This is a genomic window from Sphaerisporangium rhizosphaerae, assembly GCF_042665155.1.
GTDB classification, from domain to species: domain Bacteria; phylum Actinomycetota; class Actinomycetes; order Streptosporangiales; family Streptosporangiaceae; genus Sphaerisporangium; species Sphaerisporangium rhizosphaerae.
Genome location: NZ_JBHTCG010000020.1, coordinates 56458 through 153824, shown reverse-complemented (window position 1 = coordinate 153824; position 97367 = coordinate 56458). Strand labels below are relative to the sequence as shown.

The 97367-nt window shown below is 71.8% G+C and carries 87 protein-coding genes and 1 pseudogene (1 of these 88 running past the window's edge); 42 read left to right on the top strand and 46 right to left on the bottom strand.

What is annotated here, in order from left to right; all coding sequences use genetic code 11:
- Nucleotides 1-921, top strand: a pseudogene (locus ACFQSB_RS26235) (hypothetical protein); the annotation flags it as partial.
- On the opposite strand, the gene ACFQSB_RS26230 reads toward ACFQSB_RS26235, so the two are convergent.
- The 5 genes from ACFQSB_RS26230 to ACFQSB_RS26210 form a co-directional block, all read right to left on the bottom strand.
- Nucleotides 896-1648, bottom strand: a complete 753-nt coding sequence (locus ACFQSB_RS26230) for an NRDE family protein (RefSeq protein ID WP_380829610.1) — start codon at nt 1646-1648, stop codon at nt 896-898. The pseudogene ACFQSB_RS26235 and the gene ACFQSB_RS26230 sit on opposite strands and share 26 nt — an antisense overlap.
- A 65-nt stretch (nt 1649-1713) precedes the next feature.
- Nucleotides 1714-2478, bottom strand: coding sequence for an SCO1664 family protein (locus ACFQSB_RS26225; protein WP_354845203.1), 765 nt, complete (start codon nt 2476-2478; stop codon nt 1714-1716).
- Nucleotides 2475-3035: a DUF3090 domain-containing protein gene (locus ACFQSB_RS26220; RefSeq protein WP_354845200.1), complete on the bottom strand. Its 561-nt coding sequence runs from the start codon at nt 3033-3035 to the stop codon at nt 2475-2477. Before ACFQSB_RS26220 ends, ACFQSB_RS26225 begins: the two co-directional genes overlap by 4 nt.
- A gap of 9 nt (nt 3036-3044) precedes the next feature.
- A complete protein-coding gene (locus ACFQSB_RS26215; RefSeq protein WP_354845197.1) occupies nt 3045-3758 on the bottom strand; it encodes a histidine phosphatase family protein in 714 nt (237 codons plus the stop codon).
- Between the two features lie 10 nt (nt 3759-3768).
- The gene (locus ACFQSB_RS26210; protein ID WP_380829609.1) at nt 3769-4590 is read right to left on the bottom strand and encodes an undecaprenyl-diphosphate phosphatase; all 822 of its coding nucleotides are present in this window, start codon (nt 4588-4590) and stop codon (nt 3769-3771) included.
- Nucleotides 4591-4744: 154 nt separating this feature from the next.
- Between ACFQSB_RS26210 and ACFQSB_RS26205 the strand changes: the two genes are divergently transcribed.
- Nucleotides 4745-5695, top strand: a complete 951-nt coding sequence (locus ACFQSB_RS26205; protein ID WP_380829608.1) for an aldo/keto reductase — start codon at nt 4745-4747, stop codon at nt 5693-5695.
- 188 nt (nt 5696-5883) lie between these two features.
- A complete protein-coding gene (locus ACFQSB_RS26200) occupies nt 5884-6999 on the top strand; it encodes a hypothetical protein (RefSeq protein WP_380829607.1) in 1116 nt (371 codons plus the stop codon).
- Nucleotides 7000-7164: 165 nt separating this feature from the next.
- Here the strand turns inward: ACFQSB_RS26200 and fabI are convergent, their stop codons facing one another.
- Together fabI and fabG are read right to left on the bottom strand one after the other, a co-directional pair.
- Nucleotides 7165-7929: an enoyl-ACP reductase FabI gene (gene fabI / locus ACFQSB_RS26195; RefSeq protein WP_354845185.1), complete on the bottom strand. Its 765-nt coding sequence runs from the start codon at nt 7927-7929 to the stop codon at nt 7165-7167.
- Between the two features lies 1 nt (nt 7930).
- Nucleotides 7931-8635: a 3-oxoacyl-ACP reductase FabG gene (fabG, locus tag ACFQSB_RS26190; protein ID WP_354931141.1), complete on the bottom strand. Its 705-nt coding sequence runs from the start codon at nt 8633-8635 to the stop codon at nt 7931-7933.
- Nucleotides 8636-8711: 76 nt separating this feature from the next.
- Here fabG and ACFQSB_RS26185 point away from each other — a divergent pair, with 76 nt between their 5' ends.
- Both ACFQSB_RS26185 and ACFQSB_RS26180 read left to right on the top strand, forming a co-directional pair.
- A complete protein-coding gene (locus tag ACFQSB_RS26185) occupies nt 8712-10211 on the top strand; it encodes a TldD/PmbA family protein (protein WP_380829606.1) in 1500 nt (499 codons plus the stop codon).
- Complete coding sequence (locus ACFQSB_RS26180) at nt 10208-11575, top strand: metallopeptidase TldD-related protein (RefSeq protein ID WP_380829605.1); 1368 nt, start codon at nt 10208-10210, stop codon at nt 11573-11575. The genes ACFQSB_RS26185 and ACFQSB_RS26180 overlap by 4 nt, the downstream gene beginning before the upstream one ends.
- Before the next feature lie 139 nt (nt 11576-11714).
- Here the strand turns inward: ACFQSB_RS26180 and ACFQSB_RS26175 are convergent, their stop codons facing one another.
- Complete coding sequence (locus tag ACFQSB_RS26175; RefSeq protein WP_354845173.1) at nt 11715-11927, bottom strand: dodecin; 213 nt, start codon at nt 11925-11927, stop codon at nt 11715-11717.
- Nucleotides 11928-12021: 94 nt separating this feature from the next.
- Here ACFQSB_RS26175 and ACFQSB_RS26170 point away from each other — a divergent pair, with 94 nt between their 5' ends.
- Nucleotides 12022-12333, top strand: a complete 312-nt coding sequence (locus tag ACFQSB_RS26170) for a DUF3099 domain-containing protein (protein WP_354845170.1) — start codon at nt 12022-12024, stop codon at nt 12331-12333.
- A 223-nt stretch (nt 12334-12556) separates the two neighbouring features.
- On the opposite strand, the gene ACFQSB_RS26165 is transcribed toward ACFQSB_RS26170, so the two are convergent.
- The 6 genes from ACFQSB_RS26165 to chvE all read right to left on the bottom strand — a co-directional run bounded on the left by ACFQSB_RS26165 (nt 12557) and on the right by chvE (nt 18849).
- Nucleotides 12557-12844 (bottom strand): DUF6457 domain-containing protein, encoded by a 288-nt coding sequence (locus ACFQSB_RS26165; protein WP_380829604.1) that lies wholly within the window; start codon nt 12842-12844, stop codon nt 12557-12559.
- A 25-nt stretch (nt 12845-12869) separates the two neighbouring features.
- Nucleotides 12870-13523: a molybdenum cofactor guanylyltransferase gene (gene mobA / locus ACFQSB_RS26160; protein WP_380829603.1), complete on the bottom strand. Its 654-nt coding sequence runs from the start codon at nt 13521-13523 to the stop codon at nt 12870-12872.
- Nucleotides 13524-13626: 103 nt separating this feature from the next.
- Entirely contained in the window at nt 13627-14616 is a 990-nt protein-coding gene (gene moaA / locus ACFQSB_RS26155) for a GTP 3',8-cyclase MoaA (RefSeq protein ID WP_380829602.1), read from the bottom strand.
- A gap of 222 nt (nt 14617-14838) precedes the next feature.
- A complete protein-coding gene (gene mmsB, locus ACFQSB_RS26150) occupies nt 14839-16101 on the bottom strand; it encodes a multiple monosaccharide ABC transporter permease (RefSeq protein ID WP_380829601.1) in 1263 nt (420 codons plus the stop codon).
- On the bottom strand, nt 16098-17636 hold the full coding sequence (gene mmsA, locus ACFQSB_RS26145; protein WP_354845155.1) for a multiple monosaccharide ABC transporter ATP-binding protein: 1539 nt from the start codon (nt 17634-17636) through the stop codon (nt 16098-16100). Before mmsA ends, mmsB begins: the two co-directional genes overlap by 4 nt.
- A gap of 73 nt (nt 17637-17709) precedes the next feature.
- Nucleotides 17710-18849 carry a multiple monosaccharide ABC transporter substrate-binding protein gene (gene chvE, locus ACFQSB_RS26140; RefSeq protein WP_354845152.1) on the bottom strand — a complete coding sequence of 380 codons (1140 nt, stop codon included), beginning with the start codon at nt 18847-18849 and terminating at the stop codon, nt 17710-17712.
- A 743-nt stretch (nt 18850-19592) separates the two neighbouring features.
- On the opposite strand from chvE, the gene araB reads away from it, so the two are divergent.
- From araB to ACFQSB_RS26120, 4 genes are all read left to right on the top strand, one after another.
- Nucleotides 19593-21242 (top strand): ribulokinase, encoded by a 1650-nt coding sequence (gene araB / locus ACFQSB_RS26135; RefSeq protein ID WP_380829600.1) that lies wholly within the window; start codon nt 19593-19595, stop codon nt 21240-21242.
- The gene (locus ACFQSB_RS26130) at nt 21239-21901 is read left to right on the top strand and encodes an L-ribulose-5-phosphate 4-epimerase (protein ID WP_354845146.1); all 663 of its coding nucleotides are present in this window, start codon (nt 21239-21241) and stop codon (nt 21899-21901) included. Before araB ends, ACFQSB_RS26130 begins: the two co-directional genes overlap by 4 nt.
- Nucleotides 21898-23379, top strand: a complete 1482-nt coding sequence (gene araA / locus ACFQSB_RS26125; RefSeq protein ID WP_380829599.1) for an L-arabinose isomerase — start codon at nt 21898-21900, stop codon at nt 23377-23379. Before ACFQSB_RS26130 ends, araA begins: the two co-directional genes overlap by 4 nt.
- Before the next feature lie 278 nt (nt 23380-23657).
- Nucleotides 23658-24695 carry a LacI family DNA-binding transcriptional regulator gene (locus ACFQSB_RS26120; RefSeq protein ID WP_354845283.1) on the top strand — a complete coding sequence of 346 codons (1038 nt, stop codon included), beginning with the start codon at nt 23658-23660 and terminating at the stop codon, nt 24693-24695.
- Nucleotides 24696-24966: 271 nt separating this feature from the next.
- Here ACFQSB_RS26120 and ACFQSB_RS26115 read toward each other — a convergent pair whose 3' ends face one another.
- Both ACFQSB_RS26115 and ACFQSB_RS26110 read right to left on the bottom strand, forming a co-directional pair.
- The gene (locus tag ACFQSB_RS26115; protein WP_380829598.1) at nt 24967-26154 is read right to left on the bottom strand and encodes an RtcB family protein; all 1188 of its coding nucleotides are present in this window, start codon (nt 26152-26154) and stop codon (nt 24967-24969) included.
- A gap of 192 nt (nt 26155-26346) precedes the next feature.
- The gene (locus ACFQSB_RS26110) at nt 26347-26892 is read right to left on the bottom strand and encodes a DUF308 domain-containing protein (RefSeq protein ID WP_380829597.1); all 546 of its coding nucleotides are present in this window, start codon (nt 26890-26892) and stop codon (nt 26347-26349) included.
- 336 nt (nt 26893-27228) lie between these two features.
- Here ACFQSB_RS26110 and ACFQSB_RS26105 point away from each other — a divergent pair, with 336 nt between their 5' ends.
- Together ACFQSB_RS26105 and ACFQSB_RS26100 are read left to right on the top strand one after the other, a co-directional pair.
- On the top strand, nt 27229-30033 hold the full coding sequence (locus ACFQSB_RS26105; protein WP_380829596.1) for an ATP-binding protein: 2805 nt from the start codon (nt 27229-27231) through the stop codon (nt 30031-30033).
- A 101-nt stretch (nt 30034-30134) separates the two neighbouring features.
- A complete protein-coding gene (locus ACFQSB_RS26100; protein WP_380829595.1) occupies nt 30135-30590 on the top strand; it encodes a VOC family protein in 456 nt (151 codons plus the stop codon).
- An 80-nt stretch (nt 30591-30670) separates the two neighbouring features.
- Here the strand turns inward: ACFQSB_RS26100 and ACFQSB_RS26095 are convergent, their stop codons facing one another.
- Both ACFQSB_RS26095 and ACFQSB_RS26090 read right to left on the bottom strand, forming a co-directional pair.
- Entirely contained in the window at nt 30671-32281 is a 1611-nt protein-coding gene (locus tag ACFQSB_RS26095; RefSeq protein ID WP_380829594.1) for a tannase/feruloyl esterase family alpha/beta hydrolase, read from the bottom strand.
- A 144-nt stretch (nt 32282-32425) separates the two neighbouring features.
- Nucleotides 32426-33082 (bottom strand): TetR/AcrR family transcriptional regulator, encoded by a 657-nt coding sequence (locus ACFQSB_RS26090; RefSeq protein ID WP_380829593.1) that lies wholly within the window; start codon nt 33080-33082, stop codon nt 32426-32428.
- Between the two features lie 86 nt (nt 33083-33168).
- Here ACFQSB_RS26090 and ACFQSB_RS26085 point away from each other — a divergent pair, with 86 nt between their 5' ends.
- A complete protein-coding gene (locus tag ACFQSB_RS26085; protein WP_380829592.1) occupies nt 33169-33939 on the top strand; it encodes an SDR family oxidoreductase in 771 nt (256 codons plus the stop codon).
- Between the two features lie 41 nt (nt 33940-33980).
- On the opposite strand, the gene ACFQSB_RS26080 is transcribed toward ACFQSB_RS26085, so the two are convergent.
- Complete coding sequence (locus tag ACFQSB_RS26080; RefSeq protein ID WP_380829591.1) at nt 33981-34742, bottom strand: M15 family metallopeptidase; 762 nt, start codon at nt 34740-34742, stop codon at nt 33981-33983.
- A 332-nt stretch (nt 34743-35074) separates the two neighbouring features.
- Here ACFQSB_RS26080 and nhaA point away from each other — a divergent pair, with 332 nt between their 5' ends.
- From nhaA to ACFQSB_RS26055, 5 genes are all read left to right on the top strand, one after another.
- Nucleotides 35075-36961: a Na+/H+ antiporter NhaA gene (nhaA, locus tag ACFQSB_RS26075; RefSeq protein WP_380829590.1), complete on the top strand. Its 1887-nt coding sequence runs from the start codon at nt 35075-35077 to the stop codon at nt 36959-36961.
- A 213-nt stretch (nt 36962-37174) separates the two neighbouring features.
- Entirely contained in the window at nt 37175-37810 is a 636-nt protein-coding gene (locus tag ACFQSB_RS26070; RefSeq protein WP_380829589.1) for a pyridoxamine 5'-phosphate oxidase family protein, read from the top strand.
- A 204-nt stretch (nt 37811-38014) separates the two neighbouring features.
- Nucleotides 38015-39076, top strand: coding sequence for a type III polyketide synthase (locus ACFQSB_RS26065; protein WP_380829588.1), 1062 nt, complete (start codon nt 38015-38017; stop codon nt 39074-39076).
- A 58-nt stretch (nt 39077-39134) separates the two neighbouring features.
- Nucleotides 39135-39698, top strand: a complete 564-nt coding sequence (locus ACFQSB_RS26060; protein ID WP_380829587.1) for an isoprenylcysteine carboxyl methyltransferase family protein — start codon at nt 39135-39137, stop codon at nt 39696-39698.
- The gene (locus ACFQSB_RS26055) at nt 39695-40711 is read left to right on the top strand and encodes an NAD(P)/FAD-dependent oxidoreductase (RefSeq protein ID WP_380829586.1); all 1017 of its coding nucleotides are present in this window, start codon (nt 39695-39697) and stop codon (nt 40709-40711) included. The genes ACFQSB_RS26060 and ACFQSB_RS26055 overlap by 4 nt, the downstream gene beginning before the upstream one ends.
- A gap of 15 nt (nt 40712-40726) precedes the next feature.
- Here the strand turns inward: ACFQSB_RS26055 and ACFQSB_RS26050 are convergent, their stop codons facing one another.
- Entirely contained in the window at nt 40727-42403 is a 1677-nt protein-coding gene (locus ACFQSB_RS26050) for a DEAD/DEAH box helicase (RefSeq protein WP_380829585.1), read from the bottom strand.
- Nucleotides 42404-42861: 458 nt separating this feature from the next.
- Here ACFQSB_RS26050 and ACFQSB_RS26045 point away from each other — a divergent pair, with 458 nt between their 5' ends.
- From ACFQSB_RS26045 to ACFQSB_RS26020, 6 genes are all read left to right on the top strand, one after another.
- Nucleotides 42862-43749 carry an alkaline phosphatase family protein gene (locus ACFQSB_RS26045; RefSeq protein WP_354845092.1) on the top strand — a complete coding sequence of 296 codons (888 nt, stop codon included), beginning with the start codon at nt 42862-42864 and terminating at the stop codon, nt 43747-43749.
- A gap of 2 nt (nt 43750-43751) precedes the next feature.
- Nucleotides 43752-45050, top strand: a complete 1299-nt coding sequence (locus ACFQSB_RS26040) for an MFS transporter (RefSeq protein WP_380829584.1) — start codon at nt 43752-43754, stop codon at nt 45048-45050.
- Entirely contained in the window at nt 45047-46063 is a 1017-nt protein-coding gene (locus ACFQSB_RS26035) for a TolB family protein (RefSeq protein WP_380829583.1), read from the top strand. Before ACFQSB_RS26040 ends, ACFQSB_RS26035 begins: the two co-directional genes overlap by 4 nt.
- Nucleotides 46064-46230: 167 nt before the next feature.
- Nucleotides 46231-46716 (top strand): TspO/MBR family protein, encoded by a 486-nt coding sequence (locus tag ACFQSB_RS26030; RefSeq protein WP_380829582.1) that lies wholly within the window; start codon nt 46231-46233, stop codon nt 46714-46716.
- Nucleotides 46713-47288 (top strand): mismatch-specific DNA-glycosylase, encoded by a 576-nt coding sequence (locus tag ACFQSB_RS26025; protein WP_380829581.1) that lies wholly within the window; start codon nt 46713-46715, stop codon nt 47286-47288. The genes ACFQSB_RS26030 and ACFQSB_RS26025 overlap by 4 nt, the downstream gene beginning before the upstream one ends.
- Nucleotides 47289-47426: 138 nt before the next feature.
- Nucleotides 47427-48680, top strand: a complete 1254-nt coding sequence (locus tag ACFQSB_RS26020) for a cytochrome P450 (RefSeq protein ID WP_380829580.1) — start codon at nt 47427-47429, stop codon at nt 48678-48680.
- A 133-nt stretch (nt 48681-48813) separates the two neighbouring features.
- Here ACFQSB_RS26020 and ACFQSB_RS26015 read toward each other — a convergent pair whose 3' ends face one another.
- The 5 genes from ACFQSB_RS26015 to ACFQSB_RS25995 form a co-directional block, all read right to left on the bottom strand.
- Complete coding sequence (locus tag ACFQSB_RS26015) at nt 48814-49803, bottom strand: aldo/keto reductase (protein WP_380829579.1); 990 nt, start codon at nt 49801-49803, stop codon at nt 48814-48816.
- Nucleotides 49804-50016: 213 nt separating this feature from the next.
- A complete protein-coding gene (locus ACFQSB_RS26010; protein WP_380829578.1) occupies nt 50017-50913 on the bottom strand; it encodes a glycosyltransferase family 2 protein in 897 nt (298 codons plus the stop codon).
- A complete protein-coding gene (locus tag ACFQSB_RS26005; RefSeq protein WP_380829577.1) occupies nt 50910-51464 on the bottom strand; it encodes a hypothetical protein in 555 nt (184 codons plus the stop codon). The genes ACFQSB_RS26010 and ACFQSB_RS26005 overlap by 4 nt, the downstream gene beginning before the upstream one ends.
- Nucleotides 51464-53242 carry a hypothetical protein gene (locus tag ACFQSB_RS26000; RefSeq protein ID WP_380829576.1) on the bottom strand — a complete coding sequence of 593 codons (1779 nt, stop codon included), beginning with the start codon at nt 53240-53242 and terminating at the stop codon, nt 51464-51466. The genes ACFQSB_RS26005 and ACFQSB_RS26000 overlap by 1 nt, the downstream gene beginning before the upstream one ends.
- A gap of 230 nt (nt 53243-53472) precedes the next feature.
- A complete protein-coding gene (locus ACFQSB_RS25995) occupies nt 53473-54747 on the bottom strand; it encodes a M14 family metallopeptidase (RefSeq protein WP_380829575.1) in 1275 nt (424 codons plus the stop codon).
- A gap of 255 nt (nt 54748-55002) precedes the next feature.
- On the opposite strand from ACFQSB_RS25995, the gene mihF reads away from it, so the two are divergent.
- Nucleotides 55003-55311 carry an integration host factor, actinobacterial type gene (gene mihF / locus ACFQSB_RS25990; protein ID WP_380829574.1) on the top strand — a complete coding sequence of 103 codons (309 nt, stop codon included), beginning with the start codon at nt 55003-55005 and terminating at the stop codon, nt 55309-55311.
- 102 nt (nt 55312-55413) lie between these two features.
- On the top strand, nt 55414-55740 hold the full coding sequence (locus tag ACFQSB_RS25985) for a hypothetical protein (protein ID WP_354845068.1): 327 nt from the start codon (nt 55414-55416) through the stop codon (nt 55738-55740).
- Nucleotides 55741-55875: 135 nt separating this feature from the next.
- Here ACFQSB_RS25985 and ACFQSB_RS25980 read toward each other — a convergent pair whose 3' ends face one another.
- The 3 genes from ACFQSB_RS25980 to ACFQSB_RS25970 all read right to left on the bottom strand — a co-directional run bounded on the left by ACFQSB_RS25980 (nt 55876) and on the right by ACFQSB_RS25970 (nt 59621).
- Nucleotides 55876-56712 (bottom strand): hypothetical protein, encoded by an 837-nt coding sequence (locus ACFQSB_RS25980; protein ID WP_380829573.1) that lies wholly within the window; start codon nt 56710-56712, stop codon nt 55876-55878.
- A gap of 170 nt (nt 56713-56882) precedes the next feature.
- A complete protein-coding gene (locus ACFQSB_RS25975) occupies nt 56883-57707 on the bottom strand; it encodes a hypothetical protein (RefSeq protein ID WP_380829572.1) in 825 nt (274 codons plus the stop codon).
- Nucleotides 57708-57779: 72 nt separating this feature from the next.
- Nucleotides 57780-59621, bottom strand: coding sequence for an AMP-dependent synthetase/ligase (locus tag ACFQSB_RS25970; protein WP_380829571.1), 1842 nt, complete (start codon nt 59619-59621; stop codon nt 57780-57782).
- Between the two features lie 331 nt (nt 59622-59952).
- On the opposite strand from ACFQSB_RS25970, the gene ACFQSB_RS25965 reads away from it, so the two are divergent.
- Nucleotides 59953-61431, top strand: coding sequence for a peptide MFS transporter (locus ACFQSB_RS25965; RefSeq protein WP_380829570.1), 1479 nt, complete (start codon nt 59953-59955; stop codon nt 61429-61431).
- Nucleotides 61432-61509: 78 nt separating this feature from the next.
- Here the strand turns inward: ACFQSB_RS25965 and yczR are convergent, their stop codons facing one another.
- Complete coding sequence (gene yczR / locus ACFQSB_RS25960; RefSeq protein ID WP_380829569.1) at nt 61510-62961, bottom strand: MocR-like transcription factor YczR; 1452 nt, start codon at nt 62959-62961, stop codon at nt 61510-61512.
- Nucleotides 62962-63024: 63 nt separating this feature from the next.
- Between yczR and yczE the strand changes: the two genes are divergently transcribed.
- On the top strand, nt 63025-63630 hold the full coding sequence (gene yczE, locus ACFQSB_RS25955) for a membrane protein YczE (protein ID WP_380829568.1): 606 nt from the start codon (nt 63025-63027) through the stop codon (nt 63628-63630).
- Between the two features lie 68 nt (nt 63631-63698).
- Nucleotides 63699-65501: a glycoside hydrolase family 15 protein gene (locus ACFQSB_RS25950; protein WP_380829567.1), complete on the top strand. Its 1803-nt coding sequence runs from the start codon at nt 63699-63701 to the stop codon at nt 65499-65501.
- A 30-nt stretch (nt 65502-65531) separates the two neighbouring features.
- Here ACFQSB_RS25950 and ACFQSB_RS25945 read toward each other — a convergent pair whose 3' ends face one another.
- Nucleotides 65532-66437 (bottom strand): hypothetical protein, encoded by a 906-nt coding sequence (locus tag ACFQSB_RS25945; RefSeq protein WP_380829566.1) that lies wholly within the window; start codon nt 66435-66437, stop codon nt 65532-65534.
- A 50-nt stretch (nt 66438-66487) separates the two neighbouring features.
- Nucleotides 66488-67414 (bottom strand): S66 peptidase family protein, encoded by a 927-nt coding sequence (locus ACFQSB_RS25940; RefSeq protein ID WP_354930341.1) that lies wholly within the window; start codon nt 67412-67414, stop codon nt 66488-66490.
- Between the two features lie 173 nt (nt 67415-67587).
- Here ACFQSB_RS25940 and ACFQSB_RS25935 point away from each other — a divergent pair, with 173 nt between their 5' ends.
- On the top strand, nt 67588-68472 hold the full coding sequence (locus tag ACFQSB_RS25935) for a sulfotransferase family protein (RefSeq protein ID WP_380829565.1): 885 nt from the start codon (nt 67588-67590) through the stop codon (nt 68470-68472).
- An 87-nt stretch (nt 68473-68559) separates the two neighbouring features.
- Here ACFQSB_RS25935 and ACFQSB_RS25930 read toward each other — a convergent pair whose 3' ends face one another.
- From ACFQSB_RS25930 to ACFQSB_RS25915, 4 genes are all read right to left on the bottom strand, one after another.
- Nucleotides 68560-70434, bottom strand: coding sequence for an ABC transporter ATP-binding protein (locus tag ACFQSB_RS25930; protein ID WP_380829564.1), 1875 nt, complete (start codon nt 70432-70434; stop codon nt 68560-68562).
- Between the two features lie 115 nt (nt 70435-70549).
- Complete coding sequence (locus ACFQSB_RS25925) at nt 70550-71461, bottom strand: enoyl-CoA hydratase/isomerase family protein (protein ID WP_380829563.1); 912 nt, start codon at nt 71459-71461, stop codon at nt 70550-70552.
- A gap of 142 nt (nt 71462-71603) precedes the next feature.
- Entirely contained in the window at nt 71604-71819 is a 216-nt protein-coding gene (locus ACFQSB_RS25920) for a helix-turn-helix domain-containing protein (RefSeq protein WP_093173121.1), read from the bottom strand.
- 114 nt (nt 71820-71933) lie between these two features.
- Nucleotides 71934-73532: an ABC-F family ATP-binding cassette domain-containing protein gene (locus tag ACFQSB_RS25915; protein ID WP_380829562.1), complete on the bottom strand. Its 1599-nt coding sequence runs from the start codon at nt 73530-73532 to the stop codon at nt 71934-71936.
- Nucleotides 73533-73829: 297 nt separating this feature from the next.
- Between ACFQSB_RS25915 and ACFQSB_RS25910 the strand changes: the two genes are divergently transcribed.
- The 3 genes from ACFQSB_RS25910 (at nt 73830) to ACFQSB_RS25900 (ending at nt 77228) form a co-directional block, all read left to right on the top strand.
- Nucleotides 73830-74552 carry an IclR family transcriptional regulator gene (locus ACFQSB_RS25910; protein WP_380829561.1) on the top strand — a complete coding sequence of 241 codons (723 nt, stop codon included), beginning with the start codon at nt 73830-73832 and terminating at the stop codon, nt 74550-74552.
- Nucleotides 74553-74685: 133 nt separating this feature from the next.
- Nucleotides 74686-75633: a PaaX family transcriptional regulator gene (locus tag ACFQSB_RS25905; RefSeq protein WP_380829560.1), complete on the top strand. Its 948-nt coding sequence runs from the start codon at nt 74686-74688 to the stop codon at nt 75631-75633.
- Between the two features lie 341 nt (nt 75634-75974).
- Nucleotides 75975-77228 (top strand): cellulose binding domain-containing protein, encoded by a 1254-nt coding sequence (locus ACFQSB_RS25900; protein WP_380829559.1) that lies wholly within the window; start codon nt 75975-75977, stop codon nt 77226-77228.
- Nucleotides 77229-77323: 95 nt separating this feature from the next.
- Here the strand turns inward: ACFQSB_RS25900 and ACFQSB_RS25895 are convergent, their stop codons facing one another.
- Nucleotides 77324-78061 carry an acVLRF1 family peptidyl-tRNA hydrolase gene (locus ACFQSB_RS25895; protein ID WP_380829558.1) on the bottom strand — a complete coding sequence of 246 codons (738 nt, stop codon included), beginning with the start codon at nt 78059-78061 and terminating at the stop codon, nt 77324-77326.
- A gap of 808 nt (nt 78062-78869) precedes the next feature.
- On the opposite strand from ACFQSB_RS25895, the gene ACFQSB_RS25890 reads away from it, so the two are divergent.
- A complete protein-coding gene (locus ACFQSB_RS25890) occupies nt 78870-79922 on the top strand; it encodes an EAL domain-containing protein (protein WP_380829557.1) in 1053 nt (350 codons plus the stop codon).
- A 169-nt stretch (nt 79923-80091) separates the two neighbouring features.
- Here the strand turns inward: ACFQSB_RS25890 and ACFQSB_RS25885 are convergent, their stop codons facing one another.
- Together ACFQSB_RS25885 and ACFQSB_RS25880 are read right to left on the bottom strand one after the other, a co-directional pair.
- Nucleotides 80092-80625 carry a pyridoxamine 5'-phosphate oxidase family protein gene (locus ACFQSB_RS25885; RefSeq protein WP_380829556.1) on the bottom strand — a complete coding sequence of 178 codons (534 nt, stop codon included), beginning with the start codon at nt 80623-80625 and terminating at the stop codon, nt 80092-80094.
- Nucleotides 80626-80680: 55 nt separating this feature from the next.
- Entirely contained in the window at nt 80681-81778 is a 1098-nt protein-coding gene (locus ACFQSB_RS25880; RefSeq protein WP_380829555.1) for a serine hydrolase domain-containing protein, read from the bottom strand.
- 376 nt (nt 81779-82154) lie between these two features.
- On the opposite strand from ACFQSB_RS25880, the gene ACFQSB_RS25875 reads away from it, so the two are divergent.
- Nucleotides 82155-83411, top strand: a complete 1257-nt coding sequence (locus ACFQSB_RS25875) for a carboxylate-amine ligase (protein ID WP_380829554.1) — start codon at nt 82155-82157, stop codon at nt 83409-83411.
- An 84-nt stretch (nt 83412-83495) separates the two neighbouring features.
- Here ACFQSB_RS25875 and ACFQSB_RS25870 read toward each other — a convergent pair whose 3' ends face one another.
- The 3 genes from ACFQSB_RS25870 to ACFQSB_RS25860 all read right to left on the bottom strand — a co-directional run bounded on the left by ACFQSB_RS25870 (nt 83496) and on the right by ACFQSB_RS25860 (nt 87067).
- Entirely contained in the window at nt 83496-84242 is a 747-nt protein-coding gene (locus ACFQSB_RS25870) for an aspartate/glutamate racemase family protein (protein WP_354845003.1), read from the bottom strand.
- A complete protein-coding gene (locus ACFQSB_RS25865; protein WP_380829553.1) occupies nt 84239-85906 on the bottom strand; it encodes an NCS1 family nucleobase:cation symporter-1 in 1668 nt (555 codons plus the stop codon). The genes ACFQSB_RS25870 and ACFQSB_RS25865 overlap by 4 nt, the downstream gene beginning before the upstream one ends.
- A gap of 243 nt (nt 85907-86149) precedes the next feature.
- Nucleotides 86150-87067, bottom strand: coding sequence for an NADP-dependent oxidoreductase (locus ACFQSB_RS25860; RefSeq protein WP_380829552.1), 918 nt, complete (start codon nt 87065-87067; stop codon nt 86150-86152).
- Nucleotides 87068-87222: 155 nt separating this feature from the next.
- On the opposite strand from ACFQSB_RS25860, the gene ACFQSB_RS25855 reads away from it, so the two are divergent.
- The 4 genes from ACFQSB_RS25855 (at nt 87223) to ACFQSB_RS25840 (ending at nt 90427) form a co-directional block, all read left to right on the top strand.
- On the top strand, nt 87223-88125 hold the full coding sequence (locus tag ACFQSB_RS25855; RefSeq protein WP_380829551.1) for a helix-turn-helix transcriptional regulator: 903 nt from the start codon (nt 87223-87225) through the stop codon (nt 88123-88125).
- A gap of 157 nt (nt 88126-88282) precedes the next feature.
- Nucleotides 88283-88927, top strand: coding sequence for a LysE family translocator (locus ACFQSB_RS25850; protein WP_380829550.1), 645 nt, complete (start codon nt 88283-88285; stop codon nt 88925-88927).
- A 493-nt stretch (nt 88928-89420) separates the two neighbouring features.
- On the top strand, nt 89421-90239 hold the full coding sequence (locus tag ACFQSB_RS25845; RefSeq protein WP_380829549.1) for a helix-turn-helix domain-containing protein: 819 nt from the start codon (nt 89421-89423) through the stop codon (nt 90237-90239).
- Nucleotides 90230-90427 (top strand): DUF397 domain-containing protein, encoded by a 198-nt coding sequence (locus ACFQSB_RS25840; RefSeq protein WP_380829548.1) that lies wholly within the window; start codon nt 90230-90232, stop codon nt 90425-90427. Before ACFQSB_RS25845 ends, ACFQSB_RS25840 begins: the two co-directional genes overlap by 10 nt.
- Before the next feature lie 176 nt (nt 90428-90603).
- On the opposite strand, the gene ACFQSB_RS25835 is transcribed toward ACFQSB_RS25840, so the two are convergent.
- Nucleotides 90604-91239: a cysteine hydrolase family protein gene (locus tag ACFQSB_RS25835; RefSeq protein ID WP_380829547.1), complete on the bottom strand. Its 636-nt coding sequence runs from the start codon at nt 91237-91239 to the stop codon at nt 90604-90606.
- A 221-nt stretch (nt 91240-91460) separates the two neighbouring features.
- Here ACFQSB_RS25835 and ACFQSB_RS25830 point away from each other — a divergent pair, with 221 nt between their 5' ends.
- Complete coding sequence (locus tag ACFQSB_RS25830; protein WP_380829545.1) at nt 91461-92444, top strand: LLM class F420-dependent oxidoreductase; 984 nt, start codon at nt 91461-91463, stop codon at nt 92442-92444.
- Nucleotides 92445-92801: 357 nt separating this feature from the next.
- Here ACFQSB_RS25830 and ACFQSB_RS25825 read toward each other — a convergent pair whose 3' ends face one another.
- Nucleotides 92802-93674 carry a trypsin-like serine peptidase gene (locus ACFQSB_RS25825; RefSeq protein WP_380829544.1) on the bottom strand — a complete coding sequence of 291 codons (873 nt, stop codon included), beginning with the start codon at nt 93672-93674 and terminating at the stop codon, nt 92802-92804.
- 283 nt (nt 93675-93957) lie between these two features.
- Between ACFQSB_RS25825 and ACFQSB_RS25820 the strand changes: the two genes are divergently transcribed.
- Nucleotides 93958-94485 carry a GNAT family N-acetyltransferase gene (locus ACFQSB_RS25820; RefSeq protein ID WP_380829543.1) on the top strand — a complete coding sequence of 176 codons (528 nt, stop codon included), beginning with the start codon at nt 93958-93960 and terminating at the stop codon, nt 94483-94485.
- 122 nt (nt 94486-94607) lie between these two features.
- On the opposite strand, the gene ACFQSB_RS25815 is transcribed toward ACFQSB_RS25820, so the two are convergent.
- From ACFQSB_RS25815 to ACFQSB_RS25805, 3 genes are all read right to left on the bottom strand, one after another.
- A complete protein-coding gene (locus ACFQSB_RS25815) occupies nt 94608-95384 on the bottom strand; it encodes a lipase family protein (RefSeq protein ID WP_380829542.1) in 777 nt (258 codons plus the stop codon).
- Nucleotides 95385-95405: 21 nt separating this feature from the next.
- Nucleotides 95406-96280, bottom strand: a protein-coding gene (locus ACFQSB_RS25810) for an IS5 family transposase (RefSeq protein WP_380829540.1) whose coding sequence is annotated in 2 segments (ribosomal slippage) — nt 95406-95890 and nt 95890-96280 — 876 coding nt in all. Because the reading frame shifts where the segments join, the coding sequence is not laid out codon by codon here.
- Nucleotides 96281-96335: 55 nt separating this feature from the next.
- Nucleotides 96336-97136, bottom strand: coding sequence for an SDR family NAD(P)-dependent oxidoreductase (locus ACFQSB_RS25805; protein ID WP_380829539.1), 801 nt, complete (start codon nt 97134-97136; stop codon nt 96336-96338).
- 76 nt (nt 97137-97212) lie between these two features.
- Here ACFQSB_RS25805 and ACFQSB_RS25800 point away from each other — a divergent pair, with 76 nt between their 5' ends.
- On the top strand, nt 97213-97367 hold the 5' end (the start) of the coding sequence (locus tag ACFQSB_RS25800) for a TetR/AcrR family transcriptional regulator (RefSeq protein ID WP_354930266.1). Its footprint extends 421 nt past the window's final position; only the first 155 of its 576 coding nucleotides appear in the window; its start codon is at nt 97213-97215; its stop codon lies beyond the right edge, outside the window.

Here is a 97367-nt window from a genome sequence, read left to right as displayed (position 1 = left end):
GGCCGATCCGCGCAGGCGGGCCCGCCCGGCCCGCCGCCGCAGGCCGGGCTGCCGGGCGGGCCGCCTTCGTCGCCGGCCTTTCCTGCCGCGTCGCAGGCCGGGGGCGCGCCGCCGTCGCCGGGCGGTGACCGGCTCTCCCCGGACCCGGCCGTGGCCGGCCCCCTCCCCCCACTCGGACCCGGCCGGCCGGTCACCGGCCAGAGCGCCGGACAGACCGCCGGTCATCCGGCATTCCCGGCCGGCGCGGACCGGGCCGGCGCGGCGGCGGCCCCGGCATGGCATCTCGGCCCGCCGGGCGAGGGCGGCACGCCGCCCGACCCGGGCGACCGGCGCCCGCTCGCCCGGGAGCGGCTGCGCGGGCGCCGCGACCGGGTGATCGCGGCGGTGGCCGGGGTGGTCGCGCTGGCCGCCGCCGTCGCGATCGTCTCGACCGCCTCCGGCGGGGGGCCGAAGACCCGGTCCCCCGGGGCGGCGCCGCCGCCCCCGGCGCCCGCCACCTCGGCGAACTCGGCGATCCCCGGCGAGACGTCCTCCCCGCCGGTGACCGACGACCCCACCCCGATCCCCTCGCCGGCCAGAACGACGCCGAAGCCGAGCGACAAGCCCGAGCCGACCCCGCGCACGCCGCCGACGCGGGCGGCCAGGCCGCTGCTGCGGGTCAGCCCGGCCCGCATCCGGGTCGCCTCGGACTACATCTCCTACGTGAACATCAAGCTGCGGGCGCCGCGCGGGGCGGTGACCTGGCGCGCCTCCATCAGTGAGGGCGGCGTGCTCAGCACCACGCGCGGCCGCATCAGGGCGGGCAGCTCGGCGACGATCACCGCTTACGGCACCCCGTACTGCAGCACGTCCAAGGTCCGCTTCACCTCCAACGGGGGCAGCAGGACCGTGACGATCATCTGGGGCGGCATCCTGTGCTGAGCGGGACCCGGTACCAGGATGCGGGGTCGCCGGGGCGCGGGCAGAAGTCGTAGCGCGGCTCCCCGGCGCCGAGGGCGACCAGGGTGATCGACGAGGTGCCCCACACGCGCCCGTCCGGCAGCTCCCGGCGGACCACCAGCGCCCTGGGGTCGGAGACCTCCAGCCCCGCCCCCGAGGCCAGCCGCCGCCACCGCTCCCATGCCGGCTCGCCGGCGCCGCCCGCCGACGGGCGCGCGGCCGAGGCGAAGCGCGGCCGGAAGAACGCCACGCGGGGGTCGGCGTCGTCGCTCTCCCAGCCGCTGTTGACCACGATGTGGGTGCCGGCGGGGAAGGTGGCCTCGCTCACGCCGTGGCCGTCCCAGCTCCACAGCCGCACGCCGCCGGGATCGGCGACGAGCAGGTGGAAGGGGTCGTAGCAGGACAGGTCACCCTCGGGTGGCCCGCCCTCGGCGGCCGCCTTCAGCGGCAGGTCGCCGCGGGACCTGCGGATCGGCTCGGGCGCCGCGTCGCCGCACCCGTTCAGCAGCGCCGCGACCCGCGGGCCGCCGGGGTCGACGGCCAGCCAGGTGCCGCCGGCCAGAAGGTCGCGCCCGCCGACCAGGGCGGGGTACCGCGGCCAGTGCGCCGCGGGCGGCTCCCACGGCCGGGTCAGGATCTCGTCCCGCACCCCGGCCAGCACCACCGGAGTCTCCGCGCCGGGTTCGACGCTCACGATGACCGTGCACACGCCCGTTCCCTCCATACCGGTAGAGATGGACACATCTCACGAAGGGTACGGCCCCGGCGGGACGACTAGATGGGCGGCCAGGGAATCGCGGGCCAGTCCTCCGACGGGGAGGGGTGCACGCCGGTGCTGAGCAGGCGGCGCACGCGATCCCAGGTGGCCTCGACCTCGGGGAGCGTCAGCAGCTCGCGCAGCCGCCGGCCGAGCCGGCCCCGCTCGATGTCGCGTTCGAGGCGGGCCAGGACGTTCACCGCCTCGCGCGGCAGGGGCTTGCCGCGCCACTGCCACAGCACGGTGCGCAGCTTGTCCTCGGCGGAGAAGCAGACGCCGTGGTCGACGCCGTAGATGTGCCCGTCGGGCAGGGGAAGCAGGTGGCCGCCCTTGCGGTCGGCGTTGTTGACCACCGCGTCGAAGATGGCCATGCGGCGCAGCGCCGGGTTGCGGCCGCGGATCAGGGCCATGAGGTCGGTCTCGGGGTCGGTGTCGATCCACAGCTGGCACATGCCGGGGCCGAACGGCCCCTCGCGGTAGACGCTCGGCGGCACGATGCGCCAGCCGGTGGCCGCCGAGACCTCGAAGGCGGCGACCTCGCGCGCGGCGAGCGTGCCGTCGGGGAAGTCCCACAAAGGACGCTCGCCCCTGACCGGCTTGTACACGCACTCGGCGACGACCCCGTCCAGGCGGATCGAGCAGTAGAGCGTCATGTTGGTCGCCTCGACCAGCCGGCCGGCGACCTCGATGGTGCCCTCGCGAAGCAGGCGCAGGGCGGTGACGTCGTCCAGCCCGGACGCGCCGGGGATGCTGCTGAGCCGGGGGTCGCTCTCTGCACTCACGTGCGGTCCCCCCGGTGGCCGTTGAGACGCACGCAGATGTGCCCGTCGGCGTCCAGTGGCTGCCCGCACAGCGGGCAGGGCGGACGGCCCGCCGCGACGATCTCGAGTGCCCGCTGGGTGAACGCGCGGGCCTCGGCGGCGGTGATGTGCACGCGCAGGACGGCGGAGTCGGGACGGTCGTCGTCGATCGTCTCTTCTTCCTCTTCCTCGTCGTCGACCTCTTTGGCCTCGATGACCACCTGGGAGGTGTCGGGGTCCCACGCGAGGGCCATGGTGCCGACTCGGAAGTCCTCATCGATGGGCAGGTCGAGGGGGGCCTTGTCGGAGAGCTCGACCGGCGCCATCGCCGGCACCGGGGCGGTGCCGCCGCTGCGGCGCAGCACCTCGTCGAGCAGCTCGTCGAGGCGATCGGCCAGCACCGCCACCTGGAACTTCTCCAGGCCCACGGTCGTCATGCGCCCCTGACCACGGGCTTGCAGGAAGAAGGCGCGTGACCCCGGTTGCCCAACGGCACCGGCCACGAACCTTTCTGGCGGATCGTAGTCGAAGACCGGCATAGCCCGACCTTACGTGGTCCCGGCTCCGCCGCCGACAGCGGCGTCGCTCCCGGTGAAATTTTCTCCCCCGTCTTCCCCCGCCGAACCCTCGGCCGGGGCGGGCGGGGGTAGAAGATTCTCCACCCCGCCGCCTACGTCGTTGACTCTCAGGACGAAAGGACGAAGGGCCGTGTAGCGGATCACGGTGAGGGAGGCGGGGTCGGCCGTGATGCGCTGGAACTGGTCGAGGTGAGCGCCCATCGCGTCGGCGACGATCGCCTTGATGACGTCGCCGTGACTGCACACCAGATAGACGGCCTCGTCGCCGAGCTTGGCGTTCCAGTGGCGCACGGCGGCGACCGCGCGGCGCTGGACGCCGGCCAGCGACTCGCCACCGGGGAACACCGCCGCGCTCGGGTGCTGCTGCACCACCCGCCAGAGCGGCTCCTCGGCCAGTTCCTTCAGCGGGCGCCCGGTCCACTCGCCGTACCCGCACTCGCCGAAGCGGTCGTCGGAGGCGATCTCGAGCCCGTCGCGTCCGGCGAGGATCGCGCGGGCGGTCTCCTGGCAGCGTTCGAGCGGGCTGGAGACGATGGCGTCCAGGCTCAGGGGCGCCAGGCGGGCGGCCAGGGCCTCGGCCTGGGCGCGGCCCGGCTCGCTCAGATGGACCCCGGGGGTCCACCCCGCGAGGACCGGCCCGGTCATCGCGGTGAGACCGTGCCGCACCAGAAGCAAAGTGGTCACAAAGCCAAGCTTATTGGGCCGTGATCACCCCTAGAGACAACAGTGTCAGCAGAAACGCCCCGATGAAGACGCGATAGGTGACAAAAACCATCATGGAGTGTCGCGTGATGTACCTGAGCAACCAGGCGATCGACGCGTATCCCACGACGAACGACACGACGGTGGCGATGATGGTCGGCACCAGGTCGGGTCCGCCGCCCGCGCCGACGTCGCGCAGCTCGAACAGTCCCGACAGCACCACGGCGGGGATGGACAGCAGGAAGGAGTAGCGGGCCGCCGCCTCGCGGGTGAAGCCGAGGAAGAGCCCGCCGGTGATGGTGGACCCCGAGCGCGAGGCCCCCGGCACCAGGGCGAGCGCCTGGAACCCCCCGATGATCAGGCCCTGCCTCAGCGTCAGCTCGCCGATCGGGGTGCGCTGCCGGCCGATCTGCTCGGCCAGCAGCAGGAGCAGGCCGAAGACGATCAGAACGGTCGCGTTGATCCACAGGTTGCGGGCCGGGCCCTCGATCTGGTCCTTGAACACCACGCCGAGCAGGCCGAGCGGGATGGTGCCGAGGCCGATGTACCAGCCCATGCGGGCGTCCATCTCACCGCGCAGCTCCGGGGTCCACAGGCTGCGCAGCCAGGTCCACACGATGCGCACGATGTCGCGCCAGAAGTAGATGACCACGGCCAGCATCGTGCCGAGCTGGATCACCGCGGTGAACGCCGCTCCCGGGTCCCCCCAGCCGAACAGCCGCGGGACGATGAGCAGGTGGGCGGAGCTGGAGATGGGCAGGAACTCGGTGAGCCCCTGCACGATGCCCAGCACGATGGCTTGCAGTGCGTCCATAGTGCGCGCCAGCCTAGGGCAGGCGGGCGGCGCGGGGAGGCAGGGGCGTGCGGGAATCGGTGAGGATCCGCCGGCGCCCCGCGTCGCGCGGGCAAGGCGCGTCGTGCGGTATCGGCCCGGGTGAGAGGTTCCGACACGGTAGCCTGGCCGGATCATGGATCAGCGAATGGTCGGGCGCAGCGGTCTTTCGGTGTCGCGGGTGGGGCTCGGCACCATGACCTGGGGGCGCGACACCGGCGCGGAGGAGGCCGCCGCGCAGCTCGTCGCCTTCGCCGACGCCGGGGGCACCCTGGTCGACACCGCCGACGTCTACGCGGGCGGCGACGCCGAGCGTCTGCTCGGCCGCCTGTTGCGCGACTCGGTGCCGCGGTCGCAGATGGTCGTCGCGACCAAGGCCGTCCTGACACCGCGCGGCCACCGCTCGCGTGACGGCTCGCGCCGCGGCCTGCTGTCCGCGCTCGACGCCTCCCTCGCACGCCTGGGCGTCGACGAGGTGGACCTGTGGCAGTTGCACGCCTTCGACGCCGAGGTGCCGCTGGAGGAGACCCTGGCGGCGGTCGACACGGCCGTCGCCTCCGGCCGCGCGGTGTACGCGGGGGTGTGCAACTACGCGGCGTGGCAGCTCGCGGCGGCGGGCGTGTGGCAGCGCTCGGCGCCGGGGCGCGCGCCGATCGTCTCGGCCCAGGTCGAGTACTCCCTGCTGGCAAGGGATCCCGAGCGTGAGGTGCTGGCCGCGGCCGAGCACGTCGGCGCCGGAGTGCTGGCCTGGTCGCCGCTCGGGCGAGGGGTGCTGACCGGCAAGTACCGCGTGGGCATCCCCGCCGACTCGCGGGCCGCGACGCCGCACTTCGCCGACTTCGTGCAGCCCTACCTCGACGAGCGGTGCCGCCGGGTCGTCGAGTCGGTCACCACGGCGGCCGAGGGGCTCGGGGCGTCGCCGCTCGCGGTGGCGCTGTCGTGGGTTCGCGACCAGCCGGGCGTGGCGGCGGCGATCGTCGGGGCACGCACGCACGCCCAGCTCAAGGGGGTGCTGCAGGCGGAGGAGCTCACGCTGCCCGTGGAGATCCGTGAGGCGCTCGACGACGTCTCGGCCGTCGACCCCTGATACGCCCGCCCCCGGCCGCCGCGGCCGGGACCGGCGGCCATCGAACAGGAATGCGGCTCGCGTATCACTACTCGGTACCGAATCGCACCTTGTCATGGAAAGACCGGCGTGGTGCCACACACGATGGTCATGAGGACCGCGGGAGGGGAGCCCGCGTCTTCTTCGCATGCGCAGACGATGGAGGGACCATGCGCAAAAGCACGACCGCCATCTCGGCGGGAGCGCTGACGCTGGCGCTGGCGAGCGGAACCGCGCTGCTGGTGGCCGCGCCGGCGGCCGGCTCGGCGACGGGCGCGCACGGCTGCGAGCGGGGCGGGGCGGCCCTGTCCGGCCTCACCGGAGGCGTGTGCGACCTGCTGGACCAGGTCGGCGTCCCCGGCGCGGACGCCGACGATCCGGTGACCGACGCCGTGAGCGATCTGACCGGCGACGCGCTCAAGCCCGTGACCGACAAGGTCGGAGACCTCGCGGACGACGCGCTCGAGCCCGTGACCGACACCGTCTCCGACCTCGGCGGCGACGGGCTGAAGCCCCTGACCGACGCAGTCTCCGACCTCGGCGACGGGCTGAAGCCCCTGACCGACCAGGTCGAGAAGACCGCCGACAAGCTGACCGGCCGCGGGCACCGGTCCTCGCCCACGGCCGCGCCGGCCTCCCCGGACACACCGGACACACCGGACGCGGACCCGTCACCGTCGCCCGGCGAGGCGCGCGACGGCTCCGGCGACGACGACCTGCTCGGAGTGCCGATCGACACCGACTGCCTGCCCCTGGTCGGCTCGGCCGACTGCGGGGAGGAGGGGGCCCCTTCGACGTCCAAGCCCCCCACGGGCACGGACGCGGACCGTTCCACCCCCTCGGCCGCTCCGTCCGCCACGCCGCGCGGAGGCGGCGACGACGGTGACGACGACGGTGGCGCCGGCGGCAAGGACCGCTCCCCAGGCGAGCCGCCGGCCGGGCAGCAGGGCCCGCCGCAGATCGTCGACCGGCCCGGCCCGCCGGTGGACCGTGCCACACCCGCGGCCCGCGCCTCCCACCCGCCGTCCGCCGACGTGGAGTCGCCGCCGCTGGTGCCGCTGTGGCCCGGCCTGCCCCTGCCGTCGCTACTGGGCGACCCGCGGGCCCGCACCGCCGTGCCGGAGAGGCCCTACGACGTCGTGGGGACGGCTCTGACGGCCGTGCTGCTGGCCTCGGCGATCCTCGCGGCCCGCATCGTGCAGTCGCGGCGGGACTCCGACGCGCCGAGGTCGATGCCCTTCGAGGGCATGAGCCACCCCGACAACGGACGCCACCGCCTCGCCTGACCGGCCCGCCGCGCGGCGGGATGGAAGTGCGAGCGGTCACCCCGCCGCGCGGCGGGGCGGAAACGAGCGGTCACCCCGCCCCGCGGCGGGGCGGGGGTGCGGGCGGCCGTCTCCGGCCCGCCGCGGAGCCGTACGGCCGGCTCCGCGGTCTCCCTGCTTCCTCCGTCAGGCGCCGATGGCGTGGACGCCGCCGTCGACGTGGACGATCTCGCCGGTGGTGGCGGGGAACCAGTCGGACAGCAGCGCGAGGCATGCCTTGGCGGCGGGCACCGTGTCGGTGAGATCCCACCCCAGGGGGGCCTTGGCCGGCCAGCTGTCCTCGAACTCGGCGAAGCCGGGGATGCTCTTGGCGGCCATGGTGCGCAGCGGCCCGGCCGCCACGAGGTTCACCCGGATGCCGTGCTTGCCGAGGTCGCGCGCCAGGTAACGCGAGCAGGACTCAAGGCCGGCCTTGGCCACGCCCATCCAGTCGTAGACCGGCCACGCCTTGGTGGCGTCGAAGTCGAGGCCGACGACGGCGCCGCCCTCCTTCATCAGCGGCAGGCAGGCGACCGCCAGCGACTTGAACGAGTAGGTGGAGACGTGGACGGCCGTGGCGACGTCCTCCCACGAGGTGTTGAGGAAGTTGCCGCCGAGGGCCGTCTGCGGCGCGAAGCCGATCGAGTGCACCACGCCGTCCAGACCGCCGAGGTGCTCGCCGACGCGGTCGGCGAGCGTGTCGAGGTGCTCGGTGTTCTGCACGTCGAGCTCGATCACCGGCGGCGGCTCGGGCAGGCGCTTGGCGATGCGCTCGACCAGGCTGAGCCGGCCGAAGCCGGTGAGCACGATCGTGGCGCCCTGCTCCTGGGCCAGCTTGGCGACCGAGAAGGCGATGGAGGCGTCGGTGAGCACGCCGGTCACGAGCAGGCGCTTGCCGTCGAGGATTCCCATGTCAGTGCCCCATTCCAAGGCCGCCGTCCACCGGGATGACCGCACCGGTGATGTAGGCGGCGTCGTCGCTCACCAGGAACTTCACCACGCGCGCGATGTCCGCCGCGGTCGCGGCGCGGCCGAGCGGGATGTTGCGCGTGATGGCGTTCTGCTGGTCGGCGTCCAGGGCGGCCGTCATGTCGGTCTCGACGAAACCGGGCGCCACGATGTTGACGGTGATGCCGCGCGACCCGAGCTCGCGGGCCAGCGAGCGGCCGAAGCCGATGAGGCCGGCCTTGGAGGCGGCGTAGTTGGTCTGGCCCGCCGAGCCGAGCATGGCGACGACGGAGGAGACGAGCACGATGCGGCCCCGGCGCATGCGGAGCATGCCGCGGGTGGCCCGCTTGGCGACGCGGTAGGCGCCGGTGAGGTTGGTGTCGATGACGTCGGTGAAGGCGTCTTCCTTCATCAGCGGCAGCAAGGTGTCCCGGGTGACACCGGCGTTGGCCACCACGATCTCGACGGGCCCGTGCTCGGCCTCGGCCTTGGAGAAGGCCACGTCGACGTCTTCGGAGCTGGTGACGTCGCACTTCACACCGAACAGCCCCTCGGGGGGCTCTCCGGAGCGGTAGGTGACTGCGACGGCGTCACCGGCGGCGGCCAGCTCGCGGGCGATCGAGAGACCGATCCCGCGGTTGCCACCGGTTACGAGTACTGATCGAGGCATGGGCACGACGCTATCGCTTACTCGCAGGTAAACCCATATCCGCCCCGTACAAGATCACAGGGCTAGGATCGTGGACATGCGCCAGATCGATCCCGACTTCCTCGCCCTTCCGCTCAGGCGGCTGGCGGACGCGGCCCTGCAGCGCGCCCGAGAGCTCGGCGCCGCACACGCCGACTTCCGGCTCGAACGGGTGCGCGGCGAGACGCTCAGCCTGTTCGACTCCCGCCTCGAGGGTTCCATGGACGCCGACGACCTCGGCTACGCCGTCCGGGTGATCCTCGACGGCACGTGGGGCTTCGCCGCGGGCATCGAGCTGACGCCGGAGGCCGCCGCCGAGGTGGCCGAGCAGGCCGTCAAGGTCGCCCGGGTCGCCGCCGCCGTCAACCGCGAGCCCGTCGCGCTGGCCCCCGAGCCGGTGCACGAGCAGGTCACCTGGGTGTCGCCCTACGACGTCGACCCCTTCTCCGTGCCGATGAAGGACAAGGTCGCCCTGCTCGCCGACTGGTCGGCCGGCCTGCTGAAGGACCCTCGGGTGGACCACGTCTCCGCCTCGCTCATGCAGGTCAAGGAACAGAAGTTCTACGCCGACACCGCGGGCACCGAGGCCACCCAGCAGCGGGTGCGCATCCACCCGGTGCTCACGGTGATGCGCGTGGCCGACGGCCGCTTCGACGACATGCGCACGCTCGCGCCGCCGACGGGGCGCGGCTACGAGTACCTCACCGGGACGGGGTGGGACTTCCCCGCCGAGCTCGCCACGCTGCCCGAGCTGCTGGAGGAGAAGCTCAAGGCGCCCTCGGTCGAGGCGGGGATGTACGACCTGGTGATCCACCCCTCCAACCTGTGGCTGACGATCCACGAGTCGATCGGCCACGCCACCGAGCTCGACCGCGCGCTCGGCTACGAGGCGGCCTACGCGGGCACGAGCTTCGCCACCTTCGACCGTCTGGGCACCCTCGAGTACGGCTCGCCGATCATGCACGTCACCGGCGACCGCACCGCCGAGCACGGCCTGGCGTCGGTCGGGTACGACGACGAGGGCGTGGCGACGCGCCAGTTCGACATCGTGCGCGGCGGCACGCTGGTGGGTTACCAGCTCGACCGGCGCATGGCGCTGCTGAAGGGGCTCGGCCCCTCCAACGGCTGCGCCTTCGCCGACTCCCCCGGCCACTTCCCGCTCCAGCGGATGGCCAACGTCTCCCTCCAGCCCGCGCTGGACGGCCCCTCGACCGACGAGCTGATCTCGCGGGTCGAGCGCGGCATCTACGTCATGGGCGACAAGAGCTGGTCCATCGACATGCAGCGGTACAACTTCCAGTTCACCGGCCAGCGGTTCTACCGCATCGAGGGCGGCCGGCTCACCGGCCAGGTGCGCGACGTGGCCTACCAGGCCACCACCACCGACTTCTGGCGGTCCATGGAGGCCGTCGGCGGCCCGCAGACCTACGTGCTGGGCGGCGCCTTCAACTGCGGCAAGGGCCAGCCCGGCCAGGTGGCGCCGGTCAGCCATGGGTGCCCCTCGGCCCTGTTCCGCGGGGTCAAGATCCTCAACACCGTTCAGGAGGGTGGAAAGTGACTCCCCAGGAGACCGTCGAGCGCGCCCTTGCCCTCAGCAAGGCCGACGAGTGCGTCGTGATCGTCGACGAGGGGTCCACCGCGAACCTCCGCTTCGCCGGCAACACGCTGACCACCAACGGCGTGGCCCGCTCCTCCCAGCTCACCGTCATCTCGATCACCGGTCAGGGCGTCGGCGTCGTGTCGCGGTCGGCCGTGCGCCCCGACCAGCTCGCCGACGTGGTCACGGCGGCCGACCTGGCCTCCCACGAGGCGCCGCCCGCCGAGGACGCCCGGCCGCTGGTGGCCGGCACCGGCTCGCAGGGCTGGGACGATCCCGCCGCGTCCACCTCGATCGAGGTGTTCGAGCGGTTCGCGCCCGCGCTCGGTGAGGCGTTCGCCGGGGCCGAGACCGCCGGGCACCGGCTGTACGGCTTCGCCGAGCACATCGTCACCTCCACCTTCCTCGGCTCCTCCAGCGGCCTGCGGCTGCGTCACGACCAGCCGACGGGCCGGCTGGAGCTCAACGCCAAGTCGCCCGACATGACCCGCTCGGCGTGGACCGGCGTGGCCACCCGCGACTTCGCCGACGTGGACGTCGCCGCGCTGGACGAGACCCTCGGACGGCGCCTCGACTGGGCGAAGCGCCGGGTCGCCCTGCCCGCGGGGCGCTACGAGACGCTGATCCCGCCCACGGCGGTCGCCGACCTGATGATCTACCTGTACTGGTCGGCGGGGGCCAGGGACGCCGCCGACGGCCGCACGGTGTTCTCCCGTCCCGAGGGCGGCACCCGCGTCGGCGAGTCGCTGTCGGCCTCGCCGGTGCGGCTCTACAGCGACCCCGCGGCCTCCGGCATCGAGTGCGCGCCGTTCGTCGTCGCCCACGCCGGCAGCCGCGAGCGGTCGGTGTTCGACAACGGGCTGCCCCTGGCGAGCACCGACTGGATCCGTGACGGGTCGCTGTCGGGGCTGCTGCAGACCCGGCACTCGGCCGAGCTGACCGGGCTCGCGCCGACCCCGGCGATCGACAACCTGATCATGGCGGGGCCCGAGGGCGGGCGCTCGCTGGAGGAGATGATCGCCTCCACCGACCGCGGCCTGCTGCTGACGTGCCTGTGGTACATCCGCGAGGTGGACCCGCAGTCGCTGCTGCTGACCGGCCTCACCCGTGACGGCGTCTACCTGGTGGAGAACGGCGAGGTGGTCGGCGAGGTGAACAACTTCCGGTTCAACGAGAGCCCGGTCGACCTGCTGGGCCGGCTCACCGAGATCGGCCGCGAGGAGCAGACCCTCCCCCGCGAGTGGAACGACTACTTCACCCGCACGATCATGCCCCCGGTGCGGGTGTCCGACTTCAACATGTCGACGGTCAGCCAGGCGAGCTGATCCGCCTCCCCCCGGTGCCGGGCGTCCGGCGCCGGGGCCGCCGCCGTCCCGCGAGGAGCCCTCGCGGGACGGCCGGGCCGCCTCAGGGGCCCGGCGGGGCCGCGGGCGGCCTTGCGGCGCCCGCGGCCCCGCGGGCCTTCTAGGAGTCCTCCAGGCGGAAGCCGACCTTCATCCCCACCTGGTAGTGGCCGATCTCGCCGTCCAGGATCTGCCCGCGCACCTCGGTGACCTCGAACCAGTCGAGGTGGCGGAGGGTCTGGGAGGCCCTTCTGATGCCGTTGCGTATCGCGTGGTCCACGCTCTCGGGCGACGTGCCGACGATCTCGGTCACGCGGTACGTACGATCGCTCATCGATCTCTCCTTAGCGTCGGCCTTGATCGTATGACGCCCGCCAGGCCCGTGGCCGCCGTCAGCGCCGAGGAGTTGGCGGACTAACGTGGTCGGTGTGAGGTTTCGGCGCGACCGCACGGTCGTACATGAGGTCACCAACGCGAGGCCCTCGCTAACGGCCGACATCGGCCGCAGGGAGAAGCGTTATTTCATCCAAATGGGCATACGCACCATTTGTCTCATTCTCGCCGTCGTACTGGACGTCCCCTGGCCTGTCAGGGCGCTATTCGTGGCCGGGGCGATCTTCCTGCCCTACATCGCCGTGGTCGGGGCCAACCAGCCGAACACCGGCGTGAGCTCGACCTTTGATGAGGAAGAACCTAACCAAACCGAGATACCACGCCACCGACGCGAGATCGGGTCGTGACAAACTCTTGACGCACCCCATGGGTTGTAGGTGTACGCTTTAAGCAAGCGCTCTGGTCCCCCGTCGGAGCGCTCGTGCCGGCGTTCCGGGCCCCCGTCGGAACGCCGATGAAGCGACGCCGGGTGGTTTGCCCCCGTAACCACCCGGCGTCGCCCATTTCCGGATAAAACTCCTGGTCAAACCGCGTAGGCGCTCTTCTCGCACGCGCCGGCGCGATGCCGGCTCACCGGTCGCCGAGGGTCTCCGCCGTCGCCTGCCCCCAGTTCCCGGCCAGCGCCGACAGCCGCTCGGCGGCCTGCGGCGGCGCGGTGCCCGCCCCCTCGGCCAGGCCGAGCAGGTACGCCGTCAGCGGCGCCGCGGGACGGGCCACCCCGTGGGCGACGTCCCTGGTCAGGTCGAGGACGGCGTCCCTGTCGATCTTCTCGGGGTCGATGCCCAGTTCTTTGCAGACCAGCGCCGTCCACTCGGCGAGCACGTTCATGTGGTCCCTCTCGTCGTGTTCGTCGTGCACCTTTCACACCTTCGGCGAGCATCCCTCACGGACGCTCGCCCGCCGCCCCGGCGCCGGACGGCGGTCCGGCGGCCCGGCGGCGCGGCGCCCGCCTCCTGGCGGCCTCCACGTCGTCGATCGTGTCGCAATCGAACCACGGATCACGGCCGTCGTCCGCCACCGGCGGTCGCAGCCGCGCCGGGGCCAGCGGGCCGAGCAGCCCGTACAGCGATCGCCCCTGGTAGCCGTCCAGGGCCCTGGACAGGGTCTCGGCGTGCCAGACGCCGGTGAGCCACTGCTCGCGGCCCTCGTCGTCGGCCAGGACGGCCCCGGCACCGCCCCGCGCGGCCGACAGCAGCGCCGTCACGTGCTCGGGCAGCAGGAAGGGCAGGTCGGCGGCCAGCAGCGCCACCCAGGGCGCGCGCACCCGTGCCAGGCCCGCGCGCAGGGCCGGCACCGGGCCGCCGCCGGGCGGGTCCTCCCGGACGAACTCGGCGCGCGGCAGCCCGGGGCGCGGCGGGCCGACCACGACGAGCCGGGCGGCGCCGGGCACGGCGGCGGCGACCCGCTCGATGAGCGTCAGGCCGCCGACGGAGACGCCGGGCTTGTCCTCCCCGCCGAGCCGCCGCGCCCGTCCCCCGGCCAGCACCACCGCGTCGTACGGCGGCACATCCGGCACCACCGCGTCGTACGGCGGCACCCCCGGCACCACGGGGTCACGCGGCGGCCCGGACGGCGGTACGGGCTCACGGGCGGCCGGGCCGGGGAGGTCGTGCGGCGGCCCGGACGGCGCGGCGCCCAACTCAGCCGCCGATGGCCGACATGGGACGGGAGGGCTGCAGGAAGCTCGGATCGTCGATGCCGTGGCCGGCGCGCTTGCCGCGCACCGCGGCGACCCACCGCAGGGCCAGTTCGTCGTCATCGGCCCCCGAGCGCAGGGCCGCGCGCAGGTCGGACTCCTCGGTGGCGAACAGGCAGTTGCGGATCTGGCCGTCGGCGGTCAGCCGCACGCGGTCGCAGGCGCCGCAGAACGGCCGGGTCACCGAGCCGATGACGCCGACCCTCGCCGGCCCGCCGTCCACCAGGAACACCTCGGCCGGGGCGCTGCCCCGCCCCGCGGGGTCGTCGGGGGTCAGCGTGAACTCCCGCGACAGGATCGACAGGATCTCGTCGGCGGTGACCATGTTCTCGCGCCGCCAGCCGTGCTGGGCGTCGAGCGGCATCTGCTCGATGAAGCGCAGCTCGTAGCCGTGCTCCAGGCAGTAACGCAGCAGGTGCGGCGCCTCGCTGTCGTTGACGCCTCGCATGAGGACCGCGTTGACCTTCACCGGGCGAAGGCCCGCGGCGTCGGCCGCCGCCAGGCCCGCCAGGACGTCCGGCAGGCGGTCGCGGCGGGTGAGCCTGGCGAACGCCTCGCGGTCGAGGGTGTCCAGCGAGATGTTGACCCGGTCGAGGCCCGCCTCGGCCAGGGGGCCGGCCAGGCGCGTCAGGCCGATGCCGTTGGAGGTGATCGACAGTTGGGGCCGGGGGCGCAGCGCGGCGGAGCGCGCGACGATGTCGAGCACCTCGCGCCGCAGCAGCGGCTCTCCCCCGGTGAAGCGGATCTCGGTGACGCCGAGCCGCTCGACGCCGATGGCCACCAGGCGGCAGATCTCGTCGGCGGTGAGCAGCTCGGGCTTGGGCAGCCAGTCGAGCCCCTCCGGTGGCATGCAGTAGGCGCACCGGAGGTTGCACTTGTCGGTCAACGAGACCCTGAGGTCGGTGGCCACTCGCCCGAACGAGTCAACGAGCACCGGGGGGCCTCCTGTGGTTGCGCGAACGTTCATCGGCGGAATCGGTCAGCCGACGGCGAAGCTGTATACGATTTTCACAGTAGCCGTCGCCTCCGACGAAACGCCCCGTGCCCCGCCGCAATTCCGCGCCCTTAGGGGTCGCCGTGTGACGCCGCTCTTCTCCCGCGACGAAGATGGGCGGCGCCCCGCGAGAGGGGCGCCGCCCATGCGGCTCGCGGCGCCTTACTGGGCGGTGCCCGAGCGGCGCTTGGTCCACACGTCGAAGGCGACGGCGGCGAGCAGGACGACGCCCTTGACCAGCATCACGCGCTCGCTCGGCGCGCCGATCAGCGACATGCCGTTGTTGATGACACCCATGATCAGGCCGCCGGTGATCGCGCCGATCACCTTGCCGACGCCGCCCTGGACGGCCGCGCCGCCGATGAAGGCCGCGGCGATCGCGTCGAGCTCGAAGGAACCGCCGGCCGTCGGGCCCGCCTGGTTGAGGCGCCCGGCGAAGATGATGCCGGCCAGGGCCGACAGCACGCCCATGTTGACGAAGATCCAGAAGACCACCGACTTGACCTTGACGCCGGACAGCACCGCCGCCTGCAGGTTGCCGCCGATGGCGTAGATGCGACGGCCGAACACCGCGCGGTTGGTCACCATCGAGTAGCCGAGCACCAGGGCCGCCAGCAGCACCAGCACCCAGGGCAGGTTCTTGAAGCGGGCGAGCTGCACCACGATGGCCAGGACGACGACCGCCGCCGCGATGATCTTCAGCAGGAAGACCGGCAGCGGGTCGACGCTCTGGCTGTACCTCTGCCGCGCGGTGCGCGTACGCCACTGCGAGACGGCCATGCCGGCGACCGCGATGATGCCGACGAGCAGGCTGAACAGGTCGGCGCCGCCGAGCGGGCCGAGGCCGATGTTGCCGAGGTAGCCGTCGGTGAAGCCGTTGGCCAGCGTGCGCACCTGGTCGGGGAAGGGGCCGATGCCCTGGTTGCCGAGGACGGTGAGGGTGAGCGCCCGGAACAGCAGCAGGCCGGCGAGCGTGACGATGAACGCCGGGATGCCGAAGTAGGCGATCCAGAAGCCCTGCCAGGCGCCGATGAGCGCGCCCGCGATGAGGGTGAGCAGCACGGCGAGCGGCCAGGGAACCCCGTAGTTGACCATCAGCACCGCAGAGATGGCCCCGGTGACGGCCACCACCGATCCGACCGACAGGTCGATGTGCCCGGCGATGATGATGATGATCATGCCGATGGCGAGGATCAGGATGTAGGAGTTCTGGACGATGACGTTGGAGATGTTCTGCGGCTCCAGCAGGGCGCCGTCGGTGAGCACGGCGAACAGCACGACGATCAGCGCGAAGGCGATGTAGATGCCGCTCTGCCGGATGTTCAGCGAGACGCCGAACAGCGAGGCGCGCCCGGGAGGCTGCGCGGGTCCGGCGTCCTTTCCGCCGGGCGCCACGGCGGCGTCGGTCGGGGAGATGCTGCTCATCGGATCTGCTCCTGTCCCTTCATCATGTAGTGCATCAGGCGCTCCTGGGTCGCGTCCTCACGCGCGACCTCGCCGGTGATGCGGCCTTCCGAGAGCGTGTAGATCCGATCACACAGACCTAGCAGTTCGGGCAGTTCAGAGGATATGACCAGGATCGCCTTGCCCTGGTCGGCCAGGCGGTTGATGATCGTGTAGATCTCGTACTTGGCGCCCACGTCGATGCCCCGGGTGGGCTCGTCGAGGATGAGCACGTCGGCGTCGGTGAAGATCCACTTGGAGAGGACGACCTTCTGCTGGTTGCCGCCGCTGAGCTTGCCGGTGACGCTGAGCACGCTGGGGGCCTTGATGTTCATGCTCCCGCGGTACTCGTCGGCGACCCGGTACTCCTCGTTGTCGTTGATCCAGCCCCGCTTGGCCAGCCTCGCCAGGTCCGCGGCGGAGATGTTGCGCTTGATGTCGTCGATGAGGTTGAGCCCGTAGCGCTTGCGGTCCTCGGTGGCGTAGGCGATGCCGTGGTCGATGGCGTCGCGCACCGAGCGGATCTCCACGGGCTTGCCGTCGCGGTAGACGCGCCCGGAGATGTCCACCCCGTAGGAGCGGCCGAACACGCTCATGGCCAGCTCGGTGCGCCCCGCGCCCATCAGTCCGGCCAGACCGACGATCTCGCCGCGCCGCAGCGTCATGTTCGCGCCGGAGACGACCTTGCGCCCGCGCTGCGTGGGGCTGTAGACCGTCCAGTCCTCGATGCGCAGCGCCTCCTCGCCGATCTTGGGCTCGTGCGGCGGGAAGCGGTTCTCCAGGTCGCGGCCGACCATGCCCGAGATGATGCGGTCCTCGGTGACCTGGTCGGCCTTCATGTCCATGGTCTCGATCGTGCGCCCGTCACGCAGAATGGTGATCGAGTCGGCGATCGCGATGACCTCGTTGAGCTTGTGCGAGATGATCACGCAGGTGATGCCCTCGTCGCGCAGCCCGCGCAGCAGGTCGAGCAGGTGCGCGGAGTCCTCGTCGTTCAGCGCGGCCGTCGGCTCGTCCAGGATGAGCAGCCGCACCTCCTTCGACAGCGCCTTGGCGATCTCGACGAGCTGCTGCTTGCCGACGCCGATGTCGGCGACCGGGGTCACCGGGTTGTCCGGCAGGCCGACGCGCTGGAGGAGCAGGCCGGCCTCGTGGTTGGTGCGGTTCCAGTCGATCAGGCCGCGCGTGGCGCGCTCGTTGCCCAGGAAGATGTTCTCGGCGATCGAGAGCTGCGGGCTCAGCGCCAGCTCCTGGTGGATGATCACGATGCCGCGGTGCTCGCTGTCGCGGATGCCCGCGAAGCGGCACGGCTCGCCCTCGAAGAGGATCTCACCCTCGTAGGAGCCGTGGGGGTACACGCCCGACAGCACCTTCATCAGCGTCGACTTGCCCGCCCCGTTCTCGCCGCAGATCGCGTGGATCTCGCCTCGGCGCACGGACAGGTTGACGTCCTGGAGCGCCTTGACTCCGGGGAACGTCTTGGTGATTCCACGCATCCGCAGGATGTCGTCGGTCATGTGGTTTTCCGTCCCTTGGGGGAATGTCACGGCGCGGTGCGGCGCCGTGACCACGGCGCCGCACCGCGTTGGATCAGCCCAGCTGCGCCTGCGTGTAGTAACCGCTGTCGACGACGACCTTCTGGTAGTTGCTCTTGTCGACGATCACCGGGTCGAGCAGGTAGGAGGGGACGACCTTGTTGCCGTTGTCGTAGTCCTTGGTGTTGTTCACCTCGGGCTTGCCGCCCTTGAGCACGGCGTCGGCCATCTTGACGGTGACCTCCGCGAGCTGGCGCGTGTCCTTGTAGATCGTGGAGTACTGCTCACCGGCGATGATGGACTTCACCGAGGCCAGCTCGGCGTCCTGGCCGGTCACGATGGGGTACGGCTGGCCGGAGGTGCCGTAGCCGTTGCTCTTCAGCGCCGACAGGATGCCGATCGACAGGCCGTCGTAGGGGGACAGCACGCCGTCGACCTTCTTGCCGCCGCTGTAGGTCTTGGTGAGCAGGTCCTCCATGCGCTTCTGCGCGGTGGCGGGGTCCCAGCGCAGGATGGCGACGGTCTTGAAGTCGGTCTGGCCGCTCTGGACCTTGATGGTGCCCTTGTCGATGTAGGGCTTCAGGACCGACATGGCGCCGTTGAAGAAGAACGTGGCGTTGTTGTCGTCCGGCGAGCCGGCGAACAGCTCGACGTTGAAGGGGCCCTTGGCGTCGCCGTCGCCGCCGTCGGCGGTCTTGAGCTTCAGGCCGACCAGCAGCGAGGTCGCCTGCTGCACGCCGACCTTGAAGTTGTCGAAGGTGGCGTAGTAGTCGACGTTCGGGCTGTTGCGGATCAGCCGGTCGTAGGCGATGACCGGGATCTTCTTGTCGGCCGCCTCCTGGAGCTGCGTGGTGATGGCGGTGCCGTCGATCGAGGCGATGACCAGGAGCTTGGCGCCCTTGGTGATCTGGTTCTCGATCTGGTTGACCTGGGTGGGGATGTCGTTCTCCGCGTACTGGAGGTCGACCTTGTACCCGAGCTTCTCCAGGCTCGCCTTGACGTTGTCGCCGTCGTGGATCCAGCGCTCGGAGGACTTGGTCGGCATGGTGACGCCGACCAGGGCGCCGCCGTTGCCGGCGGCGGCCTCGGACGAGGTCGCCTGGGTGTCCGCGGTCTTCTGACTGGAGCCGCACGCGGTCAGTGCGGCGGCCAGCGCGAGGGTGGATGCCACCGTCGCCAGTCTTGCGATTCTCATCGTGCTACTCCTTGCGAGTGGGGGTCCCGATGCGAGCGGGTGGATCCTTGCGGGCCCTTGGGAGGCCCGACGCGTGTCGCGGCGGCTCCACCGTGGCGGAGTGTCGCGAGCGCCTCGCCCTCCGCCTCCGCGCCTTTGACGGTGACCTCCAGGATCGCGATCAGGCGGGGCGGTGGCCAATGCCTGAGCGGTTAGTGTTATCGCTAACAATTAGCCTGTCAATAGATGCCGATAACGTCGCTGTAACAAGAGTGAAACCCTTGATGACCAGCGATTCTCTCGGCCATGGGGGGTGGAGGCGCCGCCGGGCGCGCCCGGCGGCCCGCACACGCATCGTCGACCGGCGTGCCCGCGTGAGTGTACGTCACCCCTGGCGGGGGCGCCGCCGCCAGGGCGCGAGCAGGCGCGCCCGGCGAGCCACTTCGCGCGCCGGCGCCCGCCACGGCCGCCCCGGCGGCACCGGGCCGCGGGCCGGCCTGCCCCCTGGAGGGGCGGGCGGGCAAAGCGCGCATCAGTAAACGCCCTGGCAGCCGGGACGTCAACCTGATGTTAAGCAACTATTACGGCGTAACCGGACCGTGACCTGAATCTCCTTGACGCCGCCCGTTGTTAACGTTCACAGTCGAGCCCAGGCATGGCTGACGCGCCGGCCCACCGCCGCCCGCGGAACCGGTGCCCGCACCGGTGCCCGCGGTTCGGATCGGCAAGTTCGGCTTACGGCATCCGGCAACCTGAGAGTGAATGTGAGCGATAACAACAGTCACTGTGTAGTCGGCGTCGACTTCGGCACGCTGTCGGGACGCGCCGTCGTGGTGCGGGTGGACGACGGCGCCGAGCTCGGCGCGGCGGTCCACGAGTACGCCGACCGCGTCATCGAGGAGACGCTTCCCGGCAGCGGCGTCCGGCTCGGCCCCGACTGGGCCCTGCAGTCCCCCCGGGACTGGCTCGACGTCCTGCGTGTCGCCGTCCCCAAGGCCCTGGCCGTGGCGGGGATCTCCCCCGGCCAGGTGATCGGCATCGGCACCGACTTCACCGCCTGCACGGTGCTACCCGCCACCGCCGACGGCACCCCGCTGAGCGATCTGCTCCCCGACCGGCCCCACGCGTGGCCGAAGCTGTGGAAGCACCACGCCGCCCAGCCGCACGCCGACCGGATCAACGCCCTGGCCGCCGAGCGCGGCGAGGCGTGGCTGCCGCGCTACGGCGGCAAGATCTCCTCCGAGTGGCAGTTCGCCAAGGGCCTGCAGGTCCTGGAGGAGGACCCGGAGGTGTACGGCCTGGCCGAACGCTGGATCGAGGCGGCCGACTGGATCATCTGGCGGCTCACCGGCGTCGAGACCCGCAACACCTGCACCGCCGGCTACAAGGGCATCTACCAGGACGGCGGCTACCCCTCCGAGGAGTTCCTCGCCGCCCTGCACCCGGACTTCGCGGGGTTCACCGCCAAGCTCGGCGGGGAACCCTCGCCCCTCGGCGGCCTGGCCGGCCGGCTGACGGCCGAGGCGGCGGAGCTCACCAAGCTGCCCGAGGGCATCGCCGTCGCGGTGGGCAACGTCGACGCCCACGTCACCGCGGCCGCCGCCGACGCCGTCCGTCCCGGGCAGATGGTCGCCATCATGGGCACCTCCACCTGCCATGTGATGCCCTCCGACCAGCTGGCCGAGGTGCCGGGCATGTGCGGCGTCGTCCGCGACGGCATCGTGCCGGGTCTTTGGGGCTACGAGGCCGGGCAGTCGGGCGTGGGCGACATCTTCGCCTGGTTCGTCGAGACCTCGGTGCCCGCCTCCTACACCGAACGGGCCGCCGAGCTCGGGGTGAGCGTCCACGAGTACCTGACCTCCCTGGCCGCCGCGCAGAACGTCGGCGCGCACGGCCTGGTCGCGCTCGACTGGCACAACGGCAACCGCTCGGTGCTGGTGGACCACAACCTGTCGGCGGTGATCGCCGGGCAGACGCTCGCCACCCGGCCCGAGGACGTCTACCGGGCGCTCATCGAGGCCACGGCCTTCGGCGCCCGGGTCATCGTGGAGACCTTCGAGAAGTCGGGGGTGCCGGTGGAGGAGTTCGTCGTCGCCGGCGGGCTGCTCAAGAACCCCTTCCTCATGCAGATCTACGCGGACGTGCTGCGCCGCCCGCTGTCGGTCATCGGCTCCGACCAGGGCCCCGCGCTCGGCTCGGCCATCCACGCGGCCGTCGCGGCGGGCGCCTACCCCGACATCGCCGAGGCCGCCGCCGCGATGGGCAAGCGCACGCCCGCCGCCTACGTGCCCGACGACGCGAGCGCCGACGCCTACGACCGGCTGTACGCCGAGTACCGCCGGCTGCACGACCACTTCGCCGACGGGGAGCTGCTGCACCGGCTCCGCGCGATCAGGAACGAGGCCGGGGCATGATGCTGCCCGAGCTGCGCGAGACGGTCAGCCGGCTGCACGCCGAGCTGGTGCGCTACAACCTGGTCGCCTGGACCGCCGGCAACGTCTCCGGACGCGCCCCTGGCGGCGACCTGTTCGTCATCAAGCCCAGCGGCGTGTCCTACGACGAGCTGACCCCTGAGGCGATGGTCGTGTGCGACCTTGAGGGCAACCTGGTCGAGGGCGACTACGCGCCCTCCAGCGACACCGCCGCGCACGCCTACACCTACCGCCACATGCCCGAGGTGAACGGGGTGGTGCACACCCACTCCACCTACGCCTCGGCGTGGGCGGCCCGCGCCGAGCCGATCCCGTGCGTGCTCACCGCGATGGCCGACGAGTTCGGCGGCGAGATCCCGGTGGGGCCGTTCGCCCTGATCGGCAACGACGACATCGGCAAGGGCATCGTCGCCACGCTGTCGGGGCACCGCTCCCCCGCGGTGCTCATGCAGAACCACGGGGTCTTCACCATCGGCGACTCGGCGAAGGCGGCGGTGAAGGCCGCGGTGATGTGCGAGGACGTCGCGCGCACCGTGCACGTCGCCCGCCAGCTCGGCGAGCCGCTGCCCATCCCCCAGGCCGACATCGACCACTTGTACGACCGCTACCAGAACGTATACGGGCAGAGGAGTCCCCTGTGAAACTGTGGTTCCTGACCGGCAGCCAGGGCCTGTACGGCGACGAGACGCTGGCGCAGGTGGCCGGGCAGTCCCAGGAGATCGCCGGCGCACTGGACCGCGCGCTGCCCTTCGAGGTGGTCTGGAAGCCGGTGCTCACCGACGCCGCCGCCATCCGTAAGGTGTGCCTGGAGGCGAGCGCCGACGACGACTGCGCCGGCGTCGTCGCCTGGATGCACACCTTCTCCCCCGCCAAGATGTGGATCGCCGGGCTGGACGCGCTGCGCAAGCCGCTGCTGCACCTGCACACGCAGGCCAACGTCGCGCTGCCGTGGAGCTCCATCGACATGGACTTCATGAACCTCAACCAGGCCGCCCACGGCGACCGGGAGTTCGGCTACATCCAGTCCCGCCTCGGCGTGGCGCGCAAGACCGTGGCCGGGCACGTCAGCGACCCGTCGGTCGTGGCGCGCATCGCCGCCTGGGCGCGGGCCGCGGCGGGACGGGCCGAGGTCGGCTCGCTCAAGCTGGCCAGGTTCGGCGACAACATGCGCGACGTGGCCGTCACCGAGGGCGACAAGGTCGAGGCGCAGCTGCGGTTCGGCGTCTCGGTGAACACCTACGGCGTCAACGAACTGGTCGAGGCGGTGGACGCCGCCGCCGACTCCGAGGTCGGCACGCTGGTCAAGGAGTACGAGGAGCTCTACCAGGTCGCCCCCGAGCTGCGGGCCGGCGGCGACCGGCACGAGTCGCTGCGGTACGCGGCCCGCGTCGAGCTCGGCCTGCGCGGCTTCCTGCGCGACGGCGGCTTCAAGGCCTTCACCACCAACTTCGAGGACCTGGGCGGGCTGCGGCAGCTCCCCGGCCTCGCCGTTCAGCGGCTGATGGCCGACGGCTACGGCTTCGGCGGCGAGGGCGACTGGAAGACCTCGGTGCTGCTGCGCACGCTGAAGGTCATGTCGGAGGGGCTGCCCGGTGGCACCTCCTTCATGGAGGACTACACCTACCACCTGACGCCCGGCGAGGAGGCCATCCTCGGCGCGCACATGCTGGAGGTCTGCCCGACCATCGCCGCGGGCACGCCCTCGTGCGAGATCCACCCGCTGAGCATCGGCGGCCGTGAGGACCCGGTGCGGCTGGTGTTCGACGCCGCGCCCGGGCCCGCGGTGGTGGTGGGCCTGGCCGACATGGGCGAGCGGTTCCGGCTGGTGGCCAACGAGATCGACGTCATCTCCCCCGCCGAGCCGCTCCCCCGCCTGCCGGTGGCGCGGGCGGTCTGGACGCCGCGCCCGGACCTGCGCACCTCGGCGGAGTCGTGGCTGACGGCCGGCGCCCCGCACCACACGGTGCTGTCGGCGGCGGTGGGCGCCGAGGAGCTGACCGACTTCGCCGACATGCTCGGGGTGGAGCTGCTGGTGATCGACGCCGACACCACCTCGCGCCAGTTCACCAAGGAGCTGCGCTGGAACCAGGCGTACTACCGCCTGGCCCAGGGTTTCTGACGGCGTACCGCTCTCGCGGCCCCGCGTCCGGCGGCGCCGTCCCGTCCCCCCACGCGGAGGGGCCGGGACGGCGCCGCCGGGGCTCGGCGCGGCCGGGCGCATCGCCCCGGTGGACCGGTTGGCGTGCCCGTCCGTAAAGCGCTCAAGTCAAACCGCGAAATGCCTTTACAAAGGCGATGTGAACGTTAACAATTGACCCACCCCAGCGTGGGCCTACAGCCCGCGAGGAAGGAGGCGGGGCCAGAGTCATGGCTCGCAACGTCCATCGCTCCCCCGTCATGGCGGATGTGGCAAGGCTCGCAGGCGTGTCGCACCAGACCGTATCCCGGGTTCTGAACGATCACCCTAACGTGCGCCAGGAGACCCGTGAACGGGTGCTGGCCGCCATCGAAGGTCTCGGCTACCGCCGCAACTCCAGCGCCCGCGCGCTGGTGACCCGGCAGACCAACACCCTCGGAGTCGTCGCCTTCGACACGACGCTGTACGGCCCGGCCAGCACGCTCTACGGCCTCGAACGGGCCGCCCGCGAGGCCGGCTACTTCGTGAGCATCGTGAGCCTGCGCGAGCTCACCCGCGACGACCTGGCCGAGGCGCTCGACCACCTGGCCCGCCAGCAGGTGGACGGGCTGGTGGTCATCGTGCCGCAGAGCGCGATCGCGGTCGCGCTGGCCGAGATGCCGCAGCCCGTCCCGGTGGTGACGGTCGAAGGGGACGCCGGCGTCGGCCTCCCCGTCGTCAACGTCGACCAGCGCAAGGGAGGTGCTCTGGTCACCGAGCACCTGCTACGGCTCGGCCACCGCACGGTGTGGCACGTCTCGGGACCGCCGGACTGGCTGGAGTCCCAGGCGCGCACCCAGGGCTGGCGCGAGACCCTGCTGGCCGCCGGCGCCCCGATCCCCGAGCCGCTGTCGGGCGACTGGAGCCCGCGCTCGGGCTACCGCTGCGGTCAGCTGCTGGCCGGCGTGCCCGATCTGACGGCCGTGTTCGTGGCCAACGACCAGATGGCCCTCGGGGTGGTGCGGGCGCTGGACGAGGCGCGCATCCGCGTCCCCGACGACGTGAGCGTCGTCGGCTTCGACGACGTGCCCGAGTCGGAGTTCTTCACCCCGCCGATGACCACCGTGGCGCAGGACTTCTCCGAGGTGGGCCGCAAGGCGATCGAGTTGCTGCTGGACGCCCTGGCCGACGACCGCGACCACTCCGCCCCCGCGGCGGAGGGCGCCGACGGCGCCTACCCGGCCGTCCCGCCCGCGCGCATCGTCGTCCAGCCGCATCTCGTCGTCCGCCGCAGCTCAGGACCGCCCCGGCGGTCCTGAGGGCCACACCTCCGAAACCTCGCACCTCCCGCGAGACCGGCCTTCTTGCGAGACCGTGGCCTTCCGGGACCGTCGCCTTCCAGGACCGGCGCCTTCCAGGACCGTCGCCTTCCAGGACCGTCGCCTTCCAGGACCGTCGCCTTCCAGGACCGTCGCCTTCCAGGGCCGGCGCCTTCCGGGGCGGCGGTGCACCGCCCCGGTGATCTCCAGGGCCGCCACGCGCCAGGCGGCGGCCCTGGAACCACGCGTCGCGGCCGCCGGGCAGGCGCGTTCAGCCCTTGACGCAGATGATCTGGCGCAGCCGGGCGACGACCTCGACCAGGTCGGTCTGGGCCGCCATGACCGACTCCAGGTCCTTGTAGGCGCCCGGGATCTCGTCCAGCACACCCGCGTCCTTGCGGCACTCGACGCCGCTGGTCTGCGCCTCCAGGTCGCCGAGGGTGAAGGTGCGCTTGGCCTTGTTCCTGCTCATCTTGCGCCCGGCGCCGTGGGAGGCCGAGTTGAACGCCTTGGCGTTGCCCAGGCCCTTGACGATGTAGGTGCCCGTCGCCATCGACCCGGGGATGATGCCGAGTTCGCCGGAACCCGCCCTGATCGCGCCCTTGCGGGTGACCAGCAGGTCCATCCCGTCGTAGGTCTCCTCGGCGACGTAGTTGTGGTGGCAGGAGATGGGCCGGTCGAAGGTGACGCCGGCGAAGTGCTTGCGCAGCACGCCGCAGACCAGGGCCATCATGATCGCCCGGTTGTGGCGGGCGTAGTCCTGCGCCCAGAACAGGTCGCGCCGGTAGGCCTCCATCTTCACCGTGCCGGCCACGAAGACCGCCAGGTCGCGGTCGGGGAGGTCCTGGTTGTGCGGCAGCTTGCGCGCCTGCTCGATGTGGTGCTCGGCCAGCTCCTTGCCGATGTTGCGCGAACCGGAGTGCAGCACCACCCACACGACGCCCTCGTCGTCGGAGCAGACCTCAAGGAAGTGGTTGCCGCCGCCGAGCGTGCCCATCTGCACCTCGGCACGCTGCCTGCGGCCCCGGACCGCGGGCGCCAGGGCGTCGAAGCCCTTCCAGAAGGAGTCCCATTGCGCGGCCGGGAACCCGTGCAGCCTGCCCGGCTCCACCGGTCGCTTGTGGGCGTGGAACCCCACCGGGACGGCCTGCTCCAGCCGCGAGCGGAGGTAGGGCAGATTGTCCGGAAGGTCGTCGACCTTGAGCGAGGTGCGCACCGCGCTCATGCCGCAGCCGATGTCCACCCCGACCGCCGCCGGCGACACGGCGTCGCGCATCGCGATCACCGAGCCCACGGTGGCCCCCATGCCGTAATGCACGTCCGGCATCACGGCGACACCATGCGTCCACGGCAGGTTCGCCACGTTGCGCAACTGCTGCATCGCCTGCGGCTCGACCTCGTCGGGCTCGGCCCACATCCGGATCGGCGCACGCCCACCCGGCACCTTCTTGTACACCATCGCGTGTCGCCTCCCTCCGCCGGACTCCGAACCGTCGCCATCAATGACGCCAGAGTCGCACCACCGCCCGCAACCCAATAAAGATCCTCTGCCCGTCCTCGGCCCCCGTGAAAGGCCGATCGGCCCGGGTGGGGCGTGGACGAAGAGACGGTGCCGGCGGGTGGACCGGCCGCAAGGGCGTCAGGGCGTCGATCAGGCCTGGACGGCCCGCGCCCGGCGGCGCCGCTTCCAGGCCAGGGTCGCGGCCTGGATGACGAAGAAGGCGCCACCGGCCGCGGTGTACATGATCAGCGGGGTCAGGCCGGGGTGGTCGCCGATGGCGGCGGGCAGGTAGGTGAGACCGGCGATGACCGACAACGCGCCGGCGACGAGCATCGGCCACTGACGGCCGAGCTCGGGGCCGCGGCGGCGGACGGCCACGGTCAGCTGGGCGGCACCGGAGACGATGGCCCAGAGGCCGAACACGAACAGCACCGCGCCGACGCCGACGATGGCGGACAGGCCGAGACCGACGGCGGTCAGGGCGCTGAGCACCGTGTTGAACACCTGCAGCCTGCGGGCCGGAGTCCCGGGGTCCTCACGGACGTCGAGCAGCGAGGCGACGACGTCGATGATCGGGTACGCGACGAGCAGGATCACCGAGGTGGCCGTCAACGAGTCGTGGACGGCGACGAAAGCGGCGGACCAGGCGATCGCGATGAGGCCGCGGACGAGGTAGATGCGAAGAAGGGACGACATCGGGGCTTCCAGTTTCTTTCCGACATTCCGGCTGTCCGGCGTACCGGAGTCATCCTGACCACCTCTGCCGGCCGATCGCCCCTGGGGAAGTCCCTGGGCGGGACACTGGTCCGGGTCTTCGCGTACCCCCAGGGCACCCCCGCCGGCCCTGGTCGCCGCCACCGGGCACACCGCGTCCGCCGATGGTGCCGAATACCCGGGCGCTCCCAGCCGTTTCCCATGGGCGCCGGCCATGGTGTCTCGGGCCGACGGAGAGTTTTCGCACGTCGCGATGATCTACCCTCTTTGTCCGTTGAAGAGCAGGAGTGTTGTAACCTCCCCGGGCGGGAGGGGGACGTGCCGATCAACACCAAGAGTTGCGTGCTGCGAGGGCGGCGGCGCGAGCAGGAGGCACTCGAACGGCTGTTGCGTGAGGTCAGCGCCGGGCAGAGCCGGGTGCTGGTGCTGCGCGGCGAGGCCGGAGTGGGCAAGACCGCCCTGCTGGACCACCTCGCCGAGACCGCGCCGGCCCGTCACGTGGCCCGCGCGGCCGGGGTGGAGCTGGAGACCGAGATCGCCTACTCCGCGCTCCAGCAACTCTGCGCCCCGCTGCTGGGCCGTCTCGACCGGCTGCCCGAGCCGCAGCGCGACGCGCTCGCCACCGCCTTCGGCCTCAGCACCGGCACCCCGCCGGAGCCGTTGCTCGTGGGGCTCGCCGTGCTCGGGCTGTTCGCCGAGGCCGCCTCGGAGCGGCCGCTGGTCTGCGTGGTGGACGACGCGCAGTGGATGGACCGCATGTCGGAGGTGATCCTCGCCTTCGTCGCCCGCCGGCTGGACCGCGAGTCGATCGCCCTGGTCTTCGCGGCGCGCAGCCCCGGCGACGAGCAGGTCCTCGCGGGGCTGCCCGAACTGCGCGTCGAGGGACTGCCCGACGCGGACGCGCGGGCACTGCTGGACTCGGTCCTGCCCGGGCCGATCGACGCCCGGGTACGCGACCGGATCGTCGCCGAGACCCGCGGCAACCCGCTCGCCCTGCTCGAACTGCCGCGCGGTCTCACACCGGCGGAACTGGCGTTCGGGTTCGGCGGGCACGGCGGGACACCGCTGGTGGGCCGGGTCGAGGAGGGCTTCCAGCGGCGCATCGCGGCGCTGCCCGAGGACACCCGCACACTGCTGCTCACCGCCGCCGTCGAACCGCTCGGCGACGTGCCGTTGCTGTGGCGCGCGCTGGAGCGGCTGGGCGTCGGGATGGACGCCGCGGCGCCCGCGGCCGCCGCGGGCCTGATCGAGATCGGGACCCGGGTCCGGTTCCGGCATCCGCTGGTCCGCTCGGCCAGCCGGCGCTCCGCCGCGCCTTCCGGGCTGCGGGAGGTCCATCGGGCGCTCGCCGAGGTGACCGATCCCGGGCGGGACCCCGACCGCCGTGCCTGGCACCGGGCGCACGCCGCGCTGGGACCGGACGAGGAGGTCGCCGGCGAACTGGAGCGGTCGGCCGGCCGTGCGGTGGCCCGTGGCGGGCGGGCGGCGGCCGCGGCCTTCCTGGAGCGCGCGGCTGAGCTGACCCCCGATCCGGCCAAGCGCGCCGGGCGCACCCTGGCCGCCGCGGCGGCCCGGTTCGCCGCCGGGGCCCTCGCCGAGGTTCCGGAGCTGCTGGCCTCGGCCGAACTCGGTCCGCTGGACCTGGTGCAGCAGGCCGGAGTGGAGCGGCTGCGCGCCAAGGTGGCGTTCGCGCTCAACGCCGGACGGGCGGCCGGGCCGCCGCTGCTGTCGGCCGCACGCCGTCTTGCGACGCTGGATCCCGCGGCGGCCCGGGAGACCTACCTGGCTGCGATCGGTGCGGCCGTGAACGCGGGATGCCTCGGCGACGGCGACCTGCGCCGCGCCGCCGAGGCGGCCCGGGGCGTTCCCGCGGGCGGGGAGCCGGCCGGTCTGCTCCTCGCGGCTCTGACGGCGTGGAGCCTGGAGGGGCACGCGGCGGCGGTGCCGCTGTTCGCTCGCGCCCTGGCCGAGGTCTCCCCGCACAACGACGTGGACCTGGTCTGGCTGAGCGGGGCGATCTTGCACGAGGTGTGGGACGACGTGGCGTTTCTCACCAGGACCGAGCAGGCCGTCGGCTACGCCCGTGAGACCGGCGCGCTGTCCCTCCTGCCGAGCGCGCTGACCTTCCGTGCCACCGCGCTGATCTACGCCGGCCGCTTCGCCGACGCCTCGGACCTGCTGGAGGAGGCCGAGGCCCTCGGCAACGCCACCGGCTCGTCCCCGCATCCGGCCACCGCGGTCATCCTGGCCGCGCACCGCGGCCGCGAGGAGCCGGCGCTGGAGCTCAACGAGGCTCTGGTGAACAACGCCGAGGCGGGTGGCCTGGGGTGGCTGCTCGCCGTCGCCGGGTACAGCAGAGCGGTGCTGTACAACGGGCTCGGCCGTTACCCCGCCGCGCTGCGGGCGGCCCGCGAGGCGGCCCGGCACGAAGACCTCGCCGTCCTGCAGTGGTCGCTCGGGGAGCTGGTGGAAGCCGCCGCGCGCGCCGGGGAGCACGCCGTCGCGGCGCGGGCACGTGACCGCCTCGCCGCCCGCACACGTGCCGCCGGCACCGACTGGGCCCTCGGCGCCCAGGCGCTCGCGGACGCGCTCGCCGGATCGGTCGCCCCGGCCGGCTCGGTCGGATCGGTCGGCTCGGTCGGATCGGTCGGATCGGTCGGATCGGTCGGATCGGTCGGATCGGTCGGATCGGTCGAGGAGCACTACCGAGAAGCGATCGAGCGGTTGTCCGCCACCCGGCTCGGTCTGCAGACCGCCCGGGCCCGCCTGCTCTACGGTGAGTGGCTGCGACGGGAGAACCGGCGGGCCGACGCCCGGGCACAGCTGCGCGTCGCGCACGAGGCGTTCACCACCATCGGCGCGGAGGGGTTCGCCGAGCGGGCCGGGCGGGAACTGGCCGCCACCGGTGAGACGGTGCGCAGGCGGACCCTCGGAGAACGGGAGGAGCTCACCCCCCAGGAGGCGCAGATCGCGCGTCTGGCCGTGGCGGGCCGCACCAATCCGGAGATCGGCGCCGTGCTGTTCCTCAGTCCGCGCACCGTCGAATGGCACTTGCGCAAGGTCTTCACCAAGCTCGGCATCGGCTCGCGCCGCGAGCTCGCCTCCGCCCTGCGCGACAGGTGACCCCAGGGACGCCCCCAGGGGGTCACCCTGGGGCGAGCGTCCTGCCCCGCACGTGATCGTGGACACCGGATGCCGGACGGCATCACCGTGATCGTGAAGAGGTGGAGACAGTGGTGGACTACCTGCTCGAAGTGATCGTGCTGCCGGTGGCCGACGTCGACCGGGCCAAGGAGTTCTACAAGCGGATCGGATTTCGCGAGGATCTCGACTACGTCGGCGGCCAGGACTTCCGGGTCGTGCACTTCACCCCGCCGGGCTCCCACTGCTCGATCATCGTGGGCGAAGGCATCGGCACCGCCGCGCCCGGGTCGGCGCAGAACGTGCACCTGATCGTGCGCGACATCGAGGAGGCCCGGGCCGACCTGGTCGGCCGCGGCGTCGAGGTCAGCGAGATCTTCCACGACGCGGGCGGCGTCTTCCACCACGCGGGCGAGGAGAAGCGGGTTCCCGGCCTCTACCCCGGCCGCCTCTCGTACGGTTCGTTCGCCTCGTTCAGCGATCCGGACGGCAACGGTTTCCTGTTGCAGGAGGTCACCGAGCGCGCCCCCGGCCGCTGAGACCGCGCTGGACGCGCCCACCGTATGACCGCGGCGGCCCCGGGGAGAGTCCCCGGGGCCGCCGCGTCGTGCGGACAGGGTCAGGCGGTGACGCAGCGGTAGTTCGCGGCCGAGGCCGTGTCGCCGTGACCGGTGTAGCGGGCCACCATCGGGTAGCGGCAGACGTTCCGCGTGACGGTCCTGCCGTCGGCGCCGGAAACCGAGGCGGCCAGGGTGGCCGGAGCCTTGCCCTTCTCCACCCAGGTGACCAGTGCGCCCAGGTCGTCGGCCGGGTACGGGCCGGTGCCGCCGCCGCAGTGGTTCACGCCGGGCAGAAGGAACAGCCGGTAGAAGTCGTCGACCCGCTCGCCGCCGCCGAGGGCCCGCTCGACCCGCTCCCGGTAGTCGACCGTGCCCTGGGTGGGCACCAGTTCGTCGGTCTGGCCGTGCCAGCTCAGCAGCTTGCCGCCGGCCTTCGCGAACGCGGACAGGTCCGGGTCGTCGCTGCCGATGATGTCGTTGAACCGCCGCTGCGACGCGCGGAAGAGCCGCCCGAAGGACGTGTAGGTGAGCTTCGTGGTGTCGAACGAGGGGTCCTGCGTCACGAAGTACTTGACCCAGGTGTCGGCGACGAAGAACGGGGCGCCGGGAGAGGCCAGGGCGGCCAGGCTCGCGCCCTTGTTCGGCCCGTACCAGAGCTTGCGGCCGGAGATGACCGGCCCCGCCCAGACCTTGCGCACCGCGTCCGCGGTGGCGCGGGAGATCACGATCGTCTTGTCCTCGCAGACGACCTTGGTGCCGACGAGGCGACGGGGGTCCCAGCCGCACTTGTGCGGGCTGTCGATGACGCCGTCCTCGACCCCGTCGAGGGTGTCGCAGGCCTTGACCGCGGCGGCGGTGAAAGCCTCCAGCTCACACGAGGTGGGCGCCACCTTCTCCTCGTTGAAGACGGCCTGCGACCAGAGCGTGGCGACCGCGAACCGGTCCCAGTTGATCGCCGGGGCCTTGGCGAGGATCCCGTCGAAGTCGGCCGGGCGGCTCTGGGCCTCCTCGTACCCCTGGCGGCCGCCGGTGGAGCAGCCGTTCCAGTAGGCGTAACTCACGGATCGGTCGTAGAACCTCTTCGCCACGTCCTTGCCGATGACGGCCATGTCGTGCAGCGAGCGGGAGGCGAAGTTCTCCAGCAGCGGGGTGTTGACCTTTCCGGCCGCGGTGAGCGCCCAGCCGCTCACGTCGAGCGGGTTCGCGCCGACGCCGGCATCGGTCGCCGCGGCGACATAGCCGGCCTTCACCGCGCTGACCAGCGGGGCCCCGCCAAGATCACCGGCGAGGTAGGCGCTGCCTCCGGTGGCCTGGAACCGTCCGGTCCACTTCTTCCTGTCCTGGGGCAGCGAGATCTTGATGGCGACGTGGTCCTTCGCGCCCGGGTGGCTCACCGTGACGGTGAGGTCGCACCAGGCGGGCACGTCGGTGAGCGTCTCCTCCTCGGGGTGCAGCGGTGGTGCGGCGGGGAAGGTGACGGTTCCGCCGGCGTGGGCGACCGCCTTCACCGACTCCACCTTCGTGCCGGAGGGCGCGGAGACGGGAACCGCGGCGCAGGTCGTGGCGGCTGCGGGGCCGCTGTCGCGGGAGAGGGCGCCGGCGGCCGTGGGCGTCAGCGCCGCCGCCGCCGGCACCGCCGCCGCCATCAGGACGATCAATCGTCGTTTCATGCCCGACATACTCGTGCGGGACCCGTGGACCTCACCCCAGGGAGACCCCCTGGGCCGCACCCTGGCCGGGCCTCGGCGCCTCACCCGCCCGCGGGTCCGGCCTCCTCGCCCGGGCGACCGTCGCGGCCGGCCGTGCCGGGGTCATCACAGGACGTCGCCGGGGTCATCACGGGACGTCGCGGGAATCGGCGCCGGCGGGCCGGGGGCGTGGGGCCGTGCTCCGCCGATGACCGCCTGGGTGAGCTGGGCGGCCAGGCCGGCGGTGAGGGGGGTGCGGGCGATCAGGAGGCGGTACCACATCAGGCCGTAGATCTGGTCCATGGTCAGCTCCAGATCGATCCCGGCCGGCAGCTCGCCGCGGTCGCGGCCTTGGATCAGTAGCGCCCGCAGCCGCTCTCTGCGGGCCGCGATGAACGCGCGCATGCCCTCGGCGGCCGCGGTGTCGCGCAGGGCCTCGGCCGCCAGGGCGCGGAACAGGTCTCCGGCGCGCTCGACGGCGAGGAAGGTGCCGGACAGGAAGGTCGAAAGGTCCGCGGCGAGCACTCCGGTGTCGGGGACGGGCACCTCCTGCTGGGCGTGCTCGACCACGGCCTCCAGCAGCACCGCGCCCTTGGAGGGCCACCACCGGTAGATGGTGTGCTTGCTGACCCCCGCCGCGCGGGCGATCGCGTCGATCGTGACGGCCATGCCGTCCGGCCCGGCGAGCAGATCGGCGGCACGGCGCAGCACGGCCTCCCGGACCGCCGGGTTGCGCCGGCGACCGGTGTGCGGACGGGAGGCGGGCGCGGGGTCGGTGGCCATGATCGCATCCTAGCATTTGACGGAACTGGTGGTTCCGGCAAAGCTTGTCGGAACCACCAGTTCCGTCAAGCACGAAGAGGGCCATCATGGATCTCCACCTGAGCGGCAGGCGCGCGCTCATCACCGGCGCGTCGAAGGGCATCGGCGCGGCGACCGCCGAGGTGCTCGCCGAGGAGGGCTGCGAGGTCCATCTCGCCGCCCGCGGGGCTCCCGCGCTGGAGGACCTCGCGCGCCGCCTGAGCGCCGCGTACGGCGTCGGCGCGTACGCGCACCCCGTCGACCTGCGGCGCCCGGAGGATCTCGCCCGCCTGGCCGAGGAGGTCCCACGGGTGGACATCCTGGTCAACAACGCCGGCGACATCCCCGGCGGCCCGCTCGACGCGGTGGACGCGAAGAGCTGGCGGCACGGCTGGGAGCTCAAGGTCCTCGGCTACGTCGACCTCACGCGGCTGGTCTACGCGCGGATGAGGGACCACGGGCACGGCGTGATCGTCAACACCATCGGCATCGCCGGCCAGCGGGCCGACTTCGACTACATCGCGGGCAGCTCGGGCAACGCCGCCCTGATGGCGTTCACCCGCGCCTTGGGCGGGCGCAGCCTGCGCGACGGCATCCGCGTCGTCGGCGTCAATCCCGGGCCGGTGGCGACCGAGCGCATCCTCACCCTCATGGCCGCGAAGGCGCGCACGGCCGGCGGCGACGGGACGCCGCCCGACCCGGCCGCCGCGTTCCCGCTCGGCCGTGCGGCGACGCCCCGCGAGATCGCCGACCTCATCGCCTTCGTGGCCTCCCCCCGCTCCGCCTACACCAGCGGTGCGATCTTCACCGTCGACGGCGGGATCTCCGCCGCGTCGTGACCACGCGGGAAGGGCCGGTGTCCGCCGGGAAGAGGGGGGCGTCAGCCACCGGCGGCGTCGGGGCGCATCTCGGGGCAGGTGCCTCCCGGCGTGGTGGCCAGTTCGAAATGCCACATCTCGTTGGCGAACATCTGGCACAGCCCGTAGCGGGCGCCGTGCCGGCTGAGCCAGTCGTCGGCGTCGGTCGGGCCGATGTCCACCGCGTGCCCGGTGACGTGGCGCGAACGCTCCGGAGTGGCGACGTAGCGGGCGGCCTCCCGCTCGCTCCCGTACTTGGCGATCGCCTCGTCGAGCAGCCGCCGCTGGTAGGCCCTGCTGCGCCAGCCGGTGGTCAGGAACACGCCGACGCCCTCGCGCGCCGCGTCCTTCGCCGCCCGCCGCACGGCGCGCAGCAGCTCCGGGTCCAGGTTGGCCACCGCGGGCTGCCCGGCGTCGAAGGGCGAGAGCCGCCCGCCGTCCGGCACCACCCCGTCCGCGGCGCCCAGAGGGGGATCGGCGCTCCATTCCCGGATGGAACGGCCGATCTCGGTCCCGCCCGGGACGGCGGCCACGCAGCGGGCGCCGCAGGTGAACGCCGCCACCCCGGCCCCTGCCGTGACCGCGGCCAGCGACACGGCGGCGAGGGACCACACGATCCGCCCGCGACGCGCGGCGGGCCGTCCGGCCGGCGAGGGGACGCGCGCCCGGCCGGACGGGACGCCTGACCGGACGGTGGACGCGGAGAGCGACGGGGCGGGCGACGGGTCGGGCCCTGCGGCGGGCGGGAACACGGTCTCGGACGGGGGGCCGGGTCGTCGGTCCATGGGCGATCCCTCTCTCGGGAGGCCGCCGTGCGGGGCGGGCACGCCGCGGCGGCGCACGTCGGCCACCATGCGCGTCCCGGGTGTCCCCGCCGTCGCCGCCGCGATTCGGCGACCGCTCAGCCGTGCATCGGTCGTGTATCGGCCTTCCGGCCAGGCCGGAACCACCGCCCGGACGGGCAGGCGACGGCCGTCGAGTCGGCCTGCCGGCCCCACTCCTCCCGCGCGGCGGCAACGGGCCGACGCGCGGAAGACGGCCGTCGGACGGTGGCCCCGTCCGGCCGCCGATCAGGACCGCGGGGAATGTCCTGGGTCCGCGGGGTGTCGGAGTCAGAGTGAGCGCACCACGGCAAGCACCGTTCCTCGGAGAGACCACCTGGGCCCGGCGGTTCGAGACACCGCTGCGCGAGTTCCTGCGCACCGAGACCGGCAGCGCCGCGGTCCTGCTGGCCGCCACGCTGGCCGCGCTCGTCTGGGCCAACGTCGACCTGCCGTCCTACGAGGGGCTGTGGCGGACGTCGCTGTCGGTGCGCCTCGGGGACGCCGGGATCTCCCAGGACCTGCGCCACTGGGTCAACAACGGGCTGATGACGCTGTTCTTCCTGGTCGTCGGGCTGGAGGCCAGGCGCGAGTTCGACATGGGCGAGCTGCGCGACCGGCGGCGGCTGGTGCTGCCGGTGGCGGCCGGCGTGGGCGGCATGCTCGTACCCATCGCGATCTACCTGGCGCTGAACGCGGGCGAGCCCTCCGCGCACGGCTGGGGCGCCGCGATGTCGACCGACACGGCCTTCGCCATGGGAGTGCTCGCCCTGGTCGCCTCCCGCTTCCCCGCCCGGGCGCGGACCTACATCCTCACCGTCACCGTCGTCGACGACCTGGTCGCGCTCTGCGTCATCGCGATCTTCTACAGCGAGCGGGTCAGGGTCCCCGCGCTGCTGGCGGCGATCGCGATCTTCGTGGCGATGCTGCTGCTGAAGTACCGGGCCAGGGTGCGCAACGGCCTGATGGTCGCGGGCTTCGGGGTGGCGGCCTGGGCGGCGCTGCAGGCCTCGGGGGTCGAGCCGGTGGTCATCGGCCTGGCCATGGGCCTGCTGACCTACGCCTCGCCGGCGACGCGCGGCGACCTGGAGCGGGCCAGCGACCTGTTCCGGCTGTTCCGCGAGCAGCCGACCGCCGAGCTGGCCCGGTCGGCCAGCGCGGGGGTGGCCAAGGCCGTCTCGCCCAACCATCGGCTCCAGCAGCTCTACCACCCGTGGACCAGCTACGTCATCGTGCCGCTGTTCGCGCTGGCCAACGCCGGCATCGCGATCGACGGCGGCTTCGTGGCGCGGGCGCTGACCTCGCCGGTCACCCTGGGGATCATGGCGGCGTACATCGCCGGCAAGCCGGCCGGGATCGTCGGGGCCACCTGGCTGGTCACGCGGCTGAGCCGGGGGCGGGTGCGCCCGCCGGTCGGCTGGGCCGCGATCGCGGGCGGCGGGACGATCGCCGGCATCGGGTTCACCGTCTCCCTGCTGATCGCCACCCTGGCCTTCGACGGGGAGCGGCTGGAGGAGGCCAAGTTCGGCATCCTGGCCGCGGCGCTGTGCGCCTCGGTGATCACCTGGGTGATCTCGCGCGTGACGGCCGGGCTGCCGGCCGCGCTGCGGGCGCGGGTGCTGTACGGCACCGCCGAGAGCATCGTCGACCTGGCCTTCCCGGTGGACCCGGACCGCGACCATCTGCGCGGCCCGCTGGAGGCGCCGGTGACGGTGGTGGAGTACGGCGACTTCGAGTGCCCGTACTGCGGCCTGGCCGAGCCTGTCGTGCGCGAACTGCTGGCCGGGCACGGCGACGTGCGGTACGTCTGGCGCCACCTGCCCCTGCACGACGTCCACCCCTCGGCGCAGCTCGCCGCGGAGGCCAGCGAGGCGGCCGCCCTCCAGGGCGCGTTCTGGGAGATGCACGACGCGCTCCTGGAACACCAGGGCCGGCTGCTGCTGCCGCACCTGGTCGGCTACGCCGAGAGCATCGGGCTGGACCTGGACCGCTTCCGGCGGGACCTGAAGGAGCACAGCGGCGCCGCGCGCATCGCCGAGGACGTCGACTCGGCCGACCTCAGCGGCGTGTCCGGCACGCCGACGTTCTTCGTCAACGGGCGGCGGCACCACGGCGCCTACGACATCGCGACGCTGAGCGCCTCCGTCCGCGCCGCCCGCGCCCGCGCCGCCCTGGTCTCCTGAGCGCCGCCGTGGCCTCGTGAGCGCCTCCCCTGCCTCCTGACCTGCCGAGCGCCCCCCGGTCTCCTGAGCGCCGCCGTGACCGCCTCCCCGGCCTCCTGGCCTGCTGAGCACCCCCCTGGTCTTCTGAGCGCCGCCGTGAGCGCCCGGTCCCTGGCTCCGTCGACCGGGACCGCCGCGCGGGCTCACGCCGATCTCCTGGTTGGATGTCCCTCTGTGAGCGAACTGTCAGGAACCGAGCGCACCCGGCACCGGCGGCTGCGCGAGCAGGGCCGCCGCGAGCGGGAGGCGCTGTTCGAGGTGCTGCGCGCGGGGTTCGTCTGCCATCTCGGCGTCGTCGTGGACGGCGCCCCAATGGTGGTGCCCACGGTCTACGGCTTCGACCAGGACCACATGTACGTGCACGGGTCGGTCGCCAGCCGCAGCATGACCCAGGACTCGGTGGTGTGCGTGACCGTCACCCACATCGACGGCCTGGTGCTGGCCCGGTCGGTCTTCGAGCACGGCGTCAACTACCGCAGCGCGATGGTCTACGGGGTCCCGCGCCGGCTGGAAGGCGAGGAGAAGCTCGCCGCGCTGCGCTGCCTCACCGAGCACGTCACCCCCGGCCAGTGGGAGTACGCCCGGCGGCCGAACCGCAAGGAGCTGGCCGCGACGACCATCTTGGCGATCTCGCTGGAGGAGGCGTCGGTCAAGGTCCGCCAGGGCCCGCCCGGCGACGACGACGACCCGCACGACGTCTGGGCCGGCGTACTGCCGCTGGCCCAGGTGTGGCGGGCGCCGGTCACCGCGCCCGCCGTCGCCCACCCCGCCCCCGCCCACGTGCGCGAGCGCGCCGTCGAGCCGTCCTAGCCGCGACGGGTTCGCGCGGAAGTCACAAGCGGGGGCCGCGGCACCTGGCGCCAGGTGCGGGGAAACGGGCGCGCGTCGCGGAAATGACCGGGATCCGTCCTTTCACCGCGTCCACGCCCTGCGGCGGGCGACCCGGTCCAGGCATGCCGCTCTCGGCGCTGGGCACAAGATTGGTGTCCTCCACTTGAGCGAAGCGGGAACCTTATGACCCGAATTGCCGCTGTCCGCGGTGCCCTCCCTCCCAATCGCCATCCGCAAGCAGAGATCACGGACACCTTCGCCCGCGTGTGCCTGCCCCCGGGCGCGGACCGCCGGCTTCTCGACCGGTTGCACACCTCGGCCCGTGTCGGCCACCGCAACCTGGTCCTCCCGCTCGAGCAGTACGCCAAGCTGGACGGGTTCGGCATGGCGAACGAGATCTTCATCGAGGCCGCCGTCGACCTCGGCGCCGAGGCCGTGGGGGCGGCCCTGGACGCCGCCGGCCTGACGCCCGCGGACGTGGACATGATCATGTTCACCTCGGTGACCGGCATCGCCGCCCCCTCGGTGGACGCCCGGCTGGCCGGCCGGCTCGGCCTGCGCCCCGACGTCAAGCGGGTGCCGGTCTTCGGCCTCGGCTGCGTCGCCGGCGCCGCGGGCATCGCCCGGCTGCACGACTACCTGCGCGGGTGGCCCGGGCACGTGGCCGTGCTGCTGTCGGTCGAGCTGTGCTCGCTCACGTTGCAGCCCGGCGACGCCTCGCCGGTCAACCTGGTCGCCAGCGGCCTGTTCGGCGACGGCGCCGCCGCCGTGGTCGCCTGCGGAGCCGACCGGGCCGCCGGCGGCGCACCGGGGCCCACCGTCGTCGCCACTCGCGGCCACCTGTACCCCGACTCCGAGGGCGTGATGGGCTGGGACGTCTCCGACACCGGGTTCCGCGTCGTCCTGGACACCAGCGTCCCGGAGGTCGTGCGCACCTACCTGGCCGACGACGTGAACGGCTTCCTCGCCGACCACGGCCTCACCACGCGGGACGTGACGGCGTGGGTCTGCCATCCGGGCGGTCCCAAGGTGCTGCAGGCCGTCGCCGAGACCCTCGACCTGCCCGACGGCGCGCTGGAGCTGACCTGGCGCTCACTGGAGGACGTCGGCAACCTGTCCTCGGCCTCGGTGCTGCACGTGCTGCGCGACACCCTGGCCCTGCGCCCGCCGCCGCCCGGCACGCCGGGGCTGCTGATCGCGATGGGCCCGGGCTTCTGCTCCGAACTCGTCCTGCTGCGCTGGTAGCGCTCCGGTGACGCCGATCACGCTCGCGCCGGCGGTCGTGGCCGTATCGTTTGCAGGCATGTCGTCCTGGTACCTGCTTCTGGTCCTGCTCGTCTGCGTGGAGCGCCTCGCCGAGCTGGTGGTCTCCCGGCGCAACGCCCGCTGGAGCCTGGCCCGGGGCGGCCGGGTCTTCGGACGCGGCCACTATCCCTGGATGGTCGCCCTGCACACCGGCCTGCTCGCCGGCTGCCTGCTGGAGACCATGCGGGCAAATCCGCCGTTCGTGCCCGCCCTCGGCTGGCCGATGCTCGCCCTGGTCCTGGCCTCCCAGGGCCTGCGGTGGTGGTGCATCACCTCGCTCGGCCCGCGCTGGAACACCGAGGTCATCGTGGTCCCCGGCCTGCCGCTGGTCACCCGGGGGCCCTATCGTCTGCGGTGGCTGCGCCACCCGAACTACGTGGCGGTCGCCGTCGAGGGCGCGGCGCTGCCGCTGGTCCACGGCGCGTGGGTCACCGCCGCCGTCTTCACGGTGCTCAACGCCGCGCTGATGGTCGTGCGCATCCGCTGCGAGGAGTCCGCCCTCGCCTGGGCCGTCCAGCAGGAGGCGGCCGTGCAGGCCCCGGCGCGGGACGGGTCGGGGTGATCGACCTCCTGGTGGCCGGGGGCGGGCCCACCGGGTTGGCCGCCGCCATCAACGCGGCGCTGGCCGGGATGGAGGCCGTGGTCGTGGAGCCGCGCCCGGCCCCGGTGGACAAGGCGTGCGGCGAGGGCCTGATGCCCGCCGGGGTGGCCGCCCTGCGCGCCCTGGGCGTGGAGGTCACCGGCCGGCCTCTGCGCGGCATCCGTTACCTGGACGCGCGGCGGCAGGCGGACGCGCCGTTCCGGCACGGGCCCGGCCTGGGCGTGCGCCGCACCCGGCTGCACGCGGCCCTGGCCGAGCGCGCGGCCGAGGTGGGGGTAAAGATCGTCCACGGGCGGGTGGAGGGCGTGCGCCAGCGGCCGGGCTTCGTCGAGGCGGCCGGGATGCGGGCCCGCTGGCTGGTCGCCGCCGACGGCCTGCACTCGCCGCTGCGCCGGGCGCTCGGCCTAGAGATCCCCCCGGGACGCGCCCCCCGCCGGTACGGGCTGCGCCGGCACTTCCAGGTCGCCCCGTGGACGGACTTCGTCGAGGTGCACTGGGCCGCGCGCGGCGAGGCGTACGTGACGCCGGTGGCCGACGGCCTGGTCGGCGTGGCGGTGCTCAGCCGCGAGCGGCGCCCCTACGAGGAGCACCTGGCGCAGTTCCCCGCGCTGCTCTCCCGCCTGGCAGGCCCGGCCGCGACCTCGGTGCGCGGCGCGGGCCCGCTGCGGCAGCGCGCCCGCGCCCGCGTGGCCGGGCGGGTCCTGCTGGCCGGGGACGCCGCCGGCTACGTGGACGCCCTCACCGGCGAGGGCGTCTCGCTCGGGCTGCTGTCGGCGCGCGCGCTGGTCGGGTGCCTGCGGGCCGGGCGGCCGGAGGCCTACGAGGGGGCGTGGCGGCGGCTGTCGCTGCGCCACCGCCTGCTGACCGGCGCGCTGCTCGCCGCCCGGCGCCACCCGCTGCCCGCCGGGCTGATCGTCCCCGCCGCCCGCCGCCTGCCCGTCGTGTTCACCGCCGCCGTCAACGCCCTGGCGTGAGGCCCCGCGCCGGGGTCAGCGGGACTCGAAGCGCTCCCGGCGGACGGTGACCTTCTTGCCCTTGATGGTGGTCTGGCGCAGCGAGGAGATCACGTCCTCCACCGACTGGTCGGGCACCTCGACCAGGGAGAAGCGGTCGGCGATCTCGATGGCGCCGATGTCGCGGCCGCTGAGGCGCGACTCGTTGGCGATGGCGCCCACCAGGTCCTGCGGCCGGACGCCCGCCGACCGGCCGGCTCCGATGAAGACGCGGGTCATGCCGCTTCCGGGGCCCCGCCCGCGCCGCTCGTCGCGCCCGGGCTGCTCGCGCCGCCCGCGGCCCTCGCGCTCGGGCCGCAGCGGCACGTCGGGGATCTCCTCCTCGTCGGCCGCCGCGCCGCTGGACTCGTGGGCGAGCTTGACCGCGGCCATGGCGATCTCCACCAGGTCGAACTCGTCGGCGAGGGTCTCGACCACGACCCGGAACTGCTCCAGGTCGTCTTCGAGCATGCTCTCCTCCAGCGCCGAGCGGGTGAGCTCGAGCCGGCGGGCCCGCAGGTCGGCGACCGTCGGGACCTTCTCGACCGTGATGCGCGACTTGGTGACCCGCTCGATGGTCTTGAGCATGCGGTGCTCGCGCGGCTCGGCGAGCGTGATCGCCACGCCCTCGCGCCCGGCCCGGCCCACGCGGCCGATGCGGTGGACGTAGGACTCGGGGGCGGAGGGGACGTTGTAGTTCACCACGTGGGTGAGCTGCTCGATGTCCAGGCCGCGCGCGGCGACGTCGGTGGCGACCAGCAGGTCGGCGGTGCCGGCGCGCAGCCGCGCCATCACGCGGTCGCGCTGTTCCTGGCCCATGCCGCCGTGCAGCGCCTCGGCGCGGTAGCCGCGCCCGTTCATCGTCTCGGTGAGCTGGTCGACCTCCTCGCGGGTGCGGCAGAAGACGATCGCCGCCTCGGGGGCCTCGACGTCGAGGACGCGCCCGAGGGCGGTGGGCTTGTGCGCCCGCGGGACGACGTAGGCGCTCTGCCGCACGCGCGGGGCCTCGCCCGGCGCGGCGGTCTCGCGCTCGATCTGGATGCGCACCGGGTCGGTGAGGTGCTGGCGGGCGATGGAGTTGATGCGCGGCGGCATCGTCGCCGAGAACAGGACGGTCTGCCGCTCTTCGGGGGTCTCCTGGAGGATCGCCTCGATGTCGTCGGCGAAGCCCATGTCGAGCATCTCGTCGGCCTCGTCCAGGACGACCATGGTGAGGGCGTCCAGGCGCAGCGTCCGGCGGCCGATGTGGTCCAGCGCGCGGCCGGGGGTGGCCACGACGACGTCCACGCCGCGCTGGAGCTCGCGGAGCTGGCGCCCGATGGGCTGGCCGCCGTAGATCGGCAGCACGCGCGTGCCGAGGTCGCGGCCGTAGCGGTGCACGGCCTCGGAGACCTGGACGGCCAGTTCGCGGGTGGGCACCAGGACCAGGGCCAGCGGGTCGCCGTCGCCGCGTCCCGCGGGCATGCGCTGCAGGATCGGCAGCGCGAAGGCCGCGGTCTTGCCGGTGCCGGTGGCGGCCTGGCCGAGCAGGTCGCGCCCTTCCACCAGTGGTCCGATCGCCTCGCGCTGGATCGGCGTGGGCTCCTCGTAGCCGAGGCCGGACAGCGCGCGCAGGAGTTCGGGGCGCAGTCCGAGGTCGGCGAAGCCTGGCGCTTCTTCGACGCTGGAGGTCATGATCGGGCTCCTCGTTCTGACGGGCGCGCATGGGACGCCGTCGACACCATGTTCCACTGCCGTGGCTCGTTTCCCGCGGGCCGGGGTCCCACACCGGCGCGTGCATCCACCCCTGCGTGCTGCCCTGCGGCGCAGCGGCGGCCCGTCCGCTCGTCGGGACGGCGCCTCGCGCGCTCACGAGAGAGGAAAGTTTACTTCAGCCACAGACCACCCGAGGTGCCGCGGCCTTGGGACCGCGATCGGCGGCCGGGGGCGAGGACGGCCCGCCGTCCGGTCTCACCCGGTCATGGACGGTGTCGTCCTGGCGGCGGGTGGAGGGCGGATCGGCGCCTCCGCCAGGGGAATCGGCGGCCTCGCCGAGCCGCACTGTTCGGCTGGTGTTCACCTCCGCTCACCGAACGGGCAGCGATCCACATTTAACCTGACATGGCCTCTTATCCCCCCAACCGAGGACAGTCATGGCCATTTCCCTCGTCAAGGCGAGCACCCCCCGAAAGCTCCTGTCCGCCGCCGCCGCGCTCGGCGCCGCCGCCACCCTCGCACTGTGGGGCGGAGCAGGGACCGGCGCCGCGGCGGCCGTGCCCACCCCGAGCCACGTGGTCGTCGTGGTGCTGGAGAACCACGCCTACTCCCAGGTCATCGGCAGCTCCAGCGCCCCCTACATCAACTCGCTGGCCACCGGCGGCGCGAACCTCACCCAGTTCTACGCCGAGACCCACCCGAGCCAGCCGAACTACTACGCCATGTTCTCCGGCGGCACCCAGGGCATCACCGGCGACGCCTGTGTCACGATCGGCTTCAGCTCCGCCGCCAACCTCGGCTCGGAACTCATCGCGGCCGGCAAGACCTGGGCCAGCTACAACGAGGGACTGCCCTCCCAGGGCTCCACCGCCTGCACCAGCAGCGGCGGCAAGTACGCCCAGAAGCACAACCCGTGGTTCGGCTTCAAGAACGTGCCGACCTCCACGGCCCGCACGATGGCCCAGTTCCCCACCGACTTCACCACGCTCCCGAAGGTCTCCTTCGTGGTGCCGAACCTGTGCAACGACATGCACGACTGCTCGGTCTCGACCGGTGACGGCTGGCTGAAGAGCAAGCTCGGCGCCTACGCGACCTGGGCCAAGAGCAACAACAGCCTGCTCGTCGTGACCTTCGACGAGGACAACCGCCTGGCCGGCAACCGCGTCGCCACCGTCGTCTACGGCCAGCCGGTCATCCCCGGCAGCAAGCCCTCCACCACCTACAACCACTACAACCTGCTCAGGACCCTCGAGGACATGGCCGGGCTGACCACGCACGCGGGCAACGCGGCGTCGGCCTCCGCCATCACCGGAATCTGGAGCTGAGCTTGTACCTGGCCGAACGCGGCCCGGACCAGGCCGCCGAGTCCGGGGACCCCTCCCCGGGCTCGGCGGTCCGCCCGGGCCGGGCCGTCAGGGCCGTCCCCACGACGGTCCTGGCGCTCGGGACCGTCAGCCTGATCACCGACGTCTCCTCCGAGATGGTCGCCGCCGTGCTCCCGCTGTACCTGGTGGCCGGGCTGGGCCTCAGCCCGCTCGGGTTCGGGCTGCTCGACGGCGTCTACAACGGGGTGAGCGGACTGGTGCGCCTGTTCGGCGGCCACCTGGCCGACCGGGGCGGGCGCCACAAGGCCGTCGCCCTGGCCGGGTACGGGCTGTCGGCGCTGTGCAAGCCGCTGCTGCTGCTCGCGCACACGCTCCCGGCGATCGGCGCGGTGCTGGCGCTGGACCGGGCCGGCAAGGGGCTGCGCACCGCTCCGCGGGACGCGCTGATCTCGCTGTCCACGCCGCCGGAGACCCGGGGCCGCGCCTTCGGGGTGCACCGCGCGATGGACACCGGCGGGGCGCTGCTCGGTCCTCTGGCCGCGTTCCTGGTGCTGGGCGTGGCCGCCGAGGGGTACGACGCGGTCTTCACCGTCAGCTTCTGCGCCGCCGCGCTGGGCGTGCTGGTGCTCGTCCTGTTCGTCCCGTCCCGCCCCACAGGCCTGGACACCCGGCCGGCCGCCGCGCGGGACGGTGCGGCGGGCGGGGCGCCGCCGGTCACGCTGCGGTCGGCGGTGGCTCTGCTGGGCCGCCCCGAGGTCAGGCGGCTGGCCGTCTGCGCGGCGCTGCTCGGTCTCACCACCGTCAGCGACGCCTTCGTGTACCTGATGCTGCGCCACCGGCTCGGGATCGCCGAGCAGTGGTTCCCGCTGCTGCCGCTCGGCACGGCCGTGGTCTTCCTGCTGCTGGCGCTGCCGCTCGGCGTGCTGGCCGACCGCGTGGGCCGCCGCAGGGTGTTCCTCGCCGGCCACCTGGCCCTGCTGGCCGCCTACGGGCTGCTGCTCGCGGCGCCGGCCGGCCCCGTCGTGCCGTTCGCCGTGCTGGCCCTGCACGGCGCGTTCTACGCGGCGACCGACGGCGTGCTCGCCGCCGCCGCGGCCGGCGCCGTACCGGCCGAGCTGCGGGCGAGCGGGCTCGCGCTGATCGGCACCGGGCAGGCGCTGGCCCGCTTCTGCTGCTCGATCGCCGTCGGCGCGGCCTGGACCGCGCTCGGCGACCGGGCCGTGCTGCAGGCCGCGATGGCGGGGCTGGCGCTGTGCGCGGCCTGGGCGGCCTACGCCCTGCGCGGCCGGGAGGCCCGGTGAGCCGCCGGGCCCGCGTGGTGGCGCTGCTGGCCGGGGTCGTCCTGCTCGGCTCGGTCGCCTTCGCCTCGGTGCTGCACGCCGCGGGCCGCGCGGGCGAACGGGACCGGCCGCGGCCCGGCGGCCCGTCCGTCGCCGCGGGCGCCGTTCGTCTCGACGCGCGCGGGGCGATGGTCTTCCGCAACATGGAATGGGGGCCGCACCGCGACGAGCTGGTCTCGGTGCCGGCCGCCGACCCCGGCGCGGCGCGGACGGCCGCGCCGGTGCGCTGCCTGCGCTTCCACGCCGCGGCCGGGGTCGGCGTGTGCCTGCGCAAGGTGGAGGGCGCGCTCGGCGAGAGCTACTTCGCCTCGATCGTCGACTCCGGCCTGCGGACGCTGCGCGACTACCCGCTCGCGGGCGTCCCGTCGCGGACGCGGGTCGCGCCGTCCGGGCACCTGGCCGCCTGGACGGTGTTCGCCGGCGGCGACTCCTACGCGGGCGGGGACTTCTCCACCCGCACCTCGATCGTCGATGTCAGGACCGGGGCGCTGACCGCGAGCCTGGAGAGCTACGCGATCGTCAAGGACGGCCGCCCCTACCACGCCGCCGACGTGAACCTCTGGGGCGTCACCTTCGCCGACGACGCCCGTTTCTACGCGACCTTGGCGACCAAGGGCCGCACCTACCTGGTGCGCGGGGACCTCGCCACGCGCACGGTGACCACCGTGCGCGCCAACGTGGAGTGCCCCTCGCTGTCGCCCGACGGCACCCGCCTGGTGTTCAAGAAGCGGGTGGCCGGCCTGAGCCCGGACGAACCGTGGCGGCTGTACGCGCTGGACCTGGCGAGCATGCGGGAGACGCCGCTGGCCGAGGGGCGCAGCGTGGACGACCAGGTCGTTTGGGCGGACGCGCGCACGGTGGTGTACGGCCTGGCCGGCGACTTCGGCGCCGACCTGTGGTCGGTCCCCGCCGACGGCTCCGGCGCGCCCAGGCGAGTGGCGGGCGCCGCCCTCAACCCCGCCTACGTCGGCTGAGCCCGACGCGGGCCGCTCCCGCGAGCGGCCCCCCGCGAGCGGCTCCCCTGGGCGGCTTCCCTCGGGCGGCTCCCTTCAGGCGGCAGCCTTCGGGCGGCTTCCCGGGAACTGGAGCGCGGCCCGCGTCCTGGCCGTGTAGGGCGCCGCCCGGCGGGCACAGGGGTCGCATGAAGCGGACTCTCGTGAAGACCTCGCTGGCGGTCGCGGCGGCCGCCGTGGCCGGAAGCGTGGCGACCGACCCCGACTCCCCCTGGTACCGGCGGCTGCGCAAGCCCGCCTGGCAGCCGCCTCCGCCCGCCTACGCCGCCGTGTGGACCCCGCTGTACGCGCTGATCGCCTACGCCTCGGCACGGGCGCTGGCCCGCGCCGGCGAGGCGGACCGGCGGGCGCTCGGCCGCGCCCTGGGCGTCAACCTGGCGCTGAACGCGGCCTGGACGCCGATCTTCTTCCGCATGCGCTCCCCCAGGGCGGCGCTGGCGGAGCTGGTGGCCCTGAACCTCTCCAACGCCGTCCTCGCCCGCCGCGTCCTGCGGGCCGACCGGCCGGCGGGGCTGCTGCTGCTCCCCTACGCCGGCTGGACGCTCTTCGCCACAGCGCTCAACGCGGCGATCGTGCGCCGCAACCCGGGGTCACGCGCCGAGAACGCGGCATGACCGAGATGAGACCTGGTCTGACGCCTGATCTGGAGGAGGCGCGGGAGCGCACGATCGACGACGTGGTGGGGCCTGGGATGGTCGTGCTGTTCTGCGGCATCAATCCCGGCCTGTACTCCGCGGCCACCGGGCACCACTTCGCCCGTCCCGGCAACCGGTTCTGGCCCGCGCTCCACCTGTCGGGGTTCACCCCCCGGCTCCTGCGCCCGAGCGAGCAGCACCTGCTGCCCTCCTACGGGCTGGGCATCACCAACCTGGCGCCGCGCGCGACGGCCAAAGCGGCGGAGCTGTCCCAGAAGGAGCTGCGCGAGGCCCCGGACCGGCTCGCCCGCCTGGCGCGCGAGACGGCCGTCGAGGTCGTCGCCGTCGTCGGCGTCTCGGCCTACCGCGTCGCCTTCGACCGGCCGAAGGCGGCCGTCGGCCCCTGCGACGACGGCGATGACGCGGTCGGCCCCGCGCGCCTGTGGATCCTGCCCAACCCCAGCGGCCTCAACGCGCACTACACCCTGCCCGCCCTCGCCGCCGAGTTCCGCCGCCTCCGCCAGACCGTCACCCTGCCACGCGGATCGTGATCGCGTGACGGGGTTGTGATCGCGCGGCGCCCGGCCTACGTTGCGGATATCAACCGCATACCGTGATCACCGGCCACGCGAATTCCCATCCGGCCGGCACGGGCTCGCAGGGCCGCACCGGCCCGAGGGGGAGGCTCGATGACCGACCAGGCCGCGATCCCGCTGTACATGGCCCGCGAGGGGCTGGCGCCGTCCGCGGAGGCGTCCGCCCTGCGCGACAGCGGGCGGCTGCTGAAGGTCCCGGTGACCCTGGGCAGCGGCGAGGCGTGGCTGGTCACCCGGTACGCCGACGTCCGCGAGGTGCTGTCCGACCCCACCCGGTTCAGCAACGCGCTCAGCGCCGCCGCCGCCGCGCCGCTGTCCATCGGCCTGAGCGACGAGGAGCGCGCGCGCAGGCGCAAGGGGCAGTTACTGGCGTTCGACCCGCCGGAGCACACCCGTCTGCGGCGCATCCTGGCCCCCGAGTTCACCATGCGGCGCATGCGCGTCCTGGAGCCGCGCATCACCGAGATCGTCGACGCTCAGCTCGACGAGCTGGAGCGGCTGGGCCCGGGCGCCGACTTCATGGCCGCCTTCGCGCTGCCCGTCCCCTCACTGGTGATCTGCGAGCTGCTGGGCGTCCCGGCCGACGACCGCTCCGAGTTCCAGGAGCGCACCTCCCGCCTCCTCGACATGTCCCGGCCCCGCGAGGAGCGCGCCCAGGTCGGCCGCGAGAGCGACACCTACATGCGAGGGCTGGTCGCCCGCGCGCTGGCCGACCCGGGCGAGGACATCCTGGGCATGCTGATCCGCGAGCACAGGGACGAGCTGGACGCCGACGCGCTGACCAACATCGCCGGCATGCTGCTGACCGCCGGGCACGAGACCACGGCGAACATGCTGGCCCTGGGGACGCTCGCGCTGCTGACCAGCCCCGGCGAGCTGGCCGCGCTGCGCGCGGGCCTGGACGACGCCGAGCAGGTGGAGGCGGCGGTGGAGGAGCTGCTGCGCTTCCTCAGCGTCGCCCACTCCGGCATCCCGCGCGCGGCGGTGCGCGACGTCGAGATCGCCGGGCAGCTCATCTCCGCCGGCGACCAGGTGCTGTTCGCCCTCGCCCCCGCCAACCGCGACCCCGGCTTCGTCGAGGACGGCGACCGGCTCGACGTGTCGCGCAAGCCGACGCCGCACGTCGCCTTCGGCCACGGGCCGCACCACTGCCTGGGCGCGCCGCTGGCCCGCGCCGAGATGGCCCTGGCCTTTCCCGCGCTGCTGCGCAGGTTCCCCGACCTGGCGCTCGCCGTGCCGCCGGAGGAGATCCGGTTCCGCCCGTTCCACGTCGTCTACGGCGTCGAGACCCTGCCGCTCACCTGGACGCCGACCACAGGGGCGGGAACCGACCCCCAGCCCCGATAGTCGGATATGTCATGACACGCCCCTCGCCGGGGATCGCCCGCGCGAGGGGCCCCTCCCCGCCCACGGAAAGACCCGAAGCCGGTCAGAGGCCGGCTCAGCCCTCACCGGAAGATGCTCACCCGCGTCATCTCGGTCAACGGTGCACGGCGCGCATGCTGTCGGCCGGGTAACGCTCGCCGGAGGCCACGCCGGGCGGGGCGACCGCGTCGACGGCGGCCAGGTCGTCCGGAGTGAGGGTGATCTCGACGGCCGCCGCGTTGGCCTCCAGGTACGCCCGGCGCTTGGTCCCGGGGATCGCCACGATGTCCGGCCCCTGGGCGAGCACCCAGGCCAGCGCGAGCTGGGAGGAGGTGACGCCCTTGGCGTCGGCCAGCACCCGGATGCGGTCGACCACCGCGAGGTTCCTGGCGAAGTTCTCCCGCTGGAAACGCGGATGGGCGCTCCTGCGGTCGCCCTCGGCCAGGTCCTCCGCGCTGCGGATCGTGCCGGTGAGGAACCCGCGGCCGAGCGGGCTGTAGGCGACGAAGCCGATGCCGAGCTCGCGGACGGCGGACAGCACGCCGTTGTGCTCGACGTCCCGGGTGAACAGGGAGTACTCGGTCTGCAGCGCGGTCAGCGGGTGGACGGCGTGCGCGCGGCGGATCGTCGCCGGAGCCGCCTCGGAGATGCCGAGGTGGCCGACCTTGCCCTCGGCGACCAGCTCCGACAGCGCGCCGAAGGTCTCCTCCACGGGGACCTGCGGGTCGACGCGGTGCTGGTAGTACAGGTCGACGTGGTCGACGCCGAGGCGTTTGAGTGATCCGTCCAGCGCCTGGCGCAGGTAGTCGGGACGGCCGTTGACCCGGCCGGTCTGCCTGCCGTCCACGACCTCGTTGCCGAACTTGGTGGCCAGCACGACCTCCTCGCGGCGCCCGGAGATCGCGCGGCCGACGAGGCTCTCGTTACGCCACGCGCCGTACATGTCGGCGGTGTCGAGGAAGGTGATGCCGAGGTCGAGCGCGCGGTGGATGGTGGCGATCGCCTCCTTCTCGTCCGCGGGACCGTAGATGGTGCTCATCCCCATGCAGCCGAGCCCCTCGGCGGAGACGCTGAGCCCTTGGCTGCCCAGCCGGCGCTGTCGCATTGCTGAACTCCCTATTTCGCTATATCCACGGTCCGTCCCTGTGCGGAGGGTGACGGCCGCTTGATCCCTCTCTGTAGGATCTTCGCGCCTCACCGCCCTCCACGCCATCACCCCTGCACCGGCCCACTCAAAGCCCCCTCAAAGGGTCCTCAAAGCCCTGCGGTGATCACACCACCGGCGGTCTCGCCGGTCCGTGGATGAGCGTACGAACGATCAGGAGAGGCCAAGCTGCGCGTTCAGCTCTTTCATGGAGCTTTCGAGGATTCCGGTCTCGAACTGCTGAGGGTCGTCGTATTCGGGCTGGTACCCGGCCATCAACTCGTGGGCGGTCGCGAACCATCGCTCGAACGCGGGCACTTCATTCTCAGGCAGCCGCCCACGCTTGACCGCATGCCTGATGACGACCGAGAACTCCTGTTCCATGAGATCGGGCTTCGGGCGTTGCGGATTCACCCAGTCGTCGGCCACAACGGGCCTCAACCTGGCTCCCGTGTCATTCCAGTGCAGCAGGATCGAGAGATCCGCCGTGAAGTCGTCCGGCAAGGCCGGCGGCCATAGCTCGCGAGGTGCCGCGCGCTGCCCGGACCACGGTGTGGTTCCGGCCTTCGGCAGCAGTTCGGGGAACAGTCGTCCCGCGAGTGGAGCGAAGAATCCGTAAAGCCACAGCTGGGGATAGAGCGGACGCCAGTAAAGATCGGCGATGGTCGCGTCAGCGGTCCCCTGCAGAAGGGGGGCGACGAGCAGGGCCACGAGCGGCGGGTCACCATAGTAGAGAAGATCACCATCGACCAGGCATACGATCTTGCCGTCGGCCGCCTCAACGCCCGCGCGAATCGCATTACCCTTGCCCAGAGGCGACTCGATGACTCGCGCGCTCGCTCGGGCCGCCATGGCGACCGTACCGTCGCTACAACCGCTGGCGCTGACGATCACCTCACCGACGGCGCCCAGGACGCGAAGTCCCGCGTACGCGGCGTTCACCACCTCGGCGATCGTCGCTTCTTCGTTGTGGGCCGGAATGACCACGGACACCGGTCCGTCCCGGCCGCTGAGCGTACGTCTGCGGGTGAGGTTGAGGCCAAGGGCGGGATCGATCGGGCTTCGACTCATGTGGGGATTCCCGCCCACAAGGGGTTGCGGTCGCTGTGGGGGCCAATGATGTCCTCTTCGTGCGGGTCCAGCGGAATCAACCCTTCGGAACTCCATGCGGCCGAGACCTCGGCGGGAGGCGGGACGTCCACCCACAACCCGTCCTGCACCTCGATCGTACTGGGTTGCCCCACCCGGGACAGGATGACGAGACGCACGCGGTACTGAGACCCGAGTGGCAGCCGGGTGCCGGCGCTGCCCTCGGCTCCGACGAGGGCCAGGTGCCGTCGGACACGAGCCAGCCACCTGTCGTGCTCCTCGTGGGACCGGTCATACCCGGACGGCGAGTCTCCCTGGTCGCTGGGAAGGTCGTAGAGGAGCAACCGGTGGAAGCGGAAAGCGCGCCCCTGGCGCAGCGCCACGCGGAACAGCGCGAGATCGAGGTCATCGCGGATCGACGCCCAGTCGCCAGAGTCGACCCACTGTGTGGCAAGCTGCACCGCCCAGACCTCCGACCGGGAACCGATGGCGTCGATGCTCCGCCGCCAACCTTCGATGTCCGATGAGGCCATCACACGTCCAGGAGCTCGTCGAGAATGCCGATCAGCTCTGACTGCCGCCGCCGCCGCGAGCCCAGCACGCTGTCGACGTCGCTGTGCCATCTGAGCACTCTGGGCTCACCATCGCCCTTGTCCGTGAAGACGTATCGGGCGTGTTGCAGTGCTCCCGTGAGGAGTGGATCAGGCAGACGGGAGATCAGCGTATGTGCCGCTCGCCGCCGGTTCATCGCCAGACGGAGTACGGCGGCAAGCGTGACGCTCGCGGGACGTGCCGCGAGCGGCACCATGGGCAACTGGTTCGGCGACGAGTGCCGGCTGAAGGCGCCCAACGCGTAGCCGGTCAGGCTCGGACGAGTCGGGGCGTTGGTCAAAGCCTCGGTCATCCAGTCGAATGCCGCGTCGGCGTCGTCCAGGCAGTCGTAGGTGGCGAACATCGTCACCTGACTGCGAAGGTAGCGTGGATCCACGGAATAGTTGGCGTCGTTGTCCCTGCCCTCCGGAGGGACATATCGTCGGTCGCGCAGCCCCGCGATCACGATGGCGGCGAGTTCGAGGCTGATGAAGGCGAGGTCGCCGCAGCCACGCAAGATCGGCTCCAGTTCCGCGCGAACGCGCAGATCCCTGCCGACCCGCTTCTCGATCTCGCTGAACACGCAGTCACCGTTCCAGTAGTTACCGTAGAACTTCTCCCCTGTCAGGATCTCGCACAGGATGTACAGACCACTGCCGACGTGGCTCGCCCCGAACTCGCACATCGCCGTCAGCCACAGAAGCGCGGCCGCGGAGTCGCTGAAGCCGTACGGCCATGGGTCCTGGGGCGTCCTGTAGAACCCGGGCGGATCGGGATCCACATACTGCACGATCCGCAGGCGCCCCTCGCCGACGGCGTTGACGATCTGCCGGGCTCCCGGATCGTGCGGATTGCGCTGCAGCCGGGCGTGGGCGCACTGCTGCAACCATCCGATCACCCGGCAGATCTGGCCCAGGGCGACGGCCGCGACGACCTCGTCCCGTTTGTCGATGCGTTTCGGAAAGGTCAGCGCACTCAACTGCCAGCTTGTGCGTAACGCGCCCTCCAGGAGTGGGGGAATCGCCGCGCGCGCCACGTCACCGTTCAGGCTCTCGAACAGCACCGACCTTCCGAGCCGTTCCAGGAGATGCGTGATGAGCGCGAGGCGCCATCGGGCCTGGCTTGCCGACCGGTCCTGAGGCCACCCTTTCACGACCTCGATCGCGCGATTCGCGAGCTCGGCCACGTCGCGCCGATCGATGGCCGACTCCACCTCGTCGAGTAGCTCTGAGAGGTGGCCTTGGGTGGCGACGACCAGCTTCTCACCGGTCGCCGCACGATGCAGGCGCCCAGTGGTCAGCCGTGTGAGCACCGATTCACGACCGGAGGCCGTACGAAAACGCAGAAGCGAGAGCAGGGTGTCCATGCCGAGGCCGAGCTGCAACAGGCTGTACACCGCTCCCAGCGTGGTGAACAGCGCGTTTGCGAGAATGTCGCCGATCGCCGCCAGGAGGATGCCGACGATGGCGGCCAGCAGCCATGAATTCAGCCCGATCGCGCGCACCAGATCGTTGAAGGAAGGCCAGCGGGTCTGGGTCGAGGTCGTGACGGCGAACACGATGGTGAGAGCGGTGAGCAGCGCGGCGAAGAGTCCGAGCCCGACCTGCCAGACCACCCCGGCCTTCACGGGATTCACCAGAACGCCGTGAACCCACAGAACCGCGCAGACACCAGTGGCAATGACCACCGAACTCAAACGGATGATCGGGCGCCAGATCACGACATGGCACCATACTTCAAAATGACGAGTTGTGCCGAGGCACGGCCCCGCCGCAGATTGGGCCCATTTCTGCTTCGCATTCCGTCGTCGGCCCGGCGGAAGCACCCGCGTACGGCCGCAGCCTGGGGGCGGCGGCCGTACAGCACCATGGTCATGTTCGGCCGAGCGCGGGGGTGAGGAGGTGCCCTAGAGGTCCCTCTCCGACCACCCGGTCATGGCCCGTCGGCGTGTCAGCAGTACTGCGACTGCTTGCCGATGATGCGGTAGACGCAGTCGGAGTACTCCAGCAGGCGCAGGACGGCCTCCTTGTTGCGGGTGGTCTGGGTCACGATCTGCTCGTCGGGCGGGTAGAAACCGGGTGAACTGCCCTTGGGGTACATCTCGAAGGTGTAGCTGAAGATCTTGTAGTTGCCCCACAGCCAGTCGTTGATGGTGCCGTCGGTGATGTAGAGGTCGCTGGACTGCTCGGCGGTGTAGCCGTTGGTCGAGGCCATGTTGCGGCCGAGCGTCGCCAGGGCGTTCTGGTCGTCCACGGTCAGGCCGGCCGCGGTGTCGTTGTAGGTGTAGCCGTAGGGCCACAGGACGAGCTCGCTGTAGGTGTGGAAGTCGATGTTGCTCTTGATCTGCTGGGTGCCGCCGACGACCCGGGTCCGCACCCAGTTGGCCAGCGTGCGCACCTCGGGAGCCGACTCGGCCGAGGCGCCCCGGTAGGTCTCGCTGGAGGTGGAGCCGGAGGAGCCGCCGCAGCATCCCCACAGGTAGGCCCAGTTGCGGTTGAGGTCGGTGCCCACCGACGAGGACCCGGAGTTGGGCTGCCGGTTCTTGCGCCACGAGCGGTAGGACCCGGTGGAGATGTCGTACTCGCCGCCGTCGGGGTTGAGGTCGGGCATGATCCAGATCTCGCGGGAGTTCACCAGGCCGGTGATCCGGCTGTCGGAGCCGTAGCCGGAGGTGAGCAGGTTGAGCAGGTACAGGGCCATCTCGACGGTCAGGTGCTCGCGGGCGTGCTGGTGGGCGGTGAACAGCACCTCCGGCTCGCTCTCGTCGGTCGCGACGTTGTCACTGATCTTGATGCCGATCAGGTCGCGGCCTCCGTAGGAGGTTCCGTAGCTGAACTTCCTGGCGATGGACGGGTAGCTCGCGACCACCTGGTTCACGGTGGCGGTCATCTCGGCGTAGTTGTGGTACCCCGAGTCGGCCGACGGGAAGTCCTGGGGCTTGGGCAGCACGGGCGACAGCGGGCGCGGGAGCCGGGTGACCGTGTAGCCGAGGCCCTTGATCTGGCCGACCTCGGCGTCGGAGGCCGTGACCACGACCGATGTGGCCGCCACCTCGTCGATCGCCGCGCCGGTGGCCGCGATCGCGGTCCGCTGCACGGCCGTGGTCGGCCCGTCGATCCGGTACTGGTAGTTGGGGGGTGGCTCCGCCGAGGCACCCGCCCCGGTGATCCCGCTGGTGCACAGCAGGGCCAGGATCGCCAACCCCGCGAGCAGACGACGTCTCACCTGAATCCTCCTCGAGGCGCGCGCTCTGGGGTTGTCACGCGCCTGCACCGAGAGTCAGGTCAACCGTCGAAAGTTTGAAGGCCCAATTTTTCGCGACTTGCTAGGACCTAGGGCATTGATCCGATCAGTCGGAAAGGGCGGTGGAAGTGCGGAAGCGATGATTAGAGCGCGCCAGGGGGGTAGCACCCATGCCGACCGACACATCAGCGGCCGGACGGGCCGCCTAAAGCTATCCCCCAAGGAGAAAGAATCCTCATGGCCCTTCCCGTTCTCACCCCCGAGCAGCGCCAGGCCGCTCTCGTCAAGGCGACCGAGGCCCGGCAGGCGCGGGCCGCCCTGCTCGCGCAGCTCAAGAGCGGCGATCTGACCCTGGCCGATCTGTTCAAGCGCGACGACGACACCGCGAAAAAGATCAAGGTGTCGCAGGCGCTGCGCGCTCTGTCCGGTATCGGTCCGACCAAGGCGGCCGCGCTCATGGAGCGGGCCGGCGTCGACGACAAGCGCCGCATCGGCGGCCTGGGCGTCCAGCAGCGCCGCAAGCTGGTGGAGGCGGTGTCCTCCTGATCATCGCGCCGGCGGTGGGGGCGTCGGGCACGCGCTCCCACGCCGGCCGATCTTTGGCCAACCCTGCCATTCTCCGCGAAGTCCTCAGCGCATAGTCTCCCAATGACGACATGGCTGCGGGGAGGCGACCCTTTGAGCAAGCTCACGGAAGACGAGCGCAGGGATCTGCGGGACATCCTGTCGAGCCCGGAGCTCAACGATCCACGGGTGCACGCCGACCGGGAGGTCGGCCAGCAGCTCGCGGACTTCTTCCGCAAGGACATGCCGGACGTGGACGAGGTGGTCATCGGCCGCATCTTCCTGCGGACCGCGGTGACGATCACCCAGCTCGGCGACGCCGGGATGCCGCTGGAGCAGATCGCCAACATCCTCACGCTGAGCGCCCTGGACCTCACCGCCCTGGAGCTCGCGCGCGACCCCGGCCCCTGACCGGCGGACGCGCGGCCGTAGCGGCTCGTCCGCACCCTCCGGAAACGGCGGCCCGGTCCCCCGCGAACGGCGCGAGCGCCCGGCTCCCGGGGGACTCCGGGGGACGGGCGCTCGGTTGTCGGCCGGGGCCGAGGGTCAGCGGACGACCTTCACATAGTCGGTCGCCGACGAGCCGTACAGCCCGCGGGAGCCCTCGAACACGACCTTCCACGTGCCGGACCAGTAGGCCGGGATCTTCGTGTAGAAGGACCCGTCCGGGTTGGTCTCGATCGTGTCGACGTACTCCCACTTGCCGCCGTGGGCGCGGTGGAAGTACACCTCGATCTTCTTCCAGCCGAGCTGACGCCAGTTGTGCCAGCGGTTGTCGGCGTCGCAACGGTTGTCACCCACGACGTAGGCGTCACCGTTCCACCACCAGTCGCCGTAGCACCGGGCGGTCTGCAGCTTGCCCGACAGGGAGAGCTTGCCGCCCTTCTTGACGGGCTCGGGGCTCGCATCGAACCCGGCGATGCGCGTCGCGCGCGGCCCCTGGTGCGGGTGGGCCTGCACGACCTTGACGAAGAAGGAGTCGTGCGCCTCGGCGACCTTGCCGTTGTCGCCGGTCGCCGTGACGTGAACAAGCCACTTCCCGGCCGGATCGTGCCGGTCGAGGACGATGGTCTTGTCCCACCTCTTCCAGTCCGAGCCGCTCTTGGACGCCTTCGCGGCCCCGGGGCAGGGGTTGCAGTCAGGCTGCGCGCCCTCTCCCGTGGGATCGAAGTCGATCTTCACGTCCTCGGCGCCCACGGTCGTGACCGTGACGGTGACCGCGACGTGATCGCCTCCGCGAATGACCACCGGATCGGGGGTCACTCGGACGGATTCGATGCTGACCGTGGTGTCCGGCGTCTCGTCCGCCATCGCCGGCGCGGCCACCGAGAGCGCCGAGGCGCCCATGGCGGCCGCTACCAGAGCGGTAGCGATGCGTTTCATCATGCGGAACTTCCTCTCCCCGTAGAGAAAGGCATCCCAGGGGGGGTGTGCCTACGTCATAGACGCCGAAAGAGGGGGAAAAGTTGCGCCGCCCTCACGAGAAGATTTACACATATCGGACACGCAATGAGATTGTTATACGGGGAACGGCGGCATATGTCCTATTTACGTCACGTGTGTCGGATAACCCGGATGACGCCGGCGTACCTCCGCGTCCCCGGATACACGACGCGCCACACCCCGTGCCTGCGTGGCACCCTCCGGTGGAACGCCCCTTCGCGATCGGTCCGCGCCCGCGCCTCGATCTTCCAGCGACGCCCGCCGTGCTTCCTGAACTGGATGCTCACCCGCTGTCGGGGGAAGGACCAGTAGTCGAACCTGCCGGTCGGGTCCACGCGCATCAGCGTCCCGCTCACCCGCAGCGCCCTTGGCCGCCTGCGCGCCCGCACGGCCTGGACGCCGGTGAGCGTGCTGGCCTTCCTGAACAGGAACGAAGTGGCGGCCGTCGTCCGCCGCCCGCGGGCGTCCCTGACCGTGGCGACCGCCCTCCACCGGCCCGCCGGGTACCACCGGGACAGGCGCACCGGCGGGGTGAACCGCCAGACCTCCCAGCCGCCGCCGCGCGCGTGGCGGAGCGGCGGCGGGGCGGCCCGTCCACGGCCCCGCCGGCCGGGCTCGACCCGCAGGGTCACGCCGCGGGGGCCGGCGGCGCCCCGGGCCACCACCTCGACCACCAGCCGCACCCCGCGCCTCGGCCGCGCGACCGGCTCCCGGGGAAGGACGCGCACCGACCTGATGGCCGGCCGGTCCGGCGCGGACCGGGCGGCGGGTGGGTCCGTGGGCTCCGGCCCCGCCTCGGCGGGCGGGCGCCCGCCGAGCGCGCGCGCCTCCACCGCCCCGGCCGCGGCGGCGGAAGGCGCCGAGAGCGCCTCCGCCAGGACCGTGAGCGCGGCCAGCCCCGCGGCCGACGACGTGAGCAGACGTCTCAAGGTCATGGCCTGGAGGGTAGGCGGCCGCAGGTAAGGGCACGGGGCCCGACACGCCCCGCGCCCGGCAAAACGCCCGCGTCAGGCCCCGTACATCTCCTCGATGATGGCGGCGTACTTCGCGTGCACGACGCGGCGCTTGAGCTTGAGGCTCGGGGTGAGCTCCTCGGTCTCGGCGGTCCACTCGACGGGCAGCAGGTGCCACCGCTTCACCTGCTGGACGCGGGCGAGCTTGGCGTTGGCGGCGGCGACGGCCGCGTCCACCTCCTTGAGCACGTCGGGGTGCTCGGCCAGCTCGGAGAGCGAGGCGAACTCGATGCCCCGCCCCTTGGCCCAGACGGGCGCGACCTCGCCGTCGAGGGTGAGGATCGCCACCACGAAGGGCCTGCGGTCGCCGTAGGCGAGCGCCTGGCCGATGAGCTGGTGCTCCTTGAGGAGGTTCTCGGTGTTGGCCGGCGAGATGTTCTCCCCGCCCGCGGTGATGATGAGCTCCTTCTTGCGGTCGACGATGCGCACGAAGCCGTCCTCGTCGATGGACCCGACGTCGCCGGTGTGCAGCCAGCCCTCCTCGTCGATCAGCTCGGCGGTGGCCTCGGGGCGGTCGAGGTAGCCGGCGGTGTTGGCCAGGCTGCGCGTGAGGATCTCGCCGTCCTGCGCGACGCGCACCTCCACGGCGGGGAAGGCCCGGCCGACGGTGCCGAGCTTGAACATCTCGGTGCTGTTGCCGGTGAAGGCGCCGCTGGTCTCGGTCATCCCGTAGACGTCGACCACCCGCATGCCGAACCCGGCGAAGAACCGCTGCACCTCCAGCGGCATCGGGGCGGCGGCGGTGGCCAGCCACCGCGCGTTCTCGAACCCGATCATCGAGCGGACGACGGACAGCAGCGCGGCGTCGGCCTGCTCGTAGGCGGCGGTGACCTCGGCGCTCGGCGTCCGGCCGTACTGGCAGGCCTCGACGTAGGCGAGCCCGGCGGCCATGGCCGCGCGGACCCTCTGCTGCTCCTGCTCGGGCTGGGTGGCCAGCAGCGCCTGCAGGCGGGCCATCATCTTCTCCCACACCCGTGGCACGCCGAAGAAGAACAGCGGCTTGACCTGGGCGAGCACGGTGCCGAGTTCGGCGAGGTCGGGGCAGAAGTGGACGTGGTAGACCTTGAACAGCGGGATGTAGAGGCTGAGCACCCGCTCGGCGACGTGGGCGTAGGTGAGGTAGGAGATCTGGGACCCGTGGTCGGGCAGGCCGGTCAGGCGGACGCTGACGGCGACCTCGAAGCAGATGTTGGCGTGGGTCAGCGGCACGCCCTTGGGGTTGCCGGTCGTGCCGGAGGTGTAGAGCACGGTCAGCACGTCGTCCGCGGACACCTCGGCGGCCCGCGCCTCGGCGGCGGCGGGGTCGGCCGCGAGGGCGCGTTCGCCGAGCGCGAGGAAGTCGTCCCAGCTGATGAACAGGTCGCCTTCGGGGCAGTCGGACAGGACGATGACCTTGCGCAGGCCGGGCACCTCGTCGAGGATCGGCGTCCAGCGCGCGAGGTCGGCGGCGCCCCCCAGCACCGCGATCTTGGCGTTGACGTCCCTGGCGACGAAGGCGACCTGGTCGGGGGCGAAGGTCGCGTAGATGGAGCACGCCACCCCGCCGGCGTGGACGGCCCCGAGGTCCGCGAGCACGTGCTCGGTGCGGTTGACCATCATCAGCGCGACGGCCTCGCCGCGCCCGAGGCCGAGTTCGGCGAGGCCGGCGGCGATCGCGAGCACCCGCCGCCGGGCCTGTGAATAGGTCAGGGTCGTCCAGCCGTCGCCCGACCGGTCGGAGTAGGCGGGCGCGTCCGGAAAGCGTTCCGCCGTGACTTTGAGCTGTTCGCAGATGGTGTGGCCGGCGATCTCTTGCTCGATTTCCCTACGTTCGGCAAGGACCCGGGGGTCGGCCATTTCGCCTCCAGAAGTGCCCACTTACATGAATGGCATGAATCGCACCACAGCTCGTTCACATCGAACAAGCCCCTGGAAGTGAGAACACGCGTGACCCCGGTCGTTCCCGGGCTCCCCGCACCGGTTTCCCTTACCCTCGGTGATCGGCTCCTATGGAAATCCGGAAAATGAATTCCGGCACTAAGCAATAAAACGGACGAACGTCACGTTAAGTCCAGAAAGCACGCCCACGGTGCCGCTCAAGGCGCGACGGCGAGGACCCCCGCCTCGGCGACGCCCTCGGCCCGCCGGGCGCCGGCCAGGCAGTGAACGCGCACGGGGGGCGTACCGCATGTCGCAGGAACTCAGCACGCAGGTGGAGGAGCGCAGGGTCTTCGGGCATCCGCGCGGCATCGTCACCCTGTTCCTCACCGAGATGTGGGAGCGCTTCAGCTTCTACGGGCTGCGCGCCATCCTGTTCTTCTTCCTCACCGCGACCGTCGTCCAGGGCGGCCTCGGGATGCCCAAGCCCACCGCCACCGCGGTCGTCGGCGTGTACGGGGCGCTGGTCTACCTGCTGGCGCTGCCCGGCGGCTGGATCGCCGACCGCGTGCTCGGCGCCCGCCGCGCCGTGCTCATCGGCGGGTGCGTCATCATGCTCGGCCACATCAGCATGGCGATCCCGCTGCGCGGCCCGGCGCTCATCTGGCTCGGCCTGGCGCTGATCGTCGCCGGCACCGGCCTGCTCAAGCCGAACATCTCCACGATGGTCGGCGCCCTGTACCCCGAAGGGGACAACGCCCGGCGGGACGCCGGCTTCTCGATCTTCTACCTGGGCATCAACGTGGGCGCGTTCGCCGCGCCGTACGTGGTGAGCAACCTGGCCAAGGACGACCGCTGGCACCTGGGCTTCGGCGCCGCCGCGGTCGGCATGGCCATCGGCCTGACACAGTACGTCGCCGGCGGCCGCCATCTGCGGGGCGCCGGCGAGACGCCCGGACACCGCCTCACCCCTCAGGAGCGGCGCCACTTCGGACTGGTCGCGGCGGCCGGCCTGGGCGTCGCGGCGGTGGCGCTCGCCCTGTGGGCGGCGAGCGGGACGCTGACCGTCGACCGCTTCACGGTGGCGCTCACCCTCTTGACGATCATGGTCCCGGTCGGGTATTTCGCCTACATCCTGCTCGGCAGCCACAACCTGACCCCCGTCGAGCGCACCAGGATGAAGGCCTACATCTGGCTGTTCGCCGCCGCCGCGATCTTCTGGATGATCTACGACCTCGCGCCGACCGTCCTCAACGACTTCGCGGCCGTGCACACCGACCTGCGGATGTTCGGGCACTCCATCACGGCCGCCACCACGCAGTCGTTCAACCCGCTGATGATCATGGTGTTCGTGCCGGTCTTCGCGGCGCTGTGGGTGAAGCTCGGCGACCGGGTGGGGGCGGCGCAGAAGTTCGCGTTCGGCCTGTTCATGATCGGCGTCAGCTTCGTGGTGATGGCGCTCGCCGCCCGGTTCGCCGAGACCGGGCGCATCTCGGTCTGGTGGCTGTTCCTGGTCTATCTCGTCCAGGTCTTCGGGGAGCTGTCGCTGAGCCCGGTCGGGCTGTCGGTGACCGTCGAGCTGGCCCCGCACGCCTTCCGCAGCCAGATGCTCGGCGTGTGGTACCTGTCCTTCGCCGTCGGCGACGCCATCGGGGGCCAGACCGCGCGCCTGCTGCGGGTGATGTCCGAGCCGGCGTACTTCACCACGCTCGCGGCCATCGCGGTCCTGGCCTCGGGCGTCCTGCTGGCCTTCGCCCACCGGCTGCGCGTGCTGATGGGCGAGGTGTGACGGCGGCCCCCGGCCGCTCGCCGGAGCGTCCCGGCGCCGCCCCGGCGAAGGTGTGAGGCGCGGCAGCGCCGCGGCCGGTCAGAGGGAGGGGGTCAGCGCGGCGTCCCGCGGCCCGGGCACGGGAAGGGAGCCCGGCGAGGCGGCCGCGGCGCGCGCGGCGGCCAGGCGTGGCACGGCGTCGGCGAGCGCCCGCGGCGGCATGGTGAACGGCAGGCGCAGGTAGCGCTCCAGCGTGCCGTCCACGCCGAACCACGGGCCGGGCGCCAGGCGCACTCCCCGGGCCGCCGCCGCGTCGGCGAGCGGCGTCGCGTTCGGGGCGTCCAGCCGCACCCACAGCGACCCGCCCCCGCGCGGCTCGGTGAAGCGCCACTCGGGCAGCAGCGCGCGCAGCGCCCCGGCGAGGGCCGCGCGGGAGGCGCCGAGCGCGCGGGCCCGTTCTGCCTTGGCCGGCCCGATGCGCTCGAACAGGTGGGCCACCACGAGCTGCTCGATCAGCGGCGCGGCGATGTCCACCCCGGCACGCAGCACGGCAAGGCGCCGCACCATGGCGCTGGTGGCGCGGATCCAGCCGATGCGCAGGCCGCCCCACCACAGCTTGGAGGCCGAGCCGATGCTGATCACCCGGCCGTCGGTGTCGAACGCGGCCAGCGGCCGGGCCGCGGGCATCTCGTCGACGGCCAGCTCGGCCCAGCTCTCGTCCACCAGGAGCGTGGTGTCGTACCTGCGGGCGGCGCGCACCAGCTCGGCCCGGCCGGCGTCGTCCATGAACAGGCCCATGGGGTTGTGGAAGTCGGGGATGACGTAGCCGAGCCGGGTGGCCGACTGCCGCATGGCGCAGGCCATCAGGTCCAGGTCCCAGCGGTCCTCGGGGAACCCGACCGGCACCAGCCGGGCGCCGCGCAGGCGGGCGGCGTCCAGGGCGTGGGGGTAGGTCGGCGACTCCACCAGCATCGGGTCGCCGGGACCGGTCAGCAGGGTCATGACCAGGTGGATGGCGTGCTGGGCGCCACCGGTGACCAAGATCTGGTCGGGCCGGGTGGCAAGACCCCGGGCGCCGTACCGGGCGGCGATCGCCTCGCGCAGCGGCGCTATGCCGACCGGGTCGTAGCCGGTGCCCAGGCCGTAGCGGGGGTAGGTCTCGGCGGCGGCGGCCAGCGCCTCGGGAAGCAGGGACGTCGCGGGCGGGGCGGCGGCGTGCAGGGGGATCAGGCCGTCGTCGCGGGGGACGACCCACGGGTTGTCGGTGCCGAGCGCGCCTGGATCCGGCAGGGTCGTCCAGCTTCCCGCGCCCTGGCGGCTGTCGAGGTAGCCCTGCTCGCGCAGCCGATCGTAGGCGGCGGTCACGGTGGTGCGGCTGACGCCGAGGGCCTGCGCCAGGTGGCGCTCGGCGGGCACGCGCACGCGCGTCGCCAGGCGGCCGTCCAGGATGAGCCCGCGCAGACGGTCGGCGAGCGCGCGGTAGTACGGGCGGGTGTCCGGCGGCAGGTCGACCAGCCGGGCCAGCCATGGCCCACTGACATAGCGCTCCATAAGGCCACTTTCTCTGATTGGCCCTTTAGTGGCAAGCCAATGGCGGCCGACCATGGCCGCACCATGACTGAGATCTCCCTGCCCCACGTCGGCTCGCTCCCCGCCCGCCTGCTGCGCCTGTACGCCGGGCTGTTCCTCTACGGCGCCGGCATCGCCCTGCAGGTCGAGTCCGGTCTCGGCAACGACCCGTGGGACGTCTTCCACCAGGGCCTGGCCGTGCGCACGGGATGGTCGATCGGCACGTGGATCATCGTGGTGGGCGCCGCCGTCATGGTCTTCTGGATCCCGCTCAGGCAGCGCCCCGGCCTCGGCACGGTGAGCAACATCGTCTTCCTCGGGCTGTTCGCCGACCTGGTGATCTGGGTGCTGCCCACCCCCGGGCACCTGGTGGTGCGCTGGGCCTACCTGCTGGCCGCCATCGTGGTGATCGCCGCCGCCACCGGCCTGTACATCGGCGCCGGGCTCGGCCCCGGGCCCCGCGACGGGCTGATGACCGGGCTGAACCGTCTCGGCCTGTCCATCAGGACGGCGCGCACGCTGGTCGAGCTGAGCGTCCTGGCCATCGGCTGGCTGCTCGGCGGCACCGCCGGCGTGGGCACCATCGCCTTCGCGGTGCTGATCGGCCCCCTCACCCAGTTCTTCATGCCGCTGATGCGTCCACGCGGCTGACGCCCGCGAGGCCGGGCCCGTCGCCCGAGGCGTGCGCCGCGAGCCTTCAGGCGTACTAGCGTGACGGCATGCGGATCGAGGACTACGCACTCATCGGCGACATGCAGTCGGCCGCCCTCGTCGGCCGGGACGGGTCGATCGACTGGCTGTGCCTGCCCCGTTTCGACTCCCCCGCCTGTTTCGCGGCACTGCTGGGCGAGGAGCGCAACGGCCACTGGTGGATCGGCCCGGCCGGGCCCGGGCGGCGGCTGAGCACCCGGCGCCGCTACCGCGAGAACACCCTCGTCCTGGAGACCGAGTGGGACACCGAGGGCGGCACGGTGCGGGTCACCGACTTCATGCCGCCCCGGCATGCCAACCCCGACCTGGTGCGGGTCGTCGAGTGCCTGTCCGGCAGCGTCGAGATGGGCACGCTCATCCGCATCCGCTTCGACTACGGCCGCATCGTGCCCTGGGTGCGCCGCGACGACGGGCTGCTGCAGGCCATCGGCGGGCCCGACTCGGTGTGGCTGCACTCCCCCGTGCCGCTGCAGGGCGGCGACTACGCCCACAAGGGGAACTTCCGCGTGTCGGCCGGCGACCGGCTGGCGTTCGTGTTCACCTGGCACCCCTCCCACTCGCCGAAGCCGCCGAGCATCGACCCCCTGGAAGAGCTGGACGAGACCGAGGCGATCTGGCGCGAGTGGATCTCCCAGTGCACCCCGCGCACCGAGGAGCGCTGGCGCGAGGCCGTCGACCGCTCGCTGATCACGCTCAAGGCCCTCACCTACTCCCCCACCGGCGGCATCGTGGCCGCGCCCACCACCTCCCTGCCCGAGGACATCGGCGGCGTCCGCAACTGGGACTACCGCTACTGCTGGCTGCGGGACGCCACGATGACCCTCGACGCGCTGCTCGGCGCCGGCTACGTCGAGGAGGCCCGCGACTGGCGCGAGTGGCTGCTGCGCGCCATCGCCGGCCGCCCGCAGGACCTGCAGATCATGTACGGCGTGGCCGGGGAGCGCCGCCTGCCCGAGATGGAGCTGCCCTGGCTGGAGGGCTACGAGGACTCCCGGCCGGTGCGTCTCGGCAACGCCGCGGTCGACCAGCTCCAGCTCGACGTGTACGGCGAGGTGATGAACTGCCTCTATCTGGCGCGGGCCTCCGGGCTGACCTCCATCTCGCGCACCTGGGCGATCCAGCGGTCGCTGATGGAGTTCCTGGAGTCCCACTGGGACGAGCCGGACGAGGGCCTGTGGGAGGTCCGCGGGCCCCGCCGGCACTTCGTCCACTCCAAGGTGATGGCGTGGGTGGCCGCCGACCGGGTGATCCGGCAGGTCGAGCGGTTCGGGCAGAGCGGCCCGGTCGAGCGCTGGAGCGACCTGCGCGGGCGCATCCACGCCGAGATCATGGAGAAGGGCTACGACGCCGAGCGCAACACCTTCACCCAGTCCTACGGGTCGCAGGAGCTGGACGCCTCGCTGCTGCTGATCCCGCAGACCGGCTTCCTGCCGCCCGACGACCCCCGCGTCACCGGGACCATCGACGCGATCGAGCGCGAGCTGATGTCGGACGGCTTCGTGCTGCGCTACCCGATCGCCCACCAGAACACCGTGGACGGCCTGACCGGCGGCGAGGGGGCGTTCCTGGCGTGCAGTTTCTGGCTGGCCGAGGCGCGGGCGATGGCCGGCCGGCGCAAGGAGGCCGTCGAGATGTTCGAGAAGCTGCTGTCCCTGCGCAACGACGTGGGGCTGCTGGCCGAAGAGTACGACCCCCGCTACGGGCGCCTGGTCGGCAACTTCCCCCAGGCCTTCAGCCACGTCCCGCTGATCCACACCGCGCACACCCTGTCGCGCCCGGCCTCCACCCCGCGCCACACCGCCCTTCTCTAGGCCGCGCCCGCCTCTCCCCCGGCGGGGCCTCTAGCGGTCCTTGGCCATGGCGGCCAGGAGGCGGGCGAAGTCGGGGGGCGGGGCGACGACCAGGCGGCGCTGGCCGTTCTGGACGACCAGGTCGGCCTGGATGCGGGTCAGCCTGCCGTGGTTCCACCAGTACACGTGCGGGCTGAGCCCGTCGTCGTGCGCCCGGTACTCGCGGTGGGCCAGCAGCCACAGGCGCTCGATGGCGCGCATCACCGACAAGCCGTCGATGGGATGGACGATCATCTCGCCGGGACGGGGAAGCGCCACGATGAGCCCGTCGGAGGAGACCACCAGGTAGTCCTGGATCTTGCGCAGGTGCACGGCGGAGCTGGCCGGCGAGCCGGACATGACGTAGGCCGCGATGCCGTCGAGGTCGACGCGCTCGGCCGCCAGCCGCTCGTCGGCGAGCACGTTGCGCCCGGCGGCCTCCAGCGCCTCGGCCGGCGGGACCGGCCAGCAGAACGCCTCCTCGGGGCGCACAGGGCGCCCGGAGACGGTGAGGATCTCGATCAGGTCCGAGCCGAGGTGGCGGCCGATCAGCCGGGAGGGGTCGTCCTCCAGCCCGTCGGCGAGCACCACCCGGGTACGCAGCAGCGGACGGACCTGGGCGTAGTCGCACACGTCCGGCAGGTCCTCGGGCCGGGCCACCGCCCGGGCCAGGTGCTCGGAGACCAGCACCGGCCAGTCCTCCCGCGACCGCCGCGCCGCCTCGCGGCGCAGCCCGTCCAGCCGCACCGTCACCGTGCGGGGCCCGGTGAGCTCCATCGAGGAGGCCCCGGACCGCAACGCGTGGTCGTAGCCGAGGCTCTCGGCCACCAGCGTCAGCAGGGAGTCCAGGTCGGCGTCCTCGATCGCGCGCCGCGCCGCGCCGGCCCGCCGGTCCCGGTATCGCCTGAACAAGCCCACGCAAGGCTCCCAACTGCCACTGTTTCCCCCGGTGTTCCCCCGACCTGCGCCTACAGTGCCGCAGCGGGGTCGCGGAACAGGCAAGTCAAAGAGCACGATTCGGTATCAATGACCGCGTCCGCTCCCATCCAGGCGGTGAACTGTGGTGTCCCGTGGCCGATCGGCACCCCGGCGATCATCGGCACGCCGAGCGGGGCCAGCCGGTCGACCAGCGCCGGCATCGGGTCGCCGCAGCCGACCCACGAGCCGAGCACGATGCCGAGGGCGCCGGTCAGGCACCCTGCCGAGATCAGCTGGGTCAGCATGCGGTCGACGCGGTAGGGGTCCTCGCCGATGTCCTCCAGCAGCACGATGTGCCCCTGCCCGCGCATGGCGTACGGGGTGCCGCACAGCGCCGCGAGCAACGACAGGTTGCCGCCGGTGAGCGGGCCCTCGGCGTGGCCGGGCACGATCACCTGGTCGCCGGCCACCGGGTCCGGCATGTCGCCCTCGAACAGCGAGGCGCGCAGGTGGGCCAGCGAGGACGGCTCGGGGCCCTCGGGGTCGCTCAGTGTGGCGCAGGCCGGCATCGGGCCGAAGCAGCCGGCGACGCCGAGCCGCACGGCGAACGCCTGGTGCAGCGCGGTGATGTCGCTGGACCCGAGCAGGATCTTGGGCCGAGCCGTCCCCATGACCGCCCAGTCGAGCAGGTCGAGCAGGCGGGTGGCGCCGTAGCCGCCCCGGGCGCAGATGACGGCCCGCACGCTCGGGTCGCACCACGCCTCCTGCAGGTCGGCCGCCCGGCCGGCGTCCGACCCCGCGAGGTAGCCGCGCCGGTTGAGGACTCTGGGCATGACCACCACGTCCAGGCCGATCTCGGTGAGGACCTGGCGGCCGCGCGCCAGGCGCACCGGGTCGACCGGGCCGGAGGGCGCGACGACGGCCACCCGGTCGCCGGGGTGGAGCCGGCCGGGGACCCACAGCCGTCTGTCCCTCATCGCCCGCCTCCCATACCCCGAATTCGTGCTGATTTAGGGGCGTCGAAAACCCGTGAATGGGCGGAAACCGCCACAGTTGTGAGTACGCTTACCCAGGTGACGCCATGTACCACCGACGGGCGGGGCGTGGCCGGTTCGTTCACCTCGCAAAGGGTGTCAGACTGTCCTCACTTATGCGACCCCCGACCCACATCCTGGTGGTCAACGGCATCAAGGTCCGCAGGCCGGTGTTCGTGCTCGGCGCGCCGCACTCCGGCGTTGACCTCCTCGCGCGTGCGCTGAAACGCTCGCCCGGCTTCCACCTCACGATGGGCCGGGCGGCGGTCGCCCACGTGGTCTACGCCTTCGCCCGCCGTCCCTCCATCATGCGCAGGAAGGGCGGCGGCGCCGTCCGGGTGCTGCGCGACGCCCTGGCCGAGGCCTGGCAGATCGTCCCCGGGGCGTGCGCCGAGTGCCCGGCGTCCTGCCGGGAGGCCGGGGCCGTCACCGGCGGCGGCCCGTGCGCCTCGCCCGGCGCCGTCGTCCGGTTCGGCGACGCCAACCCCGACCTGCTCTACAGCGCGCCGGTGCTGCTCCAGGCCTTCCCCGACGCCCGTTTCATCCAGCTCATCCGGGACGGCAGGGACGTCACCGCGGACATGCTCGCCGACCGGACCTCGATGAGCCTTTTCCGCACCAGCATGCTCAGCGACGAGACCGAGTTCCCCAACCCCTTCCTCGGGGTCAACTCCAGCGAGCACCGCGAGAAGTGGACCGCGATGGACTCGGCGGGCAAGTGCGCCCTGCGCTGGCGCAGCGCCGTGCGCCTGAGCGCCGCGCTGCGCCAGGAGATGCCGCCCGACCAGCTCCTCACGGTGCGCTATGAGGAGATGGCCCAGTCCCCGGGCGCCACGGTGGCGGCGGTGTCGGAGTTCGTCGAGAGCCGGGTCTCCAAGGTCGCGCTGTACGGCGCGGGCGCGCCCAAGGTCGGCGCGTGGCGCTCCCGGCTGCGGCCCGACGACCTCGCGCTGGTCGAGAAGGTCGCCAAGGAGGAGCTCACCCGCCTCGGCTACCTGTGACCCGGCGCACGCGGGCGCCGGGAGGCCGCCGGCACCGGGACGGGCGCTCAGGACCTCCTCGAACCGCCCCGTCCGCGGCCGGCGGCGCTAGCGCTGGTGCTCGAACTGGGTGCTGTACAGCTCGGCGTAGGCGCCGTTCGCCGCGAGCAGGTCGTCGTGGCGGCCACGCTCGACGACGTGGCCGTCCTCCACGACGAGGATCTCGTCGGCCTCGCGGATCGTGGACAGGCGGTGGGCGATCACCAGTGAGGTGCGGCCGGCCAGCGCCGTCTTCAGCGCCCGCTGCACCGCCGCCTCGGACTCGGAGTCCAGGTGGGCGGTCGCCTCGTCGAGCACGACGACCCGCGGGGCCTTCAGCAGCAGCCGCGCCAGCGCGATGCGCTGCTTCTCGCCGCCCGACAGCCGGTAGCCGCGGTCGCCGACGACGGTGTCCAGCCCGTCGGGCAGCCCTTCGACCAGCTCGGAGATCTGCGCCGCGCGCAGCGCCTCCCAGATCTCCTCCTCGGAGGCGCCCGGGCGGGCGTAGCGGAGGTTGGCGCCGATGGTGTCGTGGAACAGGTGGGCGTCCTGCATCACGACGCCCACCGTGTCGCGCAGCGAGGCCAGCGTGACCTCGCGCACGTCGGCGCCGTTGATGCGCACCGCGCCGCCGGTCACGTCGTACAGCCGCGACACCAGCGAGGTGATCGTGGTCTTGCCCGCGCCGGACGGCCCGACCAGCGCGATGAGCTGACCCGGCGCGGCGGTGAAGGTGACGCCCTTCAGCACCTCCTGGCTCGGGCCGGTGTCGGGCCTGGCCACCGACTCCAGGGAGGCCAGCGAGACCTCCTCGGCGGCCGGGTAGCGGAACTGGACGTCGTCGAACTCGATGGTGACCGGCCCGCCGGGCAGCGGCCGGGCGTGCGGACTCTCGGCGACCATCGGCTTCAGGTCGAGCACCTCGAACACCCGGTCGAAGCTGACCAGCGCGGTCATCACATCGACGTGGACGTTGGACAGGCTGGTCAGCGGGCCGTAAAGGCGCATGAGCATCGCGGCGAGCGCCACCAGCGTCCCGAGCGGGAAGGCGCCGTCGACTACGAGCACGCCGCCCGCCCCGTACACCAGCGCGGTGGCGAGCGCGGCGACCAGGCCGAGGGCGACGCGGAACACCGTGCCGTACATGCCGACGGTGATGCCGACGTCGCGCACCCGGCCGGCCCGATCGCTGAAGTGCGAGGCCTCGTCGTCCGGCCGGCCGTACAGCTTGGCGACCATGGCGCCGGCGACGTTGAAGCGCTCCGTCATGACCGAGCTCATCTCGGCGTCGAGCTGCATCTGCTCGCGGGTCAGCCCGGACATGCGGCGCCCAACGTACCGGGCGGGGAAGATGAAGATCGGCAGCAGGATCAGCGCGACCAGCGTGACCTGCCACGACAGGATCAGCATCGCGCCGAGCACCATGATCAGGCTGACCACGTTGGACACCACGGCCGACAGCGTGCTGGTGATGGCGCGCTGGGCGCCGATGACGTCGCTGTTGAGCCGCGAGACCAGCGCGCCGGTCTGGGCGCGCATGAAGAAGGCCACCGGCATGCGCTGGACGTGGTCGAACACCTCGGTGCGCAGGTCGTAGATCAGGCCCTCGCCGATGCGCGAGGAGAACCAGCGCTGGGCCAGCCCGAGCCCGGCGTCCACCAGGGCGAGGCCGGCGATGATCAACGACAGCATGACCACGACGTCGGCCCGCCGCGGGATGATGCCGCCGTCGATGATCGACTTCAGTAGCAGCGGGTTGGCGATGACGATCACCGCGTCCAGCACGACCAGCCCGAGGAACGCGGCGATCTGCCCGCGGTAGGGCCGCGCGTACCGGGAGATGCGCGGCACCGTCCCCGGCGTGAGCCGTTCTTTGGTCACCGAGCTGTCCCGCCGCAGGGACCGCATCACCTGGGGACCGTATCCCCCGCCCATCATCGCCATCAACCGTCCGCCGATCCTCTCACCGCGCGCCCCGGGACCGGGCCTCGCCCGATCCCTCCTCCCGCCAAGCAGGAGAACCGGCCCCCCGATTCCCCGGTCAGCTCAAGGCGAACGATCACGCCTGACGGACGCCCCCGAACAGCGCTTTGATGCGTGCCCGCTGCTCGGCGCGCTCGGCCGCCGCCTGCTCCTCCAACGTGCGGCCGGACGCCCCCTGCAGCAGCCGCTTGGTCGCCGCCGCCGCGTCACGGTCGGTCGCCAGCAGGGACGTGGCCAGCTCCTTCGTCGCCGCCTGAAGCTCGTCCCCGGGGACGACGCGTTCGGCCAGGCCGAGCCGCAGCGCCTCGCCGGCCTCGACGACGCGCGCGCTCAGGCAGATCTCCACGGCACGGGACAGGCCGACGAGATCGACCAGCGGCTTGGTGCCGGTGAGGTCGGGGACGAGCCCGAGCGCGGGCTCTTTCATGCAGAATTTGGTGTCATCGGCGATGACGCGCAGGTCGCAGGCCAGGGCAAGCTGGAATCCGGCCCCGATCGCGTGCCCGTGCACGGCCGCGATGGACACGATGTCGGGGCGGCGCAGCCACAGGAAGCCCTCCTGGAACTCCCTGATGCGCTGGTCGATCGTCCCGCCGTCGAGCGCGGCCGCGGACGCGAACGACCCCTGCCCCGAGACACCCTCGGGCGTGAACAGCCGCACGTCTATGCCGGCTGAGAAGGACGGCCCCTCGCCTCGGACCACGACGACGCGCACCTGCTCAGGCAACGTTGTGCCGATCTGAGCCAGAGCGGACCAGGTGGCGAACGTCTGGGCGTTCCGCCGCTCGGGCCGGTCAAGTGTGATCGTCGCGATCTCGCCGTCCACCTCGAAGCGCAGACCGATCTCCGCGAGCTGTTCGCTGTCAGGGGCTCCCTCAGCCTCGCCACGCACCCCTCCGGCGCGCGTCAGCGCTCCATGCGTGCCCGGCTCGGCCTCCTCGCTCGCCGAGGTGTCCGCCGCACTCCCCCCTGTCGCCGCTTCCGCCATCGCCCGCTCCGTCCCCATGCCTCACTGTCCCGTCACGCCCGAACCCACTGCAGGTTCCAGAATGAGATTCTACCGGCGCGGGCGGGACGGGCTTCGGCTGAACGGCACGAGCGGCTGCGGTCGCGCGTATCCGAGGCGTCCGCTAGCGCTTGGACTTGCCCCGGGTGGCGCCCCCGCGCCCCCGCAGAGTCACGCCGGACTCGCTGAGGATGCGGTGGATGAACCCGTATGACCTGCCGGTCGACGCGGCGAGCGCGCGGATGCTCTCACCCGCGGCATACCGCTTCTTGAGATCGGCGGCCAGTTTTTCACGGTCGGCCCCGGTCACCCGGGTGCCCTTCTTGAGAGTCTCGGCCACGAGTACCTCCTGTAGTGCCAGACTTCCGCAGCGTTACTCACGCCATGATCAGTCATTTCAGCCGGATCGGCTACCTACTCCATGGGAAAAGATCCGTACCCGCTCAAATTAAGATCAGGCAAGTGCCACAAGATCGGAAAATTCATCGCTCCAAGCGTCTTCGACTCCGTCTGGTAGCAAGATCACCCTATCTGGTTGTAGGGCCTCAACGGCACCCTCATCATGCGTAACCAGGACAATTGCCCCAGAATAGGATCTTAGCGCTGAAAGTACTTGATCGCGGCTAACGGGATCGAGGTTGTTCGTGGGTTCGTCCAGCAACAGGACGTTGGCGCTCGACAGCACCAGCGTGGCCAGGGCCAGGCGCGTCTTCTCGCCTCCCGACAGCACGCCGGCCGGCTTGTCGGCGTCGTCCCCGGAGAACAGGAACGAGCCGAGCACCTTGCGCAGCGTCACGTCGGGCACGTCGGAGCCCGCCGAGCGCATGTTCTCCAGCACCGTGCGGCCGGCGTCCAGCGTCTCGTGCTCCTGGGCGTAGTACCCGAGCTTGAGGCCGTGGCCGGGGTGGATCTGGCCGGAGTCGGGCTTCTCCAGGCCGCCGAGCATGCGCAGCAGCGTGGTCTTGCCGGCACCGTTCAGGCCGAGCACGACCACGCGGCTGCCCCGGTCGACGGCCGCGTCCACGTCGGTGAAGACCTCCAGCGAGCCATAGGACTTCGACAGGCCGGTGGCCGTCAGAGGCGTGCGCCCGCAGGGCGCCGGGTCGGGGAAGCGCAGCTTGGCGACCTTGTCGGAGCGCCGCTCCTCCTCCACGCCCGCGAGCAGGCGCTTGGCGCGGCGTTCCATGTCCTGGGCGGCCTTGGCCTTGGTGGCCTTGGCGCGCATGCGGTCGGCCTGCGAGAGCAGCTGGGAGGCCTGGCGCTCGGCGTTGGCGCGCTCACGCTTCCTGCGCCGCTCGTCGCTCTCGCGCTGGGCCAGATACGTGGTCCAGCCGACGTTGTAGGTGTCGATGACGCCGCGGTTGGCGTCGAGGTGCAGGACCCGGTTGACCGTCGCTTCAAGAAGCCCGACATCGTGGCTAATAATGATCAAACCGCCCTGGTGTGATCGTAAAAAATCACGAAGCCACCCGATTGAGTCCGCATCGAGGTGGTTTGTCGGCTCGTCAAGCAGGAGAGTCTCCGCTCCGCTGAACAGGATGCGGGCCAGTTCCACCCGCCGCCGCTGGCCGCCGGACAGCGTCTGGAGCTGCTGCTTGAGCACGCGGTCGGGCAGGCCCAGGCTGGAGGCGATCGAGGCCGCCTCGGCCTCCGCGGAGTACCCGCCGAGGACGTGCAGCCGGTCCTCCAGGCGGCCGTACGCGCGCACGGCGCGGTCGCGCACGCGGGAGTCGTCGGAGGCCATGCCGATCTCGGCCTGGCGCAGCTCGCGCAGCACCTCGTCCAGCCCGCGGGCCGACAGGATGCGGTCTGCGGCCAGCACCGACAGGTCTCCGGTGCGCGGGTCCTGGGGGAGGTAGCCGACGCTGCCGGTGGTGGTCACCGTGCCGGCGGCGGGCAGCCCCTCGCCGGCCAGCACCTTGGTGAGCGTGGTCTTCCCCGCGCCGTTGCGGCCCACCAGGCCGATGCGGTCGCCGGGGTTGACGCGGAAGGAGGCCCCCTCGATGAGCAGGCGGGAACCGGCGCGCAGTTCGATGTCGGACGCGATGATCATGATGAGGGAACACTCCCAGAGCGGGGAACAAGGTCGAAGGACGTGCTGACGGTGGATACCGGGAACGCGGCGGGGCCGCCACGCGGCTCGGCCCGCTTCGTGAGTGCGCCGATCAATCGGGAGTGCGCATAGGCCTAGTGTACGGGCTGCCTGCGGCGGGGTTGATGGTCCGCGCGCCCGCCGATTCCCCGGTCCGCCCAGCGGTCCGCCCACCGGGTCACCGGCCCGCCGCCTCCTTCTGAGATGGTTTCGGTGACAAGACTGGTACATGGCGGTCACGCGCCGTACTGTTCGCCCATGACGGGTTCAGTCGGCGCGGACTCCGCGAACGGGCCGGTGACGGCCGGGCGTGGCGTGCTGGAAGGCGCCTTCACCCTCCTGGACGTCCTCGAACGCACCGGCGAGGCCGGTCTGACGCGGGTCGCCGCCGAGAGTGGCCTGCCCAAGGCGACGGCCTACCGCCTGCTGGAACAGCTGACCGATCTGGGCGCGGTGGAGAAGTCCGGCGGCAGGTACCGCGTCGGCGAGCGCGTGCACCGGCTGGCCGGAGCCTGGCGCGCGAGTCCGGCGCTGCGCCAGGCCGTGCAGCGCCCCCTACGGCGGTTCGCCCGGATGACCGGAGCGACGGTGGGGGTCTGCGTCCTGTCGCACGGGCACACCATGGTGATCGACGCGGTGGCCGGCGAGATGCGGCATCTGGCGCCGATCGTGCCTGGCACCTCGTCGCCGTGCTGGACGACCGCGGCCGGCAGGGTCCTGCTGGCCTGCACTCCGGCGGGCAGATCGCTGGCCCTGCCGCCGGGGAGCGGGCGCCGGGAGCTCGCGGACATCCGCGACACGGGCGTGGCCTACGACCGCGGAGAGCTCATGCCGCTCGTGCGCTGCGTGGCGGCCCCCCTCCACGACGCGGCGGGTGAGACGGTGGCCGCCCTCTACGCGCTGGTCGGAGCGTCGCATCCGCTGCCGCGGCTCGCCGACACCACCGCCCGCGTCGCCGGCGCGATCAGCACAAGCCTGTGACGGTTCCCGACGTGCGACCGCCGCGGGAAACCCGTATATGCAAGGGGTCCTGAGCTCGCCGGGAGAACGCGAGGTTGACGGCGCGAGGGCGGAGTCGTTCGGCAGGGACGTCGCCGTGCGGCAAGCTGATGACGTGAGCGCCCACGTGCCTTCGGAGGATGTCGGAGCCCCGCGGGCGCAGGCCGGCCCCAACCCACAGCACCTTCTGGCGACCCTGCTCGGCGAGTACCTCGACTCCTCGGAGGCGAACCTGCCGTCGGCGGCGGTGGTCGCGATGCTCAGGGAGTTCGGCATCAGCGAGTCCAGCGCGCGGGCCGCGTTGTCCCGGCTGACCAGGCGTGGCCTGATCGCCGTGCGGGGATCCGGACGGCCGCCCGTGTACCACCTCACCTCTCAGGCGATCGCCAGGCATCGCGCCCGGATGGATCATTTCCTCGGCTTCGGCGCCCGCCCGCCGCGGTGGACCGGCGACTGGGTGACCGTCTCCTTCTCGATCCCCCAGTCCGGCCAGGCCCCGCGGCACGCGGTCCGCAAGGCTCTGGGGGCGCTGGGTTTCGCCCGGCTGTACGACAGCGTGTGGATCCGGCCCGGATCCGACGCGGGTCCGGCGACCAAGGCGCTGCACGAGATCATGGACGGGGTCGACGGTGGCCGCTGGTCGGTGATGCACACCCGCTTCGACGCGGAGGCCGGCCCGCACGGCCCTGCCGCCGCCTACGACCTGGCCGGCCTCGCCTCGGCCTACGACGGTTTCATCGCGCGGTACGCGGATCTGCGGGCGGCCGTCCGCGACGGACAGGTCGACGCGACCCGGGCGCTGGTGGCCCGCACCTCCGTCATGGATTCCTGGCGGAGGTTCCCCGACATCGACCCGAACCTCCCCGAGCACCTCCTGCCGGCACCGTGGCCCCGCCAGGCCGCCAGGGAGCTCATGCTGGAGATCCACTCCGCTCTCGGCACGCTCGCCGAGGCGCGGCTGGTCCAGGTCACGACGCCGTACTGGCCGGACGCCGCGTCGTGGATCACCCACTTCCGGGCGTCGGAAACCTTTGTTTCCGCCCCGGCCCGCAGGGACGGTTAAAGGAAACTTTCACTCACTCGGACGACCGGCGGCCGCCCGGATGCCGATCGCGCCAGGGGCGTTTCCGGCCCGCGCGCACTCCGCTCGACCGGCTGAACCCGGTCGCTTGACACTTTTATTCGCCGCAGTGATAGTAACTGCGCATTGCCCATCGGCTCATCGCGGCTGACACGAGCGCGACCGGCAGCCGATGGTTCGCCGTATCGATCCGCGGACTCGATCCCGCGCCGGCCGGCCCGGCGCGGCGGGAGTCGGCCGTGCCGTTGCCGGGCTCCCGCCGGCGTCCGCCGCGTATGCCACATCCGACACAGAGCGCCGTTGTCACGCCTTCGGAGGGCGAAATGAGAAAACGCTCGATCATCAGCGCGGTACTGGCGGCCGCGGTCGCCCCGATATGCGCCGGAATGGTGGCGCTCACCATGACGCCGACCGCCGTCGCGGCGGTCGGCGGTTCAGGCCCCTATCCGGCCGATTACGAGACCTCCACCGGCCTGTCCAATCACACCATTTACCGGCCCGGAACCCTCCCGTCCGAGAAACTCCCCATTTTCGTCTGGGGCAACGGAGGCTGCTCCGCCAACGGGCTCTCGCAGCAGAACTTCCTCCGCGAGATCGCCTCGTACGGGTTCCTGGCCATCGCCAGCGGCGGCCCGAACGCCTCGGGTTCGACGACGTCCCAGATGCTCACCCAGTCCATCGACTGGGCGGTCGCGGAGAACGGCCGCCAGGGCAGCAAGTACTACGGCAAACTCGACACCACCAAGATCGCCGTAGGGGGCTACTCCTGCGGCGGCCTGGAGGCCTACGCCGTCTCCAACGACTCGCGTGTCACCACGACCACCATCTTCAGCAGCGGGTTGCTGAACGACTCCGACGACTACCAGCTCCGCCGGCTGACCAAGCCGATCGCCTACTTCATCGGCGGCACCAGTGACATCGCCTACCCCAACGCCATCGACGACTGGGGCAAACTGCCGTCGGGGCTGCCCGCCTTCATGGGCAATCTGAACGTCGGCCACGGCGGCACCTACGGCCAGACCAACGGCGGCGAGTTCGGCCGCGTGGCGGTGCTGTACCTCAAGTGGCGGCTGAAGGGCGACACGACGGCCGGGGCCAACTTCGTCGGCCCCAACTGCGGCCTGTGCAACACCCAGTGGCAGGTCCAGCAGAAGAACCTCACGCTCGACGGCGGCACCCCCTCTCCCTCCCCGTCACCTTCTCCCTCGCCGTCACCTTCCCCGTCACCTTCCCCGTCACCTTCCCCGTCACCTTCGCCCTCCCCGTCGCCCAGCGGCGGGACCGGAGGATGCTCGGCGGCCTACTCGGTGTCGAACCAGTGGGCCGGGGGGTTCGTCGCCTCCGTCAACGTCACCGCGGGCGGCGCCGCGATCAACGGCTGGAGGGTCGCCCTCACCCTGCCCTCCGGAGCCACGATCACGTCCATATGGAGCGGCGTCAACTCCGGCACCAGCGGCACCGTGACCGTCACCAACGCGAGCTATAACGGGCGGCTGTCGGCCGGGCAGAGCACCAACTTCGGGTTCCAGGGCACGGGAACCGGCGCCGGGGCCACCGTCACCTGCACCGCCACCTGATCCCGGCCCACCCTGGGCAGGGCGCGTCGCAGCGGCGGGCCGGGACCGAGGTCCCGGCCCGCCGTTCTGCCGACGCGGACGGCGGAGGCCTGGGCTCAGCCCGCGGGGTCCAGCAGGCGGACGCGGACGGCGCGGAAGTTCTTGGGGGTGTCCTGGAGCACGGCGAGCCGCGGGTCGGGCACGTCCAGGAAGGGCCCGGCCTCCAGGACGAAAAGCGGCGCGAGCCGCCGGTCCGCGCGCAGGGCGTCCACGGCGCGCCGATCTCCCCCAAGGACGACCGCGTCCAGCGCCGCCACCCGCGGCACCAGCACCCGCGCGGCCACGTCGGCCGCCGCCTGCGACGCCTCGCCGGCCTGCTTCTCCCTGCGGCGGGCGAAGCGCTGCTGCGACCAGCCTCCGGCCGCACTGCGCCCGTGCACCAGGCGCGAGCCCACTTTGGAGGCCACCAGCCGCCGTCCCTCGAACACGCCCGCCGCGTGCCCGCCGAGCCGCACGAGCAGGACACCGATCACCCGCTCGGCCGTCGCGTGCGCGACCAGGGCCGCGAGGAGGCCCTCACCGCGAACGTCCTCCGCCTCGGCGGTGGACGTCTCGAGCGGCACACCCGCGGAGGGTGGCGCGGTGAACGGGGGAAAGGGGACGTGGACTTCGGCGACGGCGCCGTCAGAGGCCCGCAGGCACACCACCTCGCCGCGCGGGACCGCCGTGGCCTCGTCCCGCAGGGCCGCTTCGCTCGCGCCGTGCCGCTCGGCGAACCCGCGCAGCCATCCCTCCAGGCGCTCGGGCGCGACCGACACCCATCGCCCCCCGCCCGCCGCCGGTCGTCCCGCCATGACCAGCGACAGTACAGGACGAAGGACCACGCACGTGGACAGCCGGGAACCGGCGGAGATGGAGGCACCCAGAACGGGATCTTGGCTACGGGGTGTGACAGCGCTTCCGACTGTCGGTAAAGAAATCCTTCCCTCCAACAGTGGGGGAAATATCCGTGAATTCCGCCTTCCAGCGTGCCTTGAGGTGATGAAACCGCAGCACAATCCATGGGTGACGGTCCTCAGAACCTCTTCCCCGGCCGCCTCGATCCTGGCGACCGCCACCCATACCGACGCATCCCCGGGAGCCTCGATGGCCCCTCCGGCTTCACCGGGATCTCCCGGCGCCCCCTCCCCCGGCCGCCACGGAGCCGCCCCCGGCGGCCCGGAGGCGGTCCCCCCGGGATACCCAGTAGCGCCCGCGTCCCCACACCCCGGCGCGACGCCGACGGCGACGTACCCAGGCTTTCCGGCCTCCGGCCCCACAGGACATTCGTCCCACCCCGGGTCCGGCACAGGTCATCCGGACTTCCCGGCGTCCGGCACCCCAGGTCATCGGGACTTCGTCACCTCCAGTTCCACGGGTCACCGGGACTTCCCCACCTCCAACACCCCGGGGCATTCGGACTTCGTCACTTCCGGTACCGGGGGTCACCCGGGCTCCCCCACCTCCAGCCCCACGGGCTCCGGGGGCCATCCGGGCTTCTACTCCGGACCGTCCGGACCAGCCGGACCTTCCGGGTCGTTCGGGTCGTTCCCGCCGGGGACGCCGGGAGCCCCGCGGGCCACCGCGATCTTCTTCCCGATCGTCGATCTGGACACCGGAGGGGTGATCGCCGTCGAGGCGGCAGCCGAGGCGGCCTCCATCGGGATCACGGGGGACGTCTCGGGGACGGTCGCCGCCGCCTATGCCGCCGCCCGCGAGGAGGCGCTGCTGCCGCTGCTGCTCACCGTGCCCTCGGACGCGGTGGTCCAGGGCTCCGGAGCCCTCGCCCCCTTGCACGAGGCCATGCGCGCCACCAGCCGCCGCCCCCGCGAGGTGATCCTGGTGATCACCGGCGACGTCGCGGCGCGCGACCGGCGGGCCCTGCTGACCGGCATCGACGGCCTGCGGACCATCGGCTACCTGGTCGCCGTCGGCGGCCTCGGCACCTCGCACGTCCCGCTCGACCTGATCGCCGACGCCGCGCCGTACGCGCTGGTGCTCTCGCCCGAACTGATGGAACGGGTGCCCCGCGACGCGCGGCGCAACGCCGTCGGCGAGGCGGTGGCGCACATGGCCAAGAGCCTGGGCGTCCACGTCCTGGCTCCCCAGGTGCGCGACGAGGCGCAGCTCACGACGCTGCGCGGCTGGGGGGTGCGTCTCGCCCAGGGGCCGCTGCTGGCCCCGCTCGACTGGCGGCCCTCGCACGGCAGGGTGCACGTGCCGCTGCCGGTGCCGGCCGAGCCGCAGCCGTCGATGATCGACCTCGGGCCCCGGGTCCAGGAGTTCCTCATGCCTGCGGTGACGCTGGGCATGCACGCCACGGCGGAGGAGGTGGTGGAGGCCCTCGGCACCGAACCGTCGATCACCAGCGTCATCCTGGTCGACGAGTATCAGCGTCCACGGGGAAGCGTGGAGCGCAGCCGCTTCCTGCTGTCGATCGCCGGCCCCTACGGGCACGCGCTGCACGCCAAGAAGCCGGCGCACCGCCTGGCCGACCCGCCCCGCGTCGTGCCCAAGACCACCCCGGTCATCGCCGCCATGCAGGTGGCGGGCAAGGACTCCGCGCGGGTGTACGACGACCTGGTGGTGGTGGACGAGGTGGGCCGCTGCATGGGCGTCGTCCACGTCGGCGACCTGATCCGCCACGTCGCCGACCTCCAGCCCGCCCACCGCTGACCGAAGCCGTCGCCTTTACGTTGTAGATCTACGCGCCCCCATGAGCTGACGTGTCGGCGTCCGGGTGCCTCCGCCCGGCGCGGGGCGCCCGGAGGGCGACCGCTGTCACACCTGATCGCCGCTGCGCGATCGCGAGGCAGGGCGGCGTGGGCGGCCGGGCATTGTGCCCTCAGCTCCACCGGTAGCGGGTCTCGGACGACTCGCTACCGGTGGCGAAGGCGAAGCCCTTGTCCGGCTGGAGCCGGTAGAGGCGGACATCGCCGGTCCGGACGGCGTCGCCCAGGTGGTACCAGGTTCCGTCCTCGCGGGTGAGCTGCCAGCCGTAGGCCTGTTCGAAGGCGGTCGCCACGGCGTCCCTGGTGGCCTGGTCGGTGACCAGGCTCGCGGTGCCTTCGATGACGTGGTCCACGCCGGTCAGGGTGCCGGTTCCGGCGGTCACCGCGCAGTGCCGGTTGGCGCTGAGATTTTTGGCCTTCTGCTCGTTCTCGCCGGTGGTGAACCACATCGCGCCCAGCGTCCACACCGCCAGCAACGGTGTCACGTGCGGGCGGCCATCCCGGCGCACGGTGCACAGCTGGAACTTCTGGATCCGGCGCAATGCCCACTCCGTCTCCTCCCACGGCGTCGGGCAGGCGCCGGGCGACGAGAACGGACCGAGGCCGGTCTGCGGCGCGGTCGAGTCGCCGGCTGTGTGATCGGACATGATTCTCTCCTTCTGATCGTCGCGAATCCCATCCCGGCACAGCCGCACGAAATGCTCAGCTGGTCCCGGCGAGATGGTCGGCCAGAATGGCGGTGACCGAAAGGGCGGTGTCGAAGTTCGGGACGAGCCGGGTTTTCGTCAGCGCGAAGGCGACCCCCCGCACGGGGTCGGCGTAGGCGTAGCTTCCGCCTCCGCCCGGCCATCCGAATGCCACGGAGTTCTCCTCGGCGGGGGCGCCGATCCTGCCGACCGGGAAGCCCAGCGCCATCCGCGAGGGATTGCCGAAAACCTGGTCCGTCCCCTCGAACGCGAGCGCGGACAGGTGCGCCGACCGCGCGGAGTCCAGGAGTTCGCCCCGCAGCACGGCGTCGAACATCGCGGCGAGGCCGTGAGCGGTGGCGCTGGCCACCGATGGAATGTCGGCGCGCAGGATCTCGTCGTCGTTGCCGAAGTCGGCACTGGGCCGGCTTTCCCAGGGTGCGAGGATCGCAGCACCGTCGTCCGGGCCGACAGGCCATTGCCGCGTCTGCTGCTCCAGGCGTGCCAGCCCCGCGAGCGACTCCTTGGGAGCGGCGAAGTAGAGCCGCCCCTCGATATCGAGCGGCGCGGTGATCCACTCACGGAGCAGCGCGCGCATGGGCCGCCCGGTCGCGCGGCGGGCCAGTTCGCCGACGAGATGGCCGAAGGTGTACGAGTGATAGCCGACGGCGGTGCCCGGCGGCCAGCGCGGCTCGGCGGCGGCCAGCGCCTCACACACCCTTGCCCAGTCGGGAAGCTCGCGCGGGGTGATCTGTCGCGGCATGGCCGGAAGGCCGACGGTGTGGGTCAGCACGTGCCGCAGTGTCGCCGTGGCCTTGCCGTGCACGCCGAACTCGGGCCACAGGTCCGTGACCGGGGTGTCGTAATCGATGAGACCCCCCTGTACGAGCAGATGTGCCAGCACGGCCGCCACGTTCTTGCCGGTGGAGAAACTGAAGATCGGCGTTCCGGAGGTGAGCGGCCTCCCGGTGGCCGGGTCGGCCGTACCGGCCACCGCGTCAACGATCAGCGTGCCATGATGATAGACGGCGACCTGCACACCGGTCTCCGCGCCGGTATCGATCAGCGTGTCGATATGACGCTGGATCCGGTTCTGTATCTCAATCGTCGCCATCGTCGTCACCTCCCCCGCAGCGCGGAGGAATCACCTCTCCGGTCCGGCGGAATGTGAGGTGCCGCCCATCCGTGCCCTCCGCCGGGCATGCCGACTCGGCCGTCGTGGTCCCGTCCAGACGCGTGGTGCGCGTTCGCCGTGCGGCACCCCGAACGTCGATCACTCATGAACCGGTGCGGGGCGAGCATGTTCCCCCTCGCCCGGGGAATGTCGGGGCGCATCGATCATCGCCCTGCGGGGCTCGTGGGTGAGGGGTGGCGGTTTTAGAATGGCGTCGATGAACGAGCCGAAGCGCCGCAAGCCGCCCGTGTCGCGCAGGCGCCCTGGCCGTCGTGAGCTGCTCGTGGTGTCCCCCTCATGGCTTGGGACGGTGTAGGTGAGCTTCGCGCGGTCCTATCGGCCGGCCGAGGGCGACGCGGTCACCCTCGGCGTCGAGGAGGAGTTCCTGGTCGTCGACGCCCTGGACGGCCGCCCCGTCCCCGGCAACGCACGACTGCTGGACGTACTCGACAGACCGCGGGCCGGCGAGCCCTCGCACGTGGCCGACCGGCACGCCGAGCAGGCCGCGGCGACCGGCTCAGGCGCCCCCGCGACGGCGGGTACGGGCGCCGGGCCGGCGGGGTCGGCGGGGTCGGCGACCGGGTTCGAGGCCGAGTTGCTGGCGTCCATGATCGAGACGGTGTCCCCCGTGCGGACGGACCTGGGCGGGCTTCGCGAGGTGCTGGCCGGGGGCCGGGCCCGGCTGGGACGCGCCGCGGCCGAGGCGGGCCTGCGCGTCCTGGCCATCGGTTCTCCGGTCACCCCTCCGGCCGTCCCCCGCACCGTGTCGGCGAAGGCGCGGTACGGCGAGCTGCGCGACCTGTACGGACTGATCGTCACCCAGCAGGAGACGTGCGGGTTGCACGTCCATGTGGGCGTGGCCGACCGTGAGATGGCGGTGGCGGTGGTCAACCGGCTCAGGCCCTGGCTGCCGACCCTGCTCGCGATCTCCGCGAACTCCCCCTTCTGCGACGGCGCCGACACCGGCTACGCGAGTTGGCGCACCGTCGCGCTGTCCCGCTGGCCCGCCACCGACATCCCCCCGCACTTCTCCAGTGCCGCGCACTACGACCAGGTGACGGCCATGCTGCATCGCAGCGGCGCGCTGGTCCCCTCAGCGCACCCGTACTGGCTGGCCAGGCCGTCGGCGCGGTTCCCGACCGTCGAGCTCAGGGCCGCGGACGTCGCCGCCACCGTGGACGAGGCGGTGCTCCAGGCCGCTCTGTCGCGCGCGCTGGTGCGCACCGCCTGCGCCGAACTGGCGGCGGGCGAGGACACCGCCGACCCCGGCGACACCGAGATCCTGCGGGCCGCCCTGTGGGCCGCCGCCCGCTTCGGGCTGAACGGCGACGGCGTGCATCCGAGGACGGGCGGCGGGGTGCCCGCCACCGCGCTCGTGGACGAGATGCTCGACCGCATCCGTCCCGCGCTGCGGGAGACCGGCGACGAGGAGGAGGTCGACCGGCTTCTGACCGCACTGGCCCGCACCGGCACGGGCGCCGAACGCCAGCGCGCCCTGCTCACCCCGGACACCGGCCGGGCCGGCGCGGCACGCCTGATCGAGGCGTTCGACATCGCCACCGCGAGCCTCTGATCCGGCCGGCACGACCACACCGCGTGCCGGCGTAGCCGACCGACCACATGCGACGATGGGGCGTTTCCGGCGGCGCGGCGGAGGTCATCCCCGGGCCGGGATGGTGAAGCCGCCGAGAGGTCCCGAGTAGCGCTTGGGCGGGGGCGGCGCGTACTCGCCGCGGGCGCTCGTGCGCAGCCCAAGGCGGACCAGGGACTCGACGAGGGTGGTGGCGGCGGTCACGCCGTCGATGACCGGGACGCCGAGGCGGCCGGAGATCTCAGCGCAGAACGCCGCCATCCCGGCGCAGCCGAGCACCACCGCGTCACTGCCGTCCGCTTCGAGGGCAGCGGCGCACAGCCTGGTCACCACCTCGCGGGCGTCGCCGTCAGGGCGATCCAGATCGAGCACGGGGATGTCGCAGGCGTGCACGCCGCGGCAGGCGGCGGCGAAGCCGTACCTGTGGGCGAGGTCCCAGGCGCGGCCCGCCGTCCTGGACAGGGTGGTCACCACGCTGAAGCCGCGTCCGACGAGGGTCGCGACGTGCATGGCGGCCTCGGCGATCCCCACGACGGGACCGGCCGCCAGCTCGCGCGCCGCGTCCAGGCCGGGGTCGCCGAAACAGGCGATGACGTACCCGTCGGTCCCGTCCCGCTCACCGGCCGCGACCTCGGTGAGCAGCCCGGGAACGGCGAGCGCCTCGTCGTAGTGGCTCTCGATCGACTCGGGGCCCATGGCCGGGCTCACGGCCACGATCGTCGTGCCCGGCCCCGCCACCGCCCGGGCGCAACGGCCGATCGACTCGGTCATGGCCTGGGCGGTGTTGGGGTTGATCACCCGGATGCGGGTCACGGGCCGGCCGGAGTCGCGCCCTCCGGGACGGCCGCTCGCGCGGCGGCCCCGTCGGAGGCGGCGGCCAGGTCGCGGTCCAGGCCGGTGATGCGGGGCGAGACCCGCTCGAACGCGACCAGCGCCACGAAGCCCAGCCCGCAGCCGATGAACCAGCTGTAGTCGGCGATCCAGGTCAGGTCGATCGTGGTCAGACCGAGGTCGAGCAGCAGCTTGGGGGCCAGCACCGAGGCGATGGCCGGCACGCCCGCGGCCACGGTCGCCCAGACCGCGTTGGGGTTGTACCCCCCGCGGAACCAGTAGCGGCCGGCCCGGTCGAGGGTGAACAGCTCGTCCACCCACACCCGCTGCCGCGAGCACACGTAGTAGCCGGCGATGAGGATGCCGAACAGCGGCCCGATGAGGGCTCCGAGCAGGCCGAGCGTGTAGTGGATGGCGTCGGGGTTGCCGTACCAGTTCCAGGGCGTGAGCAGCACCGACCCGACCGCCGCGATCATGCCGCCGGTACGCCAGCTGATCCGCCTGGGGTTGACGTTGGAGAAGTCGAACGCCGGGGAGATGAAGTTGGCGACGATGTTGATGCCGACCGTCGCGATGACGAAGGTCAGCCCGCCGAGCAGGATGGCGAACGGCGTGTCGATGCGCTGGACGGTGTGGATGGGGTCGGTGATGAGCTCGCCGAACACCGGCACCGTGGCCGAGGCGGTGATCACCGTCAGGATGGAGAAGAAGAGGAAGTTGACCGGGAGCCCCAGCAGGTTCCCCCGCTTCACCGCGGCGAACGAGCGCCCGTACCGGGAGAAGTCCCCGAAGTTGAGCATCGGCCCGGAGAAGTAGGAGACGACCAGGGCGATGGCGCCCAGCATGACCGGGATGGACTCGCCGAAGCCGAGCACCTCACCCTGGGAGAGGTCGAGGCTGATGTTGCGCCATCCGGCCCGGCTCACCAGGTAGACGGCCAGGACCAGCATGACCACGTACACGGCGGGCCCGGCCCAGTCGATGAACCGGCGGATGGCCTCCATGCCCTTCCAGAAGACCGCCGCCTGCGCCACCCAGAGGATGGCGTAGCAGATGTACCCGAGGGCGGGCAGCCCCAGGAACCCGTACTCGCGCACGTCGTTCAGCGCCGCCGTGGCGGGCCAGAACTTCAGGAAGATGATGATGAGCGCCTGTGAAGCCAGGTAGGTCTGCACGCCGTACCAGGCGATGGCGATGAGTCCCCGGACGACGGCCGGGATGTTCGCGCCCAGCACGCCGAAGATCGCCCGGTTGATGACCGGGTACGGCACGCCGGTCATCTGGCTGGGCTTGGCCACCAGGTTGCAGAAGACGTTGACGATGACGATGCCCGCCACGAGCGCGAACAGCACCTGCCAGCTCGCCAGGCCCAGGGCGAACAGGCTGCCCGCGGTGACGTAGCCGCCAACGCTGTGCACGTCCGACATCCAGAAGGCGAAGATGTTGTAGGAGGACCAGTTCTGGTGGCGCAGCGGAGCCAGGTCCTCGTTGGCCAGCCGGGGATCGTAGCCGGGCTTGACCAGGCCGCCGGCCGGGGCGTCCTCGCCGGAGGCCGCCGGGACGGTCGTCGTGGTGGCGGTGGTGGCGGTAGTGGTGACCATGTCGGGTGCGTGGCTGGGTGGGGGTGACACACTGGATTCGGTCATTTCGCATCCCTGGGCGAAAGGTGCGGTGGACGGACATGTCCTGATCAGGGACCGGCAGTGCAGTGCGCGCACGCGTACGGTCGAGAGAAACCCTCGACCGACACCGTCAACCTATTACTTGGCGCCCGGCGGCGAATTTCGCCGGTGTTAATCCCTTATGACAGGGGCGCAATGGCGCCCATACTGCTCGGCGGGCGAGTCGCCTTCCGGCGAGTCCCTCTGATCTCCCATGCCGTACATGCTCTAGGGCCGGAGCACGATCTTGCCGTGGGTGTGCCCCCGCTCCAGCTCGCGGAAGGCGTCCCGCACTCCCTCCAGCGGGTAAACGCGGGCGATCGGCACCTCGAGCTCCCCGCGCGCGGCGAGCCGGGCCAGTTCGCCGAGCACGACCGCGCACGCCGCCGCGCCTTCTCCGTAGGTCCGCGCACCGACCTTGGCCGCGGCCCGCCAGTCGCGGATCGTGTCGATCCGCTCGGGCCGTACGCCCAGTTCCACCGCCAGGGCCACGTAGCCGTCGCCGAAGGTGTCGATGAACGCGTCGACGTTCCCGCCGCAGGCCTGCCGGATCCGTTCGGCCACACCCTCCCCGTACCTGACCGGGACGACACCGCGGTCCTTCAACCAGGCGTGGTTCGGCTCGCTCGCCAGCCCGATCACCGTGGCGCCGCGCCGCCGGGCGAGTTGCACGGCGAGCGACCCGACGCCGCCCGCCGCACCGGAGACGACGACCGTGTCCGCCGGTCCGGGGTCGACCGCGAACACGGTGGCGTACGCGGTCGTGCCGGCCACGTACAACGACCCGGCCACCTCCCAGGGCAGCCCCTCCGGGCGCGAGACCAGATTCACGTCGTCGACCACGACGAACTCCGCGTGGCTCGCTCTGTTGTGGGTGAAGCCGAGGACCTCGTCGCCCACCGAGAAGCCGCGCACCTGCGGACCGGCCTCCACCACGACGCCGGACAGATCGCTGCCCTGCCCGGAGGGGAACCTCGCCGGCCAGCGGTCGTGCCGCGCCCCCTCCCGGATCATCACCTCGCCGGGCTGGATCCCGGCCGCGCGGACCTCGACCAGCACCTGCCCGGGGCCCGGCGCCGGACGTTCCACCTCCTCCACCCGCAGGACATCGATCCCGCCGTACTCGTGGAACCGCACTGCCTTCATGACGTGATCACCGCTCCGCCTCGTCCGGTTGGGCCTTGGACGGCCACACCAGAACTATGCCTCCGCCTTCGACGGCTGAGAACCGGAGCGGTCCGCCTAGGATCGGCGGTCCGAGGATGCGTTCCACGAATGGTGATATCACTACCGATATGGGGATGAACCGCGACGAGCTTGCCGATTTCCTGCGCCGGTCCCGGGAACGGCTGACTCCACGGGACGTCGGGCTGGTCGAGGGCCCGAGGCGGCGTACGCCAGGACTGCGCCGCGAGGAGGTCGCGGTGCTCGCCGGGATGTCGTCCGACTATTACATGCGGCTCGAGCAGGCCAGAGGCCCGCAGCCCTCGGTTCAGATGCTGGCCGCGCTGACGCGCGCGCTGCGGCTCACCACCGACGAGCGGGACCACCTGTACCTGCTCGCCGGACACCGCCCGCCGGAGGGGGCGCGGGCCGGGGAGTACCTGCGGCCGAGCATGCTGTACCTGCTCGACCGGCTGGACAGCGTTCCGGTCCAGGTCCTGAGCGATCTGGGCGACCTGCTGGCGCAGAACGACATGGCGGCGGCGTTGTTCGGGTGCGTGTGCACCGTGGCCCAGGAGGACCGCAACATCGTGCTGCGCTGGTTCACCGAACCGGACGTGCGAAGCCACTTCGCAGCCGAAGAGCACGAGGAGCACGCCCGGCAGCTGGTCGCCGACCTGCGCGCCGCGGCGGCCCGCCGCGGCAACGACGCGGCATCCCGCACACTCGTCACGCGGCTCCGCGCGGCCAGCGCCGAGTTCGCGGCGCTGTGGGACCGGCACGAGGTCGCGGTGCGCGTGTCACACCCGTACCGGCTCACGCATCCCGAGCTCGGCAGGATCGACTTCGACTGCGAAGTGCTGGCGACGCCCGCGACCGACCAGCGACTGCGGGTCTTCACCCCGCCGCCCGGCGGCACCGAGGCGCTGGACATGCTTCGCGTGCTCGGCCCGCAGCACCGGCACGACACCGCCGCGACGCGTGCCACGACCAGGACGAGCGCACCGACGAGGGTGATCGGCGACTCACGTACGTCCTGAGCACGTCGGCTCCGTGATCGCACCCGTGGTCGATCGAGCGATCACCCACAGCCGACGATCAGCGAAGTGGACCCTCCTACGCGGAGCGATCGGGTGGGTCCGCAGCCTTCGACTCATCTCACGATCCGAAGCCCGCGCAGGCCCATAGGGTCGGGATATGACGCATGAGGCTCTTGTGGCTTATCTCGGCATCGTCGCGCTGATCACCATCACGCCCGGCCCCGACACGGCCATGGTCGTGCGCAACGCGATGCGCCACGGCTGGGCCGCCGGCGTGCGCACCGGCCTCGGCAGCGCGACGGGCCTGCTGCTGTGGGGACTGGCCGCGTGCGCGGGCATCGCCGCGGTGCTGGCGGCGTCCGCGCTCGCCTTCACCGTGCTCAAGCTCGCCGGCGGCATCTACCTCGGCTACCTCGGAGCTCGCATGCTCTGGCAGGCATGGCGGCGGGCGGCGCGTCCCGCGGCGACCGTTCCCGTGCCCGTCCAGGCTCCGGCGAGCTCCGGGGCGCTCTTCAAGCAGGGGCTGACCACCAACCTGCTCAATCCCAAGGCCGCCGCCTTCTTCACGGCGCTGCTCCCCCAGTTCGTCACGACCGGCGGAACGGCGGCCACCCCGCTCATCATCGGCCTGACGCTCATCGCGGCCATGGGCAACCTGACCGGCACCTTCGTGTTCGCCTTCACCGCGCACCGGGCGGCCCGGCTGTTCGGGCGCCGTCTCTTCGAGCCGGTGCTGGACGGCATCGTCGGCGCCGTCCTGCTCGTCCTCGGCGGCAGGCTCGCGTTCAGCGGACGTCCCTGACCGGTGACCCCGCGGCGCGCTGCACTTCGTGGTCACGACGACCTCGCACCTAGCCGCCTCGACGCGGAAGTGCCCCCCTGAGGCTTCGGGTACCGAGCCGAAGGCGCACCAGACGATCTTGCCGCCGTGACCGGGTAGCGGCATCCCCAGCGGGCGGCCAGGGCGTTCACACGCCTGACGTATTCGCGCGCGTAGCCCGCGGCCTCTGGTTCGGCCCTCATCTTCAGGTACTGCTCCCGCGTTCTGCCGCCGCCCATCGGCCGCCTCCACGATACGAGTCGGGGTGTCGGGTGCCCGGCGGCAAAGCGCGTCCAATTACGGTCGTGGACCGAAAACCGTCTGCCACCGGGCACGAATTCGCCTTACCATCCTGTAGTCGATCGGATACTTTGCGTAGCCGATCGAACTCACCGAAAGGCACTCCCCCGGTCATGTCGTGGTGAGCTCGTGGGATGTGCCGTGGCGCGGCGAAGGCGAGGGATAGATGGGCAGAATGGTCGATATCGACCCCCAATCATCGGGTGCGGCGCGGTTCTCGTACGAGCTACGGCGGCACCGCCTCAGGGCCGGGATGACCCAGGAGCAGTTCGGCCGCAGGGTCGGCTACTCCGAAAGCCTCATCGGCATGGTCGAGACCTGCAGACGCATCCCCACAGAAGGCCTCGCCCAGTTGTGCGACCAGGTCTTCGGCCTCGACGGCGTCATGCACGGCCTCTACCTGGACGCCTGGCCGCCCCTCCCCCCGGTCCCCGAGCATTTCCGCGACTGGGCCGCCGAGGAACTACGCGCGACAGCGCTCCGCCTGTGGGATCCCCTGCTGATTCCCGGCCTCTTTCAAACCGAACAGTATGCAAGATGGATCATCGAATGCGCCCCTGGGATCACGGCCGAGGAAATCGATCGACGCGTGTCGGGCCGGATGCAGCGCAAGAAGGCGCTGACGCTCGACGACGGCCCGATGGTGTGGGCCCTTCTCGACGAGGGCGTTCTCCATCGGCCGATCGGCTACCCCCAGGCCATCCGCCAGCAGTTGGAGTACCTCGTGGAGGTGGCACGGCATCCCAAGGTGACCATTCAGATAGTTCCCTACGGCGCGAAGGCGGGGGCGGGGCTGATCGGCGCATTCGGCATAGCGGAAATGCGCGGCGTCCCATATACGGTGTACGTGGAGGCTCAGCCACATGGCCGGACGATCGGCGAACGAGGAATGATCTCCAGGCTCGTCACCCGGTACGACGCCATTCGCGGCGAAGCCCAGTCCCAGTCACTGTCCTTGCGGATGATCGAGGAAGCGGTGCGGAAATGGACCTGAGCCAGGCCCGGTGGCGCAAGTCGAGCATGTCCGGCGACGACGGCGGTATGTGCGTCGAGGTGGCGGCCAACCTGCCCGGAGTCGTCGCCGTCCGCGACTCCACCGATCCCGGCGGCCCCGTCCTGACCTTTCCCCCGGAGGCCTGGACGAGGTTCCTCCGGGCCATGAAGTCCGGCCAGACCACCTGAGCGCCTGAGCCAAGAAGCCCGTCCGCCGTCGGCACTGCGACCGGCATATGAGCCGGCGGCGGCCCTGGGCGTCGATACCGGGGATGTCCACGTCCGAGGTCTCGCGGATCCATGCCGGCCCGGATGAGGAGATCACCGTCGCGCCCCGGCGGAGAGAATGACCTCGCGGCCTGCCTTCAGCCTGACCGAACGCTCCTGCCGCTCGCCGCGAGGAAGCCTGCGACGTCGACGGTGGCATGGGAGATCAGCCGGTAGCGCCGCACCATTTCCTCGTAGGCCTCCTCGCCGCCGATGGCGGCGGTGGCGTCCGTGAACGTCGTCACGTGGTAGCCGCGTTCCATCGCACTGCGCGCGGTCGACTCCACGCAGAGGGTGCCGATCATCCCGGCGACCGCGACGTACTCGACGCCGTGCTGACGCAGTTGGACGTCGAGGTCGGTGTTGGCGATCACGTCGATGTTCTTGTGCGGGATGATCGTGATCTCGCCGGGACGCGGCCCCAGCCGAGGGTGAAAGTCAGCGCCCCAACTGCCGGCCTCGAACATCCGCTTCTCGTACATCTCCTGGTGGATGCCGGACAGGTGCTTCCACGTCGTGTAGTCCTCTTCGGTGTAGGACATCGGACAGAAAAAGATCGGCATCTGTCGCTCGCGTGCCCCCGCGAGCAGGCGTGCGAGATTCTCCAGAACGCCGATCCGCGCGAACTCGTCCTTGAAGAGAGGGTAGCCTTTTCCGTTTTCGGAGAAGATGTCGTTCACGGTGTCGATCAGGACCAGGCCCGTGGCCTTCGGTTCATATGTGACACTCGACATGATGTGTCCTCATGTTTCGATCTCACAGATCCCAGTGATGCCGTTCAGGGGACGATGCCTGCGAGCTCTGAGAACGCGCCGATCGCCGTCGATGCGCGGTTGTGGATATCGAACCAGATGGCGCGCCCAGCAGCGCGACTCCCACGTACTCACACTACCTGCAGCGCTGCCTCACCCCAGGAACGGCCTGAGAACGCGTGCACGGCGGAGCCCGTCGGCGGGTGGCCCGCGTCCTGACGGTGGTGACGATCGATGACCGGCTCGAACGGCGCCGCATCGTGGTGCCGTGCCGGACGCCGCACGGTTCCGCGTCGAGCGGTGCGACCCCGGCCCACCCTGGCAGGCGACAGGCGCAGGGAGAGTGCTTCACTGGAGACATGAAGGTTGGTGTCACGACGTTCATCACGGACGAGGGCATCCGGTCTGCCGCGCTGGCCAAGGCGTTGGAGGAGCGCGGTTTCGATTCCCTTTTCCTGCACGAGCACAGCCATGTCCCAGTGAAGCGAGAGACGCCGTTCATCATGGGCGGCGAGCTGCCCAGGGTGTATTACCGCACGCTCGACCCGTTCGTCGCGTTGTCCGCGGCCGCGACGGTGACCGACGACCTGCTGCTGGGAACCGGCGTGGCTCTGCCGGCCCAGCGCGATGTCATTCATACCGCCAAGGAGGTCGCCAGCCTGGACCTGGTGTCCCGCGGCCGGGTGATCTTCGGCGTGGGCACGGGCTGGAACCGTGAGGAGATGCGCGACCACGGCACGGACCCACGCACCCGGGGGGCCCTGCTGGACGAACGGCTCACCGCGATGAAGGAGATCTGGACCAAGGACGAGGCCGAGTTCCACGGCCGGTACGTTGACTTCGACCCGATGTTCTGCTGGCCCAAGCCGGTACAAGATCCGCATCCGCCCATTTACATCGGTGGAGACGGCCAGGCGGCGCTGGCCAGGGTGGCGGCGCACGGCGATGGCTGGATGCCGCACTCGGCGGACGACCCGGCCCGGGTCCGGCCCCAGTTGGACCAGTTGGCCGAGGTCGCCGGGGACGTGCCGGTGATCGTGGCGTCGGTGTCACCCGATCCCGAACTCATCGCCGCCTACGCGGAGGCGGGGGCCGACCGCCTGGCGCTTTCGCTGCCGACCCTGCCCGAGGACGAGACCTTGCACGTGCTGGACGAGTTCGCCACGCTCGTCAGCGACCATCTGTGACCACGCCGGCGCCAGGTCAGCCGCTGCCGGCGGGCCTTACGGCCCTCGATGGCCGGTCACGGTGGGCGTCTTCACAAGGCGCCGCGGACCGTGCCGCCGTCGACGCGGATGGTCGCGCCACTGATGTACCAACCGCGGCGGCACCGCGCCCACCCGTGCGGGCGGGCGCGGTGGGGACGGAGGGCGCTCAGATGATGGAACCCGTCCAGTAGGCGGTGGCCTTGAGGTAGACCCCGTACAACTCGCCGTCGAAGTACGGCGATATGCCGGTGTCGTACCGCCCGTCGCCGTCGGTGTCGGAAACGCTGACCGTGATGCCGTTGAGATAGCCCTTACGGCTGTCGTCGCTGTACCGGGTCAGCCACGAGGACCCGAGGGACCCTCACCGGTGAACGGTGAATCCACGCCGACAGGCCGGTCCATCCTGAACATCGTGACCTTCGCCGCGAAGGCCGCTCCGGTCGAGCGCTCGAGGGTCCCGCCGGTGTAGGGCAGGCTGCCGTCGGGGTGAGGGCCGGCGGGATAGCCGAGCACGTCCACCGTCGACGGGAGCGGCTGGTCGGCCTCGATCCCCTGCCCGCCGACGTTATCGCCCAGCCTCCCGACATCGCTCAGCGCGTCCGGCGACGCGGAGACGACCCCGTCGTACACGTTCACGAAGGCGTAGTCCCGGTCGTAGTCGCGAAGGTCGTCCAGGTCGTAGTGGGTGTAGGCACGCTTGCCGACATAGAGGCCGAACGGGGTCGTGCCGTCGGAGTGGCCGCCGGGGACGAAGACCCACTTCCAGAGCGCGCCCATCGGAGCCTCGACGTCCAGCACGCAGTGCCCCGCCGTCGCGACGACGTTCCTGAACTTCGCGTGCACGACCGTGCCCGTGCACCAGTGCGGCAGCAGATCGCTGCCGATGAAGAACACCTTGCCCGAGGTCGGGGGCGTTTCGCCCTCAGGCGAGGCAGGCCCCTCCAGCGGCGGGATGGACGCCGGAGGACCGTCCGGGACGATGTCGGCGGAAAGCCGTTCGCCGCCGGTCTCGGTCTCCACGGTGTACGGCGTGGCGTTCCTCAGATTGGCGGCCCCGTCGGCCAGCCAGAAGCTCGCGACCTGCTGAGCCGCCGTCACAGTGGAAGCCAACGGCACGGCCAGCGGACTCGCGGCCCGGGCCGGACCTGCGACGACGGTGGACCCCAGCAAGCTCAACCCCATGCCCATCGCGATCAGCGCACGCCTCAAGCTCGATCTCCCGTCCGGTCGGCGGGGCGTCTTCCCGCCCCGTCAGCGTGGAGAGCCGGCCGATCGACCCGGCCGACCACCACCAAGATCGTAACCTCGATCTAAGCCCTGCTCCCAGAAGTTTTAGATCACATGTTCGATACAGAGAGCGCCGCCGCTCAGAAGCGCACGGCGCCAAAGCCGCCTTGAGCCGGCCGCCTCGGTCGAGATGAGGCCGGAACGGCGCGGGCACCCTCCCTTAGGCTGGCCGTCTCATCCGACGCGCCGCGACGAGGATCAGCCCATGCGCAGCAGCACCTGGATCCGCCTGATCGAGCCCGCCGACGCCGCCCCGATAGCCGCGCATCGGGTGCGCGACCTCGAGGCTTTCCGGCCGTGGGAACCCGCCCAGCCGGCCGACTTCTTCACCCCAGAGGGCCAAGCGAAGCGGATTGACGGCCTGCTGGCCGGATACCGGGCCGGCACGGTCTGGCCGGGAGTGGTGCTCGCCGACGACCAGGTGATCGGGCAGGTCACCGTCGGAGGCATCCTGCCGCAGCCGCATCTGCGCCGCGGCTCCGTCGGATACTGGATCGCCAGCGTCGCCCAGAATCAAGGGCACGCCGGACACGCCGTCGGGCTTGTACTCCGGGTCATGACGGACGAACTCGGGTTGCACCGCGCCGAGGCTTCCACCAATCTGGAGAATCTGCCGTCGCAGCGAGTGCTGCGCCGTAATGGGTTCAGCCCGTACGGCGTCGCGCACTCATCGATCTTTCTCGACGGGAGCTGGCGGGACGGGCTGCTGTGGGAGCGCGTCCTCGGCGACTGATCAGGTGTCCTCTGATCTTCCGCCGCACCTGACCGCCGGATTCCTCGTCAGAGCCGGCCTTGGGATTGGGCTCGACACGCGATGACCTGGCTGGTCGCACTAGGGCGTGTATCGGACGTGGATCAAGTCGTAGTGGCGAGTTCGATGAGGTGCCGGGCTGTGCCAGCAGGATCGATGATCTGATGGAGGTGTGCGCCGGGCAGGTGTGCCACACGCCAGCCGCGTTCACGTGCCTCGGCGGCAATGTCGTCATACGGAGGGCCGAACAGCAAGTAGGAACAGGGGTGATCGTCCCAGCCGTCGGGCACCGGGATGTGCTGCTCGTAGTAGGACAGCGGCAGGGTGGGCTGCTCCTCAATGACTGTCTGCCGCACCATCGGATCAGAGAACATGGGTGCGACGTCTGCCTCGTCCCACCAGTCGGTCCAGCGTGGCAACCTGCCGTTCACAGCCATCGGGCGGAGGAACTCCAGCAGCTCGGGTGAGGCGACGGGGGTCGGTCCGATCCGGGCCGGTAGCGCGGCATCGACGAAGATCGAGCTGGTCACCGGCTGGTCGAGGCCCGAGCGAATCGCCGGGAGAAACAACCCTGCGTTGCTGTGGGCCACCAACGTGATAGGGCTGTCGGCCGAGACCTGCCGGAGGTCGTTGCGGACGGCGTCGACGATGGGGGGCCAGAAGGGCGGAGCACCGGCGCCTATGCGGAGCAGGGACGGCACCCGCACCTGGTATCCCGCTGCCGTCAGGTGTTTGGCAACCGGGTGCCAGGTAGAGGGACCTACGGACGGACTGTGCACGAGAACGAAGATCGGCTGCATGGTGACGATCCTGTCGCCCACGCCCTCGGAGGCGCGACCGTCTTGGCCGACAGCAGAAAGCTTGGCTTCGAAGAAGCTCACGCGCCGTCACAGCACGGACGTTCACGACCATTCGTTGATGGCGGCGATGAGGACGGTGGCTTCGTAGCGGACGGCGAGCTTGTCGTACCTCGTGGCCACGGCCCGGTGCCTTTTGAGGCGGTTGATGCCGCACTCGACCGCGTGCCGAGCCCTGTAGTCCTGCGGGTCGAACTTCGGCGGCCGGCCGCCACGCGAGCCGCGTTTCTTGCGGTTGCGGGCCTGGTCGGCCTTGTCCGGGATGGCGGCGCGGATCCCGCGCCGCCGCAGGTAGGCGCGGTTCTTCCGGGAAGCGTACGCCTTGTCGGCGCGCACGCGATCGGGCCGGGTGCGCGGCCTGCCCGGCCCAAGACGCGGGACACGGACCTTATTCAGGACAGGCTCGAACTGCGGGGAATCGCCCCGCTGACCTGCCGTGATCACGATGGACATGAACTTCTGGCCCTGTTCGACGGCCAGGTGCAGCTTGGTGGTCAGGCCGCCGCGCGAGCGCCCAAGCCCGTGGTCGTCCGGCTCGACGGTGACGCCGCCGGGCGGCTCCTTCTGGAGGCCCCCCTTTTGCGGGCCCCGGCGGCGTGCTGGTGGGCCCGGCATACCGTGGAGTCAACGTTGATGTCCCAAGTGATCAGCTCTTTCGCGTCGGCCTGGGCCTGAAGTTCGGTGAAGGTCCGATGCCAGGTGCCGTCCCGTTGCCAGCGGCGGAACAGGTCGTATGCCCGGCCCCATGGCCCGTACTCGGCGGGGAGGTCACGCCACGGGACGCCGGTGCGGACCCGGAACCGTATGCCGTCGATCAGCTGCCGCCTGGTCCACGTCGGCGGCCGTCCGGGCTTCTTGCCCTTCGGCAACAGTGGTGCCAGCGCCGCCCATTGCGCGTCCGTCAGATCTCCACGTGCCACAAACCATGATCATCTCACGTTCAAGATCCACTTTCGATACACGCCCTAGGTGTCTTCAGAAGGCGCCGCGGACCGTGCCGCCGTCGACGCGGATGGTCGCGCCGCTGATGTACTCGGCGTAGGGGCCGCACAGGTAGGCGACGGCGCCCGCGATCTCCTCTGGCCTGCCGTAGCGCACCCGGTCGTTGGGCACGATCTCGCGGACCGAGTTGTACTCGATCTCCTCCCAGGTCTCGCCCCAGCCGCGCCCGGGCGCCAGCTTGACCAGGAAGTCCCGCACGGCCGGGACGAGGATCGCGCCGGGTGCCACGACGTTGGAGGTGACGCGGGTGCCGGCCAGGTCGCGGGCGAGGGAGACGGCCAGGTTGTGCCGGGCCGCGAGGGAGGCGTTGTAGTGCGGGTGGCTGTTGAACGGTTGCGTGCTCAGGCCGCCTCCGATGGTGACGACCCGCCCGTAGTCGCGCTCACGCATGGCGGGAACCAGGCGCTGGATCATCCGCACCCCGGACACGACATTGACGTCGTAGGTGTCCTGCCAGATGTCCGCGGTGGCGTCGGCCCAGTTCAGGTGCTCGTACGCGCCGGCGTTGTTGACCAGGATGTCGACGTCACCGCCGGCCAGAGCGTCCTCGGCCGTCGCGTCCGCACCGGCATCGGTGGCCAGGTCGCCCACCGCGATCGACGCCTTTCCGCCGTCGGCGGCGATCGAGTCGGCGACCGCCTGTGCCCGCTCTGCGCTGCGGCCATGGACCACGACCGCGGCGCCTTCCCGGGCGAGCAGCCGGGCGGTGGCCTCACCGAGTCCGGACGTCGACCCGGTGATCAGGGCGCGACGTCCGGTGAGTTGCAGATCCATCAGAACTCCTTGGGTCGAGACTTTGTCTACAGTCGTAGACTACCACGACAAGTTGTCAGCTGTAGACTTGCTCGCCATGACGCACCCCACCGCCCGGCCCCGCAACGCCGCGGCCACCCGGCAGGCCATCCTGACCTCGGCGATCACGGCCTTCACCCGGCACGGCTACGACGGGGTGGGCGTCCGCGACATAGCCGCGGACGCCGGAGTGACGGCCATGCTCGTCAATCG

Bases quoted from the DNA above. Each gene is read 5' to 3' on its own strand.
- ACFQSB_RS25845 (WP_380829549.1), top strand. From the start codon at position 89,421: ATGGTCGATATCGACCCCCAATCATCGGGTGCGGCGCGGTTCTCGTAC.
- ACFQSB_RS25950 (WP_380829567.1), top strand. From the start codon at position 63,699: ATGCGGATCGAGGACTACGCACTCATCGGCGACATGCAGTCGGCCGCC.
- ACFQSB_RS26210 (WP_380829609.1), bottom strand. From the start codon at position 4,590: ATGGACGCACTGCAAGCCATCGTGCTGGGCATCGTGCAGGGGCTCACC.
- ACFQSB_RS26045 (WP_354845092.1), top strand. From the start codon at position 42,862: ATGGCCATTTCCCTCGTCAAGGCGAGCACCCCCCGAAAGCTCCTGTCC.
- ACFQSB_RS26005 (WP_380829577.1), bottom strand. From the start codon at position 51,464: ATGGCCTCATCGGACATCGAAGGTTGGCGGCGGAGCATCGACGCCATC.
- ACFQSB_RS26015 (WP_380829579.1), bottom strand. From the start codon at position 49,803: ATGCGACAGCGCCGGCTGGGCAGCCAAGGGCTCAGCGTCTCCGCCGAG.
- ACFQSB_RS26175 (WP_354845173.1), bottom strand. From the start codon at position 11,927: ATGAGCGATCGTACGTACCGCGTGACCGAGATCGTCGGCACGTCGCCC.
- ACFQSB_RS26020 (WP_380829580.1), top strand. From the start codon at position 47,427: ATGACCGACCAGGCCGCGATCCCGCTGTACATGGCCCGCGAGGGGCTG.
- ACFQSB_RS26065 (WP_380829588.1), top strand. From the start codon at position 38,015: ATGACCCGAATTGCCGCTGTCCGCGGTGCCCTCCCTCCCAATCGCCAT.
- ACFQSB_RS26090 (WP_380829593.1), bottom strand. From the start codon at position 33,082: ATGGCCACCGACCCCGCGCCCGCCTCCCGTCCGCACACCGGTCGCCGG.
- ACFQSB_RS25915 (WP_380829562.1), bottom strand. From the start codon at position 73,532: ATGATCATCGCGTCCGACATCGAACTGCGCGCCGGTTCCCGCCTGCTC.
- ACFQSB_RS25985 (WP_354845068.1), top strand. From the start codon at position 55,414: ATGACGACATGGCTGCGGGGAGGCGACCCTTTGAGCAAGCTCACGGAA.
- chvE (WP_354845152.1), bottom strand. From the start codon at position 18,849: ATGAGAATCGCAAGACTGGCGACGGTGGCATCCACCCTCGCGCTGGCC.
- ACFQSB_RS25925 (WP_380829563.1), bottom strand. From the start codon at position 71,461: ATGGCGGAAGCGGCGACAGGGGGGAGTGCGGCGGACACCTCGGCGAGC.
- ACFQSB_RS25980 (WP_380829573.1), bottom strand. From the start codon at position 56,712: ATGAAACGCATCGCTACCGCTCTGGTAGCGGCCGCCATGGGCGCCTCG.
- ACFQSB_RS26220 (WP_354845200.1), bottom strand. From the start codon at position 3,035: ATGCCGGTCTTCGACTACGATCCGCCAGAAAGGTTCGTGGCCGGTGCC.
- ACFQSB_RS26130 (WP_354845146.1), top strand. From the start codon at position 21,239: ATGATGCTGCCCGAGCTGCGCGAGACGGTCAGCCGGCTGCACGCCGAG.
- ACFQSB_RS25910 (WP_380829561.1), top strand. From the start codon at position 73,830: ATGACGGGTTCAGTCGGCGCGGACTCCGCGAACGGGCCGGTGACGGCC.
- ACFQSB_RS25805 (WP_380829539.1), bottom strand. From the start codon at position 97,136: ATGGATCTGCAACTCACCGGACGTCGCGCCCTGATCACCGGGTCGACG.
- ACFQSB_RS25880 (WP_380829555.1), bottom strand. From the start codon at position 81,778: ATGGCGACGATTGAGATACAGAACCGGATCCAGCGTCATATCGACACG.
- ACFQSB_RS26110 (WP_380829597.1), bottom strand. From the start codon at position 26,892: ATGTCGTCCCTTCTTCGCATCTACCTCGTCCGCGGCCTCATCGCGATC.
- ACFQSB_RS25965 (WP_380829570.1), top strand. From the start codon at position 59,953: ATGTCGCAGGAACTCAGCACGCAGGTGGAGGAGCGCAGGGTCTTCGGG.
- ACFQSB_RS26085 (WP_380829592.1), top strand. From the start codon at position 33,169: ATGGATCTCCACCTGAGCGGCAGGCGCGCGCTCATCACCGGCGCGTCG.
- ACFQSB_RS26030 (WP_380829582.1), top strand. From the start codon at position 46,231: ATGAAGCGGACTCTCGTGAAGACCTCGCTGGCGGTCGCGGCGGCCGCC.
- ACFQSB_RS25820 (WP_380829543.1), top strand. From the start codon at position 93,958: ATGCGCAGCAGCACCTGGATCCGCCTGATCGAGCCCGCCGACGCCGCC.
- ACFQSB_RS26025 (WP_380829581.1), top strand. From the start codon at position 46,713: ATGACCGAGATGAGACCTGGTCTGACGCCTGATCTGGAGGAGGCGCGG.
- yczR (WP_380829569.1), bottom strand. From the start codon at position 62,961: ATGGAGCGCTATGTCAGTGGGCCATGGCTGGCCCGGCTGGTCGACCTG.
- ACFQSB_RS25930 (WP_380829564.1), bottom strand. From the start codon at position 70,434: ATGGCGATGATGGGCGGGGGATACGGTCCCCAGGTGATGCGGTCCCTG.
- ACFQSB_RS25865 (WP_380829553.1), bottom strand. From the start codon at position 85,906: ATGACCGAATCCAGTGTGTCACCCCCACCCAGCCACGCACCCGACATG.
- ACFQSB_RS26115 (WP_380829598.1), bottom strand. From the start codon at position 26,154: ATGGTGTACAAGAAGGTGCCGGGTGGGCGTGCGCCGATCCGGATGTGG.
- mihF (WP_380829574.1), top strand. From the start codon at position 55,003: ATGGCCCTTCCCGTTCTCACCCCCGAGCAGCGCCAGGCCGCTCTCGTC.
- ACFQSB_RS26205 (WP_380829608.1), top strand. From the start codon at position 4,745: ATGGATCAGCGAATGGTCGGGCGCAGCGGTCTTTCGGTGTCGCGGGTG.
- fabI (WP_354845185.1), bottom strand. From the start codon at position 7,929: ATGGGAATCCTCGACGGCAAGCGCCTGCTCGTGACCGGCGTGCTCACC.
- ACFQSB_RS25975 (WP_380829572.1), bottom strand. From the start codon at position 57,707: ATGACCTTGAGACGTCTGCTCACGTCGTCGGCCGCGGGGCTGGCCGCG.
- ACFQSB_RS26080 (WP_380829591.1), bottom strand. From the start codon at position 34,742: ATGGACCGACGACCCGGCCCCCCGTCCGAGACCGTGTTCCCGCCCGCC.
- ACFQSB_RS25885 (WP_380829556.1), bottom strand. From the start codon at position 80,625: ATGTCCGATCACACAGCCGGCGACTCGACCGCGCCGCAGACCGGCCTC.
- ACFQSB_RS25900 (WP_380829559.1), top strand. From the start codon at position 75,975: ATGAGAAAACGCTCGATCATCAGCGCGGTACTGGCGGCCGCGGTCGCC.
- ACFQSB_RS25970 (WP_380829571.1), bottom strand. From the start codon at position 59,621: ATGGCCGACCCCCGGGTCCTTGCCGAACGTAGGGAAATCGAGCAAGAG.
- ACFQSB_RS25935 (WP_380829565.1), top strand. From the start codon at position 67,588: ATGCGACCCCCGACCCACATCCTGGTGGTCAACGGCATCAAGGTCCGC.
- ACFQSB_RS25850 (WP_380829550.1), top strand. From the start codon at position 88,283: ATGACGCATGAGGCTCTTGTGGCTTATCTCGGCATCGTCGCGCTGATC.
- ACFQSB_RS25855 (WP_380829551.1), top strand. From the start codon at position 87,223: ATGAACCGCGACGAGCTTGCCGATTTCCTGCGCCGGTCCCGGGAACGG.
- ACFQSB_RS25895 (WP_380829558.1), bottom strand. From the start codon at position 78,061: ATGGCGGGACGACCGGCGGCGGGCGGGGGGCGATGGGTGTCGGTCGCG.
- ACFQSB_RS26120 (WP_354845283.1), top strand. From the start codon at position 23,658: ATGGCGGATGTGGCAAGGCTCGCAGGCGTGTCGCACCAGACCGTATCC.
- fabG (WP_354931141.1), bottom strand. From the start codon at position 8,635: ATGCCTCGATCAGTACTCGTAACCGGTGGCAACCGCGGGATCGGTCTC.
- ACFQSB_RS25860 (WP_380829552.1), bottom strand. From the start codon at position 87,067: ATGAAGGCAGTGCGGTTCCACGAGTACGGCGGGATCGATGTCCTGCGG.
- ACFQSB_RS25835 (WP_380829547.1), bottom strand. From the start codon at position 91,239: ATGTCGAGTGTCACATATGAACCGAAGGCCACGGGCCTGGTCCTGATC.
- ACFQSB_RS25940 (WP_354930341.1), bottom strand. From the start codon at position 67,414: ATGAGGGACAGACGGCTGTGGGTCCCCGGCCGGCTCCACCCCGGCGAC.
- mmsB (WP_380829601.1), bottom strand. From the start codon at position 16,101: ATGAGCAGCATCTCCCCGACCGACGCCGCCGTGGCGCCCGGCGGAAAG.
- ACFQSB_RS26010 (WP_380829578.1), bottom strand. From the start codon at position 50,913: ATGAGTCGAAGCCCGATCGATCCCGCCCTTGGCCTCAACCTCACCCGC.
- ACFQSB_RS26050 (WP_380829585.1), bottom strand. From the start codon at position 42,403: ATGACCTCCAGCGTCGAAGAAGCGCCAGGCTTCGCCGACCTCGGACTG.
- yczE (WP_380829568.1), top strand. From the start codon at position 63,025: ATGACTGAGATCTCCCTGCCCCACGTCGGCTCGCTCCCCGCCCGCCTG.
- ACFQSB_RS26200 (WP_380829607.1), top strand. From the start codon at position 5,884: ATGCGCAAAAGCACGACCGCCATCTCGGCGGGAGCGCTGACGCTGGCG.
- ACFQSB_RS26095 (WP_380829594.1), bottom strand. From the start codon at position 32,281: ATGAAACGACGATTGATCGTCCTGATGGCGGCGGCGGTGCCGGCGGCG.
- mmsA (WP_354845155.1), bottom strand. From the start codon at position 17,636: ATGACCGACGACATCCTGCGGATGCGTGGAATCACCAAGACGTTCCCC.
- ACFQSB_RS26185 (WP_380829606.1), top strand. From the start codon at position 8,712: ATGCGCCAGATCGATCCCGACTTCCTCGCCCTTCCGCTCAGGCGGCTG.
- ACFQSB_RS26060 (WP_380829587.1), top strand. From the start codon at position 39,135: ATGTCGTCCTGGTACCTGCTTCTGGTCCTGCTCGTCTGCGTGGAGCGC.
- ACFQSB_RS25840 (WP_380829548.1), top strand. From the start codon at position 90,230: ATGGACCTGAGCCAGGCCCGGTGGCGCAAGTCGAGCATGTCCGGCGAC.